Annotated in this window: 112 protein-coding genes, 2 tRNA genes and 2 pseudogenes (2 of these 116 running past the window's edge); 71 read left to right on the top strand and 45 right to left on the bottom strand. The window is 65.0% G+C overall.

Going from position 1 to position 112949, the window contains the following annotated elements:
- Positions 1–397 carry the final stretch of an enoyl-CoA hydratase/isomerase family protein gene (locus tag H4V95_RS18000; protein WP_209731213.1) on the top strand. Its footprint begins 413 nt before the window's first position, so the window shows 397 of its 810 coding nt (coding positions 414–810); its start codon lies beyond the left edge, outside the window; the stop codon is at positions 395–397.
- Between the two features lie 23 nt (positions 398–420).
- On the opposite strand, the gene H4V95_RS17995 is transcribed toward H4V95_RS18000, so the two are convergent.
- Positions 421–900, bottom strand: a complete 480-nt coding sequence (locus H4V95_RS17995) for a Dps family protein (RefSeq protein ID WP_196866797.1) — start codon at positions 898–900, stop codon at positions 421–423.
- 173 nt (positions 901–1073) lie between these two features.
- On the opposite strand from H4V95_RS17995, the gene H4V95_RS17990 reads away from it, so the two are divergent.
- Positions 1074–1640: an SRPBCC family protein gene (locus H4V95_RS17990; protein WP_196866796.1), complete on the top strand. Its 567-nt coding sequence runs from the start codon at positions 1074–1076 to the stop codon at positions 1638–1640.
- Between the two features lie 104 nt (positions 1641–1744).
- Here H4V95_RS17990 and pstS (H4V95_RS17985) read toward each other — a convergent pair whose 3' ends face one another.
- Positions 1745–2869 carry a phosphate ABC transporter substrate-binding protein PstS gene (gene pstS, locus H4V95_RS17985; RefSeq protein WP_395939857.1) on the bottom strand — a complete coding sequence of 375 codons (1125 nt, stop codon included), beginning with the start codon at positions 2867–2869 and terminating at the stop codon, positions 1745–1747.
- Positions 2870–2919: 50 nt separating this feature from the next.
- A complete protein-coding gene (locus H4V95_RS17980; protein WP_209731212.1) occupies positions 2920–4419 on the bottom strand; it encodes an FAD-dependent oxidoreductase in 1500 nt (499 codons plus the stop codon).
- Between the two features lie 117 nt (positions 4420–4536).
- Between H4V95_RS17980 and H4V95_RS17975 the strand changes: the two genes are divergently transcribed.
- From H4V95_RS17975 to H4V95_RS17965, 3 genes are read left to right on the top strand one after another with little or no spacing between them, the layout of a single operon-like run.
- Complete coding sequence (locus H4V95_RS17975) at positions 4537–5604, top strand: acyl-CoA dehydrogenase (protein WP_209731211.1); 1068 nt, start codon at positions 4537–4539, stop codon at positions 5602–5604.
- Positions 5601–6959: a bifunctional PIG-L family deacetylase/class I SAM-dependent methyltransferase gene (locus H4V95_RS17970; protein ID WP_209731210.1), complete on the top strand. Its 1359-nt coding sequence runs from the start codon at positions 5601–5603 to the stop codon at positions 6957–6959. Before H4V95_RS17975 ends, H4V95_RS17970 begins: the two co-directional genes overlap by 4 nt.
- A complete protein-coding gene (locus H4V95_RS17965) occupies positions 6956–7660 on the top strand; it encodes a glycosyltransferase family 2 protein (protein ID WP_196866792.1) in 705 nt (234 codons plus the stop codon). Before H4V95_RS17970 ends, H4V95_RS17965 begins: the two co-directional genes overlap by 4 nt.
- Before the next feature lie 197 nt (positions 7661–7857).
- Here the strand turns inward: H4V95_RS17965 and H4V95_RS17960 are convergent, their stop codons facing one another.
- From H4V95_RS17960 to H4V95_RS17945, 4 genes are all read right to left on the bottom strand, one after another.
- Positions 7858–8655: an SDR family oxidoreductase gene (locus H4V95_RS17960; protein WP_196866791.1), complete on the bottom strand. Its 798-nt coding sequence runs from the start codon at positions 8653–8655 to the stop codon at positions 7858–7860.
- Between the two features lie 94 nt (positions 8656–8749).
- Positions 8750–8826, bottom strand: a tRNA-Val gene (locus H4V95_RS17955).
- Positions 8827–9026: 200 nt separating this feature from the next.
- Complete coding sequence (locus H4V95_RS17950) at positions 9027–9296, bottom strand: hypothetical protein (RefSeq protein WP_209731209.1); 270 nt, start codon at positions 9294–9296, stop codon at positions 9027–9029.
- On the bottom strand, positions 9296–10159 hold the full coding sequence (locus H4V95_RS17945; RefSeq protein ID WP_209731208.1) for a Ku protein: 864 nt from the start codon (positions 10157–10159) through the stop codon (positions 9296–9298). Before H4V95_RS17945 ends, H4V95_RS17950 begins: the two co-directional genes overlap by 1 nt.
- A 45-nt stretch (positions 10160–10204) precedes the next feature.
- Here H4V95_RS17945 and H4V95_RS17940 point away from each other — a divergent pair, with 45 nt between their 5' ends.
- The 3 genes from H4V95_RS17940 to H4V95_RS17930 all read left to right on the top strand — a co-directional run bounded on the left by H4V95_RS17940 (position 10205) and on the right by H4V95_RS17930 (position 13802).
- Entirely contained in the window at positions 10205–10696 is a 492-nt protein-coding gene (locus H4V95_RS17940; RefSeq protein ID WP_196866788.1) for an SRPBCC domain-containing protein, read from the top strand.
- A 91-nt stretch (positions 10697–10787) separates the two neighbouring features.
- Positions 10788–13271, top strand: a complete 2484-nt coding sequence (locus tag H4V95_RS17935) for an ATP-dependent DNA ligase (protein WP_209731207.1) — start codon at positions 10788–10790, stop codon at positions 13269–13271.
- Between the two features lie 66 nt (positions 13272–13337).
- The gene (locus H4V95_RS17930; protein ID WP_196866786.1) at positions 13338–13802 is read left to right on the top strand and encodes an SRPBCC family protein; all 465 of its coding nucleotides are present in this window, start codon (positions 13338–13340) and stop codon (positions 13800–13802) included.
- A 76-nt stretch (positions 13803–13878) separates the two neighbouring features.
- On the opposite strand, the gene H4V95_RS17925 is transcribed toward H4V95_RS17930, so the two are convergent.
- On the bottom strand, positions 13879–14037 hold the full coding sequence (locus H4V95_RS17925) for a hypothetical protein (protein WP_209731206.1): 159 nt from the start codon (positions 14035–14037) through the stop codon (positions 13879–13881).
- A gap of 33 nt (positions 14038–14070) precedes the next feature.
- On the opposite strand from H4V95_RS17925, the gene H4V95_RS17920 reads away from it, so the two are divergent.
- Entirely contained in the window at positions 14071–15549 is a 1479-nt protein-coding gene (locus H4V95_RS17920) for a flotillin family protein (protein ID WP_209731205.1), read from the top strand.
- Between the two features lie 6 nt (positions 15550–15555).
- On the opposite strand, the gene H4V95_RS17915 is transcribed toward H4V95_RS17920, so the two are convergent.
- Positions 15556–17688, bottom strand: a complete 2133-nt coding sequence (locus H4V95_RS17915) for a caspase family protein (RefSeq protein ID WP_209731204.1) — start codon at positions 17686–17688, stop codon at positions 15556–15558.
- 223 nt (positions 17689–17911) lie between these two features.
- On the opposite strand from H4V95_RS17915, the gene H4V95_RS17910 reads away from it, so the two are divergent.
- The gene (locus H4V95_RS17910; RefSeq protein WP_196866783.1) at positions 17912–19564 is read left to right on the top strand and encodes a hypothetical protein; all 1653 of its coding nucleotides are present in this window, start codon (positions 17912–17914) and stop codon (positions 19562–19564) included.
- A 23-nt stretch (positions 19565–19587) separates the two neighbouring features.
- On the opposite strand, the gene H4V95_RS17905 is transcribed toward H4V95_RS17910, so the two are convergent.
- The 4 genes from H4V95_RS17905 to H4V95_RS17890 all read right to left on the bottom strand — a co-directional run bounded on the left by H4V95_RS17905 (position 19588) and on the right by H4V95_RS17890 (position 22462).
- Positions 19588–20415, bottom strand: a complete 828-nt coding sequence (locus H4V95_RS17905) for a caspase family protein (protein ID WP_196866782.1) — start codon at positions 20413–20415, stop codon at positions 19588–19590.
- Positions 20416–20527: 112 nt separating this feature from the next.
- Complete coding sequence (locus tag H4V95_RS17900) at positions 20528–21637, bottom strand: GTP pyrophosphokinase family protein (protein ID WP_196866781.1); 1110 nt, start codon at positions 21635–21637, stop codon at positions 20528–20530.
- Between the two features lie 69 nt (positions 21638–21706).
- Entirely contained in the window at positions 21707–22027 is a 321-nt protein-coding gene (locus H4V95_RS17895) for a hypothetical protein (protein WP_196866780.1), read from the bottom strand.
- 72 nt (positions 22028–22099) lie between these two features.
- The gene (locus tag H4V95_RS17890; protein ID WP_209731203.1) at positions 22100–22462 is read right to left on the bottom strand and encodes a hypothetical protein; all 363 of its coding nucleotides are present in this window, start codon (positions 22460–22462) and stop codon (positions 22100–22102) included.
- 100 nt (positions 22463–22562) lie between these two features.
- On the opposite strand from H4V95_RS17890, the gene H4V95_RS17885 reads away from it, so the two are divergent.
- Positions 22563–23450 (top strand): alpha/beta hydrolase family protein, encoded by an 888-nt coding sequence (locus tag H4V95_RS17885; protein WP_395939856.1) that lies wholly within the window; start codon positions 22563–22565, stop codon positions 23448–23450.
- A gap of 77 nt (positions 23451–23527) precedes the next feature.
- Entirely contained in the window at positions 23528–24451 is a 924-nt protein-coding gene (locus H4V95_RS17880) for an ROK family protein (RefSeq protein ID WP_196866778.1), read from the top strand.
- Between the two features lie 58 nt (positions 24452–24509).
- Here the strand turns inward: H4V95_RS17880 and H4V95_RS17875 are convergent, their stop codons facing one another.
- Entirely contained in the window at positions 24510–25109 is a 600-nt protein-coding gene (locus H4V95_RS17875; protein ID WP_196866777.1) for a DUF6318 family protein, read from the bottom strand.
- Positions 25110–25316: 207 nt separating this feature from the next.
- Here H4V95_RS17875 and H4V95_RS17870 point away from each other — a divergent pair, with 207 nt between their 5' ends.
- From H4V95_RS17870 to H4V95_RS17855, 4 genes are all read left to right on the top strand, one after another.
- Positions 25317–26243 carry a carbohydrate kinase gene (locus H4V95_RS17870; protein ID WP_196866776.1) on the top strand — a complete coding sequence of 309 codons (927 nt, stop codon included), beginning with the start codon at positions 25317–25319 and terminating at the stop codon, positions 26241–26243.
- A gap of 12 nt (positions 26244–26255) precedes the next feature.
- Positions 26256–26786: a YbhB/YbcL family Raf kinase inhibitor-like protein gene (locus H4V95_RS17865; RefSeq protein ID WP_196866775.1), complete on the top strand. Its 531-nt coding sequence runs from the start codon at positions 26256–26258 to the stop codon at positions 26784–26786.
- A gap of 108 nt (positions 26787–26894) precedes the next feature.
- Complete coding sequence (locus H4V95_RS17860; protein WP_196866774.1) at positions 26895–27707, top strand: HAD family hydrolase; 813 nt, start codon at positions 26895–26897, stop codon at positions 27705–27707.
- 4 nt (positions 27708–27711) lie between these two features.
- Entirely contained in the window at positions 27712–28506 is a 795-nt protein-coding gene (locus H4V95_RS17855; RefSeq protein WP_209731202.1) for a glycerophosphodiester phosphodiesterase family protein, read from the top strand.
- 54 nt (positions 28507–28560) lie between these two features.
- Here H4V95_RS17855 and H4V95_RS17850 read toward each other — a convergent pair whose 3' ends face one another.
- The 5 genes from H4V95_RS17850 to H4V95_RS17830 all read right to left on the bottom strand — a co-directional run bounded on the left by H4V95_RS17850 (position 28561) and on the right by H4V95_RS17830 (position 32963).
- The gene (locus H4V95_RS17850; protein WP_196866772.1) at positions 28561–29460 is read right to left on the bottom strand and encodes a DNA-3-methyladenine glycosylase; all 900 of its coding nucleotides are present in this window, start codon (positions 29458–29460) and stop codon (positions 28561–28563) included.
- A complete protein-coding gene (locus H4V95_RS17845) occupies positions 29457–30452 on the bottom strand; it encodes a phosphotransferase (RefSeq protein ID WP_196866771.1) in 996 nt (331 codons plus the stop codon). Before H4V95_RS17845 ends, H4V95_RS17850 begins: the two co-directional genes overlap by 4 nt.
- A gap of 91 nt (positions 30453–30543) precedes the next feature.
- Entirely contained in the window at positions 30544–30924 is a 381-nt protein-coding gene (locus tag H4V95_RS17840; protein ID WP_196866770.1) for an STAS/SEC14 domain-containing protein, read from the bottom strand.
- Between the two features lie 36 nt (positions 30925–30960).
- Positions 30961–31545, bottom strand: a complete 585-nt coding sequence (locus tag H4V95_RS17835; RefSeq protein WP_209731201.1) for an AAA family ATPase — start codon at positions 31543–31545, stop codon at positions 30961–30963.
- A gap of 89 nt (positions 31546–31634) precedes the next feature.
- The gene (locus H4V95_RS17830) at positions 31635–32963 is read right to left on the bottom strand and encodes a uracil-xanthine permease family protein (protein ID WP_196866768.1); all 1329 of its coding nucleotides are present in this window, start codon (positions 32961–32963) and stop codon (positions 31635–31637) included.
- A 75-nt stretch (positions 32964–33038) separates the two neighbouring features.
- Here H4V95_RS17830 and H4V95_RS17825 point away from each other — a divergent pair, with 75 nt between their 5' ends.
- Positions 33039–33866, top strand: a complete 828-nt coding sequence (locus H4V95_RS17825; RefSeq protein WP_196866767.1) for an SDR family NAD(P)-dependent oxidoreductase — start codon at positions 33039–33041, stop codon at positions 33864–33866.
- 88 nt (positions 33867–33954) lie between these two features.
- Entirely contained in the window at positions 33955–35358 is a 1404-nt protein-coding gene (locus H4V95_RS17820; RefSeq protein ID WP_196866766.1) for an aldehyde dehydrogenase family protein, read from the top strand.
- Between the two features lie 23 nt (positions 35359–35381).
- On the opposite strand, the gene pgm is transcribed toward H4V95_RS17820, so the two are convergent.
- On the bottom strand, positions 35382–37016 hold the full coding sequence (gene pgm / locus H4V95_RS17815; protein ID WP_209731200.1) for a phosphoglucomutase (alpha-D-glucose-1,6-bisphosphate-dependent): 1635 nt from the start codon (positions 37014–37016) through the stop codon (positions 35382–35384).
- Positions 37017–37223: 207 nt separating this feature from the next.
- Here pgm and H4V95_RS17810 point away from each other — a divergent pair, with 207 nt between their 5' ends.
- Positions 37224–37385, top strand: a complete 162-nt coding sequence (locus tag H4V95_RS17810; protein ID WP_196866763.1) for a hypothetical protein — start codon at positions 37224–37226, stop codon at positions 37383–37385.
- A gap of 68 nt (positions 37386–37453) precedes the next feature.
- On the opposite strand, the gene H4V95_RS17805 is transcribed toward H4V95_RS17810, so the two are convergent.
- The 3 genes from H4V95_RS17805 to H4V95_RS17795 form a co-directional block, all read right to left on the bottom strand.
- A complete protein-coding gene (locus H4V95_RS17805) occupies positions 37454–38983 on the bottom strand; it encodes a long-chain fatty acid--CoA ligase (RefSeq protein ID WP_196866762.1) in 1530 nt (509 codons plus the stop codon).
- Between the two features lie 72 nt (positions 38984–39055).
- Positions 39056–40483, bottom strand: coding sequence for an amidase (locus H4V95_RS17800; RefSeq protein ID WP_196866761.1), 1428 nt, complete (start codon positions 40481–40483; stop codon positions 39056–39058).
- Positions 40480–41232, bottom strand: a complete 753-nt coding sequence (locus H4V95_RS17795) for a peptidase E (RefSeq protein ID WP_196866760.1) — start codon at positions 41230–41232, stop codon at positions 40480–40482. Before H4V95_RS17795 ends, H4V95_RS17800 begins: the two co-directional genes overlap by 4 nt.
- Before the next feature lie 91 nt (positions 41233–41323).
- Here H4V95_RS17795 and H4V95_RS17790 point away from each other — a divergent pair, with 91 nt between their 5' ends.
- The 5 genes from H4V95_RS17790 (at position 41324) to H4V95_RS17770 (ending at position 44948) form a co-directional block, all read left to right on the top strand.
- Positions 41324–41650, top strand: a complete 327-nt coding sequence (locus tag H4V95_RS17790; RefSeq protein ID WP_196866759.1) for a rhodanese-like domain-containing protein — start codon at positions 41324–41326, stop codon at positions 41648–41650.
- 26 nt (positions 41651–41676) lie between these two features.
- Positions 41677–42618, top strand: a complete 942-nt coding sequence (gene pheA, locus H4V95_RS17785) for a prephenate dehydratase (RefSeq protein WP_196866758.1) — start codon at positions 41677–41679, stop codon at positions 42616–42618.
- A gap of 59 nt (positions 42619–42677) precedes the next feature.
- Complete coding sequence (locus tag H4V95_RS17780) at positions 42678–43409, top strand: DUF72 domain-containing protein (protein WP_196866757.1); 732 nt, start codon at positions 42678–42680, stop codon at positions 43407–43409.
- Positions 43410–43487: 78 nt separating this feature from the next.
- A complete protein-coding gene (locus H4V95_RS17775) occupies positions 43488–44462 on the top strand; it encodes a DNA topoisomerase IB (protein ID WP_196866756.1) in 975 nt (324 codons plus the stop codon).
- A gap of 84 nt (positions 44463–44546) precedes the next feature.
- Positions 44547–44948, top strand: coding sequence for a hypothetical protein (locus tag H4V95_RS17770; RefSeq protein ID WP_196866755.1), 402 nt, complete (start codon positions 44547–44549; stop codon positions 44946–44948).
- Here the strand turns inward: H4V95_RS17770 and H4V95_RS17765 are convergent.
- Entirely contained in the window at positions 44945–46045 is a 1101-nt protein-coding gene (locus tag H4V95_RS17765; protein ID WP_196866754.1) for a diacylglycerol kinase family protein, read from the bottom strand. The genes H4V95_RS17770 and H4V95_RS17765 overlap by 4 nt on opposite strands.
- A gap of 73 nt (positions 46046–46118) precedes the next feature.
- Here H4V95_RS17765 and serS point away from each other — a divergent pair, with 73 nt between their 5' ends.
- Both serS and H4V95_RS17755 read left to right on the top strand, forming a co-directional pair.
- A complete protein-coding gene (serS, locus tag H4V95_RS17760; RefSeq protein ID WP_209731199.1) occupies positions 46119–47405 on the top strand; it encodes a serine--tRNA ligase in 1287 nt (428 codons plus the stop codon).
- Positions 47406–47448: 43 nt separating this feature from the next.
- Positions 47449–48279 (top strand): HAD family hydrolase, encoded by an 831-nt coding sequence (locus H4V95_RS17755; protein ID WP_196866752.1) that lies wholly within the window; start codon positions 47449–47451, stop codon positions 48277–48279.
- A gap of 35 nt (positions 48280–48314) precedes the next feature.
- Here H4V95_RS17755 and H4V95_RS17750 read toward each other — a convergent pair whose 3' ends face one another.
- Complete coding sequence (locus H4V95_RS17750; RefSeq protein ID WP_196866751.1) at positions 48315–48962, bottom strand: hypothetical protein; 648 nt, start codon at positions 48960–48962, stop codon at positions 48315–48317.
- Positions 48963–49030: 68 nt separating this feature from the next.
- On the bottom strand, positions 49031–49597 hold the full coding sequence (locus tag H4V95_RS17745) for an inorganic diphosphatase (protein ID WP_196866750.1): 567 nt from the start codon (positions 49595–49597) through the stop codon (positions 49031–49033).
- 142 nt (positions 49598–49739) lie between these two features.
- Here H4V95_RS17745 and dacB point away from each other — a divergent pair, with 142 nt between their 5' ends.
- The 24 genes from dacB (at position 49740) to dhaM (ending at position 73866) form a co-directional block, all read left to right on the top strand.
- Complete coding sequence (dacB, locus tag H4V95_RS17740; RefSeq protein WP_196866749.1) at positions 49740–51176, top strand: D-alanyl-D-alanine carboxypeptidase/D-alanyl-D-alanine-endopeptidase; 1437 nt, start codon at positions 49740–49742, stop codon at positions 51174–51176.
- A gap of 41 nt (positions 51177–51217) precedes the next feature.
- Positions 51218–52351: a zinc-dependent metalloprotease gene (locus tag H4V95_RS17735; RefSeq protein WP_209731420.1), complete on the top strand. Its 1134-nt coding sequence runs from the start codon at positions 51218–51220 to the stop codon at positions 52349–52351.
- A complete protein-coding gene (gene tilS / locus H4V95_RS17730; protein ID WP_395939855.1) occupies positions 52344–53459 on the top strand; it encodes a tRNA lysidine(34) synthetase TilS in 1116 nt (371 codons plus the stop codon). The genes H4V95_RS17735 and tilS overlap by 8 nt, the downstream gene beginning before the upstream one ends.
- A complete protein-coding gene (hpt, locus tag H4V95_RS17725) occupies positions 53428–53979 on the top strand; it encodes a hypoxanthine phosphoribosyltransferase (protein ID WP_171584959.1) in 552 nt (183 codons plus the stop codon). The genes tilS and hpt overlap by 32 nt, the downstream gene beginning before the upstream one ends.
- 215 nt (positions 53980–54194) lie before the next feature.
- Entirely contained in the window at positions 54195–56267 is a 2073-nt protein-coding gene (gene ftsH / locus H4V95_RS17720; RefSeq protein ID WP_196866747.1) for an ATP-dependent zinc metalloprotease FtsH, read from the top strand.
- Positions 56268–56302: 35 nt separating this feature from the next.
- Complete coding sequence (gene folE, locus H4V95_RS17715) at positions 56303–56920, top strand: GTP cyclohydrolase I FolE (protein WP_196866746.1); 618 nt, start codon at positions 56303–56305, stop codon at positions 56918–56920.
- 12 nt (positions 56921–56932) lie between these two features.
- Positions 56933–57838: a dihydropteroate synthase gene (gene folP, locus H4V95_RS17710; protein ID WP_196866745.1), complete on the top strand. Its 906-nt coding sequence runs from the start codon at positions 56933–56935 to the stop codon at positions 57836–57838.
- Between the two features lie 9 nt (positions 57839–57847).
- Positions 57848–58237: a dihydroneopterin aldolase gene (gene folB, locus H4V95_RS17705; protein WP_196866744.1), complete on the top strand. Its 390-nt coding sequence runs from the start codon at positions 57848–57850 to the stop codon at positions 58235–58237.
- The gene (gene folK, locus H4V95_RS17700) at positions 58234–58746 is read left to right on the top strand and encodes a 2-amino-4-hydroxy-6-hydroxymethyldihydropteridine diphosphokinase (protein ID WP_209731198.1); all 513 of its coding nucleotides are present in this window, start codon (positions 58234–58236) and stop codon (positions 58744–58746) included. The genes folB and folK overlap by 4 nt, the downstream gene beginning before the upstream one ends.
- Positions 58734–59231 carry a DUF3180 domain-containing protein gene (locus tag H4V95_RS17695; protein WP_196866742.1) on the top strand — a complete coding sequence of 166 codons (498 nt, stop codon included), beginning with the start codon at positions 58734–58736 and terminating at the stop codon, positions 59229–59231. Before folK ends, H4V95_RS17695 begins: the two co-directional genes overlap by 13 nt.
- On the top strand, positions 59224–59739 hold the full coding sequence (locus H4V95_RS17690) for a PH domain-containing protein (RefSeq protein ID WP_196866741.1): 516 nt from the start codon (positions 59224–59226) through the stop codon (positions 59737–59739). The genes H4V95_RS17695 and H4V95_RS17690 overlap by 8 nt, the downstream gene beginning before the upstream one ends.
- Positions 59736–61364 (top strand): PH domain-containing protein, encoded by a 1629-nt coding sequence (locus tag H4V95_RS17685; protein WP_196866740.1) that lies wholly within the window; start codon positions 59736–59738, stop codon positions 61362–61364. The genes H4V95_RS17690 and H4V95_RS17685 overlap by 4 nt, the downstream gene beginning before the upstream one ends.
- The gene (locus H4V95_RS17680) at positions 61351–62265 is read left to right on the top strand and encodes a Rossmann-like and DUF2520 domain-containing protein (RefSeq protein WP_196866739.1); all 915 of its coding nucleotides are present in this window, start codon (positions 61351–61353) and stop codon (positions 62263–62265) included. The genes H4V95_RS17685 and H4V95_RS17680 overlap by 14 nt, the downstream gene beginning before the upstream one ends.
- Positions 62258–63175 carry a pantoate--beta-alanine ligase gene (panC, locus tag H4V95_RS17675; RefSeq protein ID WP_245345764.1) on the top strand — a complete coding sequence of 306 codons (918 nt, stop codon included), beginning with the start codon at positions 62258–62260 and terminating at the stop codon, positions 63173–63175. The genes H4V95_RS17680 and panC overlap by 8 nt, the downstream gene beginning before the upstream one ends.
- 143 nt (positions 63176–63318) lie before the next feature.
- A complete protein-coding gene (gene lysS / locus H4V95_RS17670) occupies positions 63319–64782 on the top strand; it encodes a lysine--tRNA ligase (RefSeq protein WP_209731418.1) in 1464 nt (487 codons plus the stop codon).
- Positions 64775–64969, top strand: coding sequence for a hypothetical protein (locus tag H4V95_RS17665; RefSeq protein WP_196866738.1), 195 nt, complete (start codon positions 64775–64777; stop codon positions 64967–64969). The genes lysS and H4V95_RS17665 overlap by 8 nt, the downstream gene beginning before the upstream one ends.
- 129 nt (positions 64970–65098) lie before the next feature.
- Positions 65099–65419: an Lsr2 family protein gene (locus tag H4V95_RS17660; protein ID WP_171584970.1), complete on the top strand. Its 321-nt coding sequence runs from the start codon at positions 65099–65101 to the stop codon at positions 65417–65419.
- A 131-nt stretch (positions 65420–65550) separates the two neighbouring features.
- A complete protein-coding gene (locus H4V95_RS17655; RefSeq protein WP_209731197.1) occupies positions 65551–68058 on the top strand; it encodes an ATP-dependent Clp protease ATP-binding subunit in 2508 nt (835 codons plus the stop codon).
- Between the two features lie 179 nt (positions 68059–68237).
- A complete protein-coding gene (locus H4V95_RS17650) occupies positions 68238–70340 on the top strand; it encodes a prolyl oligopeptidase family serine peptidase (RefSeq protein WP_196866736.1) in 2103 nt (700 codons plus the stop codon).
- A 27-nt stretch (positions 70341–70367) separates the two neighbouring features.
- Positions 70368–70919 (top strand): amino-acid N-acetyltransferase, encoded by a 552-nt coding sequence (locus tag H4V95_RS17645; protein WP_209731196.1) that lies wholly within the window; start codon positions 70368–70370, stop codon positions 70917–70919.
- An 81-nt stretch (positions 70920–71000) separates the two neighbouring features.
- Positions 71001–71183: a CsbD family protein gene (locus H4V95_RS17640; RefSeq protein ID WP_196866734.1), complete on the top strand. Its 183-nt coding sequence runs from the start codon at positions 71001–71003 to the stop codon at positions 71181–71183.
- Between the two features lie 283 nt (positions 71184–71466).
- Positions 71467–72468: a dihydroxyacetone kinase subunit DhaK gene (dhaK, locus tag H4V95_RS17635; protein ID WP_196866733.1), complete on the top strand. Its 1002-nt coding sequence runs from the start codon at positions 71467–71469 to the stop codon at positions 72466–72468.
- A gap of 1 nt (position 72469) precedes the next feature.
- A complete protein-coding gene (gene dhaL, locus H4V95_RS17630) occupies positions 72470–73123 on the top strand; it encodes a dihydroxyacetone kinase subunit DhaL (RefSeq protein ID WP_196866732.1) in 654 nt (217 codons plus the stop codon).
- Positions 73120–73866: a dihydroxyacetone kinase phosphoryl donor subunit DhaM gene (dhaM, locus tag H4V95_RS17625; RefSeq protein WP_196866731.1), complete on the top strand. Its 747-nt coding sequence runs from the start codon at positions 73120–73122 to the stop codon at positions 73864–73866. Before dhaL ends, dhaM begins: the two co-directional genes overlap by 4 nt.
- A gap of 7 nt (positions 73867–73873) precedes the next feature.
- On the opposite strand, the gene H4V95_RS17620 is transcribed toward dhaM, so the two are convergent.
- Positions 73874–74821, bottom strand: coding sequence for an A/G-specific adenine glycosylase (locus tag H4V95_RS17620; protein ID WP_196866730.1), 948 nt, complete (start codon positions 74819–74821; stop codon positions 73874–73876).
- A gap of 86 nt (positions 74822–74907) precedes the next feature.
- On the opposite strand from H4V95_RS17620, the gene H4V95_RS17615 reads away from it, so the two are divergent.
- Positions 74908–75594 carry a hypothetical protein gene (locus H4V95_RS17615; RefSeq protein WP_196866729.1) on the top strand — a complete coding sequence of 229 codons (687 nt, stop codon included), beginning with the start codon at positions 74908–74910 and terminating at the stop codon, positions 75592–75594.
- A 65-nt stretch (positions 75595–75659) separates the two neighbouring features.
- Here the strand turns inward: H4V95_RS17615 and disA are convergent, their stop codons facing one another.
- The 3 genes from disA to H4V95_RS17600 all read right to left on the bottom strand — a co-directional run bounded on the left by disA (position 75660) and on the right by H4V95_RS17600 (position 79478).
- Positions 75660–76736 carry a DNA integrity scanning diadenylate cyclase DisA gene (gene disA / locus H4V95_RS17610; protein WP_196866728.1) on the bottom strand — a complete coding sequence of 359 codons (1077 nt, stop codon included), beginning with the start codon at positions 76734–76736 and terminating at the stop codon, positions 75660–75662.
- 164 nt (positions 76737–76900) lie between these two features.
- A complete protein-coding gene (gene radA / locus H4V95_RS17605; RefSeq protein WP_196866727.1) occupies positions 76901–78277 on the bottom strand; it encodes a DNA repair protein RadA in 1377 nt (458 codons plus the stop codon).
- Positions 78278–78350: 73 nt separating this feature from the next.
- A complete protein-coding gene (locus H4V95_RS17600; protein ID WP_196866726.1) occupies positions 78351–79478 on the bottom strand; it encodes an aromatic acid exporter family protein in 1128 nt (375 codons plus the stop codon).
- A 267-nt stretch (positions 79479–79745) separates the two neighbouring features.
- Between H4V95_RS17600 and pstS (H4V95_RS17595) the strand changes: the two genes are divergently transcribed.
- The 4 genes from pstS (H4V95_RS17595) (at position 79746) to pstB (ending at position 83885) form a co-directional block, all read left to right on the top strand.
- On the top strand, positions 79746–80870 hold the full coding sequence (pstS, locus tag H4V95_RS17595) for a phosphate ABC transporter substrate-binding protein PstS (protein WP_196866725.1): 1125 nt from the start codon (positions 79746–79748) through the stop codon (positions 80868–80870).
- 172 nt (positions 80871–81042) lie between these two features.
- Positions 81043–81975: a phosphate ABC transporter permease subunit PstC gene (gene pstC / locus H4V95_RS17590; RefSeq protein WP_395939882.1), complete on the top strand. Its 933-nt coding sequence runs from the start codon at positions 81043–81045 to the stop codon at positions 81973–81975.
- A complete protein-coding gene (pstA, locus tag H4V95_RS17585; protein WP_196866724.1) occupies positions 81975–83078 on the top strand; it encodes a phosphate ABC transporter permease PstA in 1104 nt (367 codons plus the stop codon). The genes pstC and pstA overlap by 1 nt, the downstream gene beginning before the upstream one ends.
- A 27-nt stretch (positions 83079–83105) precedes the next feature.
- Complete coding sequence (gene pstB / locus H4V95_RS17580) at positions 83106–83885, top strand: phosphate ABC transporter ATP-binding protein PstB (protein ID WP_196866723.1); 780 nt, start codon at positions 83106–83108, stop codon at positions 83883–83885.
- A gap of 111 nt (positions 83886–83996) precedes the next feature.
- Here pstB and H4V95_RS17575 read toward each other — a convergent pair whose 3' ends face one another.
- The 3 genes from H4V95_RS17575 to H4V95_RS17565 all read right to left on the bottom strand — a co-directional run bounded on the left by H4V95_RS17575 (position 83997) and on the right by H4V95_RS17565 (position 86581).
- Positions 83997–85007, bottom strand: a complete 1011-nt coding sequence (locus tag H4V95_RS17575; RefSeq protein ID WP_196866722.1) for an inorganic phosphate transporter — start codon at positions 85005–85007, stop codon at positions 83997–83999.
- The gene (locus H4V95_RS17570) at positions 85008–85625 is read right to left on the bottom strand and encodes a DUF47 domain-containing protein (protein ID WP_196866721.1); all 618 of its coding nucleotides are present in this window, start codon (positions 85623–85625) and stop codon (positions 85008–85010) included.
- Positions 85626–85933: 308 nt separating this feature from the next.
- Positions 85934–86581 carry a hypothetical protein gene (locus H4V95_RS17565; protein ID WP_196866720.1) on the bottom strand — a complete coding sequence of 216 codons (648 nt, stop codon included), beginning with the start codon at positions 86579–86581 and terminating at the stop codon, positions 85934–85936.
- A 155-nt stretch (positions 86582–86736) separates the two neighbouring features.
- On the opposite strand from H4V95_RS17565, the gene H4V95_RS17560 reads away from it, so the two are divergent.
- The 6 genes from H4V95_RS17560 to H4V95_RS17535 all read left to right on the top strand — a co-directional run bounded on the left by H4V95_RS17560 (position 86737) and on the right by H4V95_RS17535 (position 91529).
- On the top strand, positions 86737–88497 hold the full coding sequence (locus H4V95_RS17560) for an ABC transporter ATP-binding protein (protein ID WP_209731195.1): 1761 nt from the start codon (positions 86737–86739) through the stop codon (positions 88495–88497).
- Between the two features lie 91 nt (positions 88498–88588).
- Positions 88589–88661, top strand: a tRNA-Lys gene (locus H4V95_RS17555).
- Positions 88662–88873: 212 nt separating this feature from the next.
- Positions 88874–89500 (top strand): hypothetical protein, encoded by a 627-nt coding sequence (locus H4V95_RS17550; RefSeq protein WP_196866718.1) that lies wholly within the window; start codon positions 88874–88876, stop codon positions 89498–89500.
- A gap of 200 nt (positions 89501–89700) precedes the next feature.
- A complete protein-coding gene (locus H4V95_RS17545; RefSeq protein WP_196866717.1) occupies positions 89701–89946 on the top strand; it encodes a hypothetical protein in 246 nt (81 codons plus the stop codon).
- Positions 89947–90075: 129 nt separating this feature from the next.
- Positions 90076–90810 carry a hypothetical protein gene (locus H4V95_RS17540; RefSeq protein ID WP_196866716.1) on the top strand — a complete coding sequence of 245 codons (735 nt, stop codon included), beginning with the start codon at positions 90076–90078 and terminating at the stop codon, positions 90808–90810.
- Positions 90807–91529, top strand: coding sequence for a hypothetical protein (locus tag H4V95_RS17535; RefSeq protein ID WP_196866715.1), 723 nt, complete (start codon positions 90807–90809; stop codon positions 91527–91529). The genes H4V95_RS17540 and H4V95_RS17535 overlap by 4 nt, the downstream gene beginning before the upstream one ends.
- A gap of 170 nt (positions 91530–91699) precedes the next feature.
- On the opposite strand, the gene H4V95_RS17530 is transcribed toward H4V95_RS17535, so the two are convergent.
- Both H4V95_RS17530 and H4V95_RS17525 read right to left on the bottom strand, forming a co-directional pair.
- Positions 91700–92419, bottom strand: a complete 720-nt coding sequence (locus H4V95_RS17530; RefSeq protein ID WP_196866714.1) for a response regulator — start codon at positions 92417–92419, stop codon at positions 91700–91702.
- Positions 92416–93108, bottom strand: coding sequence for an ATP-binding protein (locus tag H4V95_RS17525; protein ID WP_312884077.1), 693 nt, complete (start codon positions 93106–93108; stop codon positions 92416–92418). The genes H4V95_RS17530 and H4V95_RS17525 overlap by 4 nt, the downstream gene beginning before the upstream one ends.
- Between H4V95_RS17525 and H4V95_RS17520 the strand changes: the two genes are divergently transcribed.
- The 3 genes and pseudogenes from H4V95_RS17520 to H4V95_RS17510 form a co-directional block, all read left to right on the top strand.
- Positions 93076–94131, top strand: coding sequence for a tripartite tricarboxylate transporter substrate-binding protein (locus H4V95_RS17520; RefSeq protein ID WP_312884076.1), 1056 nt, complete (start codon positions 93076–93078; stop codon positions 94129–94131). The two genes, H4V95_RS17525 and H4V95_RS17520, sit on opposite strands and share 33 nt — an antisense overlap.
- 25 nt (positions 94132–94156) lie before the next feature.
- On the top strand, positions 94157–94702 hold the full coding sequence (locus H4V95_RS17515; protein WP_209731194.1) for a tripartite tricarboxylate transporter TctB family protein: 546 nt from the start codon (positions 94157–94159) through the stop codon (positions 94700–94702).
- A pseudogene (locus tag H4V95_RS17510) lies at positions 94695–96154 on the top strand (tripartite tricarboxylate transporter permease); the annotation flags it as partial. The gene H4V95_RS17515 and the pseudogene H4V95_RS17510, both read left to right, overlap by 8 nt.
- Positions 96155–96160: 6 nt before the next feature.
- Here the strand turns inward: H4V95_RS17510 and H4V95_RS17505 are convergent.
- The 6 genes from H4V95_RS17505 to H4V95_RS17480 form a co-directional block, all read right to left on the bottom strand.
- Positions 96161–96436, bottom strand: coding sequence for an HPr family phosphocarrier protein (locus H4V95_RS17505; protein WP_196866709.1), 276 nt, complete (start codon positions 96434–96436; stop codon positions 96161–96163).
- A 24-nt stretch (positions 96437–96460) separates the two neighbouring features.
- Complete coding sequence (ptsP, locus tag H4V95_RS17500; protein ID WP_209731193.1) at positions 96461–98158, bottom strand: phosphoenolpyruvate--protein phosphotransferase; 1698 nt, start codon at positions 98156–98158, stop codon at positions 96461–96463.
- A 22-nt stretch (positions 98159–98180) separates the two neighbouring features.
- A complete protein-coding gene (locus H4V95_RS17495) occupies positions 98181–100229 on the bottom strand; it encodes a fructose-specific PTS transporter subunit EIIC (protein ID WP_196866707.1) in 2049 nt (682 codons plus the stop codon).
- Positions 100217–101239, bottom strand: a complete 1023-nt coding sequence (locus H4V95_RS17490) for a 1-phosphofructokinase family hexose kinase (protein WP_209731192.1) — start codon at positions 101237–101239, stop codon at positions 100217–100219. The genes H4V95_RS17495 and H4V95_RS17490 overlap by 13 nt, the downstream gene beginning before the upstream one ends.
- Positions 101236–102003: a DeoR/GlpR family DNA-binding transcription regulator gene (locus H4V95_RS17485; RefSeq protein ID WP_196866705.1), complete on the bottom strand. Its 768-nt coding sequence runs from the start codon at positions 102001–102003 to the stop codon at positions 101236–101238. Before H4V95_RS17485 ends, H4V95_RS17490 begins: the two co-directional genes overlap by 4 nt.
- 156 nt (positions 102004–102159) lie before the next feature.
- Positions 102160–102414, bottom strand: a complete 255-nt coding sequence (locus H4V95_RS17480; RefSeq protein ID WP_196866704.1) for a DUF6458 family protein — start codon at positions 102412–102414, stop codon at positions 102160–102162.
- A gap of 374 nt (positions 102415–102788) precedes the next feature.
- Here H4V95_RS17480 and H4V95_RS17475 point away from each other — a divergent pair, with 374 nt between their 5' ends.
- The 3 genes and pseudogenes from H4V95_RS17475 (at position 102789) to H4V95_RS17465 (ending at position 105412) form a co-directional block, all read left to right on the top strand.
- Positions 102789–103061: a GlsB/YeaQ/YmgE family stress response membrane protein gene (locus H4V95_RS17475; protein WP_196866703.1), complete on the top strand. Its 273-nt coding sequence runs from the start codon at positions 102789–102791 to the stop codon at positions 103059–103061.
- A 100-nt stretch (positions 103062–103161) separates the two neighbouring features.
- Positions 103162–103911 (top strand): hypothetical protein, encoded by a 750-nt coding sequence (locus H4V95_RS17470; protein WP_196866702.1) that lies wholly within the window; start codon positions 103162–103164, stop codon positions 103909–103911.
- Positions 103912–104145: 234 nt separating this feature from the next.
- Positions 104146–105412, top strand: a pseudogene (locus tag H4V95_RS17465) (IS110 family transposase).
- Between the two features lie 212 nt (positions 105413–105624).
- Here H4V95_RS17465 and H4V95_RS17460 read toward each other — a convergent pair.
- Both H4V95_RS17460 and H4V95_RS17455 read right to left on the bottom strand, forming a co-directional pair.
- Positions 105625–105906 carry a DUF4282 domain-containing protein gene (locus H4V95_RS17460; protein WP_196867048.1) on the bottom strand — a complete coding sequence of 94 codons (282 nt, stop codon included), beginning with the start codon at positions 105904–105906 and terminating at the stop codon, positions 105625–105627.
- Between the two features lie 10 nt (positions 105907–105916).
- Entirely contained in the window at positions 105917–107212 is a 1296-nt protein-coding gene (locus H4V95_RS17455) for a DUF445 domain-containing protein (RefSeq protein WP_209731191.1), read from the bottom strand.
- A gap of 101 nt (positions 107213–107313) precedes the next feature.
- On the opposite strand from H4V95_RS17455, the gene H4V95_RS17450 reads away from it, so the two are divergent.
- Entirely contained in the window at positions 107314–108186 is an 873-nt protein-coding gene (locus H4V95_RS17450) for a glycerophosphodiester phosphodiesterase family protein (RefSeq protein WP_196867050.1), read from the top strand.
- 38 nt (positions 108187–108224) lie between these two features.
- Complete coding sequence (locus H4V95_RS17445; protein ID WP_209731190.1) at positions 108225–110024, top strand: glycoside hydrolase family 15 protein; 1800 nt, start codon at positions 108225–108227, stop codon at positions 110022–110024.
- A gap of 108 nt (positions 110025–110132) precedes the next feature.
- On the opposite strand, the gene H4V95_RS17440 is transcribed toward H4V95_RS17445, so the two are convergent.
- Positions 110133–111308 carry a zinc-dependent alcohol dehydrogenase gene (locus H4V95_RS17440; protein WP_196867052.1) on the bottom strand — a complete coding sequence of 392 codons (1176 nt, stop codon included), beginning with the start codon at positions 111306–111308 and terminating at the stop codon, positions 110133–110135.
- A 116-nt stretch (positions 111309–111424) separates the two neighbouring features.
- On the opposite strand from H4V95_RS17440, the gene H4V95_RS17435 reads away from it, so the two are divergent.
- Together H4V95_RS17435 and H4V95_RS17430 are read left to right on the top strand one after the other, a co-directional pair.
- On the top strand, positions 111425–112147 hold the full coding sequence (locus H4V95_RS17435; RefSeq protein WP_196867053.1) for an AzlC family ABC transporter permease: 723 nt from the start codon (positions 111425–111427) through the stop codon (positions 112145–112147).
- Positions 112144–112455 carry an AzlD domain-containing protein gene (locus tag H4V95_RS17430; RefSeq protein WP_171617833.1) on the top strand — a complete coding sequence of 104 codons (312 nt, stop codon included), beginning with the start codon at positions 112144–112146 and terminating at the stop codon, positions 112453–112455. Before H4V95_RS17435 ends, H4V95_RS17430 begins: the two co-directional genes overlap by 4 nt.
- Positions 112456–112504: 49 nt before the next feature.
- Here the strand turns inward: H4V95_RS17430 and H4V95_RS17425 are convergent, their stop codons facing one another.
- Positions 112505–112949, bottom strand: the final stretch of a protein-coding gene (locus tag H4V95_RS17425; protein ID WP_196867055.1) for an acetate/propionate family kinase. Its footprint extends 689 nt past the window's final position; the window shows 445 of its 1134 coding nt (coding positions 690–1134); its start codon lies off the right edge, out of view — the gene reads right to left on this strand; the stop codon is at positions 112505–112507.

Genomic DNA, 112949 nt, shown 5'->3' with positions numbered 1-112949 from the left:
TGGTCAACCGGAAGTGAGCCTGGGCCTGGTGCCAGGATTCGGGGGCTCCGTCAGGATGCAGCAGCGGATGGGGCTGGCCCGCGCCCGCGAGTTGCTCTACACGGGTCAACGGATCACGGCGGACGAGGCGCACCGGCTGGGCCTGGTCAATGCCCTCTTCGACAGCCAGGAGGCCCTGCTGACTGGCGCCCGAAGAACCCTCCTGATGATTGCCGGACAGTCGCCGACAGCGGTTGCTGCAGTGAAGTCGACGATGCGACGGGTCGAGGGTCACTCCACCTCGCGTGGTTTGGAGATCGAGGCCGAATCCTTCAGGGAAGCCTTCAGGACTGCGGACATGCAGGAAGGCACCCGGGCGTTTCTGGCCAAGGAAAAGCCCGCCTTCCCCGGATGTTGACGGGTTGGGCGGGCTGGCCGTGACTAGGCTTTCGCGGGCTTGGTCACGGTGGCGGTGGGTTCCATGTTCTCGGCATCCACCATCCACGCATACTGTTCAAGCTTCTCGATGAAGCCGTGCAGGATGTCTGCGGTAGTGGGATCCTCCTCGTCGATCTGGTCATGCACGCCCCGCATGGTGCTCACGGCGCCCTCCAGCATGGCGACCACCATCGTTACGGTGTCGGCGGTCGACACCAGACCGGCAGGGAACTGATTGAGGGTGGTGCCCTTCGCGACGGACGCGCTGCGGCCATCGGGTACGGCATGCAGTGCGCGCATCCGTTCGGCGATCTGGTCAGCGAAGAGGCGGGCGTCGTCGATGATCTCATCCAGTTGCAGGTGCATATCGCGAAAGTTCTTGCCGACGACATTCCAGTGTGCCTGCTTGCCCTGGAGATGGAGCTCGATGAGCTCGACCAGCACGGCCTGCATGTTGTCGGTCAGTGTCTTTGACGCCTTCATGGGTATCCTCCTGTAGGTAGAACCCGCCCGCTCCGGCAGCTAGGAAAGCGCCGGATGCGGGGAGTGGATCAATCTTCACCCTAGACCTCGGTTGTTGTTGAAATCCAGCGGCACTAAGTACACTCAGTTTACTTAGTAGTTCACCAGTTGTGGAACTTACAGGAGGAACCAATATGACGACAGTCCAGGAATCCATCGATGTGGCAGTGCCAGTGAGCACTGCCTACAACCAGTGGACACAGTTTGAAACGTTCCCCCAGTTCATGGGCGGGGTGGAATCAATCACCCAGACGTCCGAGACCCGCAGCCATTGGGTCACCAAGATCGGGGGTGTGGAGCGCGAGTTCGACACCGAGATCACCGAGCAGCACCCCGATGAACGCATCGCCTGGAAGAGTGTCGATGGAAAATCCCACGCAGGCGTGGTCACCTTCCACCGGATCGACGACACCATCTCCCGTGTTGCCGTCCAGCTGGATTGGCACCCGGAGACGTTCACCGAAAAGGTAGGCTCGGCAGTCAACGCCGACAACCGGCAGGTGAAGTCTGATCTCCAGCGCTTCAAGGAGTTCATCGAAAGCAACAACGCTGAAACAGGAGCCTGGCGTGGCGACATTGATGCGCCGCCGTCAGGCACCACGGCGGGCACCAGCGCGGCGGCCGGGTCCCCGGACCTCAGCGACCCCTCACTGGATGATCCTGAGTCGGGCGGCCCGCGCGCAACTGTCGCGCCGAGCTAGCCCGTCGGCGAGTGAGAAGCTCGCCAGCTGTCACCGAATCGGCCGGAGCCTCCCCCACGGGTGGGCCCGGCCGATTTTTTTCAGTTATGCCTGCGGGGCAGAGCCTAGGATGGGTCCCGCAGGCTGATGCCCTGGATCGCGTCGGTGGCCCGTTCAGAGAGTCGGGCTGAGATGGGCGCGTTCTGGGCGGATTCCGCTGCAGCGGCCTGGCCCTCGGGGCTCACCACATAGGTGCCGAACTCCTTGATGAGTTCAACCGTGGTCTCGTCAGGGTAGGACGAACAGTAGATGTGATAGGACACGAGAATCAGCGGGTAAACCCCGGGCTCGGTGGTGGTGCGGTCCAGATTCAGGGCAATGTCGTTCTCAGCCCGCCCGTCCACGGGCGTTGCGATGTCGAGGGCCGCCGCAGCCGCCTCGGTGCTGACAGTGACGTACTCGTCGCCCACCAGCAGGTTGGCACGGCCGAGCGGAGGTCCAACTGCCGAATCATCGGCGTAGGTCACCGCGCCCTCGGTGCCGGACACCGTGCTGACAACCCCTGCGTTGCCCTTGGAGTTCTCGTTCCCCAGCGCGCTGGGCCAGGTGCCGTCCGCCTCGCTGGTCCAGAGATCGGGCACCACTGCGTGCAGGTAGTCGGTGAAGTTCTCGGTGGTTCCTGAATCGTCGGACCGGCTGACGGGTGTGATCCGCAGGTCTGGCAGGTCGACGTCGGGATTCTGATCGGCGATCGCCGGATCATCCCAGGAGGTGATCTCGCCCAGGAAGATGCCAGCGATGGTTTGCGCATCCAGGTCGAGTTCGGTGATACCGGGAAGGTTGAAAGCGATGCTGATGGGGGCCACATAGGTGGGAATGTTGAACGCTCCGTCCGGCCCGCAGACCTCCCTGGACTCCTCCAGCTCCTCGTCGTTGAGGTAGGCATCCGACCCGGCGAACTGCACAGCATCCGCCAGCAACGCACCACGGCCCGCGCCCGAGCCATCGGGTGAGTACTGCAGCTGAACCTGTGAATGCAGGGTCCCGAACCCGGAGATCCAACCGTCCATCGCGGGGCCTTGAGCCGACGAGCCGGCTCCGGTGATTGTGCCCCGAAGATCGGAGTTGGCGCGCAACGCTGCAGCCTCCTGCTCGGGGCCCAACGGGTAGTCGGACCCGCACGCCGTGAGGGACAGCCCAAGAAGGGCGACGATGGGGAGGGGAAAGCGACGCATGGGATGGGACAGCACGATATTTACGATACAGGTGAACACTAGGTGAACGAATTTCCGTAGGGACCTCATCCGCCCCTGGTGAGGTCCCTGGTGGCGGGGCCTTCCAGGAGGGTGCCATCGGCGGTGAAACGCGATCCATGAAGGGGGCAGTCCCAGGACCGTTCGGCGTCGTTCCAGCCAAGGACTCCGCCCAGATGGGGGCACACGGCCGATACCCGGTGCGTGACGCCGTCCACCACGCAGACGCCCTCCGGGCGGGCACCGGTGCGGACCACCTCTCCCTGGCCCTCCGGCGGATTGACGGCCGAGGTTCGCGCGAGGGAGCCCAGCCACCCGTTGAGCAGCTCAAGCCCGGCGCCAGCATTGGACTTTACGGTGCTGAGGGCGTCCTGAGGGGCGATTCGGGTGGCATACAGCTTGCGGGCCCAGGGCATGTGGCCGCCGAGGATCTCCGCCGACAGGGCGAGGGCAGCGGCCACGGCGTTGGTCAGACCCCACTTGTTGTACCCGGTGGCCGTATAGATGTTGTGCCGGCTCAGGGGCAGTCTGCCCACGTAGGGCACAGCCGAGGCCGGTTCGTAATCCTGCGCGGACCAGTGATGGACCGGCTGTACCGTGCCGAAGTGTTGCTGGGTCCACCGGACGAGGTCATCGATGAGCCCCTGCGTATGGGTTTGGCGGCCCACCCGGTGGCCATTCCCGCCGGTGATCAGGTACTTCCTGCCGTTGACCACACTCGTGCGCAGGGAGCGGGTGGGCGAGTCGACAGACAGGTACATCCCGTCCAGCTCCAACGGTGACCCTTCCTCGCTGGTGAAAGACACCGCATAGGACCGCTGCGGGGTGAGAACCGAGAAATGACCGCCCCGGTCGAGAATCGGAGTGCCGGTGGCCAGGATCAGATGTTCAGCCGTCACGGGCCCCCTGGCCGTGTTCACCCGGATGTCGTCACCTTTCAGCTTGCCGGTGGTGATCCCCTGAACGCGGACCCCTTCGATCAGTACGCCACCGTGGGAGCGCAGGTCGGCGGCAAGTCCAGCCAGCACCTGCAACGGATGAAATTGCGCCTGCCCCGCGAGGCGGAGCGAACTGGTCACCGCAAACGGCAGGGAGGACTCGTCGCCGAGCGTCGGTGACAGCCCCGCAGTGCAGCAGGCATCAAACTCCGCGGAGAGGGCGGCGGCCCCGGCAGCTGTGACTGAATAGTTCACTGCATCGGCGGTGTCGAACTGGATTCCGTGCTCGCGGCAAAAGCGCAGCAACCAGGCCTGGCCCTCAAGGTTGCCGGTGACGTAATGGCGGGCCGTCTCGGCGCCATGGTGACGGATGATGTTCGAGAGCTGCGTCCCCTGCAGGAGTGAGACCTTCCCCGTCGTGTTGCCGGTAGTGACGTCGCCGGCACGACGCGCCTCCAGGACGGCGACCCGTTGCCCGGAGCGCGCCAGCAGGAGCGCGGTACTGATTCCGGTGATGCCCGCGCCCACCACCACCGAGTCATATCTGGCGCCGGGGGTGAACGGATCGGTCGGAAGCGGGGGGCGGGTCGCCTGCCACAGGGATGTCATCGGGTACCTTCCGCCGTCGGAGTCTGGGACCTAAGCCCACTCCGATTTTCCCATCCCGTCAAGGAATCCCCTCTGTAGCCAGGTTTCTACGGTGAGCAGAGACCAGATGGAGTAAGTATGCTGATTATTGTGCCGCCGACGGAAGAGGATGATGTGACGGAACCGAGGCTGTCAGTGCTCCTGGACGCTGGGTCAAAGGACCAGGATGCGCTCTACCATCTGGGAGCCGCTGCTGCGGGTTCGGTGACCGAGGCCCTCGCTCTTGCCTCCGAGCTCGGAAAATCAGCCCCCTTGCCCGGGGCTGGGTCGACTCTTCGGCTCTGGGAAACCCTGGCAACCCTCGCCGCAGCCGACCTGACTGTTGCCCGCACGGTTGAACCCCACCTCGATGCCCTGGCCATCCTGGACCAAGCTGGCCAACCCGTTTCTGAAGGAACCTGGGGGGTGTTCGCTGCCGAAGGGCCGGGAACCCGGCTCGAGGCGCATCCGCACCATGACCGCGGCTGGTTGCTGACCGGACGGAAACCCTGGTGCTCGCTTGCCGGCAGACTCGACCATGCGGTTGTTACCGCCCACCTGCCCGGCGGTGGGCGGCGTGCCTTCGCCGTGGCCCTCGGCCAGCCGGGAGTCAACCCTGTCCCCGGTACCTGGGTGAGCAGAGGACTGAGTGCCGTCGACAGTGGGCCAGTCGATTTTGACGAGGCTTTGGCCGCCCCGGTAGGAGAGGACTCCTGGTATCTGGTGCGCGACGGTTTCGCCTGGGGAGGTCTCGGAGTCGCCGCCTGTTGGTATGGCGGCGCGGTGGCGGTGTCGCGGCGCCTGCTGGACTCGATCAGGGATCGGGCACCGGACCAGCTGGCCCTGATGCACCTGGGCGAGGTTGATCGTCAGCTGCACGCCGCACGGGTCACGCTCGCCGCCGCCGCGGCTGACATCGATGCGGGCAGGGCCGGCGGCGACGCCGGCGCTCTCCTCGCCGCACGGGTGCGAAGTATCGTGGCTGACACTGCAGAGTCGATCCTCACGACGGTAGGCCACGCTCTGGGGCCGGCACCCCTGGTCCTGGAGGAGGAGCATGCGCGTCGGGTCGCCGACCTGCAGGTCTACCTGAGGCAGCATCACGCCGAGCGGGATGTCGTGTCCCTGGGGCATCGGCTCAAAGAAATGAGGGAAGCCCAGTGGTGAGCTTCACGCATGACGACGCTGGCACCCCAGAACACCGCTGGAGCCAGGACTGGCGCAGCGATGCCCGGCTCAGTGTCGAGTCGCTGTTCGACGGACGCCTGCCCGAACGGGTGATCGTCGTCGCGGCGCACCCGGACGACGAGACGCTGGGCGCGGCAGGGCTCGTGCGCCGCCTGGCGCACGCCGGAGTTGCCACCGACATCGTGGTCGCCACCGACGGGGAGGCCTCCCATCCGCACTCACCGACACACACCCCGGTCCAGCTGGCCGGTGTGAGGCGCCGCGAACTTGAGGACGCCGTCGAGATGCTCGCACCATCCGCGCGGGTACGTTTCCTCGGCCTCCCGGACGGCTCGCTGGCAGCCGACGAACTGGTGGAGCTGCTCCGCCAGAATATTGACTCCGGCGGACGAACCGGGGAGCGCACGCTGCTGGTGGCACCGTGGCGTTCAGACGGGCATGGAGACCACGAAGCTGCCGGGCATGCCGCAGCCCTGCTCGCCGCCGAACTGAACCTGCCGCTGCTGGAATATCCGGTGTGGCTCTGGCACTGGGCAACCCCGGACTCGCCGGAGGTGCCCTGGGATCAGCTCGCTGTGCTGGACCTGGCCGGCGACGAACAGACACTCAAACAGTCCGCGCTCCTCATGCACTCCAGCCAGACGGCGCCGCTTTCCGACCAGCCGGGCGACGAAGCCCTGCTGGCCCCCGGTTTCCTGGAGCACTTCAGCCGCGGCTTCGAGACATTCATCCCCACGCCCTCATTGGGCGTTTTCGAGCGCCTGCATACCGGCTCAGATGACCCGTGGGGTCTGCAGGACCGCTTCTACGAACGCCGGAAGCGGTCGGTCGCCCTGGCCTTGCTCCCACGGGAACGTTTCGTTGCAACCCTTGAACTGGGTTGTTCGATCGGGGTACTCTCAGCCGAGCTCGCGGCGCGCAGCGATTCCCTGCTCGCCCTGGATATCAGCCCGACCGCGGTGGCCGCCACTCATCGCCGACTCGCCGACTTCCCGACGGCGGAAGCCCGGGTGGCGTCAGTTCCACAGGACTGGCCGGCAGGTCAGTTCGACCTCGTCGTGATCTCCGAAATGGGGTATTTCCTGACCCAGACGCAGCTGCTCGATGTCGTGACCCGCGTCGTCGATTCCCTGGCGCCAGACGGCGTGGTCCTGCTCTGTCATTGGCGTCACCCGGTGGACGGCTGGGAACTCGACGGTGACACGGTGCACGAGCTCTTCCGCAGTTCCTCACCCCTGGCTGTATTCGCCGAGCAGAGCGAGGAGGACTTCCGCATTGACCTCCTGGTGCGTCCACCCGCAGTGTCGGTGGCGCGGTCCACAGGGGTGCTGTGAGCGGGCTGCAGCTACCCGGCGCGCTGGTCGTGGTCGTACCCGCCCGGAATGAAGAGGAAAGCCTCCCACAGTGTCTGACCGCGATCGAAACGGCTGCGCGAATGCTGGCCGCCACCTTCCCGACCATCGACCTCACTGTCACGGTGGTGCTGGACGGATGTACTGACGGGTCGGCGGGGGTGGTTGCGGACTACCCGTTGGCCCAGGCACTGGAGGTCGATTTTGCCTCGGTCGGTTTGGCTCGCAGGGCGGGTATTGGCGCCGCCCTGTCCCGGGTGGCCCGGCCCATGGAGGAGGTCTGGGTGGCCAACACCGACGCGGACACGGTGGTGCCCGAGGACTGGCTGGTCGAACAATGCCGGCTCGCGGGGCAGGGTGTGCAGCTGGTGCTGGGGACGGTCGAGCCCGATCCGGTAGGGCTTGATTCCGAGCGGGCCCGGGCCTGGCATCAGGCCCATCCGCTCGACGACGGGCACGCGTACGTCCACGGAGCCAATCTGGGTTTCAGGGCTGACGGGTATCTGGCGGTCGGTGAATTCGCGGCGCTCAAAGTCCATGAGGACTCCGATCTTACGGACCGGTTGAAGGCGCACGGCATCACCTGGGCCGCGGTCGACAGCATCAGAGCCACTACGTCGGCGAGGATGCTGGGCCGCACCCCGGGCGGTTTTGCCGGTTACCTCCGGGAACTGCCTTTCTGACTGGTCATGGGCTGCGGGTTAGCCAGCCCGTTTGAGCTTGTACCCGTCATCGCAGTGAATCAACCGGCGTCCGGCGCCATTATTGAGCAGAATCCACAGCACCGAGGCGTCGTCGGTCCCGCCTGAACGGCACGTGAATTCTTCCTGAGAGCCCGGGGTTGGACCCCGGACTCGCCCGGATAGACCGCTTGCGAGAGCTAGACCGTGCGCCACTTTCCACTGGTGAGGTGCGAACCGGCCTGCGGACCCATCTGCAGCATGCCCCCGTCGACAACCCATGAAGCACCATTGACGTAACTGGACGCCGGGGATGCGAGGAAGGCAATCACTGCCGCGACTTCCTCGGAAGCGCCGGGACGGCCCAGCGGAATGCCCGGGCGGTCGATCTCCTGAGGGTCATCGTCCTCGGCATCGTTCATCGCCGTCGCAATCTCACCGGGAAGTACGGCATTGGCGGTGATCGAATGCTCGCCCAGTTCCAGGGCGATCGTCTTGATCAGCCCACCGAGGCCGTGCTTCGACGCGTCATAAGCCGCGGAGCCAACGCGGGGCTGCTCCTGGTGCACGCTGGTGACAGCGATGATCCGGCCGCCGTTCCCCGCCGAAATCATCTGGGCCGCCGCGCGCTGGATGCAGACAAATGCGCCGTCCAGGTTCGCTGCCACGGTGCCACGCCATTCGTCGTAGCTGGTCTCCATGAAGGGGGTGCCGCCGTTGACGCCCGCGTTGTTGACGAACACGTCGAGTCCGCCAAGTTCGCTGATCATCTGGTCGACCACATCTCCACAGGCGGGAGCGTCAGTGGTGTCCAGTTGGGAGACCACTGCACTACGTCCAAGCTCGCGGACCAGACGAGCGGTTTCGTTGGCGCCATCTTCATCGGAATGCCAGGTAATCCCGACGTCGCACCCCGCCTCGGCGAGGGCGAGGGCGGTTGCCCGGCCAATTCCGGAATCGGAGCCGGTGACTATTGCTGTGCTGGGTGTGTATGCCATAGTCCTATCCTTCCGAGGAGTCAGCAGCGAAAGCAAGCGTGCTGGCTTCCCGGGGACACAAAACCGGCCCAACGCTGAGGCGTTGGGCCGGTGGTGGTGCCTGCGCGGGGCCTTGATCCCCGGGCCTTCCGCGTGTGAAGCGGATGCTCTACCAGACTGAGCTACACAGGCAGGTGTCATGCCCTGCGGACGCAGGAGACAGTTGTTAGTTTAGGCCATACTCGGGCCACACAAAATTCGTAGGTCCTGGCAGTGAATGACCGGGCCGCGCAGTGGCGCCGAAACCCGTGACAAGTGATGCAGAACCTCGTCGCCCGGGCGTGACTAAGGAGGGGGAGGCGGTCTCCCGGAGGTGGGGTTGGTCGGGGCCGCTAGCGCGTGGCTAGCCAGCCAAGGGTCAATCCGCCCATCGTCCGGCGGAATCCGCTCTCACCCCGGGTCAGCTCAAGTACCGCCCACAGTCCGAGGCATACCCGGCTTAGGGTTCGCAGCAGCACCCGGTTTTCTTCCTGCAGGGCCATCTGGGAAGCGATCCCGAAAAGTGTCCAGCCCAGTACAGGAGTGTTGGGGGCCTGCGCGATGGTCTGTTCGCCGCGCGCATTGGTGAAGAAGCTGGGGAGGAATGATCCGGTGTGTGCCATTAGGCGCCCTTTGCCTTGGATGTGGATGGTGCCTTTTTCGGCTCCGGGGCCGTCTTTGAGCCCGACGTGCCCTTTTTCTCGCGGTTCTTCTCCACGCTTCGCCGCAGCGCCTCCATCAGGTCAAGGACCTTCCCGCCGCCGTCGTCGTCACCGGACTCTCCGAAGGTTTCCTCAGTATCGAGGGCCTCACCCTTCTCCAGCTTCGCGTCGATCAGGGTGCGGAGCTGAACCTGATACTCATCAGTGAAGTTCTCGGGATCGAAGTCGGTCGAGAAGGACTCCACCAGCGCTGCCGACATTTCCCTTTCCTTGGCCGAAATCCGGACCCGCTCGTCGAGGGAGGGGAACTTGGCATCCCGCACCTCGTCGTCCCACAGCAGCGACTGCAGCATCAGCACATCGCCGCGGACCCGCAGCGCGCCGAGCCGGCTCTTCTGCCGCAGCGTGAACTGCACGATCGCTGTCCGGTCCGTTTCCTCCAGGGTCCTCCGGAGCAGGACGTACGCCTTGGTCGACGTCGAATCCGGTTCCAGGAAGTAGGAGCGGTCCAGCATGATCGGGTCGATCTGGTCGCTCGGCACAAACTCGACGACGCCGATTTCCCGGCTCTTCTCGACGGGGAGCGTTGCGAAGTCCTCCTCAGTGAGCACCACGGTGCGCTCGCCGTCGTCGTACGCCTTGTCGATGTTCTTGTACTCGACCACCTCGCCGCAGATCTCGCAGCGGCGCTGGTAGCGGATCCGGCCGCCGTCCTTGTCGTGGACCTGATGGAGGCTGATGTCATGGTCCTCGGTGGCGCTGTAGACCTTGACCGGCACGTTGACCAGCCCAAACGCAACTGCGCCCTTCCAAATGGCTCTCATGTAACCAGTGAACCAGTGTTTGGGTTCCGCGGATACGATGAATTGGTGAATCCTGAAAAAGCTGAGCCCCTGGTTGCCAAGACGACAGTGGACGGGAAGCCTGCCCTCTGGTTTGAGATGCGGTACGGGTTCCCCGCGTCGGTGCTCTGGAAGCACCTGACCGACCCGCGGAAGCTGAAGTACTGGTTCCCCTGCGAAATGGACCTGCTGCCGCGGAAGGGTGCCGAGGTGACGTTCACCTTCCCCGGGGAGCGGCCCACCCAGGGCAAGGTCCTGGAGGCGGAAAAGCCGCGGCTCCTCACCTTCACCTGGGACCGCGAGGTGTTGACCTGGACGCTTGAGGAGGACGGCGACAATGGCAGCCGGCTGACCCTCACCAACACTCTCCAGGACCCGGACACTGCGGCAAACGTTGCGGCGGGCTGGCGGTTCACGCTGATCGGCCTCGACGACCTGTTGAACGAGCGTGCCCTGGGGCAGAACCCGGCGGAGTGGGAACGGTACGTGGGGCTCTACCGCGAGCAGTTCACCGACTAGCTGCCCGCCGCGGGGCGGTGAGACGGCTGGACGCCCAGGCTCTGAACGAACGGTTGTGGAGTTTGCGGCGCTTCCGGACAAGACTGGTCCCATGGGTTCCAGCAAAGGCCAGCAGCAACAGAGCGTCACCGTGGACGGTCGGCGCCTCCGGCTGACCAGCCTGGACCGTGTCATCTACCCCGGCACCGGTACTACCAAGGCAGATGTGCTGGCCTATTACGCTGCCATCGCCGACTACCTGGTGCCGCATGCCCGGGACCGGGCCGTCACCCGCAAGCGCTGGGTGAACGGTGTGGGCACACGGGAGAGTCCCGGTCAGGTGTTTTTCCAGAAGAACCTTGACCAGTCCGCCCCCGAGTGGGTGCAGCGCCACCGAATCGCCCACTCCGACCATGTCAACGTGTATCCACTGGTCAACGATCTGGCCACTCTGACCTGGTTGGGTCAGATTTCTGCCCTGGAGATCCATGTGCCGCAGTGGAGGTTCGGCCCAGACGGCGAAATCAGCAACCCCGACCGCCTGGTGCTCGACCTCGATCCGGGCGAGGGGGTCAGCCTTGCCGAGTGCGCGGAAGTTGCCCGCCATGCCCGCTCAATCCTGCAGGACATGGGCCTGAACCCGTACCCCGTCACCAGCGGGTCAAAGGGTATTCACCTGTACGCGGCGCTGGATGGGTCGCAGACCTCCGACGAGGTGTCGATGGTCGCCCACGAACTGGCCCGGGCGCTTGAGGCAGACCATCCAGACAGCGTGGTCAGCGACATGAAAAAGTCACTCCGCGGCGGCAAGGTGCTGGTCGACTGGAGCCAGAACAACAGGAACAAGACCACCGTGGCGCCGTATTCCCTCCGCGGCAAGCTTCTGCCGGCCGTCGCCGCACCCCGCACCTGGGCCGAGATGGCGGATCCCGGGCTTGCGCAGATCGACTACCACCAGATGATGGTCCGGGTGCAGGAACGCGGTGACCTGCTGGCTGGACTGGATGGAACCCCGTCCGGTGCTGGCGGTGGCCCGGCGGCAGCTGAGGATCGCACCGCTCCGGGAGCGGCCCCTACCAATCCGACCGACAGGCTGAGCGCCTACCGCTCCATGCGCGATGGCGCGAAGACCCCGGAACCGATCCCCGCCGCGGTCGGCGACTCGGGGGGCAACCGGTTCGTCATCCAGGAACACCACGCCCGCCGGCTGCACTACGATTTCCGGCTGGAGCGCGACGGCGTCCTCGTTTCCTGGGCGGTGCCCAAGGGGCCGCCGGACACCCCGAACAGGAATCACCTCGCCGTTCAGAGCGAAGATCACCCGCTGGAATACGGCTCTTTTGAGGGCACCATCCCCAAGGGGGAGTACGGCGCCGGGGAGATGTACATCTGGGACTCCGGCACGTACGAAGCCGAAAAGTGGCGTGAGGGCGAGGAAGTCATCTGCACCATTCACGGGCGCGACGACGGCGGACTGGCCCGGAGCGGCAGCCCAGTCAGGCGGTACGCGCTGATCCACACCGGAGGAGGGGAAGGATCGGGAGAAAGGAACTGGCTGATGCACCTGATGAAGGACCAGGGCGCTGGAGGCGGTGCGGCCGAAACCCACCCGGATGACCCCATGGCGACCCCGCCCGACCTGGCGCCGATGCTGGCCACCCCCGGGTCCGCGGCGGACGTCACCTCCGACCAGGAGTGGGCTTTCGAAATGAAGTGGGACGGCGTGCGGGCGATCGCCACCGTAACACCGGACGGGGTGCAGCTGACCAGCCGGAACGGCAATGACATGACAGCCCTGTATCCCGAGCTCGCTGACCTGGGTGACTACGTCAATGCCGAGAACGCGGTGCTGGACGGTGAAATCGTCGCTCTGAACCGGTCCGGCCGCCCCGATTTCGGGCTCCTGCAGAACCGGTTCAACCTCACCAAGGCCTCCGAAATTGAAGCTGCCCGCCGGAAAGCCCCGGTGCACTTCATGCTGTTCGACCTGCTCCACCTTGACGGCAACTCCCTGCTGCAGCTCCGGTACGACCAGAGACGCGAGATTCTCGAACAGGCCGTGGATAGTCCCGCGGATGGTCACATCCAGGTGCCACCAGCCCTGGATGCCACCCTTGAGGAAGCTGTCGCAGCGAGCAGGGAGCTCGGCCTTGAGGGAGTGATGGCGAAACTCACGCACGGCAGCTACGCCGCGGGACGACGCTCGCGGGGCTGGATCAAGATCAAGCAGCAACTCACCCAGGAGGTGGTGGTGGTCGGCTGGCGTCCGGGCAAAGGCAGCCGCGCGCACAAGGTGGGTTCCCTGCTGATGGCCGTGCCCGACGGCGTCGACCTGAAGTATGTAGGGCGGGTCGGGTCCGGCCTGACTGAACGGGATCTCGCCGAACTCGGTTCCCGCCTCCGGAAGATGTCCCGGAAAACCGCGCCGCTCGCCGATGTGCCGGCGGCCGACGCCTCGGATGCGCACTGGGTGCGCCCTGCGCTGGTGGGGGAGGTCCAGTTCAGTGAGCGCACCGACGGCGGGAAACTCCGCCACCCCGTGTGGCGTGGCTGGCGACCCGATAAACGGCCGTCCGACGTCGTCGTCGAACTGTAGCCGGACAGAACCTCATAGACTGTAATAGAGGGTGCTCAAGACCGACAACATCAAAGGAGAACCACAATGAGTGAGAAATCCATCGCCGCAACCCGAGTTATCGATGCGTCAGCGGCCGCGATCTTCAACGTCCTGTCCAACCCTGAGCGGCATGCGCAGATTGACGGCTCGGGCATGGTGCAGTCCGACGACAAGTCGGATCGGATCACCGCTGTCGGGCAGGTGTTCACCATGAACCAGCACTGGGAAAAGATGGGCGGCGACTACAAAACCGACAACCATGTGGTGGGCTATGGCCACAACAAGTTACTCGCCTGGAAGACGGCCGAGGCCGGCACCGAGCCGGCGGGATGGCAGTGGGTGTGGGAGCTGACCCCGCAGGGTCCGGACTCCACCGAGGTGGCATTGACCTACGACTGGGCGGCCGTCACCGATACGAAGGTGCTCAAGATGGTGTCCTTCCCGGCGGTCTCCGCCCACGATCTGGAGTCCTCGCTGAACAACCTGGCCGCCGCAGTGTCGGAGGCGTAACGTCCCCACCACTCTTCGGTTGATGACAACGCCGGACGGCCGCCAGCCCAGCTCTGGGGGCCGTCCGGCGTTGTCGTCAGGAGCGCAACGCGCTCCTGACGGTGAGTGGGTCGTGTACCGTCCATAGGGTGGCGCCCGACACATCGCGGGCGGTGGGGGACCGCACGGGCATTTCAGTGACCAACCAGTTCTGCTTCGGCGGGAGGGGTTCGTTTTCCTGGAGGATACCGGCCACTCATCCTTATCGAATCCCACAGAAGGGGCTGTAGTGGACCTCAGTCAATTTATCGGTATCGGCATCGTACTTGCCGTCCTGGTGGTGATGGCGGTCATCGCCGCCGTCATCGCTCGTCTCGCCCTAAGAATCGCCAGCCCGTCCGAAGCTCTGATCATCACCGGCAAAGGCAGCCAGGAAAGCCAGCGCGTGGTGTTCGGCCGCACCTTCATCAACCCCTTCAGCCAGAGGGCGTTCTCGATCTCCCTGGCCTCCCGGCAGGTGACCCTCCAGATTGAGGGCATCTCCAAGAACGGCATCAAGCTGCGGTTGACCGGCGTCGCCCAGATCAAGGTTGGCGGCGACGAAGAAGCGGTCCGCCGGGCTGCCCAGCGGTTCCTGAACCAGCAGGAACAGATCGACCACTACACCCAGGAAACCCTCTCCGGTTCGCTGCGCTCCATCGTGGGCACGCTGTCGGTGGATTCCATCATCAAGGACCGCGCGTCCTTCGCTAAGAGTGTGAAGGAAGAAGCCGAGCATTCGATGCACAACCAGGGTCTGGAGATCGACACTTTCCAGATCCAGTCGGTTGACGACGATTCCAGCTACCTGAAGAACCTTGGCCGTCCGGAGGCCGCGCTCGCCGAGAAGCAGGCGAAGATCGCCGAAGCCAACGCTGCGCAGGAAGCCGCCGAGGCCGCAGCGATCGCCGACGAGCAGGTGGCCCTCGCCGAACAGCGCCTCGCCCTCCGCCGAGCCGAGCTTAAAGAGGCCGCCGACGCACGCCAGGCCCAGGCCGACGCCGCCGGCCCACTGGCAGCCGCAGAGCAGCGCCAGTCCATCCTGCTCAAGGAGCAGCAGGTTGCCTCCCGGCAGTCCGAACTGCGCGAACGCGAACTGGACATCGAAATCCGCAAGCCCGCCGACGCTGAGAAGTACCGCGTGGAGCAGGAAGCCGCGGGTAAGCTCGAGCAGCGCAAGCGCCAGTCGGAAGCCGACCAGGTGGAGGCCGAAGTCGCACTGACTAAGCGGCGTCTGAGTGCGGAAGGCGACAAGGTCACCGCTGAGGCGGAGGCTGCAGCTAATACGGCCCGCGGTAACGCGGCAGCCTCAGTGACCCGTGCCAACGGTGCGGCAGAGGCTGAGATCATTGCGCTTCGCGGTCAGGCAGAAGCCGACGTCGTCCGGCAGAAGGGCATTGCCGAGGCCGAGGGAATCGAAGCCCAGGCCAAGGCTTACGAGCAGTTCAACGAGGCGGCCATCCTCAACAAGGTGATGGAGATCCTGCCGCAAATCGCGCGGGAAATCGCCGCGCCGATGGCCGGGATCGACAACATGACGGTCATCTCCAACGACGGCGCCACCCAGCTGAGCAAGAACGTCACTGGCGGGTTGCAGCAGACCTTCCAGGTGCTCAAGGACACCACCGGACTGGACGCCGTGGAAATGCTCAAGAACTGGGGAGCCAAGGACGATGGGACCACACCCACGGCCACGCCATCCGAGAATACCCACCCCACTGTCGGGTAGGTAGGATCACCGATCGATAAAGTCGGCCGTCGCCCTGAGGAACGACGCCGCTGCACGGGCCCGTGCAGCGGCGTCGTCGGTGGTGGCAGCCACCGTACCGACGGCAGTACCCTCCACCGGGCGCTGGCTGCCCGGGGTGGGGGCCGGCGTGGTCAAGGGTGCCAGGAACATCCTGGCTGAGGCCGCAGCTGGACCGTAGGAGTAAGGGTTCTGCCGTGGCTGGTGCGAGAACGACTCCAGCACCTTCGACAGGAAATCCCCGTTGGTGGCCTTCAGGGCGCTGGTAGCCACCAGCAGGCTTGCCGCAACGGTGAAGTCCCCGTGCCCGCCGGTCTCATACGCCACCTCATCGGGCTGACATGCGCTGAAGAGGAGCTCGCGCGCATTGGCGCGGGGACCATCGTTGACGGGGGTGCCGCGCCGTAACCTGAAGTTCGCCGTGGTTGCCTCATCGGGTACCAGGAACCGGGCACGCCGACCATGGTCGGCGGCTCGCTGTGCGCCGTCGACAACGGTGGCACCGAAGGAAGGCAGCAGCCGGGTGCCGTCGCCGGAGTGACAGGAGTCGAAGAAGGCGGTCAGGTTCACCTCCTCGGGGAGCAGGTCGAAAATTTCCCCGAGGTCATCGTCGATGACCAGGTTCCCGGCCTGGAAGTCGACTGGACACAGGGCCTCGTCGTGGAGCTTCTCGGCGTTTCCCTCCTCCTTTTCGTCGCCGTCCAGATCGTCGACATACGTTCCATGACCGGCATACTGCACCACCAGGACGTCCCCTGCGGTGCTGTGACTGACCAGGTCGAAAATCCCCTGAATAATGTTGACCCGGGTTGCCTGCGCGTCGAGGAGGGTGGTCACCTCAAACCCAACCGATTCCAGCTGGCTACCCCAGGCCTGCGCGTCGGCCACGCAGCCGTAGAGTTCGCTTCCCGGCGGGTAGGCGTTGATCCCGATACACAGCGCCCGGCGGGCACTTCTTCGGGTCGATCCGCTGGCGGGGGCAGCACTGGCCAATGGTTCTTCAAGGGTCCTGGCGGCGCCAAACGGTTTCGGTTTCTTGCCGGTCACCCGGCGGGCGACGCTCTCCATGGTGGCGGCATCATCGTCGAACCCTCCGTGCGACGTGGCGGTGCTGCGATGCGTTTCCGGACCGCTGTCAGTGACCGACCAGATCACCTCCGCCTTGCCCTTGCCCCCATCGACGCCGAAGAATTTCCGCAGCTCCGGGTCGGTGTTGACGCACTCCTGAAGACCGAGGAGGGGAGTAAATTCCTCTTTCTCGAAGGACGCGCGCACCAGATACAGCAGCGACTTGCCGTAAAAGGGCCTTGCGACGCTATCGTCACGTTCCGCCTGCTGCTTCATGGTGAACATGGCCAGGGATTTGATGCCTTTGCCCGCCTCGGGTGCCAGCTGCGTCTTGAAGGTGTCCGTCCGAACCGCCGGAGCCAACAGATTCAGTGACGCGAATTCCGGCAGGCCAGCCTTCAACGCGGCCGGCACGAAAGAGGAGTGGAAGATTGATCCGGCGCTGTGTCCTACGGCGTGCACGGTGGTTTTGGGATTCGCGGCCACGTACTTCCCGAGCGCCTGCGCTACGTACAGTGCCCCGCCACCTGACGCCGAGGCTACCTCGGCGAAGCGCTTCATTTCACCCCAGATTCGTTCGCCTCCGGCAGCTCGTGCAGTCAGCTCAACAGCCCGGTCCTTCAGGTCCCCCACCACACCGCGGCCACCGGGCAGGGATCCGAAGAGTGCGTCGAGGAACCCGGTCTCCCAGATGAAGAAAATGGGGTACACACCGTTCGAGGTCCACCACTCGCGTTGCCGGTGTGCGGACCGCAGCCCCGAAGACTCGCTGACCAACCCGCCGTGGGCGTAGATCATGATCGGCACCCCGGTCCGAGCTGCGGCGAACGCCGGGAGATGCTCCTCGAAGATGGCATCGACATCCGCGGCAGTGGAGCTGATCTCGCCACCGGAGGAGAACTTTCCACGGCTCAGGTTCACGACGTGCGGCTTCAGCAGGGCTAGCTGCTCCGCGCTCAGCCCAGACCCGCGCGCGGCGGCGTCAGACGCAGCGGCGGGGGATTCCGCAGTGGCGGGCTCCAATGTTGTGGGCCCCAGTGTCGTGGGCTCCATGGCTACTCCTCGGTGAGAACGGTCAGTTGGTACTGCCACTACGACCCGCGCGGTGGCTGCCAGTATCAGTCCGCACCTGTTACTGGGGCGTTACTGCCGGACCTCCTTGACGCTGTGTTTGCCGCGGAGGATATTTCTTTCTACCTATTCGATGGATCGCCGGGGACCGCGGGGACCGCGGGGACTCCGGCGGGCGAAGGACGGGCGGTAGGGAGGGATCCACATGGCAGGCGTGATGCTCGGTCCCGGCAGCCACACTGGAGAGCTGCGTCCCCTCACGATCCTCGCCGAGGGTCCGTTTACGATGGGCCCCGACGGCCCGATGACGACGACGCTCAGGGTGCCAGTGGAGCGCATCGGTGGCGGACCGCGGAGTGCGCGGTTCGACGTCGTCGTCCGCGGTCGGCGGGGCAAGCCTCTTGACCTGTTGCTCGGCGATGACACCGACCCGTGGATGCTGATGGACGAGTGCCCGCCCCCGAACCTGTCCGAACTGTTGGCTGATCGCCGGTTCCTCGCCCAGCACACCTACGCGGTCGCGGCGTCAACCCTGGCTGCGTTTGAATCGACGCTGGGCCGCCGGATGGGCTGGGCCCGCGGCAGGAGGCTCCGGATTCACGCTTACGATACGGTTCCCTATGCCGACTCCGGCTACGACCGGGAGGAAGGGGTAATCCGCTTCGGGCACCGGAGGGATCGTCGTGAGCAGCTGGCGGTCCCGCTGGCGTTGTACCGGGATCTCGTGGCGCACGAGGTGACCCATGCGATCCTTGCCGGCTACCGACCGCGCTGGTCGGACCAGGTCGCCTCCCTGGACCAGTTTGCCCTCCATGAGGCCATCTCCGACCTGGTGGCCATGCTGTCGGTGTTTTCCTCAGCCGAGCGGGTGGAGCAGCTCCTTGACCCCCTCGGAGTGGGGGCGCCGGACCTGGAGGGTCTTGATGAGCAGATCCTCCTGAGTGGCTTGTTCAGCTTCGGCGATGGACTGTTCTCGCATGGACCGGCGAGGCAATCCATGCGGATTGCGGTGCCAGCCGACTGGCGTACGCTGCCGGACCCGCATCGTCGGGCGGAGCCGGTGGTGCAGGCGGTACTGAACGTGGTGGCCCGGCTGTGGAAGGCCCGGCTGGACCAACCGGGGGGACGGTCCAGCCTGTATCAGGTGGCGAGGTCAGGGGCGAAGGTTGGCGAGCAGGTGCTGGCGATGCTGATCCGCGGGCTGGGCTACATGGCACCCGTCGACGTGACGTGGACCGACCTCCTGCGCGGGATCCTTTCAGCCGATCTGGTGCTTGTCCCGCAGGACAGGTATCACTATCGGCAGGTGGTTCGGGATGCTTTCGCTGAGGTGGGAGTAACCGTGCCCACCGATGAGCTGCTGGCCGGGACAGGCGGGATGCGCAGCCTCCGGTACCCGGTCCGGCTGTCAGCTCTCGGCACCGATCCGGAGGAGATTGTCAGGTTCATTTGGGAGAACGGGGACCTGCTGCGGGAAACCGCAATGGATGAGAGGTACTCCATCACCGTGGACCGGGTACGCCCCAGCATCAGGGTCAGTCCGGATGGTTTTGTTGTCTCGGAGATAGGCGCCTCCTTTGTCCAGGAGTTCACGGTGGGGCGCCCGGAGATGCGCAGGATGGGCCTTTCCGGACCGGGCCCGGTGACCCTGCGGGGAGGTGGGCTGCTTCGCTTCGATGAAGGGGGTCACCTCTGTTACGCCGCGCTGAAACCGGTCTACGACCCGGCGCGGCAGCAGGAGTATCAGCAGGCTAAAGCCCGTGACGCTGCAATGCTTAGACAGATCACCACCCCAGAAGCCGGAGCGGGCACCGAGCCGGCGAGGCTCACGTTCCACGGCGGGGGTAGGGGAAGGTAGCGCCCGAACCCTTACGGGTACCCCTAAAACGCGGCGCCCCAGGCTGAGCCCTTGGCCGCCGCCGGGGCTTCGAGTTGCGCGCGCTGCGTGAATTTCCCGCCGCGCAGGTCGGCGCTGACCTGCTTCAACACGTCGCGTCGGCTTTTCGCGGGGTCATCTCTGAGAGCTTTGAGGAGAAAGTAGCTGAAAGCGCCACTGTAACGCCCCGAGAAGTCAGCATCGGCGGCTGTCTGGTCCGAGCGACAAGCGGCGAACAGGACTGGCTTTGCCGCCGCGTCGGACCGGACCAGATCGCGGAACGCGCGCGGATCGGCCGATTCAGTCTGTTCCAGGCCAAGAGGTGTGGGCGGCGGGACGAATCGGGGCCGCCTGGTCGGAAGCAGATCCAGCGCGCGCAGCCCGGACCCGCTGTGACAGGTGTCCAGGACGACATCGAGCAGGACACCGTCAGGCAGGGTGGCCAGCAGGTCATGCAACTCGTCGTCAAGGATCAGGGTGGAAGCATCCCACTGGTCGCCCTTCTGCCTCATGTCGAACGTAACGAACGCCTCGTCGGCTCCGTCCGGTTCGTCCCCCGACGCGTCGAGTACCTGCGTGCCGTGGCTGGAAAACGTGAACACCAGATGATCATCCGGTTTGGCCCGCTTCACCATCGCCTGCAGCTTGCCGATGACCGCAGCCCTGGTGGCCTTCGAGTCCAGGAGCACCGTCACGTTCCGTTTGGCGAACCCATACTGCTCGGTGAGTAACGCAGCGAAGTCCTTGGCGTCATTGACGCACCCGTTCAGCCAGCCGTTGGTCGGCAGGTTCTCAAACTTGTTGATGCCGACACAGAGTGCGTACTTGGACATGGCGCCGTTCCTCCCTCGGGTCCTGCCCCGTCGCAGGTACGCGGCAACCTAGCGGAGGGGGTGTTACTGGGCTGTTACCGGTGTGAACTTCACCGAGCAGACCGGTGAGGGGTTAGCGGCTGGACTCCAGGGCCCTGAAGGTGGCCATCTGCCGGTGCCGGCGTTGCAGGCTGTCCCGGCGTGGGGTGGGGTTCGCCTCGGCGGGCTCAGCCGTCAGGTCGATGTGGCGTTCTCCGTAGTGCCACAGCAGCACGTCGTCGAGGAGCCGGTCGGGTCCCGGCGAGTATCGGTGATCCAGCGCGCGGCGCACCGAGGTGATGGTGTCCGCCTGCAGCAGCGACGCAAGCGCCGTCGTCGTCGTCAGCCCGTGCGCAGCGAGGAGTTCGGCCGCCCAGCCCCAGTTGTCATCGGTCTTCCGGTCGACGTGCGGGAGAAGCGTCTGCCACACGTCCCGGACCCGGTTCGGGGTGAGTGTGACGCTGCCCTCACCCTCCTCGTCCCAGAAACCGGTGACGGTTTCATACCGTTCGTGCAGTTCAGCGAACGCCGACTCAACGGACTCGAGCATCGCTGCGGTACCCGTGAACTGCCGGTCGAAGTAGGGGCTCCAGGCACGCGGATTGGAGGCCTTGAATCGGATGTCGTGTTCAATCTCGGACCATGCGTGTGCAAGGACGGTGCGGATCTGGACCTCAAGCATGTAACTGCCGCCGGCTTTGGCCGCCGGGTCCAGTGCCTTCTGGTACTCCTTGACAGCCTCGTTCTGGATGGTCCGAAGAATCAGGTGACGGCTGGAGTAGCCGTAGGTGCCCGATTCGATGGTGCCGATGTCTTTCTCCCGATCCCCCCGACAATCGAAGTCCTGACGTTGGCGCTTGATCAGGTTGGCTGCGACATCCACCTCGTGCGGCAGGGTGGTGATCACCCGGACGCCGACGACGTCGGTAAGGTTGCGCAGCGGGTCGGGAAACACCAGGGTCGGCAGGTCCCCGGGCACCGTCGCGGCGAGCATGCGGGAGGCCTTGTCGCGGAACGACTCGACGGTCTTGGTGCGGGCCGTGACGAACAGCGGGTTGAGTTCGGTGCCGACAAAGATGTCCTGGATACCGGCCTGCATTTGACGGGTTACCTCTTCGAGGCGCGGCCGGACCCGCTCAAACTCGCGGGTGCTCGCTTCCACCGCGGGGCGGAGACGGTCATCCAACTGATCCCAGGCGCTCATTAAGACTCCTCCGACGATGGCTTCCAGTCATCCTATCGGCCGGCTCTGACAGTTCCGGTGGAGCGGTGGTTAGAGGGGGCCGCCAATCTGCCCCTGGCGCCCGGCGGTGGGCATGGAGTAGCCGTCCACTGGCCGGTCATCATCGCTGGTGGTGCCCTGCCGGGTGTCATAGCTTCGCGGGGTGCGGAGATCACGTGACCGCTTCACCAGGCCGGTGATCACCAGAAAGAGTCCGCCAACCAGCAGGACGAGTCCCAGGACGAAGAGCGCCAGCGACAGCCCTTCAGCGGTTCCGCTGAAAACTTCGAACAGTGGTGTCGGCAGGATGAATAGTGTGGCTACCAGCGCCACGCCGCCCGTGATGAGCCGCCGCGTTCCTGTGGTGAGCATAGTTCCCCCTCGATTGGTCACTCCATTCAAACACCCTGCCCCTGACAGGGGAAGGGTGGGGCCGGAGCCGGGCTAGGAGCCGCCGTCTCCGGCGCAGTGGCCCCCGGACAACAGAGGTGCATTGAAAGCTCCGGCTCCGGACCGCGCAGTGTCACCTGGTTGTGCATTGGCCCTTCGCGTTGAATGGGCGGGGGTGTCGTAGGTGATGGATGCGTAATCACGGGGGCGGCGCAGATCGTGGGATCGCCGCAGTAGGCCAGCAATTACCAGGCTTATGCCACTCACCAGCAGGACCATTCCCGACCCGAATGCCGTCAACACGGCGCCGTCGGCCGTCCTGGTCGCGACCTCAAACAGCGCGGCTGGCAAAACGAAGATTGTCGCTATCAGCGCGAACACGCCGCTAACAACGAGTCCTGACCCTTTCGCTTGCATCGTTCCCCCTCGATTGGTCACTCCATTCAAACACCCTGCCCCTCACAGCGGAAGGGTGGCGCCGGAGTCGGGCTAGGAGCCGCCGGTTACGCTGTGCGGTGTGGACAACCTACGCCGACGCACCATCCTGGGAGCCGCTGGTCTCGCTGCCGCGGCTGCGCTCGCGGGTTGCGCGGCGGCGCAACCCGGCACGCCACAGAAGCAACCGGAGGAACCAGTGACACCCCAGCGCTACACCTACGGCGATGATCCCAGCCAGTTCGCCGAGCTGTACCTGCCGGCGGGCGAGCGGCTCCCGGGCGTCGTCGTGATCATCCACGGCGGATACTGGCGGTCCGGGTATGGCCTGGATCTGGGGCAGCCGCTGGCCGAGGACCTCGTATCCCGGGGCTACGTCTGCTGGAACCTTGAGTACCGCAGGGTAGGTGATGGTGGCGGCTGGCCGGAGACCTTCGCCGACGTGGGCGCCGGAATAGACCTCCTGGCCACGGCGGCCGGTGACCACGGCCTGGACCTGACGGTGACGACGGCCCTTGGACATTCCGCTGGCGGCCACCTCGCGGTATGGGCTGCGGGACGGTCAACACTGCCCGACGGCGCTCCGGGCGCCGGAACACCAGTGGTTCCGCTGACCGGGGTCGTCAGCCAATCCGGGGTGCTCAACCTTGTGGAGGCACACGAACTGGGTTTGAGCGACGGCGCGGTGCTGAACCTCATGGGCGTGGATCAGGTTGGGGATCCGGAACGCTACCGTGCGGCCGATCCAATGACCGCCATTCCGTTGGCCGTGCCGGTGCTGGCACTGCACGGTGAGGAGGACTCGACGGTTCCGGCTAGCCAGTCCGAAAGCTACGTGGCGGCCGCGCTGGCTGCGGGGGCGGACGCCGAGTTGACGCTGATCCCCGGGGACCACTTCGCGATGATCACGCCGGGAACCGACGCCTGGGTGCAGGTGGTCGCAGCGGTGGACCGCCTGATGGCTGCCTGACCCGACCAGCGTCATGGTTACTGCAGCTGCAAGGTTCGGCGATACGGTGTTCAGACCAGCTGAAAGGGTTACAACAGATGAGCGGCAACACCATCGTCCCCGTGCTCGAAGTGGGAGGCACCCACCTCACCGCAGCCCTGGTCGAATCCGGGACGTGGGCGATCGATCGACAGTCGCTGGCCCGGGTCGGCCTGCAGGCCCAGGGGACCGCCGAGAGCCTGATTGAAGCAATCGGGCGTGCCGCCGATGCTCTCACCGCTGCCCCGGGCGCCGTCTGGTCCGTGGCGATTCCCGGCCCCTTCGACTACGCAACGGGAATTGGCCGGTTTGAGCACGTGGGAAAGTTCGACAGCCTCAACGGCGTCGACGTTCGGGATGCCCTGATGGACCGCATCAGTCCCACACCCGGGATGATCCACTTCCTCAACGACGCTGACGCTTTCGGGGTGGGGGAATATGCCCTCGGAGCCGCGCGGGGCCATGAGCGTGCGCTCTGCATCACCCTGGGCACCGGCGTGGGGTCGACATTCTTGAACCACGGGGAACCGGTCAGCACCGGTCCGGCGGTTTCACCCGATGGAAGCATCCATCACGAGACGTACCGGGGTAGCCCACTGGAGCGCACCGTGTCCCGTCGGGCCATCCGGGCAGCCTATGCGGCAGCAGCGGGAGTGGACCCGGCAACGGGCCCCGACGTCCACACCATCGCCGCCCAGAGCCGCGCCGGCGATGACGCCGCCCGGCAGGTCCTGGACACCGCGTTCGGTGCATTGGGGGAAACCCTCGCGGTGGTGCTGAAGCGATTCGATGCCAGCATCCTGGTGATCGGCGGCTCCATGGCCGGATCCTGGGATCTGGTGGAACCGGCGATCCGCGCGGGCATGACTCTCGAAGACCAGCGTCTCGCGGACTTCAGGATCGAGCAGGCCATCCTGCCCGACGACGCCGCGCTGGTAGGTGCTGCGTACTGGGCGTCGCGCCAAGCCGCTCACAGTCACTGAGTGGCGGATACTTCCCGCGCCCGGCCGTCAGCCTTGTGAGCTGACGGCCGCCGCTGGATTACTCCGAGGGGAGTTCGGCGTCAGGGGTTTCCTCCAGGTAGGTGGCCTTCCATGCGCCGTCGGTGTAGACCACTGTTGCTGAATAGATGGTGCCCGCCGGGTCGAACGGGCGGGTCTCCTGTACCTCTCCAGCCTCGTCGAATGACGTGTAGGCATCAGGGTTGACGGTGATCAGTGCGTCAACCTCAACGTCCTCGGCCACTTCTTCTGCCGGGGTGGTGACGATGATCTGCTTGACCTTCGGCTGTCCACCCAGGACCCAGCCGCCGTCCGCGTACAGTGCCGCAAATTCGTCAGCCTCTGCGGTCGCTGCTTCGGCGCCGTCAAGGGTGGCGAGCAGCTGCTCGGTTTCCCCGGTCCGCTGGTTGTAGGACTTCAACGCGAAGACGTGGTGCAGGAAGGCCTGCGCGCCCTCTGGGCTTGCTTCGCTCATCAGCTCGTTGGTCTCCGGCTCCTGAACATTCTGCGCAGGTGCAGTGGAGCTCGCAGGGGTGGGAGCGGCAGCCTCGGAAGGGGCGGCGGGCTCAGTCGACTCGCCGCAGGCGGTCAGCGTGGCGAGAGCGATGACGGCGATCGCCGCAGCATTTCTGATCTTCATGGTGTCCCCAAAAATTAGTGTGTCTCAGGCGCGGTTCATCGCGCGGTATCAGCCCCATCCTAGCCGTAGCCTTAGGCAACTAGCGGTCGGATCGGGGGTACTGTGCGGGAGATCACACCAATCTTCCGCAACTGATTGGGTCATCGCACCCGGCCGTTCCCCAACCATTCACAGGTTCGCCGGTGGACGGGGTGCTAACTTGTTAGCGTGCTCACCGTGATCGGGGAAACCCTTATAGACGAAGTAATCAGCGATGTCGCGTCGCCCCGCGCCCATGTGGGCGGCAGCCCGATGAACGTGGCGGTCGGTCTGGCCAGGCTGGGGCATCCCTGCCGTTTTGTTGGGCGGTGGGGCGATGATGAGTATGGGCGGATGATCCAGGAACACCTCCACAGCAACTCTGTGTTGACTCCGATGGGACCCGACAAGCACCCCACCAGCACTGCCACCGCGCGGCTGGATCCCGCAGGTGGTGCCTCCTACAAATTCAAGCTGGTGTGGGAGCTGCCGGCCATCCGTGAAGAGACGGACCGGATCCTTGAGGGCACCACGTGGTTGCACACCGGATCGATCGCCACCATGCTGGAGCCCGGAGCGTCTGATGTGCTGGCCGTCGTCCGGCAGGCGCACCCGCTGGCCACCATCTCCTATGACCCCAACTGTCGGCCCAGCATCGTCACCGATGTGGTCTATGCCCGGGCCCAGGCGGAGAAGTTCGTTGCTCTCGCCGACGTCGTCAAAGCCTCGGATGAGGACCTTGAGTGGCTCTACCCCGGTCAGGACGTCCTGGAGACAGCGCGGTTCTGGTTGGCCAAGGGCCCGGCCATGGTGGTGGTCACGCGGGGTTCCCTCGGTCCGTGGGCCGTCGTCGCACGCGGCGAAGCCTCGGTCCCCGCGCCGGCTGCTCAGGTGGTGGATACGGTGGGTGCTGGAGACTCCTTCATGTCGGCGCTGCTGGGTTCCCTCGTGGACCGGGGCTTCGCGGGAGCGCAGCAGCGGAATGACCTGCGCCACATCTCCGTTGAACAGGTGGAAGCAGTCCTCGTGTATGCAGCAAAAGCGGCGGCAGTTACCGTGTCCCGTGCCGGCGCCAACCCGCCGAACCGCAACGAGCTAATGACAGACCCCAACTGACCAGGAGTAGTTATGACCCGTGACCCGTACGCAGACCTCCCCCCAGTCCCCGAGTTCACTCTGACCAGCACGGACATTGAGAACAACCAGCCGTTGGATGCGAAGCATGCCTCCGGGGCGATGGGTATCGACGGTGGGAAGGATGTGTCGCCGCAGCTGTCCTGGAGCGGGTTCCCGGAAGGGACCAAAAGCTTTGCGGTGACTGTCTACGACCCGGATGCCCCCACCGCCAGCGGCTTCTGGCACTGGGCGGTCTTCAACCTCCCCGTGTCCACCACGTCGCTGCCGGCGGGTGCCGGAGTGGATGGCAGTCCCGACCTGCCAGACAGTGCCACCCAGCTGAAGAACGACGGCGGCTTTACCGGTTTTATCGGTGCTGCGCCCCCGGCGGGACACGGCCCACACCACTATCACGTGGTGGTGCACGCAGTGGATGTGGAACGCCTTGAGGTGCCCGCTGACGGCAGTAACGCCTACCTCGGGTTCAACCTGTTTTCCCACACCCTCGGGCGGGCCCGCCTGATCCCCACCTTCGAGCAGTAGACAGCTTCCTCCGGTTCCGCTGAGCCCGGGGATCCACTGGATTCCCGGGCTCAGCGCCCTTCACGGGCGGGTAGGCTTAAAGTCACCGTTTAAGTGAAGGAGTACCCCATGCGTCTGGTCGCCAGCGATATGGATGGAACGATCGTCGGCCACGACGGCAGGATCAGCCCCAGGACAGTCGAAGCATTTCAGGCGTGCCTGGACGCGGGCGTTGAAGTGGTATTCGTCACCGGCCGCCCACCGCGCTGGCTTGATCCGCTGCGCGAACAGTTGGGTCACCGCGGAACGGTCATCTGCTCCAACGGTGCTGTTACGTACAGCCTGGAAGACGAGCTGGTACTGAGCGCCCACTTGTTGGAACACAGCAACATTCTGGCCGCCCGCGAGATCATTCTGGACCTCTATCCTGCGGCGTCCTTCGCTGCCGAGACGGTCGACGGATTCCACATCGAGCACGGGTTTGCCGAGGAAGGCTCGGTGGAGTTGCTCGCCGGCGCAGTGGCGCGGCCCCTGGCGGAATCCCTCGTCGGCGCGGGAGTCATCAAGTTCCTGGCGCGGGAACGCGAGGTGTTGCCGGACAGGTTCCTCGATACCGTGCGGCCCGCGGTCGCCCACCTGGTAACCGCCACCCATTCCGCCCCGAGCATTGCGCTGCTGGAAATGTCCACGCCCGGCATCAACAAGTCGGTCACCCTCGCTGAATTCGCGGCGAGCCGTGGCATCAGCCAGGCCGACGTCGTCGCCTTCGGCGACATGCCCAACGATGTGCAGATGCTGAACTGGGCGGGCACCGGCTACGCGATGGCGTCCGGGCACGCGGAGGCGATTGCTGCGGCGGACCTGCAGGCTCCGGCATTCGAGGACGACGGCGTCGCCCAGATTCTTGAGGAACGCCTCGCCAAGCTCGGGGCGACCCGCTAAGCCCATGCTGCCGTACCTGCTCAACACCGGACCGGATGGGATGCAGCGGCCGCTTGCCCTGTCGCACCGCGGGTTCTCGGTCGACGGGCTGGAAAACTCGATGACGGCCTTTGAGGCTGCCGTGGATCTCGGATTCGGATACCTGGAAATCGACGTCCGGACCACGAGGGACGGCGCCGTGATGGTGTTCCACGATGAACTGCTGGACCGGGTGTGCGATGCGGTGGGCCCGCTGTCGGAGCGCACCCTGGACGAGCTGAACAAGATCCGGATCAACGGCGTCGAACCCATCCCCACCCTGGAGGCCGTCCTGACCCGATGGCCCGACCTGAAACTGAACATTGACCTCAAGGATGATGCCTCGGTGGAGCCGTTTGTCCAGCTCGTGGAGCGGCTGGGAGCCCATGACCGGGTACTGGTGGCTTCATTCTCCGACCGGAGGCGGCGGCGGACGCTGAACCTGCTGTCCCGCCGGGTGGCTTCCTCCGCCGGACAGGTGAGCTCGGCACTGATCTGGTTGTCGAGTCCGCTGGGCCTGACCAAACGCCTCGCCCGGCTCGCCCGGGTGGATTGTCTTCAGCTGCCGGTGCAGCACGCAGGCGTGACGGTGCTGACCGGCCGCTTTATCCGGCGGTGTCGCGCCGCCGGGCTACCGGTCCACGTCTGGACGGTCAATGACACCGACGCGATGGAGCGGCTTCTGACACTGGGCGGCGGCGTGGACGGCCTGGTCTCCGATCGTGCGGATCACCTGGCCGAAACGATGCAACGCCGGGGACACTGGCCGCAGACCGCCTGACCTCACGGGCCGGCAGGAAAGTGCTGTAACCGTACCGACGCTGTTGGGGCACCGCTACCGTGCGGGAGCGGCCCGTTTCTGGCCGGGTCTGATCGCAGGGGTTCGCGGTGGATAGGTCGCTTCGGTCCACAAGTGGAACAACGCGTACGCGCGGTACGGGCGCCACCGCTCGGCAATTGCCTCGGCCTCGCGGATGCTTGGATTGCCCATCGCCCGGCGCAGCACCAGGTCACCCGCCGTGAACGCGTCCCGATCTCCAAGCACCCGCACCGCCAGATAGTCGGCGGACCACTGGCCGATTCCGGGGATGGCCAGGAGTGCCGCGCGGACGTCCGTGTGGTCGCCAGCAAGGGTGAGTCCGTCGCGGAAGGCCCGGGCTACGTGCTGCACCGTTGCTCCGCGGGTGCGGGTAACGCCGACGGCGCTGCGTAGCTCCTCGGCCGGAGCAGCGGCGAGCACGTCAGGCGTGGGGAAGATCGTTAGTCCGGACGGACCGGGGGTGCCGTAGGCAGCGGCGAGACGCCCGGCAAACGTACCCGCAGCGCTGACGGAGACCTGCTGGCCGAGGACAGTCATGATTGCAGCTTCGAAGGGCTCGGGATAACCTACTGCGCGCAGCCAGGGGCGTCGGCTGGACAGGGGCCCCAGCAGGGGATCCGGCTCGAACGCCCGCGCGACCGCCTCAAGGTCAGCGTCCAGATCCAGCCAACGGCGGATCGTCGCTGTCAGGCCGGGATGGTCTTCCTCGGGCGCGGAGGTATGGACGTCGACACCGCGTGAACCGATGGTCAGCCTGGCGGCGTGGTGGCCGCTCGAGGAACGAAGCAACCGCGTGTGTGACATCCCCTGGCGGCCGGGGATTTCACAGCCTGGAATGAAGTGGTTTGCGAGCAGGGACACCATGGGCCCCGCCTCGATCAACCCATTGGCCGCCAGGAAAAGGTGTGCAGTCACCCCAGCACCGGATCGGTCAGTGTTCTCAGGTACTTCAGTGCGTGCGGACCGTACTGGCTCATCGATGCGTCGTCCGCGTGGATTAGCAGTCGCAGCCAGGAACCGTACCGGTGAAGCCGCGCCAGCTTGAGCGCAGGTTCGACCGCCAGTCGGAGTTCGGCGAGGGGCGCGTAGTCGGTCCAGCGTTCGAGGTAGGCGGTGATCACCGCCTGGATACGCGGGTCGTCAGAGGTGGTCTGCCACTGTTCCTGCATGACGGTCAGTGGCACGTACAGCGAACTGAAGGGGTGTGCCCAGTAGGAGTCACCGAAGTCGAAGAATCGCAGCGGGGCCGTCGTCGCGCCCGGTATGAAGGCGTTGTCGGCGTGCAGGTCATTGTGTTGGAGGCTCAGGGGGACGCCCAGGGCCGCAACGCTTCTGGCCGCTTCCTCAAGGGCGGGAATGCTGGCGTAGATGCCGTCGGTGGCCTGGGCGGACAGATGCAGGGGGTGGTCGGGCGGTAAGCCGGTGTGAAGGAGGAGCTGGTTGCTCGCGAAGTTCCCTGCGATCGCAGGATCCATGCTGACCAGGCCGGCCGCAGCCAGCGGCAATCCATGGGGGACGAGTTGTAGCTGGAAGTCGGCAAAGCCGGTGACCACCAGGATCCACAACCGGTAGTCAGCCGATTTGAGGGAGGCGAGCGTCTTCCCATGGTCGGGCGTCAGCATCCAGCCCTTGGCGGGCTCGATGGCGAGGGGGGCAGCCACATGGTCGGGCGCCAGTTCCGCCAGGCGTGCCACAATGGCCGCCTCAGCGAATTGGCCCGGGTTGTTTTCCTTGAACCACAGCTGTCCGTGGTCGGTCGGCACGGTGACCTGGGTGGACCAGAACCGGATCCGCACCTGCTCCAGCGGGCCGGTCTGTGCCAGGTCGCAGTTCTGCAGAACCTGCGTAATCCACAGTTGGATCTCCTGGTGCCACGCCGGGGATGCCCAGACCTGCTGCGGGTCCATCAGTGCTTCCCACCTCGCAACCCGTTCCACACCATCCCACCAGTTTAGGCACCATGGTCGCACAAGCAGTGGCAGTCCTGATGGGGAGTGGTCAGGCGAAGGTTCCGAGCCAGTTGATTGCGTCGTCCTCGGAGGTGAAGAACTGCCCGGGATGCGCTTGGCTGTCGGCAAATGCAGCGACGACCCGGTCCACGGGCCCGTCGCCCACAAGAGCGATGGCGGTGATGTCTTCATCGTCGCAGATGGCACGCCGGGCTGCGCTCGTGAAGGCGACCGATGTCATGCTCATCAGGATTCGGCGTGGCCCCTGATTGAGGCCCGACGCGTCCAGTGTGGCGCGGGCCTGGTCCACCGTGACGACGGTGTCAGGCCGCCACTGGACATGCAGGATCCCGTCTTCCCTGAGCGCGAGGCGCTGGGTTTCGTCAGCGGTGGAGTGTCGTCCGCCGTCGTTGATGCGGTGGTTGTTCATGGTGCGTCCCGAGACCTCAGTAAATACGTTGAACCTTTAAGTAAGTGCCTGATTCACTTCGGCGCCAGCAGCCGGGCGGATGTGTGACGTGCACCACTTTTCATCAATCAACCCAAGAACCGCTGAGGCAACACCATGTGGGTCTTTCTCCTCGGTGGAGATCACCGCGTCATCGACATCGACGTGGGTGAGGATTGCCTGTAACTCGGTGGCACGGTCCAGGTGCCAACCCAGCGAAGGATCGCCGGGATCGTGGCGGCCCCGCAACCTGTCCTGCACTGTCGCTGAAGTAGCCTCCAGCCGCACGACCAGTAGTGGATGACCAAGCACCCGCTCATACTCCGCGCGCTGGAGGGTCCCTTCAATGACGCCGGCTAGCACCAGGAGGCGCGCACCTGCAGAGCGGAAATTGGGGATGACAGCCGACAGGTTCGCCAGTTCGATCCGCCGGTTGAAGGGATCATCGGTGGGTGCGGGCCACGCAAACCTCAGCCAGTCAAGGTCAATCACGGCGTGCGGTAGGTCCTTGGCCGTCAATAGGTGCGCCAGGGCATCCGCGGTCGATGTTTTTCCCACGCCGACGGTGCCGTTGAGGAAGACGCAATGCAGAGCGAAGGTCACCGCTTCAGCCTAATCGTCGTGAGACTGACAGGTCAGTCAACGGCTCCGAGGACCTCCACGCCCCAGCAGGAAGCACGGCTATCCGGGGCTCAGCCCAGTTTGGAGGGGCGGGATCCCTGGTCGGAGGCGTCGACGTCGGTCGGGCCGGTGACATGTTCGCTTCCCCGCCACCGGGCAAGTGCGTTCATGACGTGGTAAATCACCAGGGTTGCCGCGGTACCCAGGGCGATGCCTTCGAAGGTGAGTTCGCCGATGGTCCAGGTGAAGTTGGCGATACCCACCACCAACGCCACCCCCGCCGTCGACAGGTTGATGGGGTTGGAGAAGTTGACCTGGTTCTGCACCCAGATCCGGACGCCGAGGATACCGATCATGCCGTAGAGCACCACCCCGGCGCCGCCGATGACGCCCGCTGGGACAGTAGCGATCAGCGCGCCGAACTTGGGGAACAGGCTGAGGAGGATCGCGACGATCCCTGCCACCCAGTAGGCGGCAGTCGAGTACACACGCGACGCGGCCATTACACCGATGTTCTCCGCGTAGGTGGTGGTGCCGGACCCACCACCGGACCCGGCGAGCATGGTGGCCAGGCCGTCAGCCATCAGGGCACGCCCGGTGACGGGGTCCAGGTCACGCCCGGTCATGGCAGCCACCGACTTCACATGACCAATGTTCTCGGCGACCAGGACCAGGACCACCGGGATGAACAGCCCGACGACTGACAGATGGAATTCGGGGGTCTGGAACGGTGGAAGCCCTATCCACGCGGCATCACCAATAGCCGCGAAGTCCACTTCCCCGCGGAGCATCGCGACCACATACCCGGCGAGGACACCCACCAGGATGGACAGCCGCCCGAGAATGCCCTTGAAGAGCACGGTCACCAGGAGGATCACCACCACGGTGACGAGCGCGGTCAGTGGAGCCTGCTCAAAACTGGCCTTCGCGGTGGGGGCAAGGTTCAACCCGATCAGGGCGACGATGGCCCCGGTGACGATGGGCGGCATCACGATCTGGATCCAGCGGGAGCCCGCCCGATGGACGACAGCGCCGATAATCGCCAGGACGGCTCCGGCCATGATGATGCCACCGAGCGCCCCCGCCGGTCCGTGCTGGCTCTGGGCTGCGGCGATCGGGGCGATGAACGCGAAGCTCGATCCCAGATAGCTGGGCACCTTGCCTGCCGTGATGATCAGGAACAAGATGGTGCCCAGCCCCGAGAACAGCAGGGTGGTGGCGGGCGGGAACCCGGTGATCAGGGGAACCAGGAAGGTGGCACCGAACATGGCGACGACGTGCTGGGCGCCGATTCCCACCGTCCGCGGCCAACTGAGCCGTTCATCGGGGGCAACAAACTGCCCGGGAAGGACGTTCTTTCCGTCACCGTGAAGCGTCCACGACGTGCCGAACCTGCTCATGGCTGTGCCTTCCAAAGATGTGCGGGGTGATCTGTCGGAAATCCTACCGTCCGGGCGGAGTGTTACGTTGCACTCATGTCATTCACTGTCGAAGGCCGAATAATACTTATCACCGGTGCCGCCAGCGGTATGGGCCGGCTCTACGCGGAACGGGCCGTCAAGGAGCGGGCGGCCGCCGTCGTCCTCTGGGACGTCGACGCCGAAGCGCTCCACAGGACCGCCGATTCGCTGACCGGATCCGGGCCGGCCGTGCACAGTTACGTGGTTGATCTCGCCTCATTGGCCGAGATCACGACCGCGGCGGCCGCGGTCAGGAACGACGTCGGGACACCGGCTGTCCTGATCAACAACGCGGGGATCGTGCGCGGAAAGTACTTTTGGGAGCACGACCAGCAGGCCGACATTGCACTGGTGATGCAGATCAACACGCTGGCGCTGATGCACGTGGTCCGGGAGTTCCTGCCGGCCCTGATCGCCTCCCGGGAACCGGCGCGTATCCTCAATGTCGCGTCGGCGTCGGGTACCCTCTCGGTTCCCCGAATGAGTGTGTACACCGCCTCGAAGTGGGCAGTGATCGGCTGGAGCGACTCCCTGCGACTGGAGCTTCGCCAGGCAGGTCACCGGCAGATCAAGGTCACCACGCTGATCCCCAGCTACATCCGGACCGGCATGTTCGAGGGCGCCCGTGGCCCGCTGTTCACGCCGCTGATGGACCCGGTCGACGTCGTCGACAGGGCCTGGCGCGCACTGCTTGCTGGCCGGCCCCGGCTTCAGCTGCCGTGGTCGGTGGCGCTGGGCAGCGCGATCCGCGGCGTCCTGCCGCAACCTCTCTGGGATGTGGTGGCCGGGCGGGTCTTCAAGGTGTACAGCTCGATGGAGCATTTCACTGGCCGTCCCACCTGACCCGCACCCCAGCACCCCGCACCTTTTGCACCCGCCGACCCGCGACCGAAGACCACGACGCGTAGCAGCATCCTGAAAGGACCCCCACATGAGCACTACTTCCCAGGAAACCACTGATCTGTCACCGGTGGTGGAGCGCCTGCGCGCGACCTTCGACGGCGGGACCACCCGGCCGCTGTCCTGGCGGCGAGCCCAACTCGAGGGCCTGATCCGGATGCTCGTCGAACGGGAGGTGGACTTCACCGACGCGCTGTACTCGGATCTCCGGAAGAACCCGCTGGAAGCGGTGGTGTCCGAGCTGTCCCTGGTGCGGGCCGAAGCCCAGTATGCGCTGAAGCAGCTGCGGAAATGGACCAGCGCCGAGAAGGTTCAGGTACCGACGGGCCTGTTGCCTGCAAGAGCACACCGGCAGGCCCAGCCCCTCGGCGTCGTGCTGATCATTGGCCCGTGGAACTATCCGGTGCAACTGCTCCTGGCCCCCCTGGTCGGTGCGCTCGCCGCCGGGAACTGTGCGGTTTTGAAGCCGAGCGAACACGCCCCCGCCACGTCGGCGGTGATGGCCGACCTGCTGCCCCGGTATTTCGACGAGAGTGCCGTCTCCGTGGTGGAAGGCGGGGCGGCGGTTGGCGGGGAGCTGCTCGCCCAGCGGTACGACTCCATCTTTTTCACCGGGGGCGAGCGGGTCGGACGGATCGTCGCGGCCGCTGCAGCGCAAACGCTCACTCCCGTCACCCTCGAACTAGGAGGAAAATCGCCCGCCGTGGTGCTTGGCGGCGACCTGCCAGCGGTGGCCCGACGGCTGGTGTTCGGCAAGTTTCTCAACGCGGGGCAGACCTGCGTTGCCCCCGACTATGTTTTGGTGCAGCGCGGACTCGAAAAGCAGCTCCTCGCCCACCTGAAACGGGCGGTCGCCGGGTTCTACGGCGCCGACCCGGCCCGTAGCGCCGACTACGGCCGGATCGTCGACGACGGCCACTTCGTCCGACTGGTCGGTTTTTTGGAGGCCAGCAACGGCAACGGCACCGTGTACACCGGGGGCGCCCACGACCGGGCCAGCCGGTACCTCGAACCCACGCTCCTGACCGATGTGCCGACCGACTCCCCGGTGATGCAGGAGGAGATTTTCGGTCCGATCCTGCCCATCCTTCCCGTCGACGGCATGGACGAGGCCGTTGCCTTCGTCAATGCCCGGCCGGCCCCGCTGGCAGCCTATTTGTTCAGTGACCAGCCGGCCGAGCAGCAGCAGTTCGAGGAACGGGTCCGTGCGGGTGGGATCGGCCACAACGCCTGCAACCTGCATCTCACGGTGCACGGCTTGCCGTTCGGCGGGGTGGGCACCAGCGGTATGGGCGCCTACCACGGCCGCTATTCATTCGACACGTTCAGCCAGAACCGGGGGGTACTTTCGAAGGGCACCGGCATTGACACCCTGCGTCTGGCCTACCCGCCGTACAGGGGCCTGAAAAAATGGCTCCTCCGGCGGGTTCTCTGACCGCGCGTCCTTCCGCGCGAGGGTTACCCGCCGATGACCCCGTCGACCAGTGCCTTCGCCTCGTCCTGCACCTGCGCCAGGTGCTCGGCACCCTTGAAGGACTCGGCATAGATCTTGTACACGTCCTCGGTGCCCGATGGGCGCGCGGCGAACCACGCGTTCTCGGTGGTGACCTTCAAGCCACCAATTGACGCCCCGTTGCCGGGTGCCTCGGTCAGCCTGGCGGTGATGGTTTCGCCGGCAAGGGTGGTGGCCGCAACGTCCGACGGCGAGAGCTTCCCCAGCGCTGCCTTCTGGCTGCGTGAGGCCGCCGCATCAATGCGCGCGTACACGGGGGAACCGAACCGGTCGGTCAGCCCCGCATAGTGCTGCGACGGCGTTCGCCCGGTGACGGCGGTGATCTCCGAGGCGAGCAGGGCCAACAGGATGCCGTCCTTGTCGGTGGTCCACGGGGACCCGTTCAGCCGCAGGAAAGAGGCTCCAGCGGATTCCTCGCCGCCGAAGGCGAGGGACCCGGAGAGCAGCCCGGGAACAAACCACTTGAAGCCCACCGGAACCTCTTCGAGCTTCCGGCCGAGATCCGCAGCCACCCGATCGATGATCGAGGAGGAGACCAGGGTCTTCCCGACGACGGCGTCCTGCCGCCAGTGGGGACGGTTGCGGTAGAGGTAGTCAATGGCCACCGCAAGGTAGTGGTTGGGGTTCATCAGCCCGGCGTCGGGGGTGACGATCCCGTGCCGGTCGGCGTCGGCGTCGTTGCCCGTGGAGATATCAAACTCCCTGGCCCGGGCAATGAGTGAGGCCATCGCCGATGGTGACGAGCAGTCCATGCGGATCTTCTCATCCCAGTCCAGGGTCATGAACGCCCACTGCGGGTCGACGGCGGGATTGACGACTGTCAGATTCAGGTTGTGCGTTTCGCCGATAGCACCCCAATAGTCGACAGCCGCCCCACCCATCGGGTCCGCACCGATGTGCAGTCCGGATTCCCGGATCGCGTCGAGGTTCAGGACGGTGGGTAGATCCTCAACATAGTGCTGCAGGAAGTCGTAGGTCCCGATTCCTTCGGCCTGGTGCGCCTGGCTCGCCGGGACGCGACGGACCTCCCGGAGGCCGCCTTCCATCAGCGCGTTGGCCCGATCAGCGATCCAGTTGGTGGCATCGGAATCCGCGGGGCCGCCGTGCGGGGGATTGTATTTGAAGCCGCCATCGCCGGGAGGGTTGTGCGAGGGAGTGATGACAATGCCATCCGCCTGGTCGGCGCCCTGCGCGTTGTAGACGAGGATGGCGTGCGATACGGCCGGGGTGGGCGTGTAGGCGCCGCGCGCGTCCACCCGTACCGTGACGTTGTTCGCTGCGAGCACCTCAAGTGCGGTCTGCTGGGCGGGCTCGGAGAGTGCGTGTGTGTCCCTGCCCATGAACAGGGGCCCGGTGATGCCCTGACCCGACCGGTACTCCACAATCGCCTGGGTGATGGCGGCGATGTGCCCCTCATTGAAAGAGGCCTTCAGGGAGGAACCACGGTGCCCGGACGTCCCGAACGCGACCCGTTGCGCCGGGTCCCCAAGGTCGGGAACGACGTCGAAATACGCGTCCAGAAGTGAAGAAATGTCGACCAGATCGCTGGGGAGGGCGACTGTGCCCGCTCGGTTTGCCATGGCTACAGCATGCCAAAGAACTGGTGCTATTACAGCCCCGGCGTCACGAAACCCGTTGCGTGCTCCACTGCGGCGGTTCTCCGGACGGCGATCAGGGCCATCCCTGCGCGGCCAACCCGGCGGGGATGGCCCTGCGGAGACGACCACTCGCCGCGCGGTGGTGGTAGGTTCACCGTGTACACAGCCACGCGAAGGAAAGGCGCCACCATGAGCGAACAGAACGATACCGAACGCGACGACTCAGAACAGCGGGTCGGCGGGTCAGACAAGATCGACGCCGGCGGTTATGGAGGCCCCGGCCCGGAGAACGAGTTGCCGGACGGTGAGGAGATCGAGACCGAGGACAACCGGGGCGACGACGACTCCTGACTTTAAGGTTTCCGGCCTCCATTAACCCCTGCAGTAGACCCCTGCAGTAACCACCTGCAGGGTCCCTGCTAGACCTGGATCTCGCGCTTGAGAATCTTTCCGGTGGGGCCCTTCGGGAGAGCTTCCACCAGGACCACCCGGCGGGGATACTTGTAGGCCGCCACGCGTTCCTTGGTGAATTCGAGGATCTCGGCAGCGAGGCGCTCGCGGGCGGCATCGTCCGCGGGCGCAGCCTCCGCCTTCAGGCCTACCACCGCCACGATTTCCTCGCCCTGCAACTCGTCCGGGACGCCTATTACCGCCGCCTCGGCCACCGCGGTGTGCTCGTACAGCACTTCCTCGACTTCCCGCGGATAGACGTTGTACCCGCCGCGGACGATGATGTCCTTCTTGCGGTCGACGATGAAGATAGCGCCGTCGTCGTCGTACCGGGCCAGGTCTCCGGTACGGAACCAACCGTCGGGGATCGCAGCTGCCGTCGCGTCGTCGTTGTTCCAATAGCCCTTCATCACGCAGTGTCCCCGGACGGAGAGTTCACCGACTTCGCCGGTGGGTACCTCCGCCCCGTCGGCGTCGAGCATGCGTACCTCGACCCCGTCCACCGGCGTGCCGATCGATCCGGGCTTGCGTTCGGTTCCGCGCCGGTTGAAGCTCACGATGGGGGACGTTTCGGACAACCCGTAGCCCTCCAGCAGTTCGGCGCCGAAGACGCGTTCGAACTCGTGCAGCACCTCAACGGGCAGCGCTGACCCGCCGGACACGGCGACCCGCAGCGTTGACACGTCGGTGGTGGAAACTGCCGGATGCCGAAGCATCGCTATGTACATCGTGGGGACACCCTCGAAAATGGTTACACCGTCTCGGGCAATGATCTCCAGGGCGCGGCCGGGTTCGAACCGGGGGAGCAGGGTGACTGTGGCTCCGGTCAGCACCGCCGCGTTCAAGGCGCAGGTCTGTCCGAAAATATGGAAGAACGGCAATCCACCAAACAACACATCGCCGACCGCAGTGCCCATCAGGTCCCGGGAGATCTCCGCATTCCGGTGCAGGCTCGCATGGGTCAGCGCCGCGCCTTTTGGCCGTCCGGTGGTTCCTGAGGTGTAGAGCAGCACAGCCGTGTCATCGGCCGCCACCTCCGCGATGGGCTGCAGGGGATCGATCGACGACAGCTGTTCAAGGAATGCGCCCGAGTTCACCGCCAGTACTTCGAGGGTGGTTCCCTGATCGGCGGCGGCGACCGCCTGGCCCACTCCGGACTCGGCCTCGGCTGCGACCCCTTCCCAGGCAAACACCAGCCTCGCGCCGGAGTCGCCCAGGTGGTAGGCAATCTCCCGCGACTTGAGGAGCGGATTGAGTGGGACCACCACCGCTCCGAAGCGCAGGACCCCGTAGTAGATAAATGCCATCTGTGGAATATTCGGCATAATCAGCGCGATCCGGTCGCCCGGCTGGACACCTTTCTGTGCCAGGAGACCCGCCACCCGCTGGCTCCACTCGTCGAGCGCCGCGAACGTCAGCGACGTGTCATCCAGTCTGATCGCCACCGCCTCGGGGTGTTCCTGGACAGTTGACGCGAGATTGTTGGCAAGGTTGGGCACGCGATCTCCTTTGATCTTGCTGGTTACCGATGAGTAACAGTCTGTTTCATCGGCGCGGGCGGCGCAATGTTGTCACCGCACCGTGCCCGTTTCACCCGCACCGGCTGCCTGCTCCAACTGGGCGGACACAGCCAGCAGCCGCGCCTCCGAGCTGGGTCGCCCGATGAGCTGGATTCCCATGGAGATGCCCGTGGGGGTGGTGATCGTGGGCAGGGCAATGGCGGGTAACCCGCAGACGTTGACCATCGAGGTGTACGGGGAGTACTGGCATTGCCTCAGGTAGTCCGTGTCCGCGTCCTCGGAGGTGTACCAGCCGATGGGACGCGGAGTCTGGCCCAGGGCAGGGGTAAGGATGAAGTCGTACTCCGCATAGGCGCTGATCGTGTCCTGCTCGAACTGCCGCAGGATGTCGATCGCCGTGACCAGATCCGGTGCGCTGCGGGCCCGCGACCTCTCGCGCATGGTCCGCGTCAGCGGAGTCAACAGGTTCTCGTTCCCCGAGGGGATAGGGGCGGTGGCAAGGGACGCCGTCCACACCGTCTGGAATGCCTGGTGGTAGCGCCGGTCGTAGCTGAGGTCGGCGTCGAGAACGTCGTGCCCCACTGAGGAAAGTGCGCGAATACCAGCCTCGTAGGCGTCCAGCGCCTCCTGGTCCAGCACGATCTCGAACGCTGAGGCGAAGGGTGACAGGGTGCTCGCCCCGATCCGAAAGGTACCCTCGGCGCGCAGGGCTGCGGTCAGGAACGACGACGACGCCGGAGCGGCGCTGGTTGCCCGGTGGTTCGGCGCGTCGACCATCGCGTCGAGCAACAGCGCAGCGTCGGTGGTGGTCCGCGCCAACGGTCCGGCCACGACGAACTGGCCGAGGTCCGCCTGTCCGGACAATGCGGGAATTCGACCGCGATTCGGTTTGAGCCCGATCAGGCCGGTGGCTGAGGCCGGAATGCGGACAGAGCCGCCACCGTCGCTGCCGGGTGCGAAGGGAATCATGCCTGCAGCGACGGCCGCCGCGCTGCCGCCGGACGAACCCCCCGGGCTGAGGGCCGGGTTGAGGGGGTTGCGGGCCGCCGGGGCAATGTTGTTTTCGCTGTGGCAGCTCAGGCCGAATTCGGGAACCTGGGTCTTGCCAAGACTGATCGCGCCAGCGCGGCGCAGAATTGCCACCAGGGGAGAGTCCTCGGTTGCGACCGTTGGGGGCAGGGCAGCCGAGCCGAAGCTGGTGGCGACTGACGCCACGTCCGCCAGATCCTTATGCGCCAATGGCATGCCGTGCAGCACCGCAAGGTCGGCACCAGCGGCCCGGGACGAGTGGTAGCGCTCGTCTGCGGCGGCGGCCTCCTGTTCGGCTAGATCCGCGGTGACGGTGATGAAGGAGCCGAGTCCCGGATTGAGGTCATCGATCCGGCCGAGGTAGTGAAGAGTCAGCTCCCGGGCACTCAGGTCCCCGCGTGCAAGAGCGTCCCGCTGGGCGAGGGCGGTGAGCTGATGAAGTTCGGTCACGGAGCGCTTTCCAGCAACCGGGCCTCCAGGGGCTCCTCGACGGCGATGGCGTCGACGCTGTCTCCGGCCCCGGCGCGCACAATGTAGGCGTTCTTGCCGGGGGTCTCGGTGACCGCCTCGATGAGGGTGGTGTCGTGGTAGACCAAACCCACGCCGTCGTCGGTGCAGTGCGTTTCGCCGAGGGTGCCAGCAGCGACCATCCGGTGGATTAGCGGCCTGCGACCCTCATCGGAGTCGTAGTGCACGCCATTGCCGTAGGGGAGGAACCCCAGGCCGTTCGTCACTGGCTGCAGCTCGGGGCCAAAGGAATCAGTTGCGCCGCCACGGAACCAGCAGAGGGAACCGGCGGAGACCCCACCGAGAACCACTCCGGCCCGCCAGGCGCGGTGCAACAAGTGATCGAGCCCATGGACCCGCCAGACAGCCAGCAGGTTGGCGACCGAACCGCCGCCTACCCACACCACGTCCTGGGAGAGGAGGTGGTCCTGAAGCGGGTCGATATTGGGCATGGTGAACAGGTTCAGGCACGCGGCGTCAAAAGCGGCAATCCGCGCAGCCTCGATGAATCGCTGGTTCCACTCACGGGAATCGCCGCCGGCCGTACCCACATAGGTGACGCGGGGGCGGCGTCCGGTGACCAGTGCGAGCTCGACGGCGTGATGCATGAGGAGATTGAACTCCAGGTCCACTCTGAGCCCTCGACGGTAGCCGCCGGACGTGGCGAGGATGGTGGGTTGGTCAGCACTCATTGTTACCTCCCGGTTGGCTAGGGCATTGTGGGTGGGGCTCGCCTCCCACTATAGGCTTGGGCGAAATACGACCATTGGGAAGGGGCAAGTCATGAGCGAGTTTGAGAACGTGTCGATTGATTCGATTGGCGCGAACACCACGATCCTGGACGTCCGCGAGGACTACGAGTGGGCAGCCGGCCATATTGAGGGAGCGGTGCATATTCCCGTGGAACAGATTCCCGACAGGCTGGACGAGCTTGATCCCGACACCGACCTGCACGTGATCTGCCGAACCGGTGGACGCTCCCACCGGGTGGCCCAATGGCTGGTGGCCAACGGCTATTCGGCGGTCAATGTCACCGGAGGGATGGGCGCCTGGCTGGAAGCATCCCGGCCGATGGTCTCGGACACCGACCAGCCGCCGACCGTCCTCTAAGAGGAAACCGCCACGTGAAGGAAACCATGAGCACGTCCGTCCCAGAGGTGTCCTACACTTTCCTCGGCCCCGAGGGCACGTTCACCGAGGCAGCCCTGCTACAGGTTCCCGGGGCCGCTGCCGCCCGGCGAGTCCCTGCACCCACCGTGAACTCCGCGCTGGACCTGGTGCGGACTGGCGCGGTTGATGCCGCGATGGTGCCGATTGAGAACTCCGTGGAGGGCGGGGTCAGCGCCACCCTCGATGCCATCGCGCAGGGCGACCCGCTGAGGATCATCCGGGAAGTGCTGGTTCCCATCACCTTTGTCCTGGTCGCCAGGCCCGGGCTGCCCCTGGCCGAGGTGCGGACAATCTCCACCCACGGACACGCGTGGGCACAGTGCCAGGTGTGGATCACCCAACATATTCCGCAGGCTGAATATCTTCCCGGATCGTCCACTGCTGCAGCCGCGGTGGGCCTTCTGGAACCGGACTGCCCGTACGACGCCGCGATCTGCTCGCCCTTTGTCGCCGAACGGTTGGGACTGACGGTGCTTGGCAGCCACATCGGCGATGTGGCAGACGCGGTGACCCGCTTCATCCTGGTTAGTCGACCCACCCTCCTGCCGGCACCGACCGGTGCCGACAAGACCACCCTGGTGATCCCGCTGCCCGAGGACCATCCGGGCGCCCTGATGGAAATCCTCGATCAGTTCGCCGCGCGAGGAGTCAACCTCAGCAGGATCGAATCCAGGCCCACCGGCCAATTCCTCGGAGACTACTTCTTCAGCATCGACGCTGAAGGCCACATTTCCGATTCCCGGGTCGCCGATGCGCTAAAGGGCCTGCACCGAATCAGCCCCCAACTCCGGTTCCTGGGCTCCTACGCCAGGGCGGATCGGCGTGAGCACACGGTTGCCCGGCACACCTCGGACGAGGCGTTCCGGGCCGCGCGGATCTGGGTGGAGTCCCTCCTGAAGACGGAGTAGGGGAGCACCACCGGTCCGAACTGAAAATTCGCCGGGCCCTGGGTTACCCTGAGCTGGACATGGGCTTACACATTGGTACCTCCGGGTGGAGCTATGACCACTGGAATGACATTCTGTACCCGGCCGGCACTGCGGCGGGCAGGCGGCTCGGCTACTATGTGCAGCGCTTCGATACCGTCGAACTCAACGCCAGCTTCTACCGGTGGCCACGCGACACGACGTTCGCTGGATGGCGCCGGAGGCTCCCGGACGGATTTCTCCTCTCAGTAAAGGCGCCCCGAGGGCTCACGCACGGCAAGAAACTGTATGAGCCGGAGGTCTGGGTGCAGCGGATTATCACCTGCTGGCATGAACTCGGCGACAAACGTGCCGTCCTGCTCGTGCAGCTTCCGCCTGGCCTGGAGCGTGACGATCTGCGGCTCGGATACTTCCTTGGCCTGCTGCCGGACTGGATTCGGGTGGCCGTCGAGTTCCGCCACGCCAGTTGGGACCACCAGGAGGTGTACTCCCTGCTCGAACGCCACGGCGCCGCCTACTGCGTCATGAGTGGCGCTTTCTTGCCCTGCGTTCTCCGAGCCACTGCGCCCTTCGTGTATCTGCGGATGCACGGCCCAGACCACCATCACCTCTACGGCGGCTCCTACTCGGAGGCCGATCTGTCCTGGTGGGCGGACCGGATCCGCGAGTGGCAGTGGGCAGGCAAGGACGTGTACGTCTACTTCAACAACGACGGCGGCGGCAACGCGGTGCGGAACGCCGACACCCTGCGGGCAATCCTCGGTCAGGGGTAGCGGCCGACGAAGAACGGTGAGTGCCAGCACAGCAGGTGGGCAGTAGGCTGATCTTCTCGATCCGGAAAGGTCACCACCATGCCTCGACTCCGCCGCAGCGACTGTGAGAAGCCGGGAATCACCCGACGCCGTCACGGTAAGGGATTCAGCTACCGCACCATCGACGGGACACCGCTGCGGGATGCCGGGGAACTTCGGCGCATCAAGGACCTGGCCATTCCGCCGGCCTGGAAGGATGTCTGGATCGCGCCCTACCCCAATGGGCACATCCAGGCACTCGGTACTGACGCCGCGGGCCGCCGGCAGTACGTCTATCACACGGCCTGGCGGGCGAAGAAGGACCGCGAGAAGTTCGATCGTGCCCTCGAGTTCGGGGAAAAGCTGCCCGCCGCCCGCCGAGTGATCACTTCACACCTCCGCAGCGAGGGTCTGCCGAGGGAACGCGCCTTCGCTGCCGCCCTGCGGATTGTCGACTCGGGATCGCTGCGGATTGGCTCCGAACAGTACGCGGAGACCAACGGGTCCTTTGGGGTCACCACACTGCAGGTGGAGCACGTCCGCATCAAGGGCGCCATGGTCACCTTCGAGTTCCCCGGGAAGAGCGGCCAGCAGTGGGAATCCACGCTTGAAGACGCCGACCTGTCGGCGGCCATGCGGCCGATGCTGAAACGCGAGCAGGCCGACACTGCGCTTGCTTACCGCACGCCCGACGGCGAATGGCACCGCGTCGATGCCTCGCAGCTGAACGGGTTCCTCCGACAGGTCACCGGCGAAGGGTTCACCGCCAAGGACTTCCGGACCTGGCAGGCGACAGTGGTTGCGGCAATGGATCTCGCCCGGAGTGACCTGTTGGCTACCACCAAGACCGCCCGGCAGAAGGCCGTTGCGGCGACAATGCGCGCAGTGGCGGAGAAGCTTGGCAACACACCTGCGGTCGCCAAACGCTCCTATGTTGACCCCCGGCTCGTCGACCGGTTCATGGCCGGTGAGGTGATTGAGATCGCCAGCTATTCGGCGTCCGAAAAGGCTGTTCGCGGGCTGCTTAAAGCGTAGCGATCCTTCCCACTGGAAGCGGTTCATCAGTAGGCTTCACTCAAGGCGCCAGGGTTCGGCGCACACCGCAACGAGAGGCGCATCATGAGCGAGCAGGGCAATACAGGACACGACGTCACCCCGAACGACGGCGGCGGAGCAACCTCCGACGAAAACTACCGTGGAGACGCGGGAGACCAGGCCAACGACCTGAGGTTCTCCGAGGAGCAGCAGTTGATCAACAGCCAGGCAAAGGGCGAGTTCCCCGACTCGGACACCGAGAACCTCGAGCCTGTGCCCGGCGGCGGTTACACCGGTGCGCAGAAGCACGGGGCCACCGACAGCGGTTTCACCGGTGAGCAGGACCCCGCCAAAGAGGGCGAGTACACCGACATCGAAGAGGATCCGGCGGACGGAACCGGGGCTCAGGGCGAGTACACCGACGCCGACAGCGTCCCCTCGATCCAGGAGGGTGGCGAGCCCTCGGAAGAAAAGGGCTCCCGCTAACCCCTGACCTTGCGCATCACCGCCCTGGTGCGCTGACGGTCCAGTCCAGGATGCGACCGGACGATCAGCGCGCCAGGGTCGATGAGCACGTCCAGCGAAGTGACGGCGCCCGACAGGTCGCCGTCGAGCTGGGTCTGGGTCGGATCGGGAACCGTGACGGTTAACCGGCGGGCCTGGTAATAATTGATCACCGGAATGGCCTTCCGTGGCCGGAGAACAATCGTGGCACCCATCCAGATCCAGCCGAGAATGCTGCGTGGACTCATCACCACCACGTCCAGATAGCCATCATCAATGGTCGAATCTGGAATCAGTTCGATGCCTCCGGGGAGTCTCCCGCAGTTGGCGAACAGGACGCTGTGGACCGTCCTGGACTGCGCTGGCTGACCATCGAGGCTGATCAGCATCCGCTGCCGCCTCCCCGGTAGGCTCCGGAACCCCGCCTCGCTGTAGGCCAGCCAACCGAACTTTGCTTTCAGGTCGTCCTTGGTGGCCGCCACCACCACCGCGTCCAGCCCCACGCCTCCCATCACCAGAAAAACGTGGTCGGTATGCGTCCCGGTCCTGTCATTGCGCAGCGCGACCCGACCCATGTCGATCCGGCGGCTAGTGCCATGCAGGGCGTTGCGCACGCTCGCCCCGATATCAGAGACCGGGATCCCCAGGTTCCGCGCGAGCAGGTTCCCCGTCCCCAGCGGAACAATGCCGAGCACCGCGTCCTGGTGGGCCATGGCCCGGGCAACAGCTCGCACAGTCCCGTCACCGCCAGCCGCGATGACGACGTCGGCCCCGTCCCGTAACGCCAGGCTTGCCTGCCCGTATCCCGGATCCAGCACGGTCGTCTCAAGGACCATGGGCGGGGCCCACCCCGCGTCGGAACAGGCCGCTTCGACCAGCCGGCGGGCAGCACTGGCATTGAGTTTCCCGGGGTGCAACACCAGGGCCACCCGCTGCGGTCCGTTCGGTGCCGGTAGGGGAGGTGCAGCGGCAGGGGTGGGATGCTTCGGGGAATGCAGGCGGCGGACACCCAGCCAGCTCACTGCTGAAGCCGCCGCAGCCAGGGCCAGGGTCATCAGGAGGATCAGGCGGAGTTTCATGCTGCCCCTCAGCGTATCCCCCGGAGAAGTATCGCGGGCAAAAGCCGACCCGGCCCATTGATAGTCTTGGCGGGTGATCGATGTAAATGAACTCCGCGACAATCCCGAGAAATTCCGCACCTCGCAGCGCGCCCGCCGCGCCGATGAAGCCCTGGTGGATGCGATCATCGCGGCCGACTCCCGCCGTCGCGAAGTGGTCACCCATGCCGAGTCCCTGCGGGCTGACCAGAACGCGTTCGGCAAACGGGTGGCCCAGGCCAAGGGTGAGCAGAAGCAGGCGTTGCTCGCCGAGGTGAAGGAGCTCGCCGCATCGGTGAAGGCGGCCGCAGCCCAGGCCGATTCGGCCAGGCAGGAACAGGACGCACTCCTCCGCAGCCTGCCCAACGCCATCCAGGACGGCGTCCCAGCCGGCGGCGAAGAGGACTTCGAGGTCCTCAAGACCGTCGGCACCCCCCGTGATTTTGACACGGAAGGATTCACCCCCAGGGATCACCTGGAGATCGGTGAGTTGATCGGTGCGATCGACATGGAGCGCGGAGCGAAAGTTTCCGGTTCCCGTTTCTACTTCCTCAAGGGTGTTGGAGCCCGGCTGGAACTCGCGCTGCTCAACATGGCCATGGATCAGGCGGTCACGGCCGGGTTCGTCCCGATGATCACCCCCACCCTGGTCAGGCCGGAGATCATGCAGGGGACCGGTTTCGACGTCGCCCACGACGCCGAGATCTACCGGTTGGCGGAGGACGACCTTTACCTCGTGGGTACCTCCGAGGTGGCAATGGCCGGCTACCACTCCGACGAGATCATCGATCTCTCCGACGGCCCGGTCCGCTATGCCGGCTGGTCCTCCTGCTACCGGCGTGAAGCCGGCTCACATGGCAAGGACACCCGCGGCATTATCAGGGTGCACCAGTTCAACAAGGTCGAGATGTTCGCGTACACCACCGAGGAGGAGTCCTACGCGGAGCACGCACGGATGCTCGCCTGGGAAGAGGAAATGCTCGCGAAGGTGGAGCTGCCCTACCGGGTCATCGACACGGCCGCGGGGGACCTCGGCATGTCAGCTGCCCGCAAGTTCGACTGCGAGGCGTGGGTCCCCACCCAGGGTGCCTACCGGGAGCTGACCTCCACCTCCAACTGCACCACCTTCCAGGCCCGCCGCCTGAACATCAGGGAACGGCTTCCGGAGGGCAACAAGGGCACCCGGGCGGTCGCCACACTCAATGGCACCCTTGCCACCACCCGCTGGATTGTCGCCATCCTCGAGCACCACCAGAATGCCGATGGGTCGGTGACCGTACCGGAGGCTCTGAGGCCCTACCTGGGCGGGCTCGAGGTCCTCCCGGTGCTCCGCGCATCCTGACCCCACCTACCTCGCTGCCCGGCGAATCTGGTTCACTTGAGTAATGAAGAATTTCAGTACTGCCGGCATCGAGGACCAGCAGCCCCAGCGGAAACTTGTCGCCCTGGACATTGACGGGACGCTCGTGGACCACGACGGCCACATGACCGACGAGGTGCGGGACGCCGCGCGGGCGGTGGTCCATGCCGGGCATGAGGTCATCATTGCCACGGGACGCTCACTGGGAGCAGCCTTGCCCATCATCGAGCAGCTCGGGATCGAGCGCGGCTACAGCGTGTGCTCCAATGGCGGGGTGACGCTGCGCGTCGACTCCGGGACTGCCGAGGGGTTTGAGATTCTTGACCGGGTCACCTTCGACCCCCGTCCCGCGCTCGTCGCCCTCCGTGAACGGCTACCGACCGCCAAATATGCGCTCGAGGACGACGACGGAAACTTCCTCGCCACCGAGCCGTTCCAGGACGCCAGCTTCGGCGCCGAAACCCGCACCGTCGATTTCGAGGACATGCTCGACGCCGCAGCCGTCCGGGTGGTGGTGTTCAGCACCGACAGCACCGCCGAGCAGTTCGGTGAGGCTGTCGAGGCCATCGGATTGCACGGCGTCACCTACTCGGTGGGGTGGACGGCCTGGCTCGACATTGCCGCGGCCGGTGTCACCAAGGCCAGTGCCCTCGAGCTGTTGCGCCGCAGGCTGGACATCGACCCGGCGCACACCGTGGCTATCGGCGACGGACGCAACGACATCGAAATGTTTATCTGGGCCGCGCGCTCAGTCGCGATGGGGCAGTCGCCCGACGAAGTGCTGGCAGCGGCCACCGAGGTGACGGCGAGCGTGTACGACGACGGCGCAGCGAAGGTACTCCGCAGCCTCCTCTAGCACCCACCGTGTTCATCCCAGGACGGGCGGACCAGTCAGCGCTCGGCAGCCAGCTCATACGGAAGGGACCCCGGCGGCAGCGCTGCCGGGCCGTAGGACAGATCGAGGAGCCTCGCGGCGGCGGGCCGGGTGGCCCACTCCTCCACCCAGTGCGACCGGACCACCGCCTTGCTGACGGCCTGCGTGGTGATGCCCAGTTCGGCGGCGATCAGCTTCTGCTGCCCCCGGGCACCGGGAGTCAACAGGTCAAGGACGTTCCACTCGGCGTCGGTCCGCGTGAACACAATCTGACCCAGCAGACGGAGCACTGCCTCTGCCTCCGCCGCAATGCTCGAGTCGGGGCCCTCGACGGCCAGCGGGATCCGCTCGCCGGTCTTCTGCGCCCTGGTCACCGCGCGCCGGGCGTAGACCAGCCCATACCCCTGCGCCTCAAGGATATTTTCCGGGAGCGGCGAGTGCAGCCCCCCGACGCCGATTCCCACATGCCACCGGCGGTAGCGCAGGGCTGTGAGGGCGACGTCAACCGCTGTCGTGGCGCTGTCCACCACGCCCTGCAGTTCATCACCGGTGGAGCGCTGGAAGGGCACCACCGTTTCGACGTTCCGCAGACCACGCAGCAGGTCGGCGACGAGGTCTCCGACCTCGCGGGAGTCCCGCTGATTGATGGTTAAAACGTAGAGCATGGCTTCAGTATGCCTGAAGCCATGCTCTAAAACGCTCTAATCAACCGGAAAAGGTTGTTTTGATGGGGCTAGCGGCCCTGTGGGGTGGCAGTTGCGTTCTCGACGTCGGCGTCGACGTCCCGGCCCTGAGGCTCGTCCTCTTCCCGCTGTTCCCCAAGATCCTGGAACCGCTTCAGCGAGGCTTCCACCTCGGCTTCGGCAGCAGCGCGGTCGGCCCAGTCGGCTGCCTCAACCCATTTGCCGGGCTCCAGGTCCTTGTACCGCTCGAAGAAGTGCTTGATCTCATCGAGCAGGAACGGCGACACATCCGAAAGATCCTTGATGTGGTCAAAGCGCGGGTCGGTGGGCACACACAGCACCTTGGCGTCACCGCCGCCGTCGTCGGTCATGTTGAACACGCCAATCGGGCGGGACTCGACCAGCACGCCGGGAATCAGGTCGAAATCCTGCAGCATCACCATTGCGTCCAGCGGATCGCCGTCCTCACCGAGGGTGTTCTCGAAGTAGCCGTAGTGGGTGGGGTACTGCATTGAGGTGAAGAGGACACGGTCCAGGCGCAACCTGTGCGTGTCGTGATCGATTTCGTACTTGACGCGTGATCCTTTGGGGATCTCGATGGTGACGTCGAGGTTCATGGCACACTCCTGTGGAATCCTTGGGGCAGCGCGCGGCGGGAGGCCCAGGGGCTGCCGCGTCGGTCTAGTCTTAAACATATAGGTTTGGGACGCATCCCGTGGGCTCGAACCAATTCTTTGCTCTCGCCGATTGGGGATTTTCATGGCGCGTAGCGCGCGCATGATCACTGCAGCGCTGCTGGTTGCCGTGTTCGCGGTCCTCGCCGTGCCACTGGGCTTCGCCGCCGTGCCCACGGTGGTGCGGGCGCTGGAAAAGCCCGAGCCCACACCCGCGCCCACCACTCCCGCAATCCAGCTGCCACCGGCCGAGCTGACTCCACCCGCCGTCGTCGGCACGCTGGAACCCACGGCACCGGCACCCGACCACGAACTTCTGGCCGCTGTGCTGGACGCCGAGCTTGTCCTCGACGGCCCCGGCGAGATTTCGGCCATCGTCATGGACGCCGACTCGGGAGAGAGCCTGTTCGAGCGCGGCTCCGACAAACCCCAACTGCCTGCATCAAACCAGAAGCTGCTCACCGCCGCTGCCACGATGAGTACACTCGACCCGGAGCATCGGCTCACCACCGCTGTGGTCGCCGGAGACCGGCCCAACGAGCTGGTGTTGGTGGCCGGTGGGGACGTCCTCCTCACCTCCCGGGCGTCGAACCCCGACGCGGTCGTCGGCCACGCGGGGTTGCAGACCCTCGCCGAGGAAACCGTCGCCACTCTTGACCCCGCCGACTCGCCCTTCACCATCACCGTCGACGACACCCTGTTCGTCGGCCCCACCCTCAACGCCGGCTGGCTCCCCGGTGACATCGCCGCCGGGGAGATCGCTCCGATCTACCCGTTGGCCATCAACTCCTCCTGGGTCGACGAGTCCGCATCCGGGGGCACGCGGTCCCCGGATGCGGCTCTCGCGGGGGCGACCGCCTTCCGCGACGCCCTTGCGCTCGCCGGTGGCGACGCCGGGCTGGAGTTCGCGGCGGAGGTGACCCGTTCCCAGACACCAGCGGAGGGAGGTGAGCAGCTGGCAGCCGTTGAGTCGGCAACTATCGCCGAACAGGTGGAGCACATGCTCCTGACCAGCGACAACTATCTCGCCGAGACCCTCGCCCGCCTGGCGGCACGGGCCAGCGGGCAGCCCGCATCCTTTGGCGGGGCCACCGAAACCATCGACCGGGTGCTGGGCGAGCTGGCGGTGCCCACCGAGTCACTGGTGGTCAGCGACGCCGCAGGTCTTTCACCACGCAACGAGGTCTCCCCAGCCCAGCTCGCCGCGGTCCTGCGGGCCTTGGCGGTCTCCGGTGATCCGGCCCTCACTGCCGTCCTGTCCGGGTTGCCGGTCGCCGGGCTGTCGGGCACCCTGCAGGAGAGGTATGAACCGGATGCACCGACGGCGGCCGGAGCAGGGCTGGTGCGCGCCAAGACAGGGACCTTGAACGCGGTGACCGCGCTCAGCGGGTACGTGGTGACCGCCGAAGGTCGCCTGCTGGTGTTCTCGTTCCTCGCCGGCGGACTGGAGGGGAACACCGGTGAGGCGCGTGCGGCAATTGACCGGGCGACAGCCGCCCTGGCAGGGTGCGGCTGCCGATAGCTGCCGCTTTCCTCACAGACTAGTGTGATCGAATGGTCCCCATGGAGAGCAACCTTTCATCCACCGTCCGACAGCCAGCCCCACAGCTGATCAACTGGGATCTCGCGGCATCCAGTGCAGCGAAGCTCACCCCCGCGGGACCGCAGGTAAGCGCCCGGGAAATCGAGGCAGTGGTCGCGGACCTGAGGGCAGCGGCAGACGCTTCAATCGGGTATGTACACCAGATCACCGGCCTTGACGCGGCCAAGGACCTGGGCGACTCCGACCTGCTGATCGTTGACAGGGCGTCGTGGGCCAAAGCCAACACCCAAAGCTTCCAGGCCCTGATGGCACTGGACCACCTGGCACGCACCAGGAAGGACCAGCTCACTACTGCCAGCGCAGCGCTGGGTGGGACAGTCACGGGGGCCCAGTTCGGCGCCATCCTGGCGTTCCTCTCATCCAAGGTGCTCGGCCAGTACGATCCCTTCGGCCCCGCGAGGAACGGCACCGGCGGCCGCCTGATGCTGGTGGCCCCGAACATTCTTGCGATCGAGCGGGAGCTCAACGTTGACCCAGCCGACTTCCGCCTGTGGGTGTGCCTGCATGAGCAGACCCACAGGGTCCAGTTCGCCGCCGCGCCCTGGCTGAAAGACCACATGCTCGCGCATATTTCCGAGCTGACTGAGGGACTCCTCGACAAGGCGGATGGGCTCTCCGAGCGGTTGGCGAAGGCCGCGAAGGGGCTGACCGCCTCCGGTGGATCGGCCGATGCCAGCCCGGCGAAAACCGGTGAGCACGACAACAGAATACTCTCCCTGCTCCAGGACCCCCAGGACAAGGCGAGGATGTCCCACCTCACAGCCGTCATGAGCCTTCTTGAGGGGCATGCGAACGTGGTGATGGACGCCGTCGACGCCAGCATTGTCCCCAGCGTCAAGACCATCCGCCGCCGGTTCAATGCCCGGGGGAAGTCCCGCGGGCCGCTGGAAAAATTCCTGCGGCGGCTCCTGGGGCTCGATGCCAAAATGCGTCAATACAGCGACGGGGCAAGGTTTGTGCGCCGGGTCGTCGACCGGGTGGGGATGGAAGGGTTCAACAGTGTGTGGGCCAGCGCCGACCACCTTCCCACCGAGGAGGAAATCCACGCCCCCGACAAGTGGATTCAGCGGATGGGACTGCGCGGCAGTGATTAGGCGGCCCCGGCTCAGCCCGGTGGTGGCCAATGCGCGGAACCTGCTGAGGCGCGCGCTGGAGGCCAGCAACACACCCCCGGGATCGCTTGTGCTCGTGGCCTGCAGCGGCGGCCCCGACTCGTTGGCGCTCGCGTCGGTTGCCGCCCACCTTGCGAAATCCGGCGAATACCGGGTGGGCGCGGTGGTGGTGGACCACGGACTCCACCCGGAGAGCGCCGACGTTGCCGTTGAGGCCGCGCGGAAACTTACCAGTCTGGGACTCGACCCGGTCACCGTCCGCGCGGTCACGGTCGACCAGCGCGGGATGGGCCCTGAGGCTGCGGCCCGGACGGCCCGGTTTGAGGCGCTCGACACCGCCGCAGAAGAGGCCGGTGCCTTAGCGGTGCTCCTCGGCCACACGCTCGACGACCAGGCGGAACAGGTACTGCTGGGCCTGGCCCGCGGTTCGGGTACCCGATCCCTCGCCGGTATGCCTGCCCAGCGGGGCATCTACCTCCGGCCCTTCCTGGGGCTCCTGAGAGAAGAGACAGTCGAGATTTGCCGGTTCGAGGGGCTCGAACCCTGGCAGGATCCTTCCAATTCCGATCCGTTCTTCGCCCGCTCACGGGTCAGGACCGAGGTATTGCCCTATCTGGAAGACCAGTTGGGCCCCGGCGTGGCACGCGCGCTGTACCGGACGTCCCGGATCCTGGCTCAGGACGCCGACTACCTGGACCGGCTGAGCCTGGAAAGCTTCGAGCAGCTCCAGGTGAGGGACGGCGCCGACCTCCTCCTTCCCGAGGATGCACTGCGGTCCCTTCCCGCGTCCCTGCGGCAACGGATCCTGGCCCTCGCCGCAGTCCGGCTGGGCGGCGAACAGCCCAGTTTCGAGCGGATCCGAGCCGCGGAGACGCTGCTCGAGCGACGCGGCTCCGCCGGGCCGGTGCAGCTGGGTGGCTTTGTCAGCGTGCACCGCCAGGTGCGCGGGAAATCTGTTCCCCAAGGGGACCCAAGCTATGGCAGTCTTGTCTTTAGAAACAACCGCGCGCCCTCCTCAGTCGCAGGCGCCGCCCCATCCAAACCCTCAGGAGCAATTGGTGGATTCACAGGACGTCCAGGACGACCTTAAGCATGTTCTCTACACGAAAGAGGAAATCCAGCAGCGCGTTGCCGAGTTGGCGGCCCAGATCGACAAGGATTACGCCGGCCGTGACCTTCTGATTGTCGGCGTCCTGAAGGGCGCTGTCATGGTGATGGCGGACCTGGCGCGGGCGCTGCACTCCCACGTGACGATGGATTGGATGGCGGTGTCCTCCTACGGCTCGGGCACGCAATCCTCAGGGGTGGTCCGCATCCTCAAGGACCTCGAGACGGACCTCATGGGCAAGCACGTGCTGATCGTCGAAGACATCATCGACTCCGGTCTGACCCTGTCCTGGTTGAAATCCAACCTTCAGTCGCGGGGCCCGGCCTCAGTGGAAATCTGCACGCTGCTGCGGAAACCCGAGGCCGCGAAGGTCAGCATTGACGTGAAGTATGTTGGCTACAACATTCCTAACGAGTTCGTGGTCGGGTACGGCCTGGACTTCGCCGAAAAGTACCGCAACCTTGACTTCATCGGCACCCTCGCCCCGCACGTCTACGAGTAAGCCCACCCGCTGGACGGTTCGGCTACCGGCCAATCTGTCCGCCCATAGGGAACTTATGGGTGATTTGGTGCGTGGTTGAGTGCAGACAGTGTAAAGCTTTGTCTAGCTTTTGTTGCGCCGTTCGCGCGACACCGCAGTGACTGAGCACCGCAGTATTCGAGCACCGCAGGAATTGCTTGTTAGCAGGAGGGACAGGGTCTGCAGCCCTGAGACGAATGAAATTTAAGAACCTTTTCAAGGGGCCCATCTTTTGGATCGTGCTCGCCGTCGCGGCGTTGCTGATCATTTTGCCCAACCTGTTCAGCACCAGCAGCTCACGGGTGGATACCAATGTGGGCCTCGACCTCCTGAATGACAACCAGGTGGAACAGGCGAAGATTTACGACGGCGACCAGCGGGTCGACCTCACCCTGCGTGAGGACTACGAAGACATGGGCCGGAGCGTCCAGTTCTTTTTCAGCACCGCCCGGGCCGAAGACGTGGTGGCAGCAATCAACACCTCCGACGTCGACGGCTTCACCGACCAGCCTGCCGAAAGCAACTGGTTCACCGGTTTCCTCGGCCTGATGCTGCCGCTGCTGATCATCGGTGCCATTTTCTGGTTCCTGCTTTCCCGTATGCAGGGTGGCGGGTCAAAGGTGATGCAGTTCGGCAAGTCCAAGGCGAAACTCGTGTCCAAGGACATGCCCCAGGTCACCTTCAACGATGTTGCCGGTGCCGACGAGGCGGTCGAGGAACTGCACGAGATCAAGGAGTTCCTGCAGGAACCCGCGAAGTTCCAGGCTCTCGGCGCCAAGATCCCGAAGGGCGTCCTCCTGTACGGCCCACCAGGGACCGGCAAGACCCTCCTGGCCCGGGCCGTGGCTGGCGAGGCAGGGGTGCCGTTCTACTCCATCTCCGGCTCCGACTTCGTCGAAATGTTCGTTGGCGTGGGCGCTTCCCGTGTCCGTGACCTGTTTGAACAGGCCAAGGCCAACTCCCCGGCGATCATCTTTGTCGACGAAATCGACGCCGTCGGCCGCCATCGTGGCGCAGGCGTCGGTGGCGGCAACGATGAGCGTGAACAGACACTGAACCAGCTCCTCGTCGAAATGGACGGTTTCGATGCCACCTCCAATGTGATCCTGATTGCCGCCACCAACCGGCCCGACGTCCTGGACCCGGCGCTGCTGCGCCCCGGCAGATTCGACCGGCAGATCGGCGTCGAGGCACCGGACATGCTGGGCCGCGAGCACATTTTGACGGTGCACTCCAAGGGCAAGCCGATGGCGCCCGGAGTGGACCTGAGGTCCGTCGCCAAGAAGACCCCCGGGTTCACGGGCGCCGACCTGGCGAATGTTCTCAACGAGGCTGCCCTGCTGACCGCACGCTCCAACGCGCAGCTGATTGACGATCGAGCCCTCGATGAGTCGATTGACCGGGTGATCGCGGGTCCGCAGAAGCGCAGCCGGGTGATGAAGGAACTCGAACGCAAGATCACCGCCTATCACGAGGGCGGGCACGCACTGGTAGCCGCAGCCCTGCGCAACACGTCGCCGGTCACCAAGGTGACCATCCTGCCGCGTGGACGGGCACTGGGCTACACCATGGTGCTGCCCAGCGACGACAAGTACTCAATCACCCGCAACGAACTGCTGGACCAGTTGGCGTACGCAATGGGTGGGCGGGTTGCCGAGGAGATCGTGTTCCACGACCCGTCGACCGGTGCGTCCAATGACATTGAGAAGGCAACCGCCACCGCCCGGAAGATGGTGACCGAGTACGGAATGAGCGAGCGGATCGGCTCGGTGAAGTTGGGCCAGGGCAGCGGGGAGCCCTTCCTCGGCAGGGACATGGGCCACGAACGGAACTACTCGGACCATATCGCCTACATCGTCGACGAGGAGATCCGCCGCCTGATCGACAACGCCCACGACGAGGCGTACGAGATCCTGACCGAGAACCGGGACGTGCTGGACCGGGTCGCGCTGGAACTGCTGGAGCGGGAAACCCTCAACCAGGCCGAGATCGCCGAGGTCTTCACCGAGATCCGCAAACGCGATATCCGCGACGTCTGGCTGTCCAAGGATTCCCGCCCGGTGCATGCCCTGCCGCCCGTGGTGTCGAAGAAGGAGCGCCAGGAAGCCAGCGAAGCCGGGGAACCAGCCCCGGAGACTGTGGCACCGCAGGATCAGATAGCCGACGCCCAGCTTGTTGGCGACTTTGATGTCCACGGATCAGAGTTGCCTTCCCCCGAGACCGGTGACGCGTCGACCGGTGGGACGGGCGCCGGCGGACCCCGCCCCTAACGGGCGGACCGGGGGCAACGCGTAGGATTACTTCAGTGACAGATTTTGACGATGAAGTATTCTCCGCGGCCCTCGTAGCGGCTGGGTCGCCGGTGGACCAACCGAGAATCGAGCGCGCAGTGCGCGAGATCCTTGCCGCCATCGGTGAAGACCCTGACCGCGACGGCCTGGTGGAAACCCCGAAACGGGTGGCGAAAGCCTATGCGGAGTTCTTCGCCGGGCTGCATCAGGACCCGGCGGAGATCCTTTCCACCACCTTCGAGATCGACCATGAAGAGCTGGTCCTGGTGAAGGACATCCCGTTCTACTCGACCTGCGAACACCACCTCGTTCCGTTCCACGGTTCAGCCCACATCGGGTACATCCCCTCGGCTGAGGGTAGGGTCACCGGGCTGAGCAAGCTCGCCCGGCTGGTGGAGGTGTTTGCCCGGCGCCCCCAGGTGCAGGAGCGGCTCACCACCCAGATCGTCGAGGCACTCATGACGCACCTGCAACCGAAGGGTGCGATTGTGGTGGTGGAATGCGAACACATGTGTATGTCCATGCGCGGCGTGCGTAAACCTGGCGCCAAGACCGTCACGTCGGCGGTCCGCGGCCAGGTGCGGGACCCCGCCACCCGCGCTGAAGCCATGAGCCTGATACTCGGAAGATAGGACCACATACCGATGGATTCACTTGCAGCGGCGCCGGGAACCGGGCCCGCCACCTCCCCCCTTCCCGTCCTGCGGGTCTCGAAGGTAGCGAAAACCTTCAAAGACCTTCCGTCCGGCCGTTCCCTGGTCATGGGGGTCCTGAATGTCACCCCCGACTCCTTCAGCGACGGCGGCCGTTTCGCCAGCACCGACGATGCCATCTCCGAGGGCCTCCGGATGCACTACGCGGGCGCAGACATCATTGACGTGGGCGGCGAATCGACCCGACCCAACGCGGATCAGACGAGCCCCGACGAGGAACAGCAGCGCATCCTGCCGGTGGTCGCTGCACTGGTGAAGGCGGGAGCACTCATCAGCGTGGACACCATGCACGCCTCGACCGCAGCCAGGGCGCTGGACGCCGGGGCCGCCCTGGTCAATGACGTGTCCGGCCTGGACTACGACCCGGCCATGCCCACCCTGATCGCCGAACGCAACGTCCCGTACGTGCTGCTGCACCGTCGAGGCACCGCAGCGACCATGGGTTCACTCGCCCAGTACGGGGAGGTAGTGGACGAGGTTATCGCCGAACTGATGACGGTCCGGGATGCTTTTGTCGAGGCCGGAGTGGATCCCGGGATGATCATCCTCGACCCCGGTCTGGGTTTTGCGAAGAACGAGGAGCACAACTGGGCGATTCTGCGCGCCGTGGACCGGTTCACGGCGCTGGGCCACCGGGTCCTGATCGGGGCGTCTCGCAAACGCTTCCTCGGCACGCTGCTCACCTCGGCTGGAAAGGCCGCAGCACCCCAGGAACGCGATTCGGCGACCGTTGCCGTCTCCGCTCTCGCGGCAGCCGCGGGCGCGTGGGGGGTCCGGGTGCACGACGTCGGCCCCAACCTGGATGCCGTCAAGGTTTCCGCCGCGTGGACCGACTAGGCCGGGCCAATGACAACCGTCCAGCAGGACACCATCACGATCACCGGCATCACTGCGGTCGGTTTCCACGGCGTATTCGATTCCGAGCGCCGGGACGGCCAGCCGTTCGTCGTCGACGTCGTCCTGCACCTGGACCTCCGCGCAGCCGGAACCACCGACAATCTGGAAGCGACCGCCCACTACGGCGACGTGGCCGAGCAGGTGGTTGCAGCGGTCACCGGTGAACCGTTGAACCTCATCGAAGCGCTGGCCGATCGAATCGCGGCCGGCCTGCTCGCCGGGTTCCCGGCAGAATCGGTCCAGGTGACCGTGCACAAGCCAAAGGCCCCCATCCCGGTGCCCTTTGGGGACGTCTCCGTCTCCATTGTGCGCACCCGGATCGGTCAGGGATCGTTGTGACCGACAGGGTGCGGTCAGTGCTGGCGCTGGGGAGCAACCTCGGCGACAGCCATGGCACCCTGTCCCTCGCCGTCGCGGACCTCGTGGACAACCCGCGGGTCCGGCTGCGCGAAGTCTCACCGGTGGTACGGTCCACCGCTGTTGGCGGCCCGGAACAGCCCGACTACCTCAACATGGTGATCGAGGTCGAAACCGACCTCAGCCCCTACGAGTTTCTTGCCCACTGCCAGGCCGTCGAGAATTTACACCACCGGACCCGGGACGTCCGGTGGGGCCCACGTACGCTCGACGTGGACATCATCACCTTCGGCGACTACACGTCCGACGACGAACTCCTCACCCTCCCTCACCCCAGGGCAGCCGAGCGTGCCTTCGTCCTGCAGCCGTGGGCGTGGATGGACTCCACGGCGCGGCTCGGCGGACGGCTGGTGACCGAACTGGTCGGCGGTACCGCCGACCACGCGGAAATCCGGCCCTACGAGGGGGCCGATACGCCGTGGGCACTGTAAAGTTCAGCTGGCTGGCCGGCTTCGGTGTGGTCGCAGCGATCGCCGGCTGGGTGGTGAACTGGTGGGCCAACCGCAACGGTTTCCCGCCGCCGACCCTCCACCTGAGCTCACTGCTGACGGTCGCGGCCATCCTGACCATCACGCTGATCTTTGGCTTCCGGGTGCTGCGCTGGCGCAACGGCCGACGCGACCGTGTGCTCAACCCGATCCTCGCCGCCCGCACAGTCGTCCTGGCGCAGGCCACCGCCTACGCGGGCGCGCTGAACACGGGGTGGCACCTGGGCATCCTGGTGGACCAGCTCTCACTGGTAGCGGTGCGCGGTGTCACCGGGTCGCTGTGGGGGACCCTCGTGCTGGCTGGTAGCGGTATCGTGATGATCGTCGTCGGTCTGGTGGTGCAGGGATTCTGCCGGCTCCCGCCCGACGACGAAGCGGACGGTCTCGACCGCAACGGTAGGCGGAATGACGAGGGGGAGTATGCGTAAGGAACCAATTGACCCGGATGGGCTGGAGTGGAAGCGGGTATCGCCGAAGTATCTGACGGTCCGGCTGCTCGGCTGGGTGGTTGGCACGGTCATCAACCTCGCGATCTTCAGCATTCCCCTGATCCTGGTCCTCACCGACGTCTGGTGGGGTTTCCCGCCGCTGTGGGTTGCCTGGGCCCTGCCGATCATCACCCTGGTGGTCTCTGTGTGGCGCGGAGTCCTCATTCCCCGCCAGGTCGCCGCGATCGGCTACGCGGAACGCAATGAGGATCTTTTGATCCGCACCGGTGTCTTCTACCAGCGCACCATGGTGGTGCCGTACGGCCGGATGCAGTACGTCGACGTTGCCGTAGGTCCGATCGACCGGGCCTTCGGTCTGTGCAGCCTGAAGCTGCACACCGCCTCCCCGGGCACCAACGCCTCCATTCCGGGGCTGCCAGGCGACGAGGGCGCCCGCCTCCGGGAGCAACTGTCTGCCCGCGGTGAGGCGAAGCTGGCCGGACTGTGACCACCCACGATCAGGCGCCACCGGACGGCCCCGCCGCCCCGGATCCGACCCTCCTGGCAACGTCAGAGGACCAGTGGAGCCGCGTTCACGTCATTTCCCCGCTGGTACGCGGGTGGATTGCCCTGCTGGCCATCGCCTTCTTCGCCGGGCGGGACCTCTTTGAAGGCGCCCTGGTGGGCGAAGAGTCGCCGGGCCTGTCCGACGGCGGCGTCCGGCTGCCCTGGACAATTGCCATTATCGCCGGCGTGGTGGTGTTGGTGGCGGTGGGCTTCATGCTGTCCTGGTATTTCACGCGGTACCAGGTAACCGAACATCATGTGAGGGTTAATTCGGGCGTGGTGTTCCGCCAGAACCGGCAGGCGAGGCTGGACCGGGTACAGGCGATCGACGTCGTCCAGCCGTTCCTCGCGAGGGTGTTCGGACTCGCGGAACTGAAGTTCGAAGTGGCCGACGCCGGGGAGTCCGCGGTCAAGCTGGCCTTCCTGAAACTCAGTGACGCCCAACGTCTTCGTGCAACCATCCTCGCCCGTGCCGCGGGGGTCAGTATCGACCCCGAGCATCCGGAGGACATCCAGGAGGCGCCGGAGCGGGAAGTACTGGCGCTGAAGCCGGGCCGGGTGATCGCCTCAACCCTGCTTTCCGGGACAACCATTTTTCTCATCTTCGGGGTGGCGGCGGTGGTGGTGTTCGCCGTGACCCTCGATGCGGCGGCCCCGCTCGCGGTCATCATCCCGCTGGGCCTTGGTGTAGCGGGTGGCTACTGGAGCAGCATCAAGAACGGGTTCAACTTCCGGGCTGCCATCTCCCCAGACGGTATCCGGGTCCGATACGGCCTGCTCGATACCCGGACCCAGACCGTCCCACCCGGCCGGATCCAGGCCGTGGGAATCAGCCAGTCACCACTGTGGCGTGCCAAGGGCTGGTACCGGATGACCGTGAACGTGGCGGGGTACGGGATTGCCGCCACCGGTGACGCCCAGGCGCGGGCCACGCTGCTGCCGGTCGGAACCCGCCAGGACGTCCTGCAGCTCCTTGCCCTGGTGCTCCCGAATCCTGGTATCGACGAGCCGGTCGAGGTTTTCACCGCCGGGATGGAGGGCAGGGACAGCCTCGCCGGATTCCTGACCACCCCGCGGCGGGCACGCTGGATCGGACCATTTGAATGGCGGCGTAACGGATTTGCCGTCACCGATACAGCGCTCCTGATCCGCTCCGGGTTTTTCTGGCGGAAGCTCGCTGTGGTGCCGCATGAGCGTACCCAGTCCCTGGCCCTGCAACAGGGTCCGGTGTACCGGCGTTTTGGGGTCGCCGACCTTCTGCTCCACACCACTCCTGGACCGGTCAGCCCACGAATCCAGCAGGTTGATGAGGAGACCGCCTGGCGGCTCTTCCACGAACAGGGCATCCGGGCCGCCGAGGCGCGCCGTCGGAGTGTGCCCGAGCAATGGATGAGACCCGTGGAGGTGGCCGAGGCGACGCTCATGCCACGCGCGCCGTCGTACACGGACCCCGACCCCGGGGAAGCCTCCGCTCCTCATCCGGTGGAAGCTCACGATCCTCACCCGGTAGAAGAGCGGCCCGCTCCGGCGGAACGCAGTGGAGACACCCCTGATGGCCAACGCTAGCGGGAGCCGACGTCCAGGCAGGCTCGGGGTCGGGATCATCGGCGCCGGGAAGGTGGGGGCGGTCCTTGGGGCCGCGCTGCGCGCTGCCGAACACGCCGTGATAGGCGTCTCGGCTGTCTCCGAGGCAAGCCTCGAACGCGCAGAGATGTTGCTGCCCGGCGTACCCGTGCTGACCATCCCCGAAATCATCGAACGGTCCGAGCTGGTACTCATCGCTGTCCCGGACGATGCCCTGCCCGACCTGGTGGACGGCCTCGCCAAGCTGGGGGCCTGGCAGCCCGGGCAGCTCGTCGCCCACACCTCCGGCCGGTTCGGTATCTCGGTACTTGAGCCGGCCCGTGGAATGGGTGCCATTCCGCTCGCTCTGCATCCCGCCATGACCTTCACCGGTATGAGCCTCGACCTGGCCCGGCTGCCCGATTGCAGTTTCGGAATTTCGGCACCGTCAGCGGTGCTCCCCGTTGCGCAGGCGCTCGTGGTGGAGATGGGCGCCGAACCGGTGGTGATCGACGAGGCCCACCGGCCGCTCTATCACGCGGCGCTGGCGCACGCCTCGAACCACCTGGTGACGATCACCGCCCAGTCAACGCAGCTCCTCACGGACATCGGGGTCGAGCAGCCGCACCGGATGCTCGGTCCGCTGATGAGGGCGTCGCTGGAAAATGCGCTGTCTGCGGGAGAGGGTGCCCTCACCGGGCCGGTCGCCCGGGGGGACACCGGAACAGTTGAAGCCCACCTCTCAGCGCTTGAAGACCACACGGCGGCGGACATTCGGGCCGCCTACCGTTCACTGGCTATTGCCACGGCGCAGCGCGCGGTGGACCGCGGGCTGCTCAGCGAGGCACAGGGGAGCGCCATCACCCGGGTGCTCGCTCAGTCCCAGGAGGAAACTGATGAGTGAAACCGTGATGCCTCGCGTGGTGAAGACCTCGGCTGACCTGAGGTTGGCCACCTCCGAACTGCTCGGCGGGCACCCGGCGACCAACCATGCCGATCAACAGCGAAGCCTCGGGTTCGTTCCCACGATGGGCGCCCTGCACGAGGGCCATGCGGCGCTGGCGCGGGCTGCCCGGCGGGACAACGAGGTGGTCGTCGCTTCAATCTTCGTGAACCCGCTGCAGTTTGGTGAGCCGTCAGACCTTCAGCGCTACCCGCGGCAGCTGGAAAAGGACCTTGAACTACTGGCTGGCTGCGGGGTCGATCTGGTGTTCGCTCCCTCGGAGGAGGAGATGTACCCGGCCGGCCCACCACTCGTCACGGTGAACTCCGGCGAGCTGGGGCAAAAGTTTGAGGGCGCAGCCCGACCGGGACACTTCGATGGAATGCTCACCGTGGTGGCGAAGTTGCTGCACCGGGTAGCTCCAGGAGTGGAAGCAGCCTATCGGTGCTACTTCGGCCAGAAGGACGCGCAACAGCTGGCACTGATCCGTCGGATGGTCAACGACCTGGATTACCCCGCCGAGATCATCGCGGTTCCCACTGTCAGGACCCCCGCTGGATTGGCCCTCTCCAGTCGGAACCGGTTCCTTGAGGCGGACGAGGAGGACGCCGCCCTGGTGCTGTCCCGTGCCCTCCGCCTGCTTGTCGACCGGGCCCGGCGCCACGAGCCGTTGGATATCGACTCAGCCGTGGCGTTGGTCACTGGCCAGCCAGAAGTCAGCCTGGATTATTTCGAGGTCGTCGACCCGTCGACCCTTGAGCCGTTGGCATTCAACTGCAAGGATAAGCCCTTTACCGGGGAGGCACTTGCCCTTGTTGCGGCCAGGGTGGGTTCGGTCCGGCTGATCGACAACGCTCCCCTGGGGCAGTAGGCCCGGCCGTCAGGCGCCCACCAAATGCGTGCGGCGGAGCCTAGCCGGTACCCTTATATATCGTGACCACAGATAATTCCAGCACCGCAGTAGACTCCGTCGTGAATGATGGCGTGGGCAACGCCGACGAGACCACCGAACAAATGCGCATCCGCATTCAGAAGCGCGAGCGGCTGATTGACCGTGGCGACGAAGCGTATCCGGTCAAGCCGGAGCGGACGCACTCCCTTGCACAGCTGCGGGCCGATTTCGGTCACCTCGAGGCAGAGGAGACCGCCGGTGAGGTTGTCTCGGTGGTAGGACGGGTCGTGTTCGTTCGCAACACCGGAAAGCTCTGCTTTGCCACCCTCCAGGAGGGAGACGGCTCCCGTCTGCAGGCCATGCTCAGTCTTGCCGAAATCGGGGAACAGTCCCTCGCCGACTGGAAAGCTCTGGTGGACCTCGGCGACCACGTCGCGGTTCATGGCGAAGTGATCAGTTCCAAGCGTGGGGAACTATCCGTCATGGCCGACGGGTGGTCGATGGCGTCGAAAGCACTCCGCCCGCTACCGACCCTGCATGCCGGTGTCAACGAAGAGACCCGGGTCAGGCAGCGCTATGTCGACCTGATGGTGCGTGCTGAAGCCCGCGAAATGGTGCGCACACGCGCAGCGATCGTGCGTTCAATCAGGGAAACATTGCACTCACTTGAATATGTTGAAGTGGAAACACCAATACTTCAGCTGGTCCATGGCGGCGCTGCTGCACGACCGTTTGATACCCATCTGAACGCCTTTGACCAGAAAATGACGCTCCGCATTGCGCTTGAGCTGTACTTGAAGCGGGCTGTCGTAGGCGGAATAGATAGGGTCTATGAGATCGGCCGTATTTTCCGGAATGAGGGTGTCGACTCCACCCACAGCCCGGAATTCACCATGCTGGAGTGCTACGAGGCGTACACCGATCAGTTCGGAATGGCGGAGCGGATGAAGGAAATCATTCTGAATTGCGCCGACCTCCTTGGCTCCCGGACCATTGAAACCGAGGCCGGCATCATTGACCTCGACGGCGAGTGGCGGTGGCTAGGGGTGTACCCGGGTCTTTCGGAGGTAGTGGGGCAGGAAATCACGCCGGACACCACTAAGGATGAGTTGCGGGCTATTGCCGAAAAGCATGAGGTGCAGGTTGCGCCGGAATGGGGCAGCGAGAAACTTGTTCTTGAATTGTTTTCGGAACTGGTTGAACCGACCCTGATCCAGCCGACCTTCGTCTATGACTACCCGCCCTCCGCGCAGCCCCTCGCCCGGCCACACCGTGAGGATCCCCAACTCATTGAGGCGTGGGACCTCATCATTGGTGGCATGGAACGCGGGACCGCATTCTCCGAGCTGATCGACCCGGTCATCCAGCGCGAGCGGTTGGTTGAACAATCACGCCAGGCAGCAGCCGGTGACGATGAGGCGATGCAACTGGACGAAGACTTCCTGCGGGCGTTGGAGTACGGGGCTCCGCCCATGGGCGGAATCGGCCTGGGCATTGACCGGCTGGTGATGCTCTTCACCAATGCGGGTATTCGGGAGACCATCCTCTTTCCCATTCTGAAACCGGTTGGAGATAGTCGTGCTTGAGTATGTTGCGGTATTGCTCCCGTCGATTGCAGTAGGAGTGATTTTTTTCTTTGTCATGCGTTCAATTTTCAACGCAGATCGCACCGAACGTGAGGCAATGGCCAAGGCTGATGAACAGCATGAGCAGCCGGACTCTGAAGCAAACGCCGCACCCGCTGATGAGGATCGGCCCGAGCCGTCACGGTGATCGCGGTTCTGCCGGTATTCCGACAAAAGTTTGTAAACGTCTTCTTTGTCCTGTGCTTTGACGATTAGTGTGCGACAGGCACATAATTAGGTGGACATAACAATTCACCAAAAAACGCAGGAGCAAACTGTGGCACAAAAAGTAAAGATCCTCCTGATCGATGACCTCGACGGTGGAGAAGCGGATGAAACTGTACGTTTTGGACTTGATGGTGTGCAGTATGAAATTGATCTTTCAAAATCACACGCGAAAGAACTTCGCGGCGCATTGAGCAATTACGTCTCCGGCGCCCGTCGAAGCAGCCAGGTCAAGGCGAGGGTAGCTACGCCAGGCCGGAACCAGGAGGCAGCCCAGGTTCGTGAGTGGGCGCGGGCGAATGGTTACAACGTCTCGGCCCGAGGCCGTGTCAACAGCGAAATCGTCGAAGCGTACCGCGCCGCGCAACGCTAAAGAGTCACCGGGCTGCGTCCCTGAGGGGCGCAGCCTCAGGTGGGTGTGATATCTCGCCTGTGGCGAACACGCTCCAAAAGCCAGTGCAGGACACGTAGCATCGAATTACGCGTTAGCTAGGAGTGTGCCCCATGTTTGAGAGATTTACCGACCGCGCCCGTCGTGTTGTTGTGCTGGCCCAAGAAGAGGCCCGCATGCTCAACCACAATTACATCGGCACCGAGCACATCCTGCTCGGTCTCATCCATGAGGGAGAAGGCGTCGCCGCAAAGGCGCTGGAGTCCCTCAGCATCTCCCTTGGCGCCGTCCGCGAACAGGTCCAGGAGATCATCGGCCAGGGGCAGCAGGCCCCTTCAGGCCACATCCCGTTCACCCCACGGGCGAAGAAAGTCCTCGAGCTTTCCTTGCGTGAAGCCCTGCAGCTCGGCCACAACTACATTGGCACCGAGCACATCCTGCTCGGCCTCATCCGCGAGGGTGAGGGTGTTGCGGCCCAGGTGCTCGTCAAGCTTGGCGCGGACCTGAACCGTGTCCGTCAGCAGGTCATCCAGCTGCTCTCCGGTTACCAGGGCAAGGAGCCGGCTTCGGTCGGCGGCCAGCAGCAGGAAGGAACGCCGGCAGGATCGGTTGTGCTTGACCAGTTCGGCCGTAACCTCACCCAGGCAGCCCGCGAGGGCAAACTCGACCCGGTCATTGGACGCGCCCTGGAAATGGAGCGCGTGATGCAGGTGCTGTCGCGCCGCACCAAGAACAATCCCGTCCTCATCGGTGAGCCAGGTGTCGGCAAGACAGCTGTGGTTGAGGGACTCGCCCAGGCAATTGTCCGCGGAGACGTCCCCGAGACCATCAAGGACAAGCAGCTCTACACCCTTGACCTCGGTTCACTCGTCGCCGGCTCCCGGTACCGCGGTGACTTCGAGGAGCGTCTGAAGAAAGTACTCAAGGAGATCCGCACCCGCGGTGACATCATCCTGTTCATCGACGAGATCCACACCCTCGTCGGGGCAGGGGCCGCCGAGGGAGCCATCGACGCCGCGTCGATCCTGAAGCCCATGCTCGCCCGTGGGGAACTGCAGACCATCGGTGCCACCACCCTCGACGAGTACCGCAAGCACATCGAGAAGGATGCCGCCCTGGAACGTCGGTTTCAGCCCATCCAGGTGCAGGAACCCTCCGTCGCGCACACCATCGAGATCCTCAAGGGCCTGCGGGACCGCTACGAGGCACACCACCGCGTATCGATCACCGACGAGGCGCTGACCTCGGCCGCAACCCTGGCTGAACGCTACATCTCTGACCGGTTCCTGCCGGACAAGGCTATCGACCTGATCGACGAGGCCGGGGCACGCCTGCGCATCCGTCGGATGACCGCGCCCCCGGAGCTGAAGGAAATCGACGATCGGATCGCCGACGTGAAGCGCGAGAAGGAGTCGGCGATCGATGCGCAGGACTTCGAAGGAGCCGCTTCGCTGCGCGACAAGGAGCAGAAACTCCACGATGAGCGGATGGAGAAGGAGCGCCGGTGGAAGTCCGGTGGCCTCGACGACATTGCCGAGGTGGATGAGGAACTCATCGCCGAAGTACTTGCCAACTCCACCGGCATCCCCGTCTTCAAGCTCACGGAAGAGGAATCTTCACGACTGCTCAAGATGGAGGACGAGCTGCACAAGCGGGTCGTCGGCCAGAATGACGCGATTAAGGCCATCTCGCAGGCAATCCGCCGGACGCGGGCAGGCCTGAAGGATCCGAAGCGCCCCGGCGGCTCGTTCATCTTCGCGGGCCCCACCGGCGTCGGCAAGACCGAACTTGCCAAGGCGCTTGCTGAATTCCTGTTCGGCGACGAAGACGCACTGATCACCCTGGATATGTCCGAGTACTCGGAAAAGCACACGGTGTCACGCCTCTTCGGTGCCCCTCCCGGATATGTCGGCTATGAAGAAGGTGGACAGCTCACCGAGAAGGTGCGGCGTCGTCCATTCTCAGTGGTGCTGTTCGATGAGGTAGAGAAGGCCCACGCCGATCTATTCAACTCGCTGCTCCAGATCCTTGAGGATGGCAGGTTGACTGATAGCCAGGGCCGGGTGGTGGACTTCAAGAACACCGTCATCATCATGACCACCAACCTGGGTACCCGGGACATCTCCAAGGGCGTCATGACCGGTTTCCAGTCCGGCACCGACACCACCACCACCTACAACCGGATGAAGGCGAAGGTGACGGAGGAGCTCAAGCAGCACTTCCGCCCAGAGTTCCTCAACCGTGTTGACGACACGGTGGTGTTCCCGCAGCTGACCCAGGACGAGATCGTCGAGATCGTCGACCTGTTCCTGGAACGGCTGGGGAAGCGGATGGCGGACAAGGGTATGAGCATCGAGCTCACACCCGCCGCGAAGGTGCTCCTGGCCACCCGGGGGTACGACCCATCGATGGGTGCTCGGCCGCTACGCCGCACCATCCAGCGCGAGATCGAGGACCAGCTTTCCGAAAGGATCCTCTTCGGGGAACTGAAGTCCGGAGAACTGGTTTCGGTTGACATTGAGGGTGAGGGAGATGAAGCACGCTTCACCTTCGTCGGCCACGGTGCTCCGAAGGAACTCGAGGACGCACCGGCAGCGATTGAGGCCACGGTCCCCGAGTAGGCTCGGGCCCACACGCGAAACGCGATGAAAGCCCCTGGCCGGCACGAGAGTGCCGGCCAGGGGCTTTTTCGTTGCCAGGAACACCCGCACCCATCCAGACTTGTGTGCCTGAAGCAACCTATTACTCTCTCAGAGAATTTCCTGTGAACCACACCACAAGCGGTGGTACAGATAGGTCCATGACTTCCGAATCGGCTCCGAACACCACCGCTTTGCCCGAGACCCCCTTCCACGATCTGGATCACTTCATCGCGATCCCCCGGCTGGGAGGATTGGCTATCAGTCCCGACGGCTCCCGGCTGGTGACGACCGTCGCGACGCTGAACCACAAGAAGACCGAGTACAAGACGGCGCTGTGGGAGCTCGACCCGACCAGTGAAAAGCCCGCCCGGCGCCTGACCCGCAGCAGCAAAGGCGAGTCGGGGGCAGCGTTCCTGGCCAGCGGAGATCTCCTGTTCACCTCCACCCGACCCGACCCGGACAGCAGCGCTTCGGACGCCGGCAAGGACGCCACCAATGCGCTCTGGCGGCTCCCTGCGGCCGGTGGGGAGGCGCGGGTGGTGCTGTCACGTCCGGGTGGCGTCAGCGGCATCCTCACGCCCCGGCACGCCGAGGGGGCGGTCATCATCGCCGACGTTCTGGCGGGCTCAACCGACGAAACGGACGACGGCGAACGCCGGACCGTCCGCAAGGACGCTTCGGTAGCAGCCATCCTCCACTCCGGCTATCCGGTCCGCTACTGGGACGCCGACCTGGGACCCGCCGAGCCGCGCTATTTCGCCCTCGAGGCTGACGCTTCGAACGAGCGCCTTCCCTCAACCGTCGACGCCAGCGCTCAGGCCCGGCTGCGCGACCTCACGCCCGCTGCGGGGCAGGCGCTCCGTAACGCCGCCCAGGTGGTCAGCCCGGATGGGTCAGTCGTGATCACCTCCCTCAGTGTCCCCACGGGGCTCGGCAGCCTCCGCAGCGTCCTGGCACGCATCGAGGTCCGGACCGGCGAACGAGCTATCATCCTCGATGATCCCGGCTACGATTTCTCCCCTGGACCGATCAGCCCCGACGGGACCACGCTGGTGGTCCACCGTGCCCGGCGGACCACCGCCAGCGTGTCGGCGCAGCAGACCCTTGGCCTGCTTCCCGTTGCGGGTGGAGAGCTCACCGACCTAGCCGCCGACTGGGACCGCTGGCCAGCCCCCGCAGCCTGGCTGCCGGACGGCAGCGCGCTGCTCGCCACCGCAGACGAGGAGGGCGCGTCACCCGTGTTCAGGATCGCTGTTGATTCCGGCGAGGTGACCCGGGTGACCGGTGATAACGCCTCCTACACCAACGTGGTCCTGTCGCCCGACGGCGGTACGGCCTACGCGCTGCGCAGCTCCTATGAGTTCCCCGCCGAGGTTGTCAGGATCGACCTCTCCAGCTCGACGGTAGTGGCACTGAGCGGACCGGTGGAGCGGCCAGCGCTCCCAGGGCGGCTGGAACGGGTGGAGACGACCGCCGAAGACGGCCAGAAAATCGGATCCTGGCTGGTCCTCCCGGAGGACGCCAGCGCAGCCACACCAGCGCCGCTGCTGCTCTGGATCCATGGCGGCCCGCTCGGCTCCTGGAACGCCTGGACCTGGCGTTGGTCCCCGTGGCTGCTCGCAGCCCAGGGCTACGCCGTGCTTCTCCCCGACCCCGCCCTGTCGACCGGGTACGGACAGCACATGATCGACCGGGGCTGGGGTCAGTGGGGCAAGGCGCCCTACACCGACCTGATGGCCGCCACCGACGACGTCGTATCCCGTCCCGACATCGACGAGACCCGCACCGCGGCGATGGGTGGATCCTTTGGCGGCTATATGGCCAACTGGATTGCCGGGCACACCGACAGGTTCACCGCGATCGTCACCCACGCCAGCCTGTGGGCGCTCGACCAGTTCGGACCGACCACTGACGCGTCCTACTACTGGGAGAAAGAAATGACGCCCAGGATGGCGTCGGAGAACTCACCCCACCACCACGTCGACCGCATCGCCACGCCCATGCTCGTGATTCACGGCGACAAAGACTACCGGGTTCCCATTGGGGAGGGCCTGCGGCTCTGGTATGAGCTGCTGTCCAAATCCCAGCTGGCGGTCGACGAGGAAGGCAGGACCGAACACCGCTTCCTGTACTTCCCCGACGAAAACCACTGGATCCTCAAACCGCAGCACGCGAAGGTCTGGTACGGCGTCGTTGAGCACTTCCTGGCGCACCATTTACTGGGCAGGGATCTGCAACTGCCGCGGGAGCTCGGTCTGTAGCAGTACCGGCGCCGCTAGACTTCGGTAGTGAATTCTTCCTTCAGGATCCGGCCCGCCCGCACCGCCGACGTCCCAGCGATCAAGGCACTGGTGGCGCCGCTGGCCGACAACCGGGTGCTGATGGCCAAGGAGACGGTCGCCTATTACGAGGGTCTGCAGGAATTCCGCATTGCCGAGGACGACGACGGCGTCCTCGGCTGCGGCGCACTGCACGTCATGTGGGAGGACCTGGCGGAGATCCGCACCCTCGCCACGTCGCGCGCCGCACAGGGCCGCGGTGTCGGCACCGCGCTGGTGGAGTGGCTGCTCGCCGATGCCCTCGACCTCGGCGTCGAACGTGTCTTCTGCCTGACCTTCGAAGTGAAGTTCTTCCAACGCCAGGGATTCCAGGTGATGGCGGATCAATCAGCGGTGGACCCCACGGTCTATTCGGAGCTCCTCCGCTCCCACGACGAGGGCGTGGCGGAGTTCCTCGACCTCGCCAGGGTTAAACCCAACACCCTTGGCAACACGCGGATGATCCGTCAGCTCGGGAATCAACCGGCGGCAAAGGTGGCATCCCGGCCCGTGGATAGATAAGCTAAGGGGGCTTGGCATCTATGACGATGCGACAAGCGGATCCCGAAACCGGGGTCCAACCGAGCGAAAGTAGGTCACACTATGGGTGCAGACGACAAGGCAGCAAACTCCGGCGAGAAGCTGGGCGGCAAGATCAAAGAAGGCGTTGGCAAGCTCACCGGCAACGAAAAGATGGAAGCCGACGGTCACAAAGACCAGGCCTCGGGCGACATCAAGAATGCTGGCGAGAACGTCAAGGACGTTTTCAAGGGTGACAACCGCTAGTTCTGGTCCGCGCCGGTATCCGCAAGACTATTAATTGTCGGCGGAAGCCAAATCGAGGATTCTCCCTGTGGGAGGGGCCGAGCTGTTTCAGCTCGGGGCCCCTCCCACAGTCAGTTAAACGTCCAGGTACCTGCGCCGGCACGCCAGTGCCTTCACCTGAGCTGGACCAGTAGTTGCCCCTATAGGCAAGGGGTTGGGCTGAGGGTAGGGTTCAGACAAGCCCAGCAGGTCCGGCGGGCCCGTCAAACCCAAGATATCCATGCCCGTTCACCGAGGAGCCGCCATGAAAAAGCTAATCAACGATCCCAGACAGGTGGTCACTGAGTCAGTGGAAGGGTTCGGGGCTGCGCACGCGGACCTGGTCAGGGTCCACCCGGATCCCCTGTTTATCACCCGCCGTGACGCGCCCCGTCAGGGAAAGGTGGGACTGGTCTCGGGTGGTGGCAGCGGCCACGAACCCCTGCATGCCGGGTATGTGGGGATGGGCATGCTCGATGCCGCGGTGCCGGGCGCGATGTTTACCTCCCCGACACCCGACCAGATCCTCCCCGCCACCACGGCCGTCGATGGTGGGGCGGGAGTGCTGCACATCGTCAAGAACTACACCGGCGACGTCCTCAATTTCGAGACTGCAGCGGAACTGGCGGAAGCCGAGGGAGTCACGGTCCGGTCCGTCCTGGTGAACGACGACGTCGCCGTTGAGGACTCGCTGTACACCGCGGGCCGTCGTGGGGTTGGCGGCACGGTACTGGTCGAGCGAATTGCCGGTGGCGCAGCGGAACGGGGCGACACCCTCGACGCTGTAACTGCGGTGGCCCAGCGGGTCATCGACAATGTCAGGTCAATGGGGGTGGCCCTGGCCGCCTGCACCGTCCCGCACGCCGGTCAGCCGAGCTTCGAGCTCACGGACGAGGAGATCGAGATCGGGATTGGCATCCACGGGGAACCGGGCCGGCACCGGATCGCGATGGAGCCCGCCGACGGGATCACCGGGCGGCTGATGGAGCCGATTCTCTCAGACCTCGGGGTGGGCAGCGGTGAGCGCGTCCTGCTGTTCGTCAACGGGATGGGGGGCACTCCGGCGAGCGAGCTGTACATCGTCTACCGCCGGGCCCGCCAGTTGCTCGAGGAACGCGGGATCGTCGTCGAACGCTCACTGGTGGGCAACTACATCACGGCACTGGAAATGCAGGGCGCCTCCATCAGCGTGCTGCGCCTGGACGACGAGATGGTCGAGCTGTGGGACTCCCCGGTCCGGACCGCCGCACTCCGCTGGGGGGTCTAGGGTGGCCGAAGGAGCTGCCACCCTCACTACGGTATGGGTGGTGGATTGGCTGCGGGAAAGTGCGCGGGTGATCGGCGAACACCGCCAGGAGCTCATCGACCTGGACCGTGCGATCGGCGACGCTGATCACGGAGAAAATCTGGATCGCGGCTTTTCTGCCGTTCTGGCGAAGCTTGACGGGGCCGACCCCGGTACCCCGGCGGCCATGCTGAAGCTGGCCGCGATGACCCTGATGTCCTCGGTCGGCGGTGCCGCCGGCCCGCTGTACGGGACGGCGTTCCTGCGAGCCGCCACCTCACTGGGAGATACCGAGCAGATCGGGCCCGACGACGTCGTCGGGCTGTTGACCGCCGCCAGGGACGGGGTGGTAGCCCGCGGGAAGGCTGAGCCAGGCGACAAGACGATGGTTGATGCGTGGACTCCCGCCGTGGAGGCGGCGGGAACAGCGGCGATGGCCGGAGCGTCAGTGGTCGAGGTGCTAGCGGCGGCAGCCAACGCAGCCAACGCCGGTGCCACCGCCACCGAACCACTGATCGCCCGGAAAGGGCGGGCAAGCTACCTGGGCGAACGCAGCGCCGGGCATCTTGATCCCGGCGCGGTCTCCACCGGGTTGATCCTGCAGGCTGCAGTCGATGCTGCGGGAGGGCAGCCGTGAACGTCGGCCTGGTCATCGTGTCGCATAGCTCGAAGATCGCTGAGGGGGTGTGTGATCTGTCCCGGCAGATGGCATCCGACGTCGAACTGGTACCTGCAGGAGGGGTCGAGGACGCTGAAGGGAAGTCGCGGATCGGGACCAGTTTTGAGAAGGTGCTGGCAGCGATTTCAGCCGCGGACAGCGGTGCGGGGGTCGTGGTGCTGACTGACCTGGGGTCAGCAGTGATGACCGCTGAGATGGTACTGGAGTTTATCGACAATGACCAACGGGGGAGGGTACGGCTGGCCCGCGCCGCCCTGGTCGAGGGGGCGGTCGCCGCGGCCGTCGAAGCCCAGACCGGTGCCGACGCCGATCAGGTGGTCCGTGCGGCCGAGGCAGCAGTGGTGGCCCTGGATCCGGTTGCCCTTGAGCCTTTCGTCAGCCATGCAGCCGCTGCCCCGGGGGACGTGCAGGCGGGTTCGGCCGTCACCGAGGGGGAGCCCGTTGAAGGGTCCTGGGAGCTGCCGAACCCCATGGGGCTCCACGCACGGCCGGCTGCCACCCTCGCCCGAATGATGAGCGAACTGGACGCTGAGGTGAGTGTGAACGGCGTCGACGCGAAATCGGTGATGCTCCTGATGAGCCTGGGGCTGGGGCAGGGCAAGGTCCTGACCGCGTCTGCGGCCGGTCCGGACGCGCAGAAGGCGATCGACCAGATCGGCAGCGAAGTCACCAGCGGATTCGGTGAACTGGCCGCAGGGTAGGGCACAGCTAGCGGGGGAGCGCGATCCCCTCAGGAGTTTCACGCGCCAGGCCGTCCTTCACCAGGCCGGTCAGCGACCTTTCCAGCTGGTCCGTGGGCGCGTTCAGCCGGTGCAGTTTCAGCAGCGGTGACACGGGGACACCGGGTCCCGCATTGAGGGTCAGGTCCACGGGCTCAGCGACGAGTAACTCCCGGATCACCGGTCCGGCCGCGTCCCGGAGCACCCCCATCATCGCCCCCCGCACCTGGCGGTCGGTACCTGCCCACGCCTGACCCTTGGGCACATACAGCGGTTCCGGGCGGCCAGCTGCCACCCACGCACAGCTCTCAAGCACCGGGCACTGTTCGCATTTCGGGGACCGGGCGGTGCACACCAGCGCACCGAGTTCCATCACCGCGGCGTTCCAGCGCACGGAACGGGCGTCGTCGTCGGGCATTAGTCCTGCGGCACGCCGCATTTCGGCGGCCGTAAGGGCTGGCGCAGGTAACGCTTCGCCGCCTATCAGGCGGGCGTGCACCCGGCGGATGTTGGTGTCCACCACGGTCTCCCGTTTCCCGAAGGCAAATGCCGCGATCGCTGCCGCGGTGTAGGTGCCAACCCCGGGGAGGGTCAGCAACTCGTCATAGGTATCGGGGACCTCACCGTGATGGCGCTCCACGATTGTGTGGGCGGCTCCATGCAGGCGGAGAGCCCGCCGTGGATAACCCAGCCTGCCCCAGTTCCGTACTGCCTCGCCAGGGCCCGCCGCCGAAAGATCAGCAGGGGTGGGCCACCGGGACATCCACTCGGTAAAGACCGGCAGTACCCGCACCACGGGCGTCTGCTGCAGCATGAATTCGCTCACCATGACGGCCCACGGGGTGCGGGTGGGCCCGCGCCAGGGCAGGTTTCGGGCTTCGGCATCGAACCACTCGATGATGCGCTGATGCAGCCGGGCAGGTGACACCGGATCCATTAACCCTCCTGTTAGTTGACCATCAATACTGTACTGACCGGCGTGGTGTGACAGGTATCCGGGTCCGGGGTCCCTAGCCTTAAGGCATGGATTCGCAGGGGGATACTTCGCGGGACGGCACGCCACGGGTCAGCCCCCGGGTTTATCACCGGCGCAGAATCGCCGTGCTGATCCTGGCCCTCCTGGTGGTTGGCGCCCTGGTGTGGGCCGGAATCGTGATCGCCGGGCTGATCGGCGGCGACCAGAACGGCGAAGCTGCACCCGCCCCCACAGCTGCCCCGTCCGCTGCGCCCGCAACCCCTACCCCGGCGGCAGCCGAGTCGACCGGGCCCGCCGAGACTTCCGAGCCGACCGAAGAGCCATCCGCGTCCCCCTCCCCGACGGAGGACGCCTGCGCGGAAGCCCAGGTGGAGGTCGCTGCGTCCACTGATGCTGAGGCCTACGAGCCGGAGCGGAACCCAGTACTCACGCTGACGGTTTCCAACACCGGGGACGAGGCCTGCCCGGTTAATGTGGGCACCTCGCAGATGGAATTCCTGGTCACCAGCGGAGAGAACCGGGTTTTCTCCTCAGCCGACTGCCAGGAGGGTGCGGAGGATCTCATCCGCGAGATACCGGCCGGCGGTTCGGAAGAGGCGAACTTCACCTGGGAACGGATCCGCAGCTTACCCGGCTGTGAGACGGTCGAAGCGACCCCCGCCCCGGGTTCCTATGACCTGACGGTATCCCTCGGAGACAGGACCAGCGACGCGTCGACCTTCGAACTGCAGTAGCGTCCCCACCGCGGTCTCTAACGAACCGGTCGCCTGAACGCCGATTGGCTTGACGAACCGGCTGCCTACATAAAGCGGTCGAGCAGGCTCGTCTCGGCGATCCGGGAGAGCCCTTCCCGGACCGTGCGCGCCCGCTGCTCGCCGATGCCATCCACGGCCATCAGGTCCTCGATGTTCGCGGCCATCAGGTTCTGCAGGCCCCCGAAATGGTCGACCAGCCGGTTGGCGACGGCAGGCGGGACAGCCTTGATTCCCGAGACCAGCCGGAAACCCCTGGGCTGCACCACCGCGTCGAGTGAGTCGATCGAGGGGTTGAACCCGACGACGCTGGCGATCGTGCCCAGGTCGATCAATTCCGTCGAGCTGAACCCCCGCAGCGTGGCGAGCTGTTCCTCCACGACCGGCGTCGCCACCCCTATGTCCAGGTAGTCCCTGAGCACCAGTTCGCTGCCTGGTCCGAGCCCGGTCGTCAGCTCCTCGACCTGCAGGGTAAGCAGCCGGCCGTCCACACCGAGCTCGAGCACATACTGCGAGATTTCCTCGGAAATTCGTCTGACCATTTCCTGGCGCTGCAGTGTCACCGCCACATCGCGCACCGTGACCATCGCCTCGATCTCCAGCGCCGACAGGGACCCGGTGACCTGGTCCAGGCGGGCACGGTAACGCTCGAGGGTGGCGAGGGCCTGGTTGGCGCGTGCGAGGACCGGTTCTGAGCCTTCCAGCACGTGCCGGAGGCCGTTGATGTACAGGGCAATAATCTGCATTGACTGGCTGACGGAAATCACCGGGAGCCCGGTTTGGATCGCCACCCGCTCGGCGGTCCGGTGCCGCGTCCCCGACTCCTGGGTGTCGATGGTGTGGTCCGGGACCAGTTGCACGGCGGCCCGCAGGATGTTGCTCGCGTCCTTGTCGCAGACGATCGCGCCGTCCATCTTCGCGAGCTCCCGCAGCCTGGTGGGGGAGAAAGTGATCCCGATGTCGAACCCGCCGGAACAGATCGAATCCACCGTCCGGTCAAAGCCGAGCACAATCAGTGCCCCGGTGCGCCCACGAAGGATACGCTCCAGTCCGTCCCGCAGTGCGGTGCCGGGCGCAACGCGCGCCAGGGTGGCCTTCAACGCGTCCTCTGGACTGCGAACCATTGCCACTTCCTTCCGGCTACCGGCATTGCCAGCCGGAATCCGGATGCGCAAGGCCCTGCCGCGCAGACACCAGCGCAGCCGTTCCAATCCTAGTGGGAACGCTGCCTAAACCCGGATACCGGTTAGCTGCGCAAATTCGTAACGGTTGGTCGGTCTGGGCTTCTCTAAAACAACAACTCGAGGGCCTGAGTCAGGGTTGAGACCTCGTGGACCGTGAAACCGGCGGGCACCCTGCCTGGCCCGTTGGGGGATGCTGGCACCACCGCGTGGGTGAAGCCGAGCCGCTCCGCCTCCTGCACCCGCTGGGCGATCCCTGGCACCGGCCGGACCTCACCGGCAAGCCCCACCTCGCCGAACGCGATCAGCCGTGCGGCAAGCGGCTGGTTCGTCTTCGCGGACGCGATCGCCAACGCAACCGCCAGATCGGTGGCCGGCTCACTGAGTTTGACCCCGCCGACCGTCGCCACATAGCTGTCATCCTTATGCAGGCTTAGCGACGCGCGCCGCTGCAGCACCGCCAGCAGCATCGCAACGCGCGAACTGTCGAGCCCGCTGGTGGCGCGTCGGGGTTGTGAGTTTGAGGACTCGGCAAGCAGGGCCTGCACCTCGGCCAGCAACGGCCGGCGTCCCTCGAGGGTCACCGTAATGCAGGTGCCGGAAACCGGGTCCTTGGTGCGTGAGACAAACAGGCCGCTGGGGTCGGCGAGGCCCTCGACCCCGGTCTCGGTGAGGTCGAAACACCCCACCTCGTCGGTGGGCCCGTAACGGTTCTTGATGGCCCGCATCAGCCGGAGCCGCGAATGGCGGTCGCCCTCAAACTGGCACACCACATCCACCAGGTGTTCCAGCAGGCGCGGGCCCGCGATCGAGCCGTCCTTGGTGACATGGCCCACCAGGATGGTGGTCATGCCCCGGGTCTTCGCGGCGGCAATCAACGACGCCGCCACCTCCCGGACCTGGGTCACGCCACCGGCGGTGCCGTCCACCGCTGAACTGCTCAGGGTCTGAACGGAGTCGACGATCAGCAGGGACGGCGACAACCGCTCCACCTGACCGAGGGCCTGGCCGAGGTCGGACTCGGCGGTCAGGTACAGGGTTTCGGCAAGGGCTCCGATCCGCTCAGCCCGCAGTTTCACCTGGGCTGAGGACTCCTCGCCCGTAATGTAGAGGACATCTTTGCCAAGTCGTGCAACCCGAGCCGCTACGTCGAGCACCAGAGTGGACTTGCCCACCCCGGGTTCCCCGGCGAGGAGGATTACCGCCCCAGGCACGAGGCCGCCACCGAGCACCCGGTCCAGCTCGCCGATCTGGGTGGGCTGGTAGGAGGCAGCGCTGGCATCGATCTCCGCGATTTTCAGGGCGGGGGAGGCAACCGTGACTGCCGCCGTCGTCCGTGCCACTACCTGGCCGGTCTCCTCGACCGTGCCCCAGGCCTGGCATTCCCCGCACCGGCCAACCCATTTGGCGGTGGTCCACCCGCATTCACCGCACCGGTAGGCGGGAGCAGAGGTGCGTGCCGGGCGTGCTGTCTTTGTTGCCATGGTCTCTAACGTACCGGCGGGCGACGACAGTGACCGGCACAAACACTGCGGCTGGCCGTCGCTTTGATCAGGCTCACAGCCGGGGCAGGTACCCGGCGGCCTCGTCGTGGGGCAGACCGGTCGCTTCCAGCAGGTCGACGATCAGCGGGCGGAACAGCAGGACCAGCCCCTCGCCTTCGAGCCGCTGGATGCTCAGCAGCTTCGGGTGCAGCATGGTGGCGACGGCTGCAAGGTCTTCCCTCGCCTGCCGGAGGGACAGCTCACGTTCCTGCGCACCGGACGCGGAGAGGGCACGCCCCAGCACGTCAACGGCGTCGGCGGTGTCCTCGATGACCTGCGACAGTTCCTGCACTGCCTCATCGGTGAGTGCCGCATGGTTGATGACTGAGGTCAGCCGCCGGGTGAACACGCGACTATTCCGGACGGCAAGGTCAATCGATTCGATCGACCCTCTGAGTTCGCCCAGCTCAAGGCGGTGCCGACGGTAGGCGGGGGACAGCCGCGCCACCTCCTGGGCCGCACCCATGCTCCCGGACAGCCCCTCCATCAGAGGCTGGCAGTTCCGTGCCTTGATCAGGGCATGCCAGGCGAGTGTCGGGTCGCTGCGGGTCAGTGCCGTCGCGGATTCCCGCAGCACGTCCGAGAGCTCACCCAGCAGCTCCCGCACATTGGTCTTGGGCTCCTTCCTCGGATCCTTCGGGGCCAGCACCACTATCACCAGGGCGAAAAGGCCCCCGACGATCGCGTCGACGCTGCGCGTGAACGGACCGCCGTCGGGCGCCGGCAACAGCACCACCAGCAGCGACTGCAGGCCCAGCTGTGTGGTGAAAATGGTGCCGCTGTCCAGGAACCGTGCCAGCAGGATCGAAATGAAGAGTACGACGGCGGCCTGCCAGATCCCGGTGCCGAACAAAGCCAGCAGCACATCACCCAGGGCAATGCCGAGGGTGCAGCCCACTCCCACTTCAAGCACGCGACGCAGGCGCGGGTCGCGGGTGAAGCCGAGCGCGATCATCGACGAGGTTGCTGCGAACAGCGGACCGTCGTGCCCGAGCACCCGCTCAGCGAACACGTACGCACCAACCGCGCAGACCGTCATCTGAATGGCCGGGATCAGTGAGTTGGCGCTGCGCCGGAAACCCACCCGCGTCCGATTGCGAAGAAAGGAGCGGGCTCGCGAGGTGAGTGGGGGCCGCGACATGGAACCCAGCCTAGCCCCGTTCCCCGGGTGCGGGGCTCCGACCCGGGAAGAGGATCCACACAGCATCGGAGGCGCTTTGGCAATACCACCGGGCGGCCAGATCGTAACTGTACGTTTCCCGTTCACCCTCCGTTCACTTTCGTCAGTCAGTCTCTTTACCTGGGGCGCCTAGCTTGAATCAGGTACGCACACCGGACTGTCCAACTTTCCGGCCTCAATGGTGCTTCACGGCATCGATTTTCGACTCCCTGGAAGGGGCAACATCAAGTGAAGGTTCTTCGCTTTGGCCGCGCAGCGGCAGTAATCTCCGTCGCCGCGCTCGCATTGACCGCCTGCGGCACCGACAGTGCAACCGATGCGCCGGCAGAGACCACCGGGGACAACGGCTCGGTGGAGAGCACAGTCACCGGCACGCTGACCGGCTCGGGCGCTTCCTCCCAGGGTGCGGCGATGACCGCATGGCAGTCCGGTTTCACGACCGCTAACCCTGACGCAACTGTCCAGTATTCACCCGATGGATCAGGCGCTGGCCGTGAGGCATTCCTTGGCGGCGGTGTGCAGTTCGCTGGTTCGGATGCCTACCTCGACGAGGAAGAACACGCTACAGCCCAGGAAGTGTGCGGGCCAGAGGGCGCGTTCAACGTCCCTGCCTACATTGCCCCAATTGCTGTGGCCTTCAACCTGCCCGGCGTTGATGAGCTGAACATGGACGCCGAGACCATCGCCTCGGTATTCCGCGGTGACATCGCCAATTGGAATGATGAGGCAATCGCCTCCCAGAACGAGGGAGTGGAACTTCCCGATCTGGCCATCACTGTTGTTCACCGCAGCGACGAGTCGGGTACCACTGAGAACTTTGTGGACTACCTTTCTGTTGCAGCGCCTGACGTGTGGACCGATGAGGTCTCGGGTGAATGGCCTGCCGAGATCGTTGCCGAGAACGCCCAGGGCACCAACGGTGTAGTTTCCACCACGTCGGGCACCGAAGGCGCAATCACCTACACCGATGCTTCGGCAGTCGGCGACCTGGGTCAGGTCCTGGTCCAGGTGGGCGAAGAGTATGTTGCGCTCACCCCGGAGGCGGCGTCACGTGCTGTTGAGGTTGCCGAACCAGCCGAGGTGGAGGGCGCTCCCGAGGTCGACATGTCCTACAACCTCACCAGGGATACAACTGAGTCCGGTGCGTACCCCATCGTGCTGATCTCCTACCACGTCTACTGCGCTACCTACGAAGACCAGGAGACAGTCGACCTCGTCAAGGCCTTTGGCTCCTATGTGATCAGCGAAGACGGCCAGGCCGACTCCGCCGATTCGGCTGGAAACGCCCCAATCTCCGAGGGACTGCGCGAGCAGGCCCAGGCCGCTATCGACTCGATCGCGGTTGCTTCCTAGCATGCTCCGGTTGCCCCGCCCGGTCTTCAATAGACCGGGCGGGGCTGTCCTTTGCACTCGGCCGTTAGGCTAATGTGCAGATATCTCCACCGCTGACGACGCCCGCTTCCGGCAACCCCAGCAGGAATTACCCGTACCAGCACTGAAGGGTTCACTAGTGTCCACGAAGACGGTGTCTCCGAACACGTTGCGCAGAGAAGGCGACAGCGGTCAATCGGGGGACAAAATATTCTCCACAGCAAGCCTCGTGGCTGGCTGTCTTATTCTGGCAGTGCTGTTTGGTGTGGCAATATTCCTGCTAGCCCAGGCACTCCCCACCTTCATGGCTGACCCATCTGATATCTCGGGTGGTAACGGTTTCTTCTCCTATATCTGGCCGATCGTCATCGGCACGGTAATCGCCGCGACCATCGCACTGATTCTCGCGACCCCGATCGGTATTGGGGTCGCCCTCTTCATCTCCCACTACGCGCCGCGGCGGCTATCCCAGGGATTCGGCTACCTGATCGACCTTCTCGCAGCTATCCCGTCGGTGGTGTACGGCGCGTGGGGCTACGCGGTTTTGGCGCCTCAGCTTGCGGTGGCTTACGACTGGCTTGCCACCAACCTGGGCTGGATCCCCATCTTCGAGGGTCCGGCCAGCAACACCGGCCGGACCATACTCACTGCCGGGATAGTCCTCGCGGTAATGGTCCTGCCCATCATCACCTCGCTCAGCCGCGAGATCTTCCTTCAGACCCCGAAACTCCACGAGGAAGCGTCACTGGCCCTCGGCGCCACCCGGTGGGAAATGATCAAGATGTCGGTGCTGCCCTTCGCGCGTGCTGGCATCATCAGTGCCGCGATGCTCGGGCTCGGGCGAGCGCTCGGCGAGACCATGGCCGTGGCCCTTGTCCTCTCTGGCGGAGCACTCACAGCCAGCCTGATCCAGACCGGAAACCAGACCATCGCAGCCGAGATCGCCCTCAACTTCCCTGAGGCCTTCGGCCTGCGCCTCAGCGAACTCATTGCAGCGGGACTGGTGCTCTTTGTCATCACCCTTGCCGTGAACATCATCGCCCGGTGGATCATCAGCCGCCACAAGGAATTCTCAGGTGCCAACTAATGAGTAATGCAACCATGACCCGGCGTCCGTCCCAGTTCACCAAGAACAAGCTTCCCAAGTGGTCCATCTGGGCTGTCCTAGCCGGCGCAATAATTCTCGGAGCAGCTTTCTCAGCACTGCTTGGCTTCAGCCCTATCGCGATGGCAATTTTCACCGCCGTTTTCTTCGTGGTCGGCGGTACCGTGGTGTCGGCAGTGGTGGAAGGCGGACGTAAAGCACGTGACCGGCTTGCCACCTACCTCATCTACGGCGCGTTCATCATCGCGGTGCTGCCCCTGATCTCGGTGATCTGGACTGTGCTGGAACGTGGCATGCCGGGATTGACCTACAACTTCCTCTTCCGTTCGATGAACGGGCTGACGGGCGCCATAGACAACCAGACAGTGATCGATGGAACCCCCGTGTTGGGCGGCGCTTATCACGCGATCCTCGGCACCCTGCAGATCACCCTCTGGGCGACGATCATCTCGGTACCCGTGGGCCTGCTGGCGGCCATCTACCTGGTCGAGTACTCCACTGGCGGTCCGCTCAGCCGAGCAATCACCTTCTTCGTCGACGTGATGACCGGCATCCCGTCGATCGTGGCCGGCCTGTTCGCGGCGGCCCTGTTCGGGCTGATCTTCGGTCCGGGTACCCGGACCGGATTTGTGGCGGCGGCCGCACTGTCCGTGCTGATGATCCCCGTGGTGGTCCGAGCTACCGAAGAAATGTTGAAGATCGTTCCCAACGAGCTTCGTGAAGCTTCCTTCGCCCTCGGGGTGCGGAAGTGGCGGACCATCACCAAGGTGGTCATTCCCACGGCCATCTCCGGTATCGCGTCGGGAGTAACCCTCGCGATCGCACGGGTGATCGGCGAAACGGCCCCCATTCTTGTCACCGCTGGATTCGCGCGTGGAGTGAACCTTGATGTGTTCGGTGGGTGGATGAGCACGCTCCCCACCTACATTTACTACCAGATCATCACGCCAACCTCGCCGACCAGCACTGACCCAAGTACCCAGCGAGCCTGGGCGGCCGCATTGGTCCTGATCATTCTCGTGATGCTACTGAACCTTATAGCCCGCCTCATTGCTCGGATGTTTGCCCCCAAAACCAGCCGCTAATTAGCGCTGCAGAACTTAAGGATTTAGATGTCAAAGCGTATCGACGTCAAGGATTTGAACGTCTACTACAGCAAGTTCCTTGCTGTCGAGGATGTCAATGTAACCATTGAAGCCAGCTCGGTCACCGCGTTCATCGGCCCATCTGGCTGTGGCAAATCGACCTTTTTGCGCACCCTTAACCGGATGCACGAGGTGATCCCCGGTGCCCGGGTCGAGGGCGAGGTACTGCTCGACGGCGACGATCTGTACGACGACGCAGTAGACCCCGTGCACGTGCGCAGCCAGATCGGCATGGTCTTCCAGCGACCCAACCCGTTTCCCACCATGTCGATCCGCGACAACGTGCTCGCGGGTGTGAAGCTGAACAGCAAGCGCATCAGCAAGTCTGACGCCGATGCTCTGGTGGAGAAGTCACTGCGCGGTGCCAACCTGTGGAACGAGGTCAAAGATCGTCTTGACCGGCCGGGTTCAGGACTGTCTGGCGGCCAGCAGCAGCGTCTATGCATTGCCCGCGCCATCGCTGTGTCTCCTGAAGTGATCCTGATGGATGAGCCTTGCTCGGCTCTGGATCCGATCTCGACCCTGGCGATCGAGGATCTGATCAACGAGCTTAAAACCGACTACACCGTGGCGATCGTCACCCACAACATGCAGCAGGCCGCCCGGGTATCCGACAAGACCGCTTTCTTCAACATTGCCGCAACAGGTAAGCCGGGGAAACTGATTGAATTCGGGAACACCACAGACATCTTCAACAACCCCAAGGAGAAGTCCACCGAGGATTACGTGTCGGGTCGTTTCGGCTGACCCGTCCGGAGTGTCGGGTCTGCTCGTCACAGAAGCGGCCCTGAGGGCAAGGTTTGCCGGTTGCAACCGGCGGGTCTGAGCTCCGGGGCCGCTTCTGCTTGTTTCGGGCCCCTAGAGCAGCGGGCTCATCGCCAGAAAGAGGATTCCGCCGATCAGGGCGGTCACGATTGCCGTCGAGAACCAGACGAGTAGCACCTTGACCACCTCGCGGCCGCGCACTGTCGGGAATCGCTGGTTGGCGCCGGCTCCGAGAATGGCCGAGGTCATCGTGTGGGTGCTTGAGAGTGGCATCGACAGGGAGATGGAGCCAACAAAGAGCATCGCCGAAGAGACTCCCTGCGCGGTCATGCCGCGCAGCGGGTCGACCCGGACCAGCCGGTGCGACAGGGTGTGTGTGATCCGCCACCCCCCGAACAGGGACCCGGTGGCCAGCAGAACGGCGGCGAAGATCTGTACCCACAGGGGAATGTCCGAGCCGGTTGCGACGCCGCTGCCCACCAGGGCCAGCACCACTACCACCATGGTGCGCTGCCCGTCCTGCAGTCCGTGTCCCAGGGCAAACACGCCGGCCAGCACTGACTGTGCCATCCGGCTACCCGAGTTCACCTTTCGCGGCGGGCTGTACCGCAGGAGCCAGATCGCAGGGAACACCGCGAGATAGGCCAGTAGGTATGCCACCAGCGGGGAGAGGAGCAGCGGGAGCGCGATCTGCAGCAGGAACACCCGTTCGGAGTCGGCTATCGATTCCCCTCCCAACAGAGCTGACGCTCCACCGGAGCCGATCAGTCCGCCAATGAGGGCGTGGGTGGACGACGACGGCTTGCCCCGGTACCAGGTGAAAAGGCCCCAGCTCAGGGCCGCGATCAGGGCGGCGATGAGGATTCCGAGACCAACCCTGCCGGGGGGCAATCGGATGGCGTCACCCGTGAAGAGGAGAGCAACGCCGGTGCCAAGCAGAGCGCCGACCAGGTTGAACAGTGCCACCAGGAGCACCGCGACGCTCGGGGTGAGGGCACGGGTGCGCACGGCGGTTGCCACCGAGTTGGATACGTCGTGGAACCCGTTCAGGAAAGCGAAGCCGCCGGCCAGTACCACGACGATGCCCAGGAGGAACAGCTCCACCTACGATTCCTTGACGAGGATACTGCCCACGTGTGTCGCCACCTTGCGGATGTCCTTGGTGACATCGACCAACTGATTGGCGACGTCGCGGTGGCGGGCGTAAACCAGGGGTTTGTGGTCATTGAGGAGTTCGGAGCACCAGATCCTGTGGGTGCGCTCGGCGCGCTTGGCGAGCCGGAGGATCTCGATCCAGTACTCCTCGAGTTCATCCATCGAGTTGAGCCGCTTCATCGCCGCCGCAGTCAGTTCTGCCTGCCGGTTGATGACCTCAAGCTGCTCCGTGGCCCGACGACTCAGTTTTCTGAGCTGGTACAGGGCGATGAGCTCCGCAGCCCCATCCAGTTTTTCGATTGCCTCGTTCAGCAGCCGGGACAGCGCATACAGATCCTCGCGGGGGAGCGGGTTGACGAAGCTGCTGCGCATGGAGGTGAGGAGGGCGAAATGCAGGTCGGTCGAGTTGGCTTCGTGCTGGTGCAGTTCCTCGGCCAAGAGATCGTAGTCCCGCGTGGCCGCCCCCAGAATCCCTGACATGGTGCGAACGCCCAGCACGAGCTGCTGCGCCATGTCGGAAAGCAGCACCAGTCCGGCGTCCTCCTGGGGGAAGAGGCGAAGCTTCACGTGGGCTACCTAACCTAGCGGGGCATCATGACGATCGGTCTGCTGCCCAAGGACGATGGGTTGCTGCCTAAGAATAACCGACAGCCCAGCCGCGGCTTATTTTCGCCCGGAGTGGCGGCCATCACCGCCGATCAGATTGGGCGATGATGCAAATAGGGCGCAAAAATGGTGTCGAACCGGGAGCGCCTCTCGGCGGAAGGCCGCTCGAAGCGGCTAAATGTTGAAGCCCGGGGGTTCCACGGTCCGACACCACTTTCAGTTTTCTCCTCCGGGGCGCTCCTGTCAACATTGGCGTCCCGGGAGCTGCCCTAGTCCAGCTCACCCCGCCGCCAGGACGCGGCAGCGTACTCAAGATCCTCGGCCGTCTTGATCAGTTGTTGGGAGTTGCGGGTCAACTTTGCGGCGTGGACCTCGTTGGTGGGTTCGGCGTCGTCGGCGTGATGGGTCTGGCCGAGCGCGATGACCCGGCAGAAGGCGGCAAAGCGTTCCAGTGCTACATCGAACTGGCCCTCAAACGCGCCGGAAAGAATCGTGTCCGCCATTGACTGGACTTCCTCAGCGCCGGGGGGCTCGGCCACGCCAGCGATCACCTTGGAGACCTGGGCTACGTCCTTGCCCGATTTGAAGTAGGAGGCGATGCGTTCGGGGTTCTGCTGGGTGGCGGCCCGCAGGGCGTAGAGCCTCCAGAGGGCGCCGGGAAGTGAGCGGGCTGGGCTTTCGGCCCACATCTCGGCGATGGCCTCGAGCCCCTGCTGATCAGCGAGTTCAACCAGGCGTTGGGTCACATCCGGGTCCTCGGATAGCCTGCCATGGTGAACGAGGGCACGCGCCGAGAGGTGGGCGGCTTCCGAAACCCGGGAGGGGTCGGCACCGCCGGCGAAAACCTCAAAGTCCAGCGGCGCGAAGGGCTTGGGCTTGTGGTGCCTGGGACTCTGGTTCCTGTAGTTACCGCTCATGAACTGAGGATACTCCTGACATTTCCCTCCATGCCAGCATCCCCTGGGAGGGAGCCTTCCGGCTCCGCTGCCCGGGCAAGGTGACGCACATTATTCGTGCCATTTCACCGCGAAGATCAGTATCGATAGTTCAGCGAGTGGGGAGACAATGGGGTATGAGTACTCCTTCCACACCTGGTCGGTATCCGCGGCTCAAAATTCTGTGGTCATTCATCCGCCCACATCGACGGGTGCTGGCGCTCGGTCTGGTCCTGGGGCTGATCACCACAGCCACTGCCCTGGCTACTCCGATGGTGACCAAATGGGTTCTGGACTCGGTAGGCACGTCGGTGTCGCTGAGGGAACCGATCGGAGTCTTGCTGGGGCTCCTGGTGGTTGGCTCGGTGGTCGGATTATGGCAGTGGATTCTGCTCGGCACACTCGCGGAACGGGTTGTGCTGGACGCGCGCGAATCGATGGTGCGCCGGTTCTTCCAGGCCAAGGTCGCAGAACTGACCGGGCGTCCTACGGGGGAAATTGTCACCAGGGTCACCTCGGACACGGTCCTGCTCAGGGAAGCCGCCTCGTCAAGTGCGGTCAGCCTGGTCAACGGGACGGTCGCACTTTTCGGAACCCTGATCCTGATGGGTGTGCTGGACCTCGTCCTACTGACAACCACCCTGACCGCCATCGTCATTATCGGGGTCCTGTTTGCTCTGTTGATGCCCCGCATCGCCCAGGCCGAGGAACAGGCCCAGGAGTCCGTGGGAAACCTGGGGGGTGTGCTGGAGGGCGCGCTCCGCGCGGTCCGCACCGTCAAAGCGAGCCGCGCCGAGGACAGGCAGAGCGAACGCATCGTCACCCAGGCCAGGGAGTCAGCGAGGCACAGCGTGCGCGCCGTGCGCACACAGGCTGTTGCCTGGACGATCGCCGGCGGTGGGATCCAGTTGGCGATCATCGTGATCCTGGGGGTCGGCGCCTGGCGGGTGGACCTGGGGGTGCTTGAGGTATCCAGTCTCATCGCGTTCCTGCTCTACGCATTTGGAATCATGGGGCCGATCACCGAGCTCACCCAGAACATCACCGCCGTCCAGTCGGGAATCGCTGCCGCGTCGCGGATCTCCCAGGTGCAGCAGATGGAGGTTGAGGAGGATCTGGCCGACGTCGCCCAGTCCCAGGTCAGCGACCGGGGGACTGGCGCGGTCCTCGAGTTCCGCCAGGTGCGGGCTGCCTACGGTCCAGACGTCAAGCCGGCGGTCGACGGCGTGACCGTCAGCATCCCGCGGCTCGGGCATACCGCCGTCGTCGGCCCATCGGGCGCGGGTAAAACCACCCTCTTCTCGCTGCTCCTGCGATTCATCGAACCGCAGGATGGGGAGATTCTCCTGGAGGGGAAGCCTTACTCGAGCTACACCCACTCCGAGATCCGCGCGCAGCTGGCGTACGTGGAGCAGGAGACACCCATCGTTCCCGGCACCATCCGGGATAACCTGCTGTTCACTCACCCGGACGCCACCGACGACGAGGTCTGGGATGCCCTCCGGGCGGTGAAATTGGAGGAGAAGGTGATGTCGCTGCCTGACGGCCTGGAGACGGAGTTATCCAGCACAGCAGTCTCCGGTGGGCAACGTCAGCGGATAGCGCTCGCGAGGGCCATTCTGCGGACCCCTGCAGTCCTCCTGCTCGATGAAGCCACCGCGCAGGTCGACGGTCTCACCGAGGCCGCAATTCACGACTGTATCCGCGACCGCGCCAGCACAGGTGCGGTCCTGACCATCGCCCACCGGCTCTCCACGGTGATCGACGCAGACACCATTCTTGTCATGGAGGACGGCCGAATCAGGGCAACCGGCACCCATGGCGAACTGCTGGCCAGCGACGACCTGTACCGGCGGCTGGTCGAAGCACTGAGAATCGTCGAGCCTGTGGTGGGTTGATGCCGGAATTAGGGCCCCGTTCTGCACTCCGGTACAGGATGCGATAATGTAGGCAGGTCATTTCGACCACTTCGGTGGTCGGTGGTGATGAGGGCCTTTAGCTCAGATGGTAGAGCATCGGACTTTTAATCCGTGGGTCGAGGGTTCGAGCCCCTCAGGGCCCACAATCGTGGGATACCCGAACTGGAGTCCCCGCCGATCCTCGGATCGGCGGGGACTCCAGTTCGTTAACGGGACCTGCTCGGCCACGAAAAGGCAAAAGGATTGACTCCGGCGCCGGAACCGTCTGCAATAGAGAGTAGGCAACTCCACCAGGGCTCAACGTTCACGGCCCACCCGGTCCGTTTACCTGTTGGCCCCGCCGAGAGGAAGACCCATGGATCCTGCCAGTTTCGTGCTTCAAGCGTCGATCGCTGTTGCCGTGGTGGGGATCCTGACGGCACTGACCGCGATGGCACTCGCCGCCAGCCTGAAACGGGACAACGACGTCGATTCCCTGTTCTGGTACGGATTCTCCGGATTATCAGCCGTCTTATTCGCCATCGTTGGAGCCGCGGCCACCATCCCGGGCAGTGGGGGGCTGGTCACCGCCGGGGCGCTGGTCTGTGCCGGAGTAGCAGCGGGATGGCTCTGGCGTGGGGAGCATGAACGCAGGATCAGGCTCGTCGACGAGGCACTTCGCCGCGAGCGGGAGACGCTCAAGGGCCGGCACGAACGCGTCCTCCAGCAGTGGGTGAGCTACGAGCTGGACCCTGCCGCGGCGATCGACTTCCCATCCATGACCGACCTTTCGCGGAGCGACACTTCCCGGCTGATCCGCTCGATGCGCACTGCAGCGTTGCTGCGCGAACGGTTCGATGTGGGCGACGCCGGATCCGCAGAGTATTCGGCCGCATTGACTGGCCTGGAGGAAGCGCTGACGGCTGCGGAAGTCGCAGCGGGCGTCATTCGGGACGCCGCCGTCACTACCCGGTCGACCCTCGGTGACAGGGTGGTGGACTGAAATCTCCCGACGTCGGGCTCTGGCCGACCCGCTGGGTGTCGTGTACGTTTAGTCGCATGAGAACACTAATTTTCGAGTAGTCCGTCGGGACCGCCCTTCCTATCGAAAACATCGCTCGTTGAGGTATGCCTCCGAGCGGAGCTTCTTATTCACCCATTGCTTGCTGAGCGGATGTTTGGCAACCGAATTTAAGGATCACCATGACCAACCACGCCAAGAAACAGGACAACACCCAGGGCGACTCCCAGCCCGAGGACCAGATCACAGCGCACCTGTCCGATTCGGCAGCCAAGAAGCTTCAGGATGACCCGAGGGCGAAGCTCGCCCTCGCCAAAAAGAATCCCGACTTCGGCAAACTGGACGGCGCCCGCAGCACGGGCCCAAACCACCAGCCTGTGCACCGCAGTGGTAAGCAGGGCAAGACCGAAAAGAAGGCTCGCTGGTAACAGCCGAACTTTTGGAGAGTTAAAGTGAAACTGGCTCCGCGTTCTGCGTATGGGGGAATCGCAGAATGGGGAGCCAGCGATTTAAGTATACTTCAAACCGAGCGTTATAAGTCCAGTTAAGGGGTGGTAATGGCCGTCACAGCCAAATCCTTTCAGCTGTGGCGTTCCCAGATCGCACCCAATGACACAGTTTCTGACCTGTGCCGCAAAGCCGGAATCAAACGTTCCACCCTGGGACAGCAGCTGGTGCGCGGAAAGGTTGCGGTCGTCACGATCGTGAGCATAGCCCGCGCCTACGGCCTGCACCCGGTGGAGGCTCTCGGCAACTTCGAGGGGTACCGTGACCTCCCCGGGGGAATGCGGGGGCCAACCGATGCGGAGCTGATCAGCCAGGTGTCGCACATCGACATTCTTCGGCTGGTGGTGGCCCGCAGCAGGGACGAGGAGGCGATGGGGCACCCCGTAAAGCTGGATCTGGTGCCGTTCCCGCACCAGACGTCGGTGCGGGCCTGGGTCGACGCAGTCGATACGGGGGACCTGCGGCAGGCGCTGGCCCGGAAAACAGGGGTGGCACCACAGAATCTGTCGGCTCAGCTTACCGCTGGCCGCCTCACCCCGGAACTCGCGTTGGAGGCGGCACGGCTGGCGGGGGTGTCCCTCGCCAGCGGTCTCGTTGTGACAAATCTGATCACCCCGTCGGAGGGCGGTTGGCCGGTGGAGGGGAGGCATCAGGCGTTGGGTCGGAAGTCGGATGCCGGCCTTGTGCTGTTGGCGAGGGACAGGTTGGACGTGCTGGGCAAAGCATTGAAGAAGCTCGAGCAAGCGAACAGCCGTGAGCAGGACCTATGGGAGAACCTCGGATGACTGAGCATCTAATCCAGTGGATCGTACTTGCGTCATGCATCGCCTTCGCACTGCTGCGGCTTCCCGATGCGGTCCGGGGACGCGGTCGGTCGGTTTTCACTGCGATGGTGCTCCTGGTGGTTGCAGTGGGGCTCAGCCTGCCGCAGATCTATTTACCCATCGACGGGTTCCTGGGTGGGATGAACATTGCGAACCTTCTCATCAGGCTTTCACTGTTCGCAATCTTCGTCCTGCTGGGAATCAGGATTGCTGGGGCCTTCAGATCGCCCCGCACACGCTGGCTGATCGTCGGCCCTTTGGGACTGGCGGTGCTCGGCGCGGTGGTGCTGGTTACCGTGGTGTTCTTTCTGGTCAGTGATCTTCCAGAGAGTTCGACGGGCCTGGCGGCTTTCCGGGATCAGGACACAGTCCGACTCTACGCGGAGGCCGGGCGGCTCTATCCAGGATACGTTGCGGCCTGCCTGGTACTGCCGGCGTGGAAGGGCATGCTGGATCCTGCCGGGCGGTTGGCGTACCGGAGTGCTTCGGCGTTGCTCGCCATCGGGTTCAGTGCCGTGGTGGTGTTCGCTGTGGTCAGACTGTTGGTGGGGAAGCACCTGGGAGCGTGGGAAATCATTCTCCCGTTCGGATCAATACTGTTGGTAGTTAGTGGTCTGACAGTCATCTGGGCCTCCCGGCGCCGAACCGAACTGACCCCACCGGGTAATAGCCTTGCGTGAAATGTGACGTTTTAGTGATTGAAGGCGTCAAACCTATTCACACTTTCATCATCGTGTGCAAAAATAATGATTATGTAACTCTGCTTGCCATGGGGGACGGCGGAGCTACGTACAGTGCGGGGTGGGGCGTCCATTAGAACGGGTGGACGCACCTACCCGTTCTTGTTTGCTCAGCCGGTCCAGGCGTAGCGCTTCTCCGGCCGACCCGCGGCTCCATATCGTGGCGTGATCTTGGCCTGCTCCCGGGCGACCAGGTACTCCAGGTATCGCCGGGCGCTGACCCGTGCCAGACCGAGCCTTAGCGCAACCTCCGACGCTGAGGAGCCCTCCGGGTTGGAGCGCAGGTCCCCGATCACTGCCTCCAGGGTCGGCACCGATAGGCCCTTCGGCAGTGAGGCCTGGACTTTCATCCCGGCGCCAGCGCGGTGCTCCTGAGTCGGCACCAGGAGCCGGTCAATCACCGCCTGGTCCAGCGCCGGAGAGTTTCCTGCGCTGTGCTCGAGAATGTGCCGGCGATGGGTAACGTACTGATCAAGACGCTCGAGGAGAACCTTGGAGTTGAACGGCTTGACCAGATAGTGCAGTACCCCGCCGGCCATTGCTGCGCGGACAGTTTCCAGTTCGCGGGCCGCAGTGATGGCGATGATGTCCACCGGGTCGCCGGTGAGATTGCGGGCAGCACGAAGGACCTCGATTCCCGACAGGTCAGGCAAGTGAATGTCGAGCAACACCAGTTCCGGGCGGCGGCTGGAAATGAGTTCGAGTCCGTCGGCACCTGTGTAGGCGACGCCCACCACCTCAAAGCCGCCGTGTGCCATCAGGAACCCGGTGTGCACCCCTGCGACTTCGCGGTCGTCGTCGATGACGGCCGTACGGATCAACTGGGTCACTGCTGTTTCACACCGCCTACCGCGACGGGCCGCGGGACCGCAGCGAGCCTGACCCGGAATTCGGCTCCACCGAGCGGGGAGGTGCCCACCTCGATCCGCCCATGACGGCGTTGCGCCACCCGAAGGAGGAGGGAAAGCCCGAACCCGCGCGCGGCGGAGGGTCCCTCAGCCTTGGTCGTGACACCGCTTTCGAAGATACGCTCCCGCAGCCCGTCGGGTACGCCGGGGCCGTCGTCGGACACCGTGATCACGCACCCTGAGTCGTCAGCGGCGGTGGAAACGTGGATGGTTCCATTAGAGCCGACCGCCTCCATTGCGTTATCGATCAGGTTCCCCAGGATGGTCACCTGGTCGGTGGTTCCGTCCGGGTGGAGCGTCGAACTACCGTCGATGATCACCTGAATGTTCTTTTCCTCACCGATCGTACTCTTCGCCATCAGGAGACTGGCGGCATCGGGGTCGGTGATTCCCGGGCAGAGATCGCCGGAGACCACCGAACCGCCGTGGCCGGAACGGGTGATGAAGTCAACCGCCTGCTCGGTCCGGCCAAGCTCCAGCAGCCCCGAGATGACGTGCATCTTGTTGGAGAATTCGTGTGCCTGCACCCGTAGCGCCTGGGTGACATCGCGCGCGCCATCCAGATCCTGCAGCAGCTGGTGAAGCTCGGTGCGGTCGCGGAGGATGAGCACGCTGCCCACCCGCCGCCCGTCCACCACGGCCCGGTTAGCCTGCGCGAGCAGCACCCGCTCACCGACCAGCACGGTGGTCTCAATGGCACCTTCGGAATCGAGCATCCCCGCAAGGCCCTATCCGCCTGCGGCGACAGCGGCGCCGAGACCCCCGAGGGCGGAATCGACCGCCTGAATATCGTTGTACCGGCAGACCCGGGCGGCGGCTGGGACCAGACGGGCCGCGCCATTCAGACCGATCTCGAAGAAAACGATCTTGTGGGCAGCGCCTCGGTGGAGAACGTCGGCGGTGCCGGCGGCACGAACGGCTTGACCCGCCTGGCGACCGAACAGGATCCCAACACGCTGATGGTGATGGGCTACGTCATGGTTGGTGCGGTTGAGACCAACGCGGCCGAGACCCGCATCGAGGACACCACGCCGATCGCGCGGCTCACCGACGAGCCGCTGGTCGTCGTCGTACCCGCCGAATCGCCGTACCAGACCATCGAGGATCTGGTCGCCGATATCGAAGAGAACGGCCAGGCTGTCTCAGTTACCGGCGGCTCCGCCGGCGGCGCCGACCACATCCTCGCAGGCATGATCCTCGAGGCCGAGGGCGTGGCCCCCGACAAACTGAACTACATCCCGTACTCCGGCGGCGGTGAGTCGTTGGCTGCCCTCCTGGGCAACCAGGTATCTGCGGGTATCTCGGGTGTCGGCGAATACGCCGAGCAGGTCAAGGCGGGCACAGTGCGTGCCCTTGCAGTGTCCGGTGAGGAACCAGCAGGCCAGATCCCCGAGGTCGAGACCTTGACCGACCAGGGCATCGATGTGGTCCTGACCAACTGGCGCGGCGTCGTCGCCCCGGGCTCGATCGACGAGGAGCAGGCTGCAGCGCTGACCGACCTGATCACTGAGCTGCACGAGACGGAGTCGTGGCAGGAAACCCTCACCGAGAACAACTGGCGGACGCCTTCCTCACCGGCGAGGAGTTCGCCACCTTCCTCGAAGAGGACATCGAAACGGTCAAGACGACCCTGACAGACATCGGCCTGCTGTAGCCGCCATGAGTACCCACCCACCAGAGGCACAGGCCAGCGGCGCGCGGACCGCCGCTGGCCGGCCCATCGGAGAGATCATTTTCGCAGCAGGGATCCTGAGTCTCGGCATTCTCGGTTTTGTGGCCGGCGCCGATATCCGGACGCCCCCGTCGGCAACCGGGATTGGCCCACGGGAGTTCCCGTTCATCGTGTCCGGTCTGCTCGTGGTCCTCGGGGCCGCGATCATCGTTCAGTTGTTGCGTGGCCATCGCGGCGCTCCTGAAGAGGGCGAGGATGTCGACCTCAACGTGAAGACCGACTGGCTGACCGTTGCCAAGCTTGTCGGGTTCGTGGCGCTGCACATCCTGCTCATCGTCCCGACGGGTTGGCCCGTTGCCGCTGCGGTGCTCTTTTTCGGTGCAAGCTGGACGCTCGGCGCCCTGTCCTGGTGGAAGAGCGCGGTCATCGCCATCGTGATGGCCCTGGTGCTGCAGTTTGTGTTTGCCGGTCTGTTGGGCGTCTCCCTCCCCGCCGGGTTCCTCCTGGAAGGGGCTGAAATCTTCAATGGATAACTTTATGGCCCTCATGGAGGGTTTCTCGGTTGCCATGCAGCCGATGTACCTGCTGTTCGCACTGGGCGGGGTACTGGTCGGAACAGCCGTGGGTGTGCTGCCGGGCATCGGCCCGGCCATGGCCATCGCGCTGCTGATGCCCATCACCTACAGCCTTGATCCGACGGCGGCGATCATCGTTTTCGCCGGGATCTACTATGGCGGCATGTATGGCGGTTCCACCACCTCCATCCTGCTGAATACACCCGGTGAATCGGCGTCGGTCGTTACGGCGCTTGAGGGCAACAAGATGGCCAAGGCGGGACGCGGAGCGGCCGCTCTGGCCACCGCCGCGCTCGGCTCGTTCGTCGCCGGCACCGTCGCCACAGTCCTGCTGACCTTCCTTGCCCCGATGCTCGCCGAATTTGCTGTGCAGATTGGCCCGGTCGAGTATGTGGCGCTGATGGTCGTCGCCTTCCTCACTGTCGGGGCACTCCTGGGTGCGTCGGTGCTGCGGGGACTGGCGTCCCTGTGCATCGGACTGTTCCTCGCGTTCGTGGGGGTCGACGCCCTGACGGCTCAGCAGCGTTACACATTCGGCAGCCCGTTCCTCGCGGACGGCATCGACGTCGTCCTGGTGGCTGTGGCCCTGTTCGCTATGGGTGAGGCGCTGTACATCGCGTCGCGGATGCGTCACGGGTCGGTGGCGGTAATCCCGGTCAGCGGCAACTGGCGCAAGTGGATGAAGCGCGACGACTGGCGCCGGTCCTGGAAGCCCTGGCTGCGCGGCACGTTCATCGGGTTCCCGATCGGCACCATTCCGGCCGGCGGTGCGGACGTTGCGACCTTCGTCTCCTAGTCACCGAACGCAAGCTCGCCAAAGGCGAGAACAAGGCGCAGTTCGGCAACGGAGCCATTGAGGGTGTCGCGGGTCCGGAATCCGCCAACAACGCAGCTGCCGCAGGCGTGCTGGTGCCGCTGCTGACCCTCGGTATCCCCACTACCGCGACGGCGGCGATCATACTGGTTGCCTTCCAGCGGTACCAGATCCAGCCCGGTCCGCTGCTGTTCGAGGTGGAAGGTGCCCTGGTCTGGGCGCTGATCGCCAGCCTGTACGTCGGCAACCTGATGCTGCTGGTTTTGAACCTGCCGCTGGTGGGGCTGTGGGTGAAGATCCTTCAGATCCCGCGCCCCTACCTGTACGCGGGCATCCTGGTCTTTGCAGCCCTCGGCGCGTTCTCGATCAACTTCACGCCGGTGGATGTGTGGATCCTACTGATCATCGGTCTGCTCGGGTTCTTCATGCGCCGATACGGCTACCCGATCGCACCGATGGTGGTGGGCCTGATCCTCGGTCCAATCTTTGAGGATCAGCTCCGCCGCTCCATGGCCATCTCGCAGGGAGACCCCTCGGCACTGATCACTTCACCGATCGCCGCGGTAATCTACGCAACCCTTGCGCTGATTTTCGCGGGACAGCTAGGCGTCGTGGTCAGTTTCCAGGATCTTCGCCAGGGACTCGAGGGCCTCCTCGGCACCGTCGCCGTCTGCACGAAGCACGACGACGTCGCCGTGGGAGGCCCCGAGCCCCATCAGGGACAGGATGCTCGATGCGTCCATCGCGTCCTCTGCCGGTTCGCCGTCCAGGGCAATGGTGACCTCCAGGGGAAGCTCACCCGCCGCCTCGGCGAAGATGGCTGCGGGGCGGGCGTGCAGGCCAACCCGGCTTGCGACTGTGGCTTTGCGTTCTGACATAGGGTTCCTCCTTGGTTGGGGCTCTTACTGGCCCAAGGTTTCCAGAATGGGGAGCCGTTCACGGACCATGCTGCGTCCCTGTTCGGCGGTGGTCGCGGCGAGGGCCAGGGCGGCAAGTTCCTGAGCTTCGTGGCGGGTCACCGAGGCCAGCACCGCAGCGACAGTGGGCAGCGCCCTCGCTGACATGGAGAGGGTCGACACCCCCAGCCCTACGAGTACGACGGCGAGGGCCGGATCCGCTGCAGCCTCGCCGCACACACCCACCGGCTTCTCGGTGGCTGCGCTGGCGGCGGCCGATTCGGCCCCCGCAACGGTGTGTTTGACGAGCTGTAAAACAGCTGGTTGCCAGGAATCGTTCAGTGCGGCGAGCTGGCCCAGCTGGCGGTCGGCCGCCATGGTGTACTGGGTGAGGTCATTGGTTCCCAGTGAGGCAAACCCGACGTGCTGGAGGATGGCTTCGGAGGTCAGCGCGGCTGACGGCACCTCGACCATCACGCCAGGGCGGTTCAGCCCCTCGGCGAGGCACATCTCCCCGAACGCCTGGGCCTCGGCGGCCGTCGAAATCATTGGTGCCATCACCCACACTTCGGCCTCTGAGTCAGCAGCTGCCCGGGCGATCGCCTTTAGCTGGCGGGTGAGCACGCCGGGGCTGACCGATCCGGTCCGGTAGCCCCGTACACCGAGCGCCGGATTGGGTTCCGTTGCGTCGGTGAGGAACGGCAGCGGCTTGTCCGCGCCGGCGTCGAGCGTCCTGACCACCACTTTGCTGCCGGGGAACGCGTCGAAAACCTCCTGGTAGGCTGCCGCCTGCTCGTCGGGGCTCGGCTCGGTCTCCCGGTCCAGGAAACAGAACTCGGTGCGCAGCAGGCCGACACCTTCGGCGCCGGCCGCGGCCGCCGCCCGGGCATCCTTGCCGGAACCCACGTTCGCCAGCAGCGGCACAGGATGCCCATCGGCGGTGGCGCCCGTACCGTTGAACGTGCCCAGCGCAGCTGACTGCTCCACCCACCTGGCTGCCAGAGCGCGCTCCTCATCGCCGGGGTCGGTGCAGATGCTGCCGGCCGCGCCGTCCACGTACACCTCGGTTCCGGCCTCGATGGCCTCGGCACCTGAGGCAGCCACGACGGCCGGCAGCCCCAGCGCACGGGCCAGGATTGCCGTATGCGACTGTGGGCCGCCGCTGCTGGTGATCAGCGCCAGTACCTTGGTCGCATCGAGAGTTGCGGTATCAGCCGGGGCAAGGTCTTCTGCAGCGAGGATGAACGGCCTATCCGAGGTGGGAATGCCGGGGGCCGGTAGCCCGCGAAGTTCGGCTACCAGCCGGGCACGCACGTCGTGGACGTCCTGGGTACGCTCGGCCATGTAGCCGCCGAGACTGAGCAGCATCTCGGCGACCGCTGAACCGGCTTCCCATACCGCCCGCTCCGCTGAGGTGCCCGCATTGATGAGCTTGGTTGCCGACTTCAGCAACATGGGGTCGGCCGCCATCATGGCGGTGGCCTCCAGCACCGCGCTTGCGTCCTTCGATGCGGCGTCGGCGCGGCGCTTCAACTCGGCCTGGACCGCCTTGGACGCCGCCTTCAGACGCACAGTCTCGGCCTCGGCCGTGGTGTCCGCCCCCCAGGTTTCGCCCTGGAGTGGCTCCCGGGCCCTGCCTGGCATCTGCAGGACCGGCCCGATTACGCGGCCGGGGCTAACCCCGACTCCGGTAAGTTTCGTCATTGAAAGACCCTCCCGGGTTCGGTTAGGCGGCGACCGTCTCGGCAACAGGAGCGTCTTCGGTTTTCCGCGTGGCGAAGCGTTTCAGGGCTACCACCGTGAGTGCCGAGATAATCGTGCCCGCAATGACAGCCACCACAAACATAGCGACATTCCCGATGGCAAAGAAGACGAAGATGCCACCGTGCGGTGCCTGTGAGGTGACCCCGGAGCGCATGATGATGGCGCCAGTCACTGCTGAGCCCAGCATGCTGGCGGGAATGACACGCAGCGGATCGACCGCTGCAAAGGGAATCGCGCCTTCGGAGATGAACGCGGCACCCAGCAACCAGGCAGCCTTTCCATTCTCCCGTTCAGCCACCGAGAAGCGACGGCGGTCCAGCACGGTGGCGAGTGCCATGGCCAGCGGTGGGACCATTCCAGCAGCCATGACTGCTGCCATGATCTGCCATGGGGCCTGGTTGGCAATAGCCCCGGCGCCCAGTCCGGCGACGGCGAAGGAGTAGGCGACCTTGTTGATTGGTCCGCCCAGGTCGATGGCCATCATGAGGCCGAGAATCACTCCTAGAAGGACTGCTGCTGCGCCGGTCATGCCGGAGAGCCAGTCATTCAGGGCGGTGGTGAGTGAAGCGATTGGCCCGCCGAGGACGAGGATCATCAGCCCTGACGCGGCGATGGAGGCCAGGAGCGGGATGATCACCACGGGCATCAGGCTGCGGAGCCAGCGTGGTACCTTGATCCGGCCGATCATCATGGCGATGTAGCCGGCGAGCAGGCCGCCGACGATACCGCCGAGGAAACCTGCCCCCATGAACCCAGCCACTGCACCGGCAACAAAGCCGGGAGCGATACCTGGCCGGTCAGCCAGCGCATAGGCTATGTAACCGGCGAGTGCCGGGATGAGGAAGCCCATCGACAGGCCACCGATTTTGAAGAAGACCGCACCGAGGAAGGCGGCGAGGCCCTCCGGCGGCAGATTGAGCAGGGTGTACTGGGTCAGCATTGCATCGGCATTACCGACACCATCGGCGTTCGACAGGGCAATTTCGTAGCCAGCCAGCAGGAAGCCAAGCGCGATCAGGAGACCGCCACCGGCCACGAAGGGAATCATGTAGCTGACACCGGTGAGGAGTGCGCGCTTAAGCTGGCGTCCGACGCCTTCGCCGCCGCCGTCGTCGGTCTGCTGTGACTGGGCGTCGGTGTTTCCCTGGACGCGTCGTGCGTTTGGGTTGTCGGCGGCGGCCAGCGCCTCGTCGACCATCATTCCGGGCTCGTCAATTCCCCGTTTGACGGGGGATGTGATGACGGGCTTTCCCGCGAAACGGTTCCGGTCGCGCACGTCCACGTCGACGGCGAAGATCACGGCATCTGCCGCGGCGATTACGTCCGCCGGCAGCGGAGTGGCACCGGAGGAGCCCTGGGTTTCGACCTGAAGGTCCACCCCGCGTTCCTTTGCGGCGGCAACCAGTGAATCGGCTGCCATGTAGGTGTGGGCGATGCCGGTGGGGCAGGCGGTGACAGCGACGATCCGGCGGGGCTTCGACTGGGTGGCAGGTTCGCCAGCTCCGGATGAGGTTGGTGCTGCCGAGGCTGCCTGTGTTGACTGGCTGCTTTGCCGGGGACCGGCGTCGAGCGCACCCTGGACGAGGTCAACCACGTCCTGTTCAGTGTCCGCGGAACGCAGTGCCGCTGTGAAGTCCTTCTTGATGAGGGAGCGGGCCAGTTTCGAGAGCAACTTCAGGTGCTCCTGGTCCGCGCCGTCGGGTGCCGCGATGAAGAAGATCAGGTCTGCCGGGCCGTCCTTGGCGCCGAAGTCCACGGCCGGATTCAACCGGGCCATCGCGAGTGTTGGCTCGGTGACTGAGGTGGACCGGCAGTGCGGGATGGCGATGCCGCCCGGAATGCCGGTGGCGGTCTTCTCTTCCCGGGCAAGCGCGTCGGCGTAGAGGCCGTCCGCGCCGGTCGCCCGGCCCGTGGCGGCAACCTGATCGGCGAGCCGACGGATCACCTGCGAACGGTCAGAGCCCAGGTCCTGATCCAGTGAGACGAGCTCAGTTGTAATCAGCTGTGCCATTGATCCTCCTCCTTTGGAAGTGGTGCATCGAGCGGGGTGTGGGTTGAGGTGGTGATGTGTGGAAGGCGCTGGGTAACGACGGCGCCCGGTGTGGTCTGGTGCAGAGCTGGAACTGTCGAGCCGGGCAGTGCGGCCGCCGCGGAACCGTGGGCGACCGCCTGCTTCAGGCAGTCCTCGGGGGACTGGCCGGCGGTGTGTGCCAGCAAATACCCGGCGAGGGCGGAATCCCCGGCGCCAACGGTGGACCGGGCCGCGACCGGCGGGTGCGTCGCCTGCCACGATTCGGTGCCGGTGACCAGGAGTGCCCCGCGGGCCCCGAGCGTCGCCAGGACCGCTCCGACGCCGGTACCCACCAGCGCGGTGGCAGCTGTTGCGGCCAGGGCCGGGTCGGCCTCAAGCGCTTCGCCGTCCGCCACGCCGCTCAGCTCGGCGAGTTCCTCGGCGTTGGGTTTCAGGAGATCCGGTGTGATCCCGGTGGCCAGGCTATCGGTGAGCGGTGCACCCGACGAGTCGATGGCGATCAGCGGCGAGAGGTCGCCGAACCGGGTGCGCACGGTGTCGATCACCGTGGCGTAGAACGTGCTGGGAACACCGGGTGGGAGGGAGCCGGCGAGCACCAGCCAGGAGGCCCCCGCACACTCGGTCACCACCATTTCCAGGAGGTCGTCGAGTTGGGTGCGGGAGAGGTGAGGCCCGGGTTCGTTGACCTTTGTCGTGGTTCCGTCGGGCTCGGTCAAGGTGATGTTGCTGCGCAGGGGAGTCCCGATCGGAAGGCTGCGGAAAGGCACACCCGCCGCCCGGAGTCCTGCGAGCACCGGGTCATCGGTGTCTCCCGGAAGGACGGCGGTTGAGGCCACGCCAGAGACCGTCAGTGCCCGGCACACATTGACACCCTTCCCGCCGGATTCCTGGTGGGCCGCGGTAGCGCGCTGCACCTCGCCGCGGGTGAGGATCTGGGACAGCTCAACTGTCCGGTCGAGGCTTGGATTAACCGTCAGGGTGATGATCACGCGAGAACCACCTCGACGTCGGCGTCGGCCAGGGCCGCAGCCAGAGTGGGCGGCGGTTCCTGGTCGGTGACCAGCGTGTCGATGTCGGTCAGTGACGCGAACCCGACCAGCGTTTCCTGTTCCAGTTTCGAGGCGTCCACGACAGCGATGACCCGGCGGGCAGACCGTACGATCGCCGTCTTGACTGACGCCTCATCCGGGTCCGGCGTGCTGAGCCCGAAGGTTGAGTGAACCCCATTGGCTCCAATGAAGGCAATGTCGGGGCGGTAGCCGTTGAACCGGTCGATGGTGTGGCTTCCGACGGCCGCACTGGTCAGTCCGCGTACGCGTCCACCAACGAGTTCGAGGTGCAGTGAAGATGCAGCGATCGCGAAGGCGACCGGTACGGCGTGCGTAATAACCACCAGGTCGTCACGGGTCTCGCAGGCAAGGAGTTCGGCCAGGTGGCCGGTGGTGGTGCCGGCGTCGAGCACGATGGAGCCGGCATCCGGGATCATGGCGAGGGCGGCCTTGGCGATCCGCGCCTTCTCCGGCTGGTGCTGGCTCTCCCGGCTGTTCAAGCTCAGCTCGCTGGTGCTGTTGTTCGCACCGCTTACCGCCCCACCGTGGACACGGCGCAGGACTCCCGCGTCCTCAAGGAGTGCGAGGTCCCGTCTGACTGTTTCCTTGGTGATATTGAATCGTTCCGAGAGTTCGGTGACACTGACCCGTCCCTCGTCAGCCACGAGGGTGGCGATCCTGCTGTGGCGTTCTTCGGCGAACACTGCGGCCTCCTTGCGTGGTGACTACCATCACAGTAAATGTCTGATTTAGTGACTATATCTGTGTTTATGTTTGATTGTCAACGGTTTTGCAGCAAAACAAAAAAGCGCCACCCCCCAGCTGGTGGGGAGTGGCGCACGGCGGGTGCGGGGCGGCCGTTAGATGCCGCCGTCGCGTGTCTCATTGCGGGTAACGGTCTCGCCCGTGTTCGGATCTTGAACGGATCGGGATTCGGAGACCCGCCGTTGGCTGCGCGGAGCGTTCATCACCAATGAAATGATGAGGCCAAGCACTCCGACACCCATCAGGATGTAGCCCACCAGGGCGAGGTCGACGAAGTCAACGCCATCCGCGACAGCAAAAGCAAGAATTGCACCCAGTGCAATAAGGACGATTGACGAACCGATTCTCATTTTGTCTACTACTCCTTCGATATAACGCGGACGGCGGCTGAATTGGCCGGCCGGGCGAATCCGTTGATCCGCCCGGTGTATCAGTGTGACGTAGTCGTCACCTTACTGTGCTTCCGGTTTATGGTCGTTAACTGGGCAGTTTTTGGGGCGCGCGCCCCGGCTACCAAAACGGCTAAGTGTTATCAAATCAATACCGGCGTGGCCTATTGAAAAACCCGACCACGGGGGTTTAATGAACTCAGCACCGCTCTAATTGAAAGCTAAGCACGCTGATGAAGTAGGATGGTTGAAAGCTTGTGTAGGGACATCCTGCATTACAGCACTTTTGTTATACGTATCACTCGTAGACAAGACTCGATTATAAGGAGTACTCCATGGGTTTCTTCGCATTCCTTCTTCTAGGCCTCATCGCTGGCGCAATCGCCAAGCTCATCCTTCCCGGCAAGCAGGCCGGTGGCTGGATCATCACCCTCATCCTAGGTGTCGTCGGTGCACTGCTCGGCGGCTGGATCGGCAGCGCACTGTTCGGTGCCGACATGAACGAATTCTTCTCGCTTGAGTCATGGCTGCTGGCCATCGGCGGCGCCTTGATCGTGCTCGTCGTTTACGGTGCCATCACCGGCCGCAACAACAAGTCACGCGCCTAATTTCAGACGTGCAAAGAACGCCGTCGGGGCAACCCGGCGGCGTTTTTTGTGCAGTTTTCCCTACGGCGCATCGACTGCGCGCAACTGAAGGACCCAGTAAATGAAACTGCCCAACCTAAATCCCGCCTCGAAACTGGCCAATGATGCCCTCTACGACAAAGAGGGAAAGCCCAAGCCGGGTATCCAGCGGACCATTGAACGGGCCATTGAGGTGCAGCGTCCACTGGTGCTGGCGAATCTTCGCCGCATGTACGCCAAGAACCCGGATGCCACCGCCGAGGAGATCAGTTCGGCCCTGGAGCGCAGCTACCTCGCGGTCATCACAGTCACCGGTGCGGGGGTGGGAGCGACTGCGGTTGTACCTGCCATTGGCACGATTGCGTCGCTGGGCCTGTCGGCCGCCGCCACTATTGGGTTCCTTGAGGCCACGGCACTGTATGCGCAGTCCGTTGCGGAACTCCACGGAGTGCAGACCGATGATCCGGAGCGGGCGCGGACCCTCGTGATGGCCATCCTGATGGGTGAGGAGGGCAATGCCCTGATCCAGTCAGTGCTGCGCGGTTCGGGAGGCGGCGCTACCGAACACTGGGGGACGGTGGTGGGGAGCTCCGTGTCATCGCCGATCGTGCGAACCATCGGGAACAGCATCAGGAGGCGGTTTGTCCGCAAGATGCTGGCCAAGCAGGGCGGCGCCCTCCTGGGGCGTGCGTTGCCCTTCGGTGTGGGTGCTGTGGTTGGTGGTGCTGGCAACCACATGATGGGCCGCGCGGTTATTGCCGCCACCACACAGGCTTTCGGCCCGGCGCCAAGGGTGGTCCCGGGCCAGTTGGTCAAGGACCTCGATCGCTGACCCGATTACCTCGCCTTATTCCGGCCAACGCTCCCGACCCCCCGTTACCTTTCTTATAGCCCCTAAACGAGCAAGAATCGGGGTTGCTGGCCTGTCGGTCCTGGCATGATTGAGTCCCCCAGTCGAATGTATGATCCGGGGGTGTTGTCACCGGGGTTCGATAGGCGCCAGAGGATCGCTAATGGGGACCGGACCAGCTGCAGACACCATCGTGGTAGGTCGGCCGTAACGTGGATGCCGAGCTCTGGGGCCGCAGGACAGACCAGCACGGTCTCATTGGGTTTCACCTCTGGAGGTAGTAGTGATTAAGGATCACGAACTCGTCGATGTGTTTATCGGCGTCGATGTCGGTAAGTCCAACCACCACGCGGTGGCGTTGGACAGGAACGGCAAGAAACTGCTCGATAAGGCACTGCCGCAAGACGAGGCGAAACTGCGGGCGATCATCGACAGTCTCACCAAGCACGGCACGCTTTTACTCGTCGTGGACCAGCCGGCCACCATCGGTGCACTGCCGGTCGCTGTGGCGCAGGCCGCCGGTATCCTCGTCGGTTACCTGCCGGGCCTGGCGATGCGCCGCATCGCTGACCTGCACCCCGGTGAGGCCAAGACGGATGCCCGAGACGCTTACATCATTGCTGAGGCCGCCCGGAGCATGCCGCACACGCTGCGCTCGATTGCCGTCGCCGATGAACAGGCCGCGGAACTGTCAATGCTCTGCGGTTTCGACGACGACCTGGCCAAGCAGGCCACCGCCGCCTCGAACCGGATCCGCGGGCTCCTCACGCAGATCCACCCGGCCCTGGAACGGGCCATCGGCCCGCACCTGGACCACCCCGTAATGGCCGAACTGCTGCGGAAATACCCTGCCCCTGAGGCTCTGCGCCGGGCTGGCCAGAGCCGGGTCGCCGCGTTCATGGCCAAGTCCGCGCCGCGGGCCGGCAGGCGCTGGGCAGAAGAGATCTTCACCGCTCTGGGTGAGCAGAGCGTAGTCGTGGCCGGCACTGGCGCCGCCGGCGTCGTGTTGCCCCAACTCGCCGCGCAGCTGACCCAACTACGCACCTCTCGTGCCGAGGTTCTGACCCAGGTTGAAGCCATCGTGGAGGCCCACCCTCTTCACGAACTCCTGACGTCCCTACCGGCGGTCGGCGTCAGGACGGCAGCACGGATCATTACCGAGGTTGCAGGCAAGGAATTCAAGACCGCCGGGCATCTGGGATCCTACGCCGGACTCGCGCCGGTGACGTGGCGATCCGGTACCTCGATCCGAGGAGACCACTCCTCAAAAAAGGGCAACAAGATCCTCAAACGGGCGTTCTTCCTCTCCGCATTCGCGGCCCTGAAAGACCCCGTCTCACGGGCGTACTACGACCGCAAACGAGCCCAAGGCAAACGGCATAATCAGGCCCTGATCGCCCTCGCCAGACGCCGCTGCGATGTCCTGTTCGCGATGCTGCGCGACGGAGTGCTATACGAGGCACCCGCGGTCAAAGCCGCCTAAACAACCAGCCCAGCAGCCGGCCGACCACGCGCCACCGGCCACTCCCTCCTGCCCAAAAACCCGGCAAACCCCAATCTCCGAAACCACCCAACCAGCTTGACAAAGAACATAGGGACACCCCCCCCCGTTGCCGTGCCTGATTTCTGCGGACGCGCCCGTTATATCGGACGCGCCCGCCGAAGTCGGGTGCGGCGGCTGACCGGTAGGCGTTCCTACATTGAAGAGTCACCGTTGATCGGCGGATAGCCAGGCATGGTCATGGCGCCTGGATCAGCGTTGCCCGGTCCCGCGTTGCCCGCGCGGCGGACAAGTTCGCCGGTGTTCTCAGCGGTCCGGATCGAGGCGATCAACGATTCGAGGCCGACCCGTGCCAGCACGAGGTAGAGAAGCCCGAAGAGCGGTCCGAGGACCAACATCACGAGCAGCCCGAACAACGCGCTCTGCTGGAAGCTGACGACGACGAACAGCAGGCAGGTGATCGCAATGATGACCATGACTGAAGGATCAGCCGAAGACTGCGTGCGCAACAGAGAAGATGAATAACCCGGCCAGGGAGCCGACCACCGTGCCGTTGATCCTGATGAACTGCAGGTCCTTTCCGATCTGCAGCTCGATCTTCCTTGACGTTTCCACCGCATCCCACCGGCCAACCGTCTCGGTAATGATCGCCGCGATGTCGCTCCGGTAGGTGCGCACCAGGTAGCCTGCCGCGTCGGCAATCCACCGGTTGATCTTCCCCGCGAGTTCCTCGTCAGTAGCCATCCGGTGACCAAAGTCCCTGACGGCCGCCTTGAAGTTCTGGGTCAGTTCACTGTCCGGATCGTCTACCGCTTCCAGCAGGGCCTTCTTGATGGTCGCCCAGGTGCTCGCCGCCAGCTCGCGCACCTGCGGGTCGCCGAGCACCTGTGCTTTGATACCCTCTGCCTTGGCGATGACCACCGGATCGTGCTGGAGATCCTGCGCCAGGTCCTTGAGGTACTTGTCGAGGGCGAGGCGAACGTCATGGCGGGGATTGGTCTGGACTGCCCGCATGAACTTGGTGATCTCGACGTAAACTTTGTCGCCAACCAGTCCATCGACGAACTGGGGCACCCAGGTGGGTGAGCGCTGGGAGACCAGGCCGGAGACAAGGTCGTAGTTGCTGTCCACCCATTCAGCAGCGCGGTCCACCAGCAGATCCACAAGCTGGTGGTGGTGGCCGTCGTTGAAGATCCGCTCGGCAATCTTCCCCGCCGGTGGGCCCCACGGCGGTGTGAGCAGGTGCTTGCGCACCATTGACTCGATGACCGCCTGCACGGCGTCGTCGTCGAGAACTGTGAACACTGCGCGGATGGCCGCGGCGCCCTCCACCGCCACCCGGTCAGCGCCCTCGGGCGTAGCCAGCCAGGCGCCCGCTTTCTGTGCGACGCCCACCGAGGCGAGTTTCTGCTGCACCACCGCTTCGGACAGGAAGTTCTCTTCGACGAACTGCCCCAGGGAAGCCCCGATCTGGTCCTTCTTGCGGGGAATGATCGCCGTGTGCGGGATTTTGATGCCCATCGGATGCTTGAACAGCGCCGTGACCGCAAACCAGTCCGCCAGGGCGCCCACCATGCCGCCCTCTGCGGCGGCCCGGACGTACTGCAACCATGGGTAGTCGTCCTGCAGGGCGAACGCGACAACAAAAATCACCGCCATGGCACCGAGCATCCCGGTGGCCACCAATTTCATGCGCCGAAGTCCGGCCGCCCGTTCTGCGTCAGTGCCGGCTAGGTGAGAGCTCAAGGATCCTCCGGAGGTCGCGGCGCACCGGCTGTGCATCCGTCTGAGTCAGTAAAGCAGCGTTTGATGGCGTAAGTCACGCCGGACGGAGCGATTTCGCGTAGCGTGTAGGTAGCTGCTGGTCGCTGATGGGAGGGCACATGCAACACACAATTTTCGCCCACCGCGGTGCCAGCCATCAGTTCGCCGAGCACACCCGGGCCGCCTATTTGCAGGCACTTGCCGAGGGTGCCGACGGCGTCGAGTGCGACGTGCACATGACACGCGATGAGGAACTGGTCTGCATCCATGATTCGACCCTTGACCGGACCTCGGATGGAACCGGCGACGTGGCAGATCACACCCTTCGCGAACTCAGGGACCTCGATTTCTCGTCCTGGAAGGGAGCGGGGATACCCGCGGATTTCGGTGGGGTCGCCGACCAGTTTCTCTCACTCGGCGACCTGTTGCGCCTGCTGTTGGATGCTGGGCGGGATGTGCTGCTGGCCATTGAGCTCAAACACCCCAGCCCCTTCGGGCTGAAACTTGAGGAAAAGCTCATCACCTTCCTGATGCGGCAGGGGTGGGATCCGGAGAGCTCCACGCTCGCCAACGTGTCGATCAGCTTCATGAGCTTCAATCCGGACTCGGTCAAGCACCTCCTGGAAAAGGTCCCGTCCCATACGGTCTGCCAGCTGGTTTCAGATGTGCGCCCGGCCGAGCTTCGTGCGGAACTGCATTTGGGGGTGCTGACCGCTGCGGCGGTGATCGGTCTGCTGCGTCGGGCCCTTCATGACGGCGAGCAGAACATCGACTCCCACGCGGCGGGAATGGCCGGGCCGGGGCTCGACTATGTGGCGGCGCATCCGGCGCGAGTGGCCCGCTGGATTGCCGAGGGGGTCCGCATCCGCGCTTGGACGGTCGACGAGCCCGACGACGTCGAACTGATGCGCAGCCTCGGAGTACATGAGCTCACGACCAACCGGCCTGCTTTCGTCCGGGCGCAGTTGACCCGGTCCGCCCCGGGCAACTAGGTCCGCGCCGCGGCGCGGGAGTGTGATTGAGTTGAAGCATGCATTCTCCGATTGAAGACTACGCACTCGTTTCCGACATGCACACCGGTGCGTTGATTTCGAAGTCCGGGAGCGTCGACTGGTTGTGTTTCCCCCGGTTTGACTCCGATTCGGTGTTTGCCGCCCTGTTGGGCGAGGAGGGTCACGGCCGCTGGCTTCTGGCCCCGGCGCCGGGTGCCGGCACGGCCGAAGTGGTTCAGTGGCACTACGTCGACTCGACCTTCGTGATGGTGACTCGCTGGCACACCGATGCAGGCGAGGTCGAGGTGACAGACTTCATGCCGATCGGCGATCGTCGGGCGTCCCTGGTGCGGCGAATCACGGGACTGAGCGGCAACGTGCCGATGAGGCAGGAGCTGGTGGTGCGGTTCGGCTATGGCACCATCCTTCCGTGGGTCAGCCGGCAAACCGACGACGGCGGTCAGGCCATCTCCGCGATCGCTGGCCCCGACGCCCTGGCACTTCGGGGACAACAACTTCCCCACGCCTCCCACCGCCGGCACGAAGGGGAATTCGTCGTCGCCGCCGGTGAAACCGTTGATCTTGAACTCGTCTGGTACCCCTCCTACCGGCCGATGCCCAAGCCGATGGACGTTGAAACCGCGTTGCGGGAAACCATCGACTACTGGTCCGGGTGGGCCGCGAGCTTCGAGCAGCGGGGCCAGTATGACCCGATTGTGAAACGCTCCCTGTTGGTGCTTCGCGCCCTGACGCATGAGGACACCGGCGGCATTGTCGCGGCCCCCACCACGTCGCTGCCCGAGCACTTCGGCGGTGCACGCAACTGGGATTACCGGTTCTGCTGGCTCCGCGACGCCGCGCTGACCCTTGAGGCGATGATGACCCACGGGTACCAGGAGGAGGCGCTGGAATGGCGCAACTGGCTGCTCCGCGCGGTGGCCGGGGACCCCGAAGACCTGCAGATCATGTACGGGGTGGGCGGCGAGAGGGACCTCCCCGAAAAGACGCTCGACCATCTGCCTGGGTACGAATCGTCCACACCGGTGCGGGTGGGCAACGGAGCTGTTGACCAGTACCAGGCCGATGTCGTCGGTGAGGTGATGGTGGTGCTGGAGAAGCTCCGCAACCGGGGGGTGGAGGAAGACAGCTTCTCCTGGCCCCTGCAGCGTGCTCTCCTGAGCTTCGCCGAGAACCACTTCGACGACCCCGATCACGGTATCTGGGAGATGCGCGGAGACCTGAAATACTTCACCCATTCCCGGGTAATGATGTGGGCGGCCTTCGACCGTGGCGTCCGTGCGGTTCGAGAGCACGGGCTGGACGGTCATGCCGAGCGCTGGGCCGAACTCCGCGACCGGCTCCGCGAGAACATCCTGGAGAAGGGGTTCGACCCGAGCATCAATTCCTTCACCCAGACGTACGGCAGCCCGGAGGTCGACGCGTCGCTGCTGCAGCTCCCGCAGGTGGGATTCCTCGACTACGACGACCCCCGGATGCTGGGGACCGTGGCCCGGCTCGAAAAGGACCTTGCCGACAAGCACGGGCTTCTCCTCAGGTACCGCACTGAGGCCGGCATGGATGGACTGGAACCGGGCGAGCATCCGTTCCTGGCCTGTTCCTTCTGGCTCGTGGAGCAGTACGCCCGGTCCGGCAGGATCGACGATGCAAAGAAGCTGATGGACCAGCTGGTGGGCTATGCAAATGGCCTGGGGCTGCTGGCCGAGGAATACGATACGGGCAGCGTGCGGATGGCGGGGAACTACCCGCAGGCGTTCTCACACCTGGCGCTGGTGCGTGCCGCTGATGCGATCCACGGCGTGAACAGCGGCTCCCTCTAGCCTTCCTAGGGCCCCCTCGCAGCACAAAAGTGCCGGGCCTGCAGACCCGCTGTTGCGCAACAGCTGATCTGCAGGCCCGGCACTTTTCTGTGCCCTGAGCGGGGGAGGTTATGGCCGGATAATCACCTTGATGCAGCCGTCCTGCTTCTTCTGGAACTTCTCGTAGGCCGCAGGCGCCTCGTCGATGCCGATCGTATGGGTCATCAGGTCCATGACGCCCAACGGATCCGAGGGATCTTCGACGATGGGCAGCAGTTCATCGGTCCAGTGGCGCACGTTGCACTGGCCCATGCGGGTCTGGATCTGCTTGTCGAACATGTTCAGGAGGGGCATCGGGCTGGCAGTGCCGCCGTAGACGCCGCTCAGGGAGATGGTTCCCCCGCGACGGACAGCATCGATCGCGGCATGCAGCACCGTGAGACGGTCCACTCCCGCGGTTTCCATCGCCTTCTTCGCGAGGGCGTCAGGCAGCAGGTTGACTGCGTTCTGGGCGAAGGCACCCAGCGGGGAGTCGTGTGACTCCATCCCGACGGCGTCGACCACCGCGTCAGGTCCGCGACCGTCAGTCATTTCCCGCAGCTCATCACCAATGTCCTTGGTGAAATCGAGCGTCTCGATGCCATGGCGTTCAGCCATGGCGCGACGCTCGGCGACGGGTTCAACAGCAATGACCCGCTGGCCGAAGTGCCGGCCGATCCGTGCAGCGAACTGCCCCACGGGACCCAGCCCGAAGACGGCGAGCGTGCCGCCGTCGGGAACGTCAGCGTACTTCACGCCCTGCCAGGCGGTGGGCAGGATATCGGAGAGGTAGAGATACCGCTCGTCGGGGAGCTCGTGGCCCACCTTGACCGGCCCGTAGTCGGCGTGGGGGACGCGCAGGAACTCCGCCTGGCCACCCGGCACCGAGCCGTAGAGCTCCGAGAAGCCAAGGAGGCTGGCGCCGGATCCCTGAGAGCGGACCTGTGTGGTTTCGCACTGCGACTGGAGCCCACGGACGCACATCCAGCAGTGACCGCAGGAAATGTTGAAGGGGATGACCACCCGGTCGCCCGGCTTGAGGTTCGTGACGGCACTGCCGACCTCCTGCACGATGCCCATCGGCTCGTGCCCGAGAACGTCGTTCTTGTTCATGTAGGGGGTGAGCACCTCGTACAGGTGCAGGTCGGATCCACAGATTGCCGAGGAGGTGATGCGGACGATGGCGTCAGTGGGTTCCTGGATCACCGGATCCGGGACCTGCTCGACGCTGACGGTGCTCCGGCCCTGCCATGTCACTGCCTTCATGATTCACGCTCCAATTTCGAATAGTAAGTAGACTGACTACCCATCAGTATTGCCTCGATTTGTCAGGATTGAAAGCCGAGTAGGTGAATCCTTTGCCCGCGCCCTACGCTGAATCGGTGAAACACCTGCAGTCACCCGCGGTCCGGGTCGGCCTTTCGATCGCCGTCGCCACCGGCCTCTACGGGGTGTCCTTCGGTGCACTGTCGGTGACCTCCGGGTTCGATCTGTGGCAAACCATGGCGCTCAGCCTGCTGCTGTTCAGCGGTGGCTCCCAGTTCGCGTTCATCGGGGTGATCGGGGGCGGCGGAACGGGGGCCGCGGCGCTGACCGCGGCGTCCCTGCTGGGTATCCGCAACGCCGTGTACGGGATGCAGATGAATGCCCTGGTTCGGCCTACCGGGTGGCGGCGGTTCGTTGCCGCTCACGTCACGATTGATGAATCTGCGGCCACCGCGAGTGGTCAGACCGACCCGGTCGAGCGTCGTCTGGGGTTCTGGAGCGCGGGGATCGGCGTGTTCATCCTGTGGAACGCCTTCACCGTCGTTGGAGCCCTGGTGGGCGGTGCGCTCGGCGACCCGGCGAAGTGGGGTCTTGACGGGGCTGCGGTCGCGGCATTCCTGGGCCTCCTCTGGCCGCGACTCCGAGGACGGGAGCCGGCGGCGATCGCGGTGGTCTGTGCCCTGGTCACGATCGTCACGGTCCCCCTGGTGGCGCCGGGGCTGCCCATCCTGATTGCGGCGGCTGTTGCCGGCGCCATTGGCTGGTTTGGTCACGGCCGGCCCAGCGAGGGCCTTGAGCCCGACGTCGACCCCTACGCTGCCGGAGGCGATCACCGATGAATTTGTGGCTCTGGATCCTGCTTGCCTGCGTCGTCGCATTCCTTACCAAGCTCGCCGGCTACCTGGTCCCGGCGCGGTGGATGGACAACCCCCGGATGAACCGGGTCGCAGGCACGCTGACCATTGGTCTGCTCGCGTCGCTGACAGCTGTCAACACGTTCGCCTCGGGTCAGGAACTGGCCCTCGACGCCCGGATCGTCGCCTTGGCGGCCGCAGCGGTGGCACTGCTCCTGAGGGCACCGTTCCTGGTGGTTGTGCTCGCGGGAGCTGTGGGCGCCGCGCTGGCCCGGCTGGCAGGAATGCCCTGACCGGCCCACCGGCCGCGGCTTTGCGGCTGCGGCCAGTAGCCAGCCAGTGTCAGCGCGCGACGACGACGGCGGTCGCCTCCGCGATTGCTGCCTCTTCGTCAGTGGGCACAACGAGCACCGGGAACGCAGAGGCCTCGGTGCTGATCTGGCGGGGGGCCGAACTCTTCTTGCGGTTCTCGGCGTCGTCGAGGTGGACGTCGAGCGCGCCCAACCTGGTGACCACGCGCTCCCGGAACTGCCAGGAGTTCTCGCCGATCCCGGCGGTGAACACCAGCGCCTGAGCGCCACCGACGGCCACATGGTATCCGCCGATGTACTTGGCCAGCCGGTAGGAGGCGAGGTCCAGGGCCAGCTCGGCCCGCGCGTCCCCGCCGGCTGCGGACTCGACCACAGAACGCATGTCGTTCTGTCCGGTCAGACCCTTGAGGCCCGCTTCCCGGTTGAGGAGCTGATCCAGATCCCCGGCCGAGTAGCCTTCGCGGCTGAGGAACAGC

The organism is Arthrobacter sp. CAN_C5 (genome assembly GCF_017875735.1).
GTDB lineage: Bacteria > Actinomycetota > Actinomycetes > Actinomycetales > Micrococcaceae > Arthrobacter_D.
This window is presented reverse-complemented; position numbering and strand designations above follow the sequence as displayed.

Coding starts and splice junctions, on each gene's coding strand:
- H4V95_RS17995 (WP_196866797.1), bottom strand. CDS start 900: ATGAAGGCGTCAAAGACACTGACCGACAACATGCAGGCCGTGCTGGTC.
- H4V95_RS17990 (WP_196866796.1), top strand. CDS start 1,074: ATGACGACAGTCCAGGAATCCATCGATGTGGCAGTGCCAGTGAGCACT.
- H4V95_RS17980 (WP_209731212.1), bottom strand. CDS start 4,419: ATGACATCCCTGTGGCAGGCGACCCGCCCCCCGCTTCCGACCGATCCG.
- H4V95_RS17975 (WP_209731211.1), top strand. CDS start 4,537: ATGCTGATTATTGTGCCGCCGACGGAAGAGGATGATGTGACGGAACCG.
- H4V95_RS17960 (WP_196866791.1), bottom strand. CDS start 8,655: ATGGCATACACACCCAGCACAGCAATAGTCACCGGCTCCGATTCCGGA.
- H4V95_RS17950 (WP_209731209.1), bottom strand. CDS start 9,296: ATGGCACACACCGGATCATTCCTCCCCAGCTTCTTCACCAATGCGCGC.
- H4V95_RS17945 (WP_209731208.1), bottom strand. CDS start 10,159: ATGAGAGCCATTTGGAAGGGCGCAGTTGCGTTTGGGCTGGTCAACGTG.
- H4V95_RS17935 (WP_209731207.1), top strand. CDS start 10,788: ATGGGTTCCAGCAAAGGCCAGCAGCAACAGAGCGTCACCGTGGACGGT.
- H4V95_RS17930 (WP_196866786.1), top strand. CDS start 13,338: ATGAGTGAGAAATCCATCGCCGCAACCCGAGTTATCGATGCGTCAGCG.
- H4V95_RS17915 (WP_209731204.1), bottom strand. CDS start 17,688: ATGGAGCCCACGACACTGGGGCCCACAACATTGGAGCCCGCCACTGCG.
- H4V95_RS17910 (WP_196866783.1), top strand. CDS start 17,912: ATGGCAGGCGTGATGCTCGGTCCCGGCAGCCACACTGGAGAGCTGCGT.
- H4V95_RS17905 (WP_196866782.1), bottom strand. CDS start 20,415: ATGTCCAAGTACGCACTCTGTGTCGGCATCAACAAGTTTGAGAACCTG.
- H4V95_RS17900 (WP_196866781.1), bottom strand. CDS start 21,637: ATGAGCGCCTGGGATCAGTTGGATGACCGTCTCCGCCCCGCGGTGGAA.
- H4V95_RS17895 (WP_196866780.1), bottom strand. CDS start 22,027: ATGCTCACCACAGGAACGCGGCGGCTCATCACGGGCGGCGTGGCGCTG.
- H4V95_RS17890 (WP_209731203.1), bottom strand. CDS start 22,462: ATGCAAGCGAAAGGGTCAGGACTCGTTGTTAGCGGCGTGTTCGCGCTG.
- H4V95_RS17880 (WP_196866778.1), top strand. CDS start 23,528: ATGAGCGGCAACACCATCGTCCCCGTGCTCGAAGTGGGAGGCACCCAC.
- H4V95_RS17875 (WP_196866777.1), bottom strand. CDS start 25,109: ATGAAGATCAGAAATGCTGCGGCGATCGCCGTCATCGCTCTCGCCACG.
- H4V95_RS17865 (WP_196866775.1), top strand. CDS start 26,256: ATGACCCGTGACCCGTACGCAGACCTCCCCCCAGTCCCCGAGTTCACT.
- H4V95_RS17860 (WP_196866774.1), top strand. CDS start 26,895: ATGCGTCTGGTCGCCAGCGATATGGATGGAACGATCGTCGGCCACGAC.
- H4V95_RS17855 (WP_209731202.1), top strand. CDS start 27,712: ATGCTGCCGTACCTGCTCAACACCGGACCGGATGGGATGCAGCGGCCG.
- H4V95_RS17845 (WP_196866771.1), bottom strand. CDS start 30,452: ATGGACCCGCAGCAGGTCTGGGCATCCCCGGCGTGGCACCAGGAGATC.
- H4V95_RS17840 (WP_196866770.1), bottom strand. CDS start 30,924: ATGAACAACCACCGCATCAACGACGGCGGACGACACTCCACCGCTGAC.
- H4V95_RS17830 (WP_196866768.1), bottom strand. CDS start 32,963: ATGAGCAGGTTCGGCACGTCGTGGACGCTTCACGGTGACGGAAAGAAC.
- H4V95_RS17825 (WP_196866767.1), top strand. CDS start 33,039: ATGTCATTCACTGTCGAAGGCCGAATAATACTTATCACCGGTGCCGCC.
- H4V95_RS17820 (WP_196866766.1), top strand. CDS start 33,955: ATGAGCACTACTTCCCAGGAAACCACTGATCTGTCACCGGTGGTGGAG.
- pgm (WP_209731200.1), bottom strand. CDS start 37,016: ATGGCAAACCGAGCGGGCACAGTCGCCCTCCCCAGCGATCTGGTCGAC.
- H4V95_RS17810 (WP_196866763.1), top strand. CDS start 37,224: ATGAGCGAACAGAACGATACCGAACGCGACGACTCAGAACAGCGGGTC.
- H4V95_RS17795 (WP_196866760.1), bottom strand. CDS start 41,232: ATGAGTGCTGACCAACCCACCATCCTCGCCACGTCCGGCGGCTACCGT.
- H4V95_RS17790 (WP_196866759.1), top strand. CDS start 41,324: ATGAGCGAGTTTGAGAACGTGTCGATTGATTCGATTGGCGCGAACACC.
- pheA (WP_196866758.1), top strand. CDS start 41,677: ATGAGCACGTCCGTCCCAGAGGTGTCCTACACTTTCCTCGGCCCCGAG.
- H4V95_RS17780 (WP_196866757.1), top strand. CDS start 42,678: ATGGGCTTACACATTGGTACCTCCGGGTGGAGCTATGACCACTGGAAT.
- H4V95_RS17775 (WP_196866756.1), top strand. CDS start 43,488: ATGCCTCGACTCCGCCGCAGCGACTGTGAGAAGCCGGGAATCACCCGA.
- H4V95_RS17770 (WP_196866755.1), top strand. CDS start 44,547: ATGAGCGAGCAGGGCAATACAGGACACGACGTCACCCCGAACGACGGC.
- H4V95_RS17765 (WP_196866754.1), bottom strand. CDS start 46,045: ATGAAACTCCGCCTGATCCTCCTGATGACCCTGGCCCTGGCTGCGGCG.
- H4V95_RS17755 (WP_196866752.1), top strand. CDS start 47,449: ATGAAGAATTTCAGTACTGCCGGCATCGAGGACCAGCAGCCCCAGCGG.
- H4V95_RS17750 (WP_196866751.1), bottom strand. CDS start 48,962: ATGCTCTACGTTTTAACCATCAATCAGCGGGACTCCCGCGAGGTCGGA.
- H4V95_RS17745 (WP_196866750.1), bottom strand. CDS start 49,597: ATGAACCTCGACGTCACCATCGAGATCCCCAAAGGATCACGCGTCAAG.
- dacB (WP_196866749.1), top strand. CDS start 49,740: ATGGCGCGTAGCGCGCGCATGATCACTGCAGCGCTGCTGGTTGCCGTG.
- H4V95_RS17735 (WP_209731420.1), top strand. CDS start 51,218: ATGGAGAGCAACCTTTCATCCACCGTCCGACAGCCAGCCCCACAGCTG.
- ftsH (WP_196866747.1), top strand. CDS start 54,195: ATGAAATTTAAGAACCTTTTCAAGGGGCCCATCTTTTGGATCGTGCTC.
- folP (WP_196866745.1), top strand. CDS start 56,933: ATGGATTCACTTGCAGCGGCGCCGGGAACCGGGCCCGCCACCTCCCCC.
- folB (WP_196866744.1), top strand. CDS start 57,848: ATGACAACCGTCCAGCAGGACACCATCACGATCACCGGCATCACTGCG.
- H4V95_RS17690 (WP_196866741.1), top strand. CDS start 59,224: ATGCGTAAGGAACCAATTGACCCGGATGGGCTGGAGTGGAAGCGGGTA.
- H4V95_RS17680 (WP_196866739.1), top strand. CDS start 61,351: ATGGCCAACGCTAGCGGGAGCCGACGTCCAGGCAGGCTCGGGGTCGGG.
- panC (WP_245345764.1), top strand. CDS start 62,258: ATGAGTGAAACCGTGATGCCTCGCGTGGTGAAGACCTCGGCTGACCTG.
- lysS (WP_209731418.1), top strand. CDS start 63,319: ATGCGCATCCGCATTCAGAAGCGCGAGCGGCTGATTGACCGTGGCGAC.
- H4V95_RS17655 (WP_209731197.1), top strand. CDS start 65,551: ATGTTTGAGAGATTTACCGACCGCGCCCGTCGTGTTGTTGTGCTGGCC.
- H4V95_RS17650 (WP_196866736.1), top strand. CDS start 68,238: ATGACTTCCGAATCGGCTCCGAACACCACCGCTTTGCCCGAGACCCCC.
- H4V95_RS17640 (WP_196866734.1), top strand. CDS start 71,001: ATGGGTGCAGACGACAAGGCAGCAAACTCCGGCGAGAAGCTGGGCGGC.
- dhaK (WP_196866733.1), top strand. CDS start 71,467: ATGAAAAAGCTAATCAACGATCCCAGACAGGTGGTCACTGAGTCAGTG.
- H4V95_RS17620 (WP_196866730.1), bottom strand. CDS start 74,821: ATGGATCCGGTGTCACCTGCCCGGCTGCATCAGCGCATCATCGAGTGG.
- H4V95_RS17615 (WP_196866729.1), top strand. CDS start 74,908: ATGGATTCGCAGGGGGATACTTCGCGGGACGGCACGCCACGGGTCAGC.
- disA (WP_196866728.1), bottom strand. CDS start 76,736: ATGGTTCGCAGTCCAGAGGACGCGTTGAAGGCCACCCTGGCGCGCGTT.
- radA (WP_196866727.1), bottom strand. CDS start 78,277: ATGGCAACAAAGACAGCACGCCCGGCACGCACCTCTGCTCCCGCCTAC.
- H4V95_RS17600 (WP_196866726.1), bottom strand. CDS start 79,478: ATGTCGCGGCCCCCACTCACCTCGCGAGCCCGCTCCTTTCTTCGCAAT.
- pstA (WP_196866724.1), top strand. CDS start 81,975: ATGAGTAATGCAACCATGACCCGGCGTCCGTCCCAGTTCACCAAGAAC.
- pstB (WP_196866723.1), top strand. CDS start 83,106: ATGTCAAAGCGTATCGACGTCAAGGATTTGAACGTCTACTACAGCAAG.
- H4V95_RS17565 (WP_196866720.1), bottom strand. CDS start 86,581: ATGAGCGGTAACTACAGGAACCAGAGTCCCAGGCACCACAAGCCCAAG.
- H4V95_RS17560 (WP_209731195.1), top strand. CDS start 86,737: ATGAGTACTCCTTCCACACCTGGTCGGTATCCGCGGCTCAAAATTCTG.
- H4V95_RS17550 (WP_196866718.1), top strand. CDS start 88,874: ATGGATCCTGCCAGTTTCGTGCTTCAAGCGTCGATCGCTGTTGCCGTG.
- H4V95_RS17545 (WP_196866717.1), top strand. CDS start 89,701: ATGACCAACCACGCCAAGAAACAGGACAACACCCAGGGCGACTCCCAG.
- H4V95_RS17540 (WP_196866716.1), top strand. CDS start 90,076: ATGGCCGTCACAGCCAAATCCTTTCAGCTGTGGCGTTCCCAGATCGCA.
- H4V95_RS17535 (WP_196866715.1), top strand. CDS start 90,807: ATGACTGAGCATCTAATCCAGTGGATCGTACTTGCGTCATGCATCGCC.
- H4V95_RS17515 (WP_209731194.1), top strand. CDS start 94,157: ATGAGTACCCACCCACCAGAGGCACAGGCCAGCGGCGCGCGGACCGCC.
- H4V95_RS17505 (WP_196866709.1), bottom strand. CDS start 96,436: ATGTCAGAACGCAAAGCCACAGTCGCAAGCCGGGTTGGCCTGCACGCC.
- ptsP (WP_209731193.1), bottom strand. CDS start 98,158: ATGACGAAACTTACCGGAGTCGGGGTTAGCCCCGGCCGCGTAATCGGG.
- H4V95_RS17495 (WP_196866707.1), bottom strand. CDS start 100,229: ATGGCACAGCTGATTACAACTGAGCTCGTCTCACTGGATCAGGACCTG.
- H4V95_RS17480 (WP_196866704.1), bottom strand. CDS start 102,414: ATGAGAATCGGTTCGTCAATCGTCCTTATTGCACTGGGTGCAATTCTT.
- H4V95_RS17475 (WP_196866703.1), top strand. CDS start 102,789: ATGGGTTTCTTCGCATTCCTTCTTCTAGGCCTCATCGCTGGCGCAATC.
- H4V95_RS17470 (WP_196866702.1), top strand. CDS start 103,162: ATGAAACTGCCCAACCTAAATCCCGCCTCGAAACTGGCCAATGATGCC.
- H4V95_RS17460 (WP_196867048.1), bottom strand. CDS start 105,906: ATGGTCATCATTGCGATCACCTGCCTGCTGTTCGTCGTCGTCAGCTTC.
- H4V95_RS17455 (WP_209731191.1), bottom strand. CDS start 107,212: ATGCACAGCCGGTGCGCCGCGACCTCCGGAGGATCCTTGAGCTCTCAC.
- H4V95_RS17450 (WP_196867050.1), top strand. CDS start 107,314: ATGCAACACACAATTTTCGCCCACCGCGGTGCCAGCCATCAGTTCGCC.
- H4V95_RS17445 (WP_209731190.1), top strand. CDS start 108,225: ATGCATTCTCCGATTGAAGACTACGCACTCGTTTCCGACATGCACACC.
- H4V95_RS17440 (WP_196867052.1), bottom strand. CDS start 111,308: ATGAAGGCAGTGACATGGCAGGGCCGGAGCACCGTCAGCGTCGAGCAG.
- H4V95_RS17430 (WP_171617833.1), top strand. CDS start 112,144: ATGAATTTGTGGCTCTGGATCCTGCTTGCCTGCGTCGTCGCATTCCTT.